Genomic DNA, 113,167 nt, shown 5'->3' with positions numbered 1-113,167 from the left:
CTGCGTTTACTGTTGCACAGGTTATCAAGGATGATGACGTCGTGGCCATTTTGCAGCAGTTGCACACAGGTATGACTTCCTATGTAACCGCTACCACCTGTTACCAGAACTCGCATATTTCGCTCCATTAGGCTTATGGTATGAGATAATCCTAGCATAACAGAGAGCAGGAAAGTGTGACATGGGATAAAATAGTGGAATCGTTTACACTCCATCGGACGCTGCTTCTGTTGAGCTAAAAAAGAATTGTAAATCAAAGCGCCGGGGGTGGGATGTTGCGGGTTGTCCGAAAAAAAGCGGGGGCGAGGCCCCCGTCAGGATGTCAGATGCGGCCAACCTGGTAGCGATAGCTGTCGCTATCGGCGATAAATTCCAGGCGGTGGGTAATACAGGCGGGCGCATCTTCGGCATGGTGGGAAACAAACAGCAGCTGCGTTTCACCTTCGCTGATCAGTACATCAACAAAGCGGCGAATCAGCTGGCGGTTCAGGGGATCCAGCCCCTGTAAGGGCTCGTCGAGGATCAGCAGCGTCGGGTGTTTCACCAGCGCACGCACAATCAGGGCCAGCCGCTGCTGGCCCCAGGACAGGCTGCTGAACGGCGCATCGGCGACCCGGTTATCCATCCCAAGAATATCCAGCCACTGCTGCGCCAGCTTGTGCTGCCGGTCAGAAACCGCCTGATAAATACCGATCGAATCGAAATAACCGGACAGGATAACGTTGCGCACCGTGGTGCTGACGCGGTAATCGAGGTGCAGGCTGCTGCTAACGTAACCGATATGTTTTTTGATATCCCAGATGGTTTCGCCGCTGCCGCGACGACGACCAAAGAGGGTTAAGTCGTTGCTGTAACCCTGTGGATGATCGCCGGTAATGAGGCTCAGCAGGGTGGATTTACCGGCACCGTTAGGGCCGACAATCTGCCAGTGCTCTCCCGGATTGACCGTCCAGCTTAAGTGGTTGAGGATCGGGCGATCGTTATACGACACCACACCATCATTAAGTACAATCCGCGCTTCACCTTCCGGCAGACCATGACGCGCCGAAGGAGCGTCCGGTTCGGGTAGGGTGATGCCGTTCAGTTTTTCACTGTGCGCCAGCTGGGCAATCAGGGCCTGGTTCAGCAGGGCCGCCTTATCGCCTGACGCCGTCAGGGTGCAGTCGGCCAGTACCCCCGCGTTCTGCACAAAATCGGGGATCTCATCAAAACGGTTCAGCACCAGCACCAGGGTGTAACCCTGCTGGTTGAGGGAGGCCAGCAGGTCTGCCAGCTGCCCGCGGGATTTCACATCCAGGCCGTCAAAGGGTTCATCGAGGATCAGCAGTTCGGGTTCGGCCATCAGGGCCTGGCACAGCAGCGTTTTACGGGTTTCGCCGGTGGAGAGGTATTTAAAACGTCTGTCCAGCAGGGACGTGATACCGAACCGTTCCGCCAGCTGGCGGCAGCGGGCATCATCTTTTACTTCATCCTGAATAATTTCGGCGGCCGTTCGGCCAGTATCGTCTTCGTCGGGGCTGAGCATATCGGTGTTGTTACGCTGCCACTCGTCGCTGACCAGTTTTTGCAGCTGCTCAAAGGAGAGGCGGGTCAGGCGGGTAAAACTGCTCTGGCGTTCGCCCTTCAGCAGCGTCAGCTCTCCGGCCAGCGCGCGCGCCAGAGCCGATTTGCCGCTGCCGTTACTGCCAACGAAAGCCCAGCTTTCACCGGCATTCAACGTAAAATCAGCGAGCGTGAGCGTACGGGTGTCGCTAAGACGAAACGTGCCTTGCGAAATTTGCAATGATGACATTATTTATCCCATTTTTTGCAGCAATAAGCATCAGGGATAACCTACTGTCGGCACGAATGTCAATGTGCTTAGCACAACGTGGCGATAATCACCCGGTCGGCATTAAAATATGCGGTCGCCTTAGCACCTTCTTCTAAATCCTGGCTCTGGGCCAGCGGCACGGTGGCACAGAGGGTCTGGCCATCGGGCAGGGTCATCAGCACTTCACACTGCTCGTCGCCACGGTCAATATGGTTAATTACGCCCTGTAACTGGTTGTCCGCCTGTTTCGCCGCCTCGCTGTCCAGGGTGATGTTAACCCACGGCGCTTTCAGCAGGACCAGCACCTCTTTGCCCTCGTCCAGCCCCAGCCGCTTGCCGCTCCGGGCGGTGATTGCCACTTTCAGGCGGGTGGCGCCGTCGGCGAGTAAGATGTCCACGTGCTGCTGAACCTGGTCATCATCACGGGCGGTGACCGTGCCAAACCACTGGTTACGAGCGCTGGTTTGCAAAGAGAAACGCGAGATGGCGCCGAGCAGGCTGTCCAGCGGCAGGGCGTCGTCGTCGCTTAACACATCAAAGGCCTTTTGCTGGATCTGCGCCAGCAGGTCATAGAGCTGGATCAACCGCTGACCGTAGCGCGTCAGGATCGCGCCGCCGCCCCCTTTGCCACCGGTGGCGCGGTCGACCAGGGTCTTTTCGCTCAGCGTGTTCATCTCGTTGATGGCATCCCACGCGCTTTTATAGCTGATACCGGCGTTCTTCGCCCCCTGGCTGATGGAGCCGGTTTGCTCAATCTGTTTGAGCAGGGCGATGCGGCGGGGATCGGCGAACAGTTTTTGCGAAAGACGTAGGGTGAGGAGAATTTCGGCCTGCATAACAATGTCCTGGCAAAAGGGTTATTGTGACGCAATTCATTACAGGCGCAAACTGTACCGCACAAAAGGGGATGTAATTCTCGCTTTTCCGGTTAGAATAAGGCATTCACATTGTCTGGAGAAAGCCATGTTAGAGTTGCTGAAAAGTCTGGTATTCGCCGTGATCATGGTGCCAGTGGTGATGGCTATCATCCTCGGTGCCATCTACGGCCTGGGTGAGGTGTTCAACATCTTTTCCAATATCGGCCACAGAAAACAGCCGAAAAAGCAGCATTAATTTTCTGTAAAAACGCCCGGTTCTGCCGGGCGTTTTGCTCTCAAGTTTCCCCCTTCTTCGCCGATATTATTTTCGGTACAAATTTGATTTACTCCCTGATCGGTACGATTTAACGCTGGGAAAACCTGAGGGTTATCGTTATATTTCATTTTATATAACGACACCCACAGGAGCTTCAAATGAAACGTAAATGGTCAGGACTTATTACCGGGGCGACGCTGACACTCACTCTGGCCGGCCAGGCGCTGGCAGACGAAGGCAAGATCACCGTATTTGCCGCAGCATCTCTGACAAATGCGATGCAGGATATTGCCGCGGTATACAAAAAAGAGAAAAACGTCGACGTGGTGTCGTCATTTGCCTCGTCTTCCACCCTGGCGCGTCAGATTGAAGCAGGTGCCCCCGCCGACCTGTTTATCTCCGCCGATCAGAAGTGGATGGATTACGCGGTCGATAAAAAAGCGGTTGATACCGCGAGCCGCGCAACCCTGCTCGGAAACAGCCTGGTTGTGGTGGCGCCGAAAGCCAGCGCTCAGGGCGATGTTGCTATCAATAAAGACACCAACTGGGCCAGCCTGCTGAAAGAGGGACGTCTGGCGGTGGGCGATCCGGAGCATGTCCCGGCGGGCATTTATGCCAAAGAGGCGCTGCAAAAACTGGGTGCCTGGGAAACCCTCTCCCCGAAACTGGCTCCTGCGGAAGATGTGCGTGGCGCACTGGCGCTGGTGGCGCGCAATGAAGCGCCGCTCGGGATCGTCTACGGTTCCGATGCCGTTGCTGAGAAAGGGGTGAAAGTGGTAGGTACGTTCCCTGAAGACTCGCATAAGAAAGTGGAATATCCTTTGGCCATCATTGATGGACATAAAAACGCAACCGTCAGCGCCTTTTACGATTACCTGAAGGGGCCGCAGGCGTCTGCCATCTTTAAACGTTACGGATTTACGACTCACGAATGATATTGACCGATCCTGAATGGCAGGCCGTGCTGCTGAGCCTGAAAGTCTCTTCCCTCGCGGTTGCATTGAGTTTGCCCTTTGGGATCTTTTTCGCCTGGTTGCTGGTTCGCTGTAAGTTTCCGGGCAAAGCGCTCCTCGACAGTATTTTGCACCTGCCTCTGGTGCTGCCGCCGGTGGTGGTGGGCTATTTACTGCTGGTTGCCATGGGGCGACGCGGGTTTATCGGCGAGCGGCTCTATGAGTGGTTTGGCCTCAGCTTTGCCTTCAGCTGGCGCGGCGCGGTGCTGGCGGCAGCGGTAATGTCATTCCCGCTGATGGTGCGGGCGATCCGCCTGGCGCTCGAGGGCGTCGATCTTAAACTCGAACAGGCTGCCCGGACGCTGGGTGCCGGACGCTGGCGCGTCTTTTTCACCATCACGCTTCCCCTGACGCTGCCGGGTATTATCGTCGGCACGGTGCTGGCATTTGCCCGCTCGCTGGGCGAGTTTGGCGCAACCATCACCTTTGTGTCTAATATCCCAGGCGAAACCCGCACCATCCCGTCGGCCATGTACACCCTGATCCAGACCCCGGGTGGCGAGGGGGCTGCGGCGCGGTTGTGCCTGATCTCCATCGTGCTGGCGCTGGTATCGCTGCTGGTCTCAGAATGGCTGGCGCGCCTTAGCCGTGAACGGATGGGGAAATAACCATGCTGGAACTTAATTTCACCCAGACCCTGGGCGAGCACTGCCTGACCCTGAATGAGACCCTGCCCGCCAGCGGCATTACCGCTATTTTTGGCGTCTCCGGCGCGGGCAAAACGTCGCTCATCAATGCGATAAGCGGGCTGACCCGGCCCCAGTCAGGGCGGATAGTCCTGAACGATCGGGTGCTTAACGACGTTGAAAAGCGCATTTACCTGGCGCCAGAAAAGCGCCGGATTGGCTATGTCTTCCAGGACGCGCGGCTGTTCCCGCATTATAAAGTGCTGGGTAACCTGCGTTACGGCATGGCGAAAAGCATGGCCGGGCAGTTTGATAAGCTGGTGGCCCTGCTGGGGATTGAGCACCTGCTTGACCGGCTGCCTTCGTCGCTCTCGGGCGGAGAAAAACAGCGCGTGGCGATAGGCCGGGCCTTACTGACCGCACCAGAGCTACTACTGCTGGACGAACCGCTGGCGTCGCTCGACATTCCCCGCAAGCGCGAACTGCTGCCTTACCTGCAGCGCCTGGCGCGCGAGATTAATATTCCGATGCTCTACGTCAGCCATTCGCTGGATGAGATCCTGCATCTGGCCGATAAAGTGCTGGTGCTGGAAAACGGCAGCGTAAAGGCGTTCGGCAATCTGGAAGAGGTGTGGGGCAGCAGCGTGATGCATCCGTGGCTGCCCCAGGAGCAGCAAAGCAGCATTCTCAAGGTGAGCGTGCTGGAGCACCATCCTCACTATGCGATGACGGCCCTGGCAATTGGCGATCAGCACGTCTGGGTCAACAAGCTGGATAAACCACTGCAAACCAACCTGCGCATTCGCATCCAGGCATCTGATGTTTCGCTGGTGCTACAGCCGCCGTTACAGAGCAGTATTCGTAACATCCTGCGGGCTAAAGTGGCCCAGTGTTACGATGATAACGGCCAGGTGGAGGTGCAGCTGGAAATTGGCAGCCGCACGCTGTGGGCCCGCATCAGCCCCTGGGCCAGGGATGAACTGGGGATCAAACCTGGCCTCTGGCTCTACGCGCAAATCAAGAGCGTGTCGATCACTACCTGATCACAGCAGATGGGTATAGATGAATTTGGCGATACTGTCGGTGGTATTATCGCCGATTACCACGTTAGCGCGTGCTTTAACGGCGTCGTCGGCATTACCCATCGCCACCCCGGTGCCGGCCGCTTCCAGCATGCTGATGTCATTGTAGTTATCGCCAAATGCAATGACATCCTTCATTGACCCGCCCATCGATTCCACATACTGCGTCAGGCGTTTACCCTTGCTGTTGCCGTGGCGAGCAATATCCACCTGATCGTGCCAGGACCATTCACACTCCAGCCCCAGCGTCTGCTCGACCTCTTTTGCGAAGCCATTCAGTTTGCCGATGTCCTCGCCGGTCAGGGCAAATTTCCAGATCGCGTTCACTTCCCGGGCAGCCTGCGCCAGCGAAGGTACTTGTGTGAACACGGGACGCTGCGCTTCTGGCAGCGCCTGCGCCCAGGTGCGGGTGCGGATGACGTGCCCGGTAGGGCGTTCGTACAGCATGGCCTCATCGACATACATCAGGCCGTGAATGGCATGTTCGTCGAGTAGATCAATCAGTTGCAGCGCCTGCGGAACCGGGAGCGGATCGGCTTCCAGGACCTTTTTTGCTTGATAATCATACAAATAGGTTCCATTACAACAAATTGCAGGTGTATCTAACGCCAGTGCCTGATAAAAAGGATGGATAGCAACGTGATGCCGACCCGTGACGATGAGGAGCTGGTATCCCACTTCCTGGGCACGCTTCAGTGCATCAAGTGAAGAAGGGAGCAGGGTTTTTTGCGGGGTTAACAACGTACCGTCTAAATCCAGTGCAATCACACGCGAGGTCATTTGATATTCCGGGTTAATGTTGAAATCAGAGAGTGCGCAGATGGTACACCGTGCAACTAACGCTGCAAAATTCCTGGTTAAAATTCAGCATTCACCGTTAAAAAAGACTATCCTGGTACATTACTTTTACGCGCAGTGAGGAAAGGAGCATTCATGAAACAAACCGTTTATACCGCCAGTCCTGAAAGCCAGCAGATCCATGTCTGGCGTCTGAATTCCGAAGGTACGCTCACTCTGGTTCAGGTTGTCGATGTTCCCGGCCAGGTTCAGCCGATGGTTATCAGCCCGGATAAACGTTTCCTGTATGTGGGTGTTCGCCCGGAGTTTCGTGTACTCGCGTACCGCATCTCCCCTGAAGATGGCGCCCTGACGTACACTGCTGAGGCCGCGCTGCCAGGTAGCCCAACTCATATCTCAACCGATCTGCAGGGGCGCTTTATCTTTAGCGGCTCCTACAATGCCGGCTGCGTCAGCGTAACCCGTCTTGATGACGGTATTCCTGGTGAAACCGTTGAGGTGGTGGAAGGGCTGGAAGGCTGCCACTCGGCCAACATCTCCCCGGATAACCGCACCCTGTGGGTTCCGGCGCTGAAACAGGATCGTATCTGCCTGTTTACCCTGGGCGATGACGGCAAGCTGGCCGCGCAAAATCCGGCGGAAGTGACCACTGTCGAAGGGGCGGGCCCTCGCCATATGGTCTTCCATCCAAACCAGCAGTATGCCTATGTGGTGAACGAGCTGAACTGCTCGGTGGACGTCTGGGCGCTGCGCGATCCGCACGGCAACATCGAGTGCGTGCAGACTCTGGACATGATGCCCGCTGATTTCACCGATACCCGCTGGGGGGCGGATATCCATATCACCTCTGATGGCCGTCACCTCTATACCTGCGATCGTACCTCCAGCCTGATCACGGTCTTTAGCGTCTCTGAAGATGGCAGCGTGCTGGCCATCGAAGGCTTCCAGCCAACCGAGACGCAGCCGCGCGGCTTCAATATCGATCACAGCGGGAAATTCCTGATTGCAGCGGGGCAAAAATCGCACCATATCGCGCTGTATGAAATTCAGGGCGAGCAGGGGCTGCTGGAAGAGAAGGGACGTTATGCCGTCGGCCAGGGGCCAATGTGGGTAGTGGTTAACGCCCACTAAGGCGGATGAAATAAAAAAACCTCGCCTATGCGAGGTTTTTTTATGCCCGGTGGTAGCCGGGTGAGCACATCAGTATAAACCAACCGCTTTATAGTAGCGCCGTAGTCACCATTTGCACAACGTCAGTTACGAAGCTGTAAAATAACTAGCGCAACAGTTAGAGCTTAATTGACTGAATTATAAATATTTAATTCTCTTTTCTTTATGAATTCCTAATTGATAGCGAACTGTTTAAATATCCAGTCTTGTCTGTTTATAATCGGAACTGTTGGTGTAGATGTGTGGCAGTCCGCAATCTGGGATCACTTTCAAGTCCTGGCTGGCGGGTGGTGCCGCCAGTGCCTTAACTGCGAAGCACATCAGTACAAACCAACGCCCACTGGCGACAGGCAGCGGAAAGGTAAGTCAGTGGAAGTGCTCCTGACCAAAGGAGTGGCGTATGAGCATGATGGGATAGATTATTCTGTTCCTGCAACTCATGGTTGCAGTATTGCAACTGCTGGATGCGTATCTTAAAACCGGTGCCTGACGCGTTCAGCCGCAGCATCAAGGGGGAGTGACTCCCCCTTTTTGCTATCTAAATTACTGCTTCGGTTCTGCGATCACTTTGCTGCCCACACCGCGGTTGTTGTACTCCCACATGCGGTTGAAGTTAGCGTCGTTGAGGTCACGCTGCACGTTGCCTTTGTCATCTACCGCACCGGTGTTACCCGCATACGGACGCTGAGAGATGGTGGCGTTGCCCCAGGGTTTTGCCACGTTAAAACCTTCGTTGATCACGCTGTCGCGGATCACCACCTGACCGTTAGTGGCTGAATCAACGTCCAGCGAGCGGCCCAACTGCGCCACGCCCTCTCCCGCTGCGGTAAAGCGGCTGTTCACGGCCAGGAAACCGTAGAACAGATTAGACTGCGTTGCAGGTGCAAAGACGTAGCCTTCCTGCTGGGTGCGGGTATTCATTACGCGGAAATCGGTGTTATCAAACACCACGGCACCGCGGCCGGAAACCATATCCACATCCCCTTCAATGTAGCTATTGGTCACCAGCGTCCGGGTGATGCGGTTGTTTTTCAGGGTGTTCTCAACGCCGCTGTTGGTGACGAAGAAAGTATTCTGACGACCCAGAATATTCACCTTGTCGATTTGCACGCGATCGCCATCGCTGCGCAGGGCCACCGCCTGGTGGTTACCGGCATCAACGCTGTCGCCCAGATTGTTTTCGATCGTCAGGTTCTGCAGCTGCAGGCCGCTATTCTGCGACCAGAAGACCGCGGAACACATCAGGCCAATGGTCGCGCTGTGCTTGCTCTGGCAACGGTCGAACATATACCAGGCTGGTTTACCCGGCATGTACTTACCGCCCGGATTGACCAGATGACGCCAGGTTGTGGTGTCGATCTCTGAGTCAATCGCCAGACCAATTTTGACATCAATTGGCTTTTCGCCCGTACCGTACAGCGTCACGCTGCCCGGTGCCGCAGGCACGTATACGGTACCTTCGTACTCACCCGGTAAAATGGCAATGTACTGACGAGAGCTGCTGTGCTTCGCAATGGCCGCATCGACTGCCGCCTGGATTGTGGTATGGGTTACGCCCTGCGTTCCCGCCGGACCAACGACAAAGTCCGGCTGCGCAGGCAGACGAATAGCATAAGGACTCCACGGCGCTGCGTTTGGATCCATGGCCGTAAAGTAGCGAGCCTGCTGGAAGTTTTTCGCTTCAGCGGCGGTAAGGATTGGGCGGGAAGCCGTGCCCGGCGCGGCCTGCTCTGATGGCAGTTGATCCGGCGGGGTAGAGCTGCACGCAGACAACGTCACGCCAAATGCGAGTGCCAGCGCCAGACGAGAAATCCTGGAAGTATTCAAGGGAAGCTCCTGCAAAGCATATCAATAGGGGGATAACCGAAATAGCCTGCTTTTTTATACTAAGTTGAGCGAAACGGGAAGATTAAAAGGCAAAAAGTTACTTTTTATTCCCGCGCTTAGCGGGAAAGTTATCACAAATAAATAACAATTTCGGTAAAGGCGATTGACAGGGCGGCGGGAATAAAAATAAATGTCTATACAACCCATGACAAGCGGAAGCCCGATGCTGCAACTTCATCCTGACGACCTGATATGGCGTAACCTGCGCCTCGCGACAATGGATCCCGACCACGGCACGCCTTATGGCCTGCTGGAGAACAGGGCGTTAATTGTGCGCGCAGAGACCATCCTGGCGATTGTCCCTGAATCTGACCTGCCTGCGCATCTGCCCAACACCGTCGATTTACAGGGGCGATTGGTAACCCCGGGCCTTATCGACTGCCATACGCACCTTGTGTTTGGCGGCGATCGCGCCGCCGAGTGGGAGCAGCGGTTAAATGGCGTCTCCTACCAGACCATCAGCACACAGGGTGGCGGGATTAACGCCACGGTGACCGCTACCCGGGAGAGTTCCGCTGAGCAGCTTGAACAGCTGGCGCAGCAGCGTCTGGAGCGACTGATGCGCGAAGGCGTCACCACCGTTGAGATTAAATCGGGTTATGGCCTCAACGACGAGGCGGAAGAGAAGATGCTGCGCGTTGCCCGGCGTCTGGCGCAGACCAACCCCGTGGAGATCGGCCCGACGCTACTGGCGGCGCACGCCGTGCCGAAGGAATATCGCCAGGATCCGGATGCTTACATCGCGCATGTTTGTCAGCACACGATGCCGCAGCTGTGGGAAAAAGGGCTGTTCGAAGCCGTAGATGTGTTCTGCGAAAATGTCGGGTTCACCCCGGAACAGAGCGAAAGGGTGTTCCAGGCGGCCCGGACGCTGGGGATCCCCATCAAAGGCCACGTTGAACAACTCTCTAACCTTGGCGGCACCGCGCTGGTCAGCCGTTACCACGGCCTCTCCGCGGATCATATTGAATATCTCGATGAGGCCGGAGTAGATGCGATGACCCGCAGCGGCACCGTGGCGGTATTACTCCCCGGTGCCTTCTACTTTCTACAGGAGCGCCAGCGCCCGCCGGTTGATCTGCTGCGCCAGCGGGGCGTACCCATGGCCGTCGCCACGGATTACAACCCGGGCACCAGCCCCTTTGCCAGCCTGCATCTGGCGATGAACATGGCCTGCGTCCAGTTTGGTTTGACGCCGGAAGAGGCATGGGCAGGGGTAACGCGGCACGCCGCGAAGGCGCTGGGTCGCGGCGAGACGCACGGGCAACTTAAGGCCGGGTTTGTCGCCGACCTCGCCATCTGGGATGCCAGAAGCCCGGTGGAGATGGTCTATGAGCCGGGACGCAACCCGCTTTATCAGCGCATATTCAGAGGAAAAACAGCATGAGTTCGTGGCAGCCGGTTTCACCTGACGTCTGGCAAGGACGCGACGACAGCGGCGAGGCCAGCAACGCGCTGCGCCTGTTTCAGACCGTAAAGCGCAGCGATACGCCGCACCCTTCCGGGAACGGCATCGCCTTACTGGGCTTCGCCTGTGACGAAGGGGTCAGACGCAATCAGGGCCGCCCTGGCGCCGCGCAGGCCCCGGATGTCTTACGCCGTGCGCTGGCGAACATGGCGAGCCATCAGGGGCACGCGCGGCTGATGGACATGGGTAATATCGGCGTGGAGGGGGACGCGCTGGAGGCGGCCCAGCAGATGCTGAGCGAGACGGTCACCGCCTGCCAGCAGGCGGGAATGCGCACCCTGGTCTTTGGCGGCGGACACGAAACCGCCTGGGCGCACGGTCGCGGCGTGCTGGATGCCTTTCCCGGCGAGCGGGTGGTAATTATCAACCTCGATGCCCATCTCGATCTACGTCATGCCAGCCAGGCGACCTCCGGCACCCCGTTCCGTCAGCTGGCGCACTACTGCGCCACGCAGCAGCGCGAGTTTCACTATGCCTGCCTCGGGGTCAGCCGGGCGGCAAATACCCAGGCGCTGTGGGACGAAGCTGCGCGTCTTAAGGTCACGCTGGTAGAAGATCTCGATTTTCAGCAGCAGGCCCTGACCGCGCTCACAGCGCTTCTTGAGCAGGCAGACCGTGTTTACCTGACCATCGATCTCGACGTTATGCCAGCCGGGGAAATGCCCGCCGTGTCGGCGCCAGCCGCGCTGGGGGTGCCGGCCCGGGAGCTACTCCCGGTCATTGAAAAGATCTGTCGCAGTGGCAAACTGCAGGCGGCCGACCTGGTGGAGCTCAGCCCTGACTTCGATCGCGACGGACAGGGAGCGAAGCTCGCCGCACGGCTGGCGTGGCAAATAGTTCACTGGTGGGTGTGATCTCTCTATACTCGACTTTTTACGGCTTAAGGAATTGCTATGTTCTCTCGCGCCCCGCAGCAGGCCAGTGCGCCAGCCCCTTTCTACGAAAAGGTAAAACAGGCGATCAGTCACCAGATTGCCACCGGCGTATGGCGTCCCCACGATCGCATTCCGTCCGAGGCCGAGCTGGTGGCCCAGTTCGGCTTCAGCCGGATGACCATTAACCGCGCGCTGCGGGAGCTGACCGATGAGGGGCTGCTGGTGCGTCTGCAGGGAGTCGGCACCTTTGTCGCCGAGCCGAAAGGGCAGTCGGCGCTGTTTGAAATTCGCAGCATTGCCGATGAAATCGCTTCCCGCAACCATCAGCACCGTTGTGAAGTGCAGTTCCTCGAAGAGACGCAGGCCAGCGCCGCCCAGGCGGTGGCGTTGAACGTCAAAGAGGGATCGCGCATCTTTCACTCCCTGATGTTGCACTATGAAAACGATGTTCCGGTGCAGATAGAGGATCGCTGCGTCAATGCCGCCCTGGTGCCGGACTACCTCCAGCAGGATTACACCAGCACCACGCCCCATGCTTATCTGTCGCGGGTGGCGCCGCTGACGGAAGGGGAACACATCGTCGAAGCCGTGCGCGCCACGCCGAAGGAGTGCGAGCTGCTGCGCATCAAGGAGCATGACCCCTGTCTGCTGATCCACCGTCGGACCTGGTCGGCATCGCATATCGTCTCTCACGCCCGACTGCTCTTCCCCGGTAACCGCTACCGGCTGCAGGGCCATTTCATGTCTTAAGGCAAAAGCGTGATTGCTGACGCAATATAACAAAAATGTATCGTAATTGTTAAAAGCAGGCTTGTGTGCACTTGTCTATACAAGTATATCTTACTGTATATTCTGTCCCCAACGAGGAGCACACCATGTCGTCAGGTAAGTATCGCCAGCAAGAGATCCGCGCCCCACGTGGCACCCGCCTTAACGCTAAAAGCTGGCTCACCGAAGCCCCGCTGCGCATGTTGATGAACAACCTCGATCCCGAGGTGGCGGAAAATCCCCACGAGCTGGTGGTGTATGGCGGTATTGGCCGCGCCGCGCGCAACTGGGCGTGCTATGACGCCATTGTCGCCGCGCTTACCCAGCTGGAAAACGACGAAACCCTGCTGGTGCAATCCGGTAAACCGGTCGGTGTGTTTAAAACGCATGAAAATGCTCCCCGCGTGCTGATCGCCAACTCCAACCTGGTGCCGCACTGGGCTACCTGGGAACACTTTAACGAGCTGGATGCCAAAGGGCTGGCGATGTATGGCCAGATGACCGCCGGCAGCTGGATCTACATCGGCAGCCAGGGCATCGTTCAGGGCACCTATGAGACCTTTGTCGAAGCGGGTCGTCAGCACTATAACGGCTCCCTGAAAGGCCGCTGGGTGCTCACCGCAGGCTTAGGCGGCATGGGCGGCGCGCAGCCGCTGGCGGCCACCCTTGCGGGCGCCTGCTCCCTGAACATTGAGTGTCAGCAGAGCCGCATCGATTTCCGTCTGCGTACCCGTTACGTTGACGAACAGGCTGAATCGCTGGATGACGCGCTGGCACGTATCAAAAAATACACCGCTGAAGGCCGGGCCGTCTCCATCGCCCTGTGCGGTAACGCGGCTGACATCGTGCCGGAGCTGGTGGCACGCGGCGTGCGCCCGGACCTGGTCACCGACCAGACCAGCGCCCACGATCCGCTGCACGGTTATCTGCCAAAAGGCTGGAGCTGGGACGAATATCAACAGAAAGCGCAGCAGGATCCCGAAGGCACCGTGCTGGCAGCGAAGCGCTCCATGGCCGATCACGTTAACGCGATGCTGGCCTTCAGCGAGCAGGGCGTGCCGACGTTCGACTACGGCAACAACATCCGCCAGATGGCGAAAGAGATGGGAGTGGCCAACGCCTTCGATTTCCCGGGCTTTGTCCCTGCCTATATCCGTCCGCTGTTCTGCCGCGGGATCGGCCCGTTCCGCTGGGTGGCGCTCTCCGGCGACCCTGAGGACATCTATAAAACCGACGCCAGAGTGAAAGAGATTATCGCCGATGATGAACACCTGCATCACTGGCTGGATATGGCGCGCGAGCGCATTAACTTCCAGGGCCTGCCGGCGCGTATCTGCTGGGTGGGGCTGGAGTGGCGTCAGAAGCTGGGCCTGGCCTTTAACGAAATGGTCCGTAACGGTGAAGTCTCGGCGCCGATCGTCATTGGGCGCGACCATCTCGACTCCGGCTCGGTAGCCAGCCCGAACCGCGAAACCGAAGCGATGCAGGACGGCTCCGACGCGGTCTCCGACTGGCCGCTGCTGAACGCCCTGCTCAATACCGCCAGCGGCGCGACCTGGGTTTCGCTGCACCACGGCGGCGGGGTCGGGATGGGCTTCTCCCAGCATGCCGGGATGGTGATCGTCTGCGACGGCACCGACGAAGCCGCGGCCCGTATTGCCCGCGTCCTGCACAACGATCCGGCCACCGGCGTCATGCGCCATGCGGATGCCGGATATGACATTGCCATCGCCTGTGCGAAAGAGCAGGGGCTGAACCTGCCGATGATCGCCACCAACGAAGGAAAACGCTAATGAATGCTTTAACACTGACGCCTGGCACGCTTACCCTGTCGCAGCTGCGTCAGGTCTGGCGACAGCCGCTGGAACTGACGCTGGACGAGGCCGCCCATCAGGCGATCGCCGACAGCGTTGCCTGCGTCGAAGCCATTGTGGCCGAAGGGCGCACCGCCTACGGTATCAACACCGGGTTTGGCCTGCTGGCGCAGACGCGCATTGCCACGCAGGATCTGGAAAACCTGCAACGCTCGCTGGTGCTGTCCCATGCTGCGGGCGTGGGCGAGCCGCTGGATGACGACATTGTGCGCCTGATGATGGTGCTAAAAATCAACAGCCTGGCGCGCGGTTTTTCCGGCATCCGTCTGAGCGTGATCCAGGCCCTGATTGCACTGGTCAATGCCGGGGTCTATCCCTGGATCCCGGCCAAAGGTTCGGTGGGCGCCTCCGGCGATCTGGCGCCGCTGGCCCACATGTCCCTGACCCTGCTTGGCGAAGGTAAAGCCCGCTACCGTGGCGAATGGCTCCCGGCCGCTACCGCTCTGCAAAAAGCGGGGCTGGCTCCGGTGACGCTGGCGGCGAAAGAGGGGCTGGCCTTGCTGAACGGCACTCAGGCCTCCACCGCTTTTGCCCTGCGCGGCCTGTTCGAAGCCGAAGATCTCTTTGCTTCGGCGGTGGTCTGCGGGGCGCTGACCACCGAAGCGGTGCTCGGCTCCCGTCGTCCGTTTGATGCTCGTATCCATGAGGTGCGCGGCCAGCGCGGGCAGATTGACGCCGCCGCGCTGTTCCGCCACGTTCTGACCGATACCAGCGCTATCGCCGAATCGCATCACAACTGCGACAAAGTGCAGGACCCGTACTCCCTGCGCTGCCAGCCGCAGGTGATGGGCGCCTGCCTGACCCAGCTGCGCCAGGCGGCAGAGGTGCTGCTGGTGGAATCCAACGCCGTCTCCGACAACCCGCTGGTCTTCGCGGCGGAAAACGAGGTGGTCTCCGGGGGTAACTTCCACGCTGAACCGGTGGCGATGGCGGCGGATAATCTGGCGCTGGCGATTGCCGAAATCGGCGCGCTCTCGGAACGTCGCATTGCGCTGATGATGGATAAACACATGTCGCAGCTGCCGCCGTTCCTGGTGCGCAACGGCGGGGTTAACTCCGGGTTTATGATTGCCCAGGTCACCGCCGCCGCGCTGGCGAGCGAGAATAAAGCGCTGTCGCACCCGCACAGCGTGGACAGCCTGCCGACCTCGGCTAACCAGGAGGATCATGTCTCGATGGCACCGGCGGCCGGTCGCCGTTTGTGGGAGATGACGGGCAACACCCGCGGGGTACTGGCGGTAGAGTGGCTGGCGGCGGCACAGGGCTGCGATCTGCGTGACGGCCTGACGTCAAGCCCGCTGCTGGAGCAGGCGCGGCACATCCTGCGGGAGCAGGTGGCGCACTATGACGATGACCGCTTCTTTGCCCCGGATATTGATGCGGCGATGGCGTTGCTGAAGAAAGGAAGCCTGGTGGGGATGTTACCGGCATTCCTGTAAAACACGCCCGGTGGCGCTTCGCTTACCGGGCCTACAAAAAACCGGCCCATGTGCCGGTTTTTTTATTTAACTGTACATCGCCGTAATGGACGCGCTGCCGAGGGTGTGGAAATGGACGTTAAAGCCCACCATTGCGCCGCTCGCCTCTTCATCCACCTCGATTTTTTCCACGTCCAGGGCATGCACCGTAAAGATATAGCGGTGGGTTTCACCTTTTGGCGGCGCCGCGCCGCCGTAGCCCGCTTTGCCAAAATCGGTGCGGGTTTCTACCGCACCTTCCGGCAGCGCCACCAGCGAGGAGCCTGAGCCCTGCGGCAGCACGCGGGTATCTGCAGGAAGATTGGCGACAACCCAGTGCCACCAGCCGGAGCCGGTGGGGGCGTCCGGGTCGTAGCAGGTCACAACAAAACTTTTGGTGCCCGACGGCACCTCGTCCCACGCCAGATGGGGAGAGATATTATCCCCTTCATATCCCATACCGTTAAACACGTGGCGCAGCGGGAGTTTTTCACCGTCACGCAGATCCTGGCTGATAAGTTTCATATTCTTTCTCCATCATAAGCCCTGCAAAAAGTGTAATCCTGCGGGCTTAAATCGCAAAGTGGGCAGGATCGTTGACGGCGTCCACGACGGCGTCGGTCAGTTTGCTAAGCTGGTCACGGCTTATCAGATAGGGCGGCATCAGATAGATCAGTTTGCCGAACGGCCGCACCCAGACGCCGCGCGCCACAAAGAAGCGTTGCAGCGCCGCCATGTTCACCGGATGACGGGTTTCCACCACCCCAATGGCGCCTAGCACCCGCACGTCGGCGACATGCTCAGAAGCCAGCGCTGCCGCCAGTTCCGCTTGTAACTGGGTTTCGATGGCCGCCACCTGCGACTGCCACTCGCCGCTCTCCAGCAACGCCAGGCTTTCGCTGGCGACGGCGCAGGCCAGCGGGTTACCCATAAAGGTCGGGCCGTGCATAAAGCAGCCCGCTTCGCCGTTGCTGATGGTCTCGGCCACCTGGCGGGTGGTGAGTGTGGCGGAGAGCGTCATGGTGCCGCCGGTCAACGCTTTGCCGAGGCACAGAATGTCCGGCGTAATCTCCGCGTGTTCGCAGGCAAACAGCTTACCGGTGCGTCCGAAGCCGGTGGCAATCTCGTCGGCAATCAGCAGGATACCTTCGCGGTCGCACATCCTGCGAATGCGCTTCAGCCACTCGGGATGGTACATCCGCATGCCGCCTGCACCCTGCACGATGGGCTCGAGGATCACCGCGGCAATCTCATGGCGATGGGCGGCCATCAGGCGGGCGAAGCTGACCATGTCAGTCTCATCCCACTCACCATCGAAGCGGCTCTGAGGCGCGGGGGCAAACAGGTTTTCCGGCAGGTAGCCCTTCCAGAGACTGTGCATGGAGTTGTCCGGATCGCAGGCCGACATTGCCCCGAAGGTGTCGCCATGATAGCCGTTGCGGAAGGTAAGAAAACGCTGGCGGGTTTCGCCTCTGGCATGCCAGTACTGCAACGCCATCTTCATCGCCACTTCCACCGCCACCGAGCCTGAATCGGCAAGGAACACGCACTCCAGCGCCGCGGGTGTCATCGCCACCAGCCGCCGGCAGAGATCTACCGCCGGAGGATGGGTTATGCCGCCAAACATCACGTGCGACATGCGATCAATCTGCGCTTTCATCGCCGCATTCAGCCGCGGGTGGTTGTAACCGTGAATGGCCGCCCACCAGGAGGACATGCCGTCCACCAGCTGCTCGCCGCTGGCCAGCGTCAGCTCGCAGCCGTGAGCTTCCGTTACCGGATACACCGGCAGGGGCTGAGTCATAGAGGTGTAGGGATGCCAGATATGGCGCTGATCGAAAGCGAGATCGTCCGTTGTCATAATCGACTTGTAAACCATTTTGAAAACATTTAGGTTTACAATCATAAACCGAAACCATGATGAACTAAACCCCTTTGGAGATGCCCCATGGCTCACCAGTCTCGCTGGACACTGTCGCAAGTTACTGCTTTATTTGAAAAACCACTTCTTGAACTGCTGTTTGAAGCCCAGCAGATCCACCGTCAGCACTTCGATCCGCAGCAGGTGCAGGTCAGTACGCTGCTGTCGATCAAGACCGGTGCCTGCCCGGAAGACTGCAAATACTGCCCGCAAAGCGCGCGCTACAAAACCGGGCTCGAATCCGAGCGGCTGATGGAGGTGGAGCAGGTGCTGGAGTCGGCGCGTCAGGCGAAAAATGCCGGTTCGACCCGCTTCTGCATGGGCGCGGCCTGGAAAAATCCGCACGAGCGCGACATGCCCTACCTCGAGCAGATGGTGCAGGGCGTGAAGGCGATGGGGCTGGAAGCCTGTATGACCCTCGGCACGCTTGACGACAACCAGGCGCAGCGCCTGGCCTCGGCGGGGCTGGATTACTACAACCACAACCTCGACACCTCCCCGGAGTTCTACGGCAATATCATCACCACCCGCACCTACCAGGAGCGTCTGGACACCCTGGATAAAGTGCGCGATGCGGGCATTAAAGTGTGTTCAGGCGGCATCGTGGGCTTAGGCGAAACGGTGACCGATCGCGCCGGCCTGCTGCTGCAGCTCGCCAACCTGCCCACCCCGCCGGAGAGCGTGCCGATCAACATGCTGGTGAAGGTGAAAGGTACGCCCCTGGCTGACAACGACGACGTCGATGCCTTTGACTTTATCCGCACTATTGCGGTGGCGCGGGTGATGATGCCGACTTCTTACGTGCGCCTCTCGGCAGGCCGCGAGCAGATGAACGAGCAGACCCAGGCGATGTGCTTTATGGCCGGGGCCAACTCCATTTTTTATGGCTGCAAACTGCTCACCACGCCGAACCCGGAAGAGGATAAAGATGTCCAGCTGTTCCGCAAGCTGGGGCTTAACCCGCAGCAGACCGCGGTGCTCACCGGCGATAACGAACAGCAGCACCAGCTGGAACAGCAGCTTTTCAACGCCGATACCGACCAGTTCTACAATGCGGCGACGCTATGACCTGGCAACAACGTATTGATGCCGCCCTCGACGTCCGTCGGGCGGCAGACGCGCTGCGCACGCGCAGCACGGTGGAGAACGGCGCAGGCCGTTTTCTCATCCGCGACCGGCGGCGCTTCTGCAACTTCTCCAGCAACGACTATCTGGGCCTGAGCCAGCACCCCACGGTTATCCGCGCCTGGCAGCAGGGGGCTGAGCAGTATGGCGTGGGCAGCGGCGGCTCCGGCCATGTCAGCGGCTACACCACCGCCCACCAGGCACTGGAGGCGCATCTTGCCGACTGGCTCGGCTATCCCCGCGCGCTGCTGTTTATCTCCGGCTTTGCCGCCAACCAGGCGCTGATTGCTGCGCTTACCGGCAAAGGCGATCGCATTATCGCCGACCGCTTAAGCCATGCCTCGCTGCTGGAAGCGGCCAGCCTCAGCCCGGCACAGCTTCGCCGCTTTGCCCATAACAATGTCGTCCAGCTCGCCTCGCTGCTGGATAACCCCTGCGAAGGGCAACAGCTGGTGGTGACCGAAGGGATTTTCAGCATGGACGGTGACAGCGCCCCGCTGGCCGATATCCATGCGGCGGCGCAGCGCCAGGGCAGCTGGCTGCTGGTGGACGATGCTCATGGGATTGGCGTCACCGGGCCAGAGGGTCGCGGCAGTGCGGCAGGCCTGGGCGTTAAACCCGAGCTGCTGGTGGTGACCTTTGGCAAAGGTGTCGGGGTGAGCGGGGCGGCGGTGCTGTGCAGCGACCCGGTAGCCGACTACCTGCTGCAGTTCGCCCGGCATCTCATCTACAGCACCAGCATGCCGCCTGCCCAGGCGGTGGCGCTGCTGGCGGCGTTTAACCTGATTCGCAGCGACGAAGGGGAAGCGCGACGGCAGCGGCTGGCGGCGCATATCCGGCAGTTTCGCGCGGGCGTAAGCGACCTTCCGCTTGAGATCACTGCCTCGCAGAGCGCCATTCAGCCGCTGATTGTCGGTGAAAATGACCGCGCCCTGCAGCTGGCGCATACCCTGAGGGAGCAGGGGATCTGGGTGACGGCCATCCGCCCGCCCACCGTCCCGGCGGGCACGGCGCGCCTGCGCCTGACCCTGACTGCTGCGCATGAACCGGGCGATCTCAACGCGTTACTGGAGGCGCTGCATGCCGCAGGTGAATAAACAGGCGATTGCCGCCGCCTTTGGCCGGGCGGCGCAGAGCTATTCCCGTCACGATGTGCTCCAGCGGCAAAGCGCCGACGGGCTGCGGGCGCTGGTGGCAGAGACGGCGTTTACCAGCGTGCTGGATGCCGGCTGCGGCCCGGGCAGCAACAGTCTTTTCTGGCGCCGTGGCGGAAGCGTGGTGACGGCGATGGATCTCAGCGCCCTGATGCTGGACGAAGCGCGACGCAATCAGGCGGCCGATCGCTATCTGCAGGCCGATATCGAGGCCATTCCGCTGGCGGACGCGCAGTTCAGCCTGGTCTGGAGCCATCTGGCGGTGCAGTGGTGCGCCAGCCTGCCCCGGGCGCTGGCCGAGCTGTATCGCGTGGCGAAGCCCGGAGGCAGGGTAGCCTTTACCACCCTGCTGAACGGCTCGCTGCCGGAACTGAAGCAGGCCTGGCGGGCGGTAGACACGCAGCCCCACGCCAACCGGTTTCTGACCGGGCAGCAGGTGACCGACACGCTCTCCGGCTGGCAGTACCGCAGCGCCATTCAGACCATTACCCTGCAGTTTGATGATGCGCTCAGCGCCATGCAATCTCTGAAGGGGATCGGCGCTACCCATCTGCATGCCGGGCGCGCCGACAAGCCCTTAACGCGCGGGCAGTTGCAAACCCTGGCGCAGGCGTGGCCGCAACAGGAAGGGCAGTTCCCTCTCTCTTATCAACTTTTTCATGGGATTATCGAACGTGACTGAACGCTATTTCGTTACCGGCACCGATACCGAGGTCGGTAAAACCGTGGCCAGCACCGCACTGCTACAGGCGGCGCGGGCGCTGGGCCGCAACACCGCAGGCTTTAAGCCCGTGGCCTCGGGCAGCGAGATGACTGCCGGGGGGCTGCGTAACAGCGATGCCCTGGCGCTACAGCGCAACAGCAGCGTGACGCTCAGCTATCAGGCGGTCAACCCGTACACTTTCGCCGAACCCACCTCGCCGCATATTATCAGCGCGGACGAGCAGCGCCCGATCCTGTTCAGCACGCTTTCCGCCGGGTTACGTGCCCTGGAAAAGCAGGCTGACTGGGTGCTGGTGGAGGGGGCAGGCGGCTGGTTTACGCCACTCTCAGAGGAGCAGACCTTCGCCGACTGGGCGGTAGCCGAGCGTCTGCCGGTGATCCTGGTGGTGGGGGTAAAGCTGGGCTGCATCAACCATGCGATGCTCACCGCCCAGGCGATCCGCCAGGCGGGTCTGCATTTTGCGGGCTGGATAGCCAATGGGGTGGTGGCCCCCGGCAAACGCCATGCCGAATACATGGCGACCCTCATGCGGATGCTGCCCGCACCGCTGCTGGGGGAAATACCGTGGCTTGGCGAACAGGCCGACACGGCGGCCATCGGGGATTATCTCTCCCTTAGCGCACTGACGCCGTCGGCCGCATCCAGTGGGCAATAAGCGGGTCATCCAGCTCGCTGACGCGCCCCTGGGCCACGTTTCGCCCCCGGTATAGCAGGCAGAAGCGCTCCGCCACCCGCCGGATCAGCGACAGGTGCTGCTCGGCCAGCAGCACTGATAACCCCAGCTCCAGGTTGAGCCTGAGCAGCAACTGCGCCAGCCTGGCGCTAAACTGCTGGCTGGCACCACGGCTGGGCTCGTCGAGGATCAGCAGGCGAGGGCGGGTTACCAGCGCGTTTGCCAGCGCCAGCTGGTACTGCTGATCATCGTTCAGTCCCGATGCCCGCTGCTGGCGCAGGGGGTAAAGCTCCGGAAAAAAATCGAAGATATCGCTGCTCACCGGCCCACCCGCAATCCCTTTTGCCATCCGCGCTATATGCAGGTTTTCCTCTATCGTCAGCTGTGAAAAGATCCGCCTCTCCTGCGGTACAAAGCCAATTCCCGTGCCCGGGAGCCATTCCCCGGGAGACGCGCCGGCGTCATGCCAGACCATCGTGCCGCTGGCGATAGGCAGCAGGCCGGCAATACAGCTTACGAGGGTGGTTTTCCCCATTCCGGGTAGCCCGACCACTCCGGTACACACGCCAGGCGGCAGATCGAGGTCAACGTTCCACAGGGTGTGGCGATCCCCGTAATACTGATTGACCGCACGCAGGCTCAACATGGTGTTTCTCCTTAACAATCGTCGATGACCTCTGATACGCTGCAAGACTCTTGCCACTGCCCTTAAAAGGACGATTAAAGGCTCTTTTTTCGGAATGCACTCAGAAATCCACCTTCGCCGGAAAGAAGATTGCACTGCGTCGGTGCCCCGAAGCGTGCGGTGGTGCAGTAAACATTTGAACAAAATGTGAGCAGTATCTCATCAATTCGTACGCTGATTTTCGGCATCAGATCGCCAAAATTGGGCGATAAAAATTTTTTACCGTCGCGCTGTGGGCCAAAACCGGGAATTAGCCGAGTCACGCTCCGTATGGGCTGGAGGCAGTTATCCACTATTCCTGTGGATAACCATGTGCATTAGAGTTAGAAAACACAACGTAAGCGAGAGAATACGCGGCCTGCGCCTGAATTGCTGCGAAACGCGTCTTTTTGGAAAAAATATTTAAAATCAATGTGTTAAATAAAATCAATCTCTGTCATTAAACGGTCACGGTAATGCGCTAAAGTCCGGCGCCTCGCCTTGACAAATGTTAAAAAATGAAAAGTTCTGGGGATAACCCCTTCTTGATGGAATTTTATCCCGTCGCAGGTGAAATTTTGTTCACCTTCGTTTGATTCCTGACCTGAGTGGCACAAAACGTCGCGGTTGCCACTGGATTTCTATCCAGTATAATTTACTGGCAAAAATAGCCATCCGGAGTAAAATTACTCACCTGCCGTATCAACCATCATCAGGTCGCCGTTCATGAGTAAACCGTTCAAACTGAATTCCGCTTTCCGTCCTTCCGGCGATCAGCCTGAAGCGATTCGCCGTCTGAAAGAGGGGCTGGAGGATGGGCTTGCGCACCAGACGCTGTTGGGCGTAACCGGATCGGGTAAAACCTTTACCGTCGCCAACGTGATCGCCGATCTGCAGCGCCCCACAATGGTGCTGGCCCCAAACAAAACCCTGGCGGCCCAGCTCTACGGCGAGATGAAAGAGTTCTTTCCCGAGAATGCGGTGGAGTACTTCGTCTCCTACTACGACTACTACCAGCCGGAAGCCTACGTCCCGAGCTCCGATACCTTTATCGAAAAAGACGCCTCGGTGAACGAGCATATTGAGCAGATGCGTCTGTCCGCCACGAAAGCGCTGCTTGAGCGCCGTGACGTGGTGGTGGTGGCTTCGGTGTCGGCTATCTACGGCCTCGGCGACCCGGATCTCTACCTGAAGATGATGCTGCACCTGACGCAGGGGATGATTATCGATCAGCGCGCCATTTTGCGTCGCCTGGCCGAGCTGCAGTACACCCGTAACGATCAGGCGTTCCAGCGCGGTACCTTCCGCGTGCGCGGCGAAGTGATCGACATCTTCCCGGCGGAATCGGACGACTTCGCGCTGCGCGTCGAGCTTTTTGATGAAGAGGTGGAGCGGCTGTCGCTGTTTGACCCACTGACCGGTCATGTTGAGTCCACCATTCAGCGCTTTACTGTCTACCCCAAAACCCACTACGTCACCCCGCGCGAACGCATCGTGCAGGCGATGGAAGACATCAAGGTTGAACTGGCGGATCGCCGTAAAACCCTGCTGGAAAATAACAAGCTGCTGGAAGAGCAGCGTATCAGCCAGCGTACCCAGTTCGATCTCGAGATGATGAACGAGCTGGGCTATTGCTCCGGTATCGAAAACTACTCGCGCTACCTCTCTGGCCGCGGGCCGGGCGAAGCGCCGCCAACCCTGTTTGACTACCTGCCGGCGGATGGCCTGCTGGTGGTGGATGAGTCCCACGTGACCATTCCGCAGATTGGCGGCATGTATCGCGGCGACCGGGCGCGTAAAGAGACGCTGGTGGAGTATGGTTTCCGCCTGCCGTCGGCACTCGATAACCGTCCAATGAAGTTTGAAGAGTTTGAGGCGCTGGCACCGCAAACCATCTACGTTTCGGCAACCCCGGGCAACTACGAGCTGGAGAAATCGGGCGATGAAGTGGTGGATCAGGTGGTGCGTCCGACCGGTCTGCTGGATCCGATTATCGAAGTGCGTCCGGTTGCCACCCAGGTGGATGACCTGCTCTCCGAGATCCGTGCCCGGTCGGCCATTAACGAGCGCGTGCTGGTCACTACCCTGACCAAGAGGATGGCGGAAGACCTGACCGAATACCTTGAGGAGCACGGCGAGAAGGTGCGCTATCTGCACTCGGATATCGACACCGTGGAGCGTATGGAGATCATCCGCGATCTGCGTCTTGGCGAGTTCGACGTGCTGGTGGGGATCAACCTGCTGCGTGAGGGCCTGGATATGCCGGAGGTGTCGCTGGTGGCGATTCTGGACGCCGACAAAGAGGGCTTCCTGCGCTCCGAACGATCGCTGATCCAGACCATCGGCCGTGCAGCGCGTAACGTGAACGGCAAAGCGATTCTCTACGGGGATAAGATTACCCCGTCGATGGCGAAAGCGATCGGGGAGACCGAACGCCGCCGCGAGAAGCAGCAGCGCTATAACGAAGAGCACGGGATCGTCCCGCAGGGGCTGAACAAGAAAGTGGTGGATATCCTGCAGCTTGGCCAGAACATCGCCAAAACCAAATCCAAGGGTCGCGGCAAGTCGCGCTCACCGGTTGAGGCCGATACCGTGGCACTGACGCCGAAAGCGCTGCAGCAGAAAATTCACGAGCTGGAAGGGCAGATGATGCAGCATGCGCAAAATCTGGAGTTTGAAGAGGCCGCGCAGATCCGCGACCAGCTGCATCAGCTGCGGGATCTGTTTATTGCCGCGTCCTAGGTAAAAGCAAAATGGCAGCCTTCGGCTGCCATTTTTAGGGTTTGCACCTTCTCCCTGTGGGAGAAGGCCGGGATGAGGGCATCAGACCGCACAAAACTAACCCAACGCCTGTACCGCATTCTCCAGCGCTACACGCAGTAAATGCCGGTCGTGGCGATATCCGATATCGCTCGCCTCAAGCGGCTCCTGTACCACCACCCGGCCTTCCATACCTGACACATCCTCCTTCGGCCCGACCACCACCGCATCGACGATCTTTTTCCCGACATACTGCTCCATCAGCGCCAGCTTATCGGCAAGTGAAAGATCCGCCGCGGCCGGGCTGAGCTCGCGACCCAGATTGCCGATATAGACCACCGGGGCGGGAGTACGACGCAGCGCCTGGGCCAGCTCTTTGATGAGCAGCAGCGGCATCAGGCTGGTGTAAAAACTGCCGGGGCCAATCAGGATCAAATCCGCTTCTCCGATTGCCTCTACCGCCTCGCGGGTCGCCGGAACGGTGGGGTAAAGCATCAGCTCTTTTGGCGGCAGGATAAGCTGATCGATATTTACTTCGCCATACACTTCATGGTCGTTGCAGTCGATTGCCATCAAATCGACCGGCTGTTCGGACATCGGAATGAGAAAGGCGTCCACTTTAAGCAAGTTACGAATTAAATTGATTGCCTCCAGAGGCCGCACGCTGAGGTGATCCAGCGCTTTTAACATCAGGTTTCCAAGGTTATGCCCCGAAAGTTCGCCATTACCGGCAAAACGGTACTCAAACATGGCCGACGCCACGCTCGGTTCAGCGATAAGCTGATTTAAACAGTTGCGCATATCTCCCCAGGCTATCCCCCCTTCGGAGCGGCGGATACGCCCGGTTGACCCGCCGTTATCGGTGGTGGTGACAATCCCGGTCAGGCGGGAGCCGAGGGATGACAGGGAGGACATGACCCGGCCCAGCCCGTGGCCTCCGCCGAGAGCGACCACCCGGTCAAGATCCGCAAAAGTGCGATTGCGCATAGAAATTCCTTATTAAGACCAACAGATAAACAGTAACTCAACTACCCCTAAATGACGATGCTGCGACCCGCGCAAAATGACGTATATCAATGCAAAATTTTAATATTTACGTATTCTGAATCGAAATTGCACGATTAGCTCGTTATGTACATGTTTATATAACGAAAGTCGAAGATAGCGAAACTCGGTTTAACACGCTACTATCGACATAACCACGTTTTCATGACTGAAAACATACACTCTAGCCTTTGCGCCTGTGTCGACAGATATGGCGCTCTGGCCGTGGCGCTTTCGCCACCAGGGTACAGAAAGAAATGACTGTGCCTCCCGTATCAGGAAAGGTGTACATGGCTTCACAACTTACCGATGCATTCGCGCGTAAGTTTTTTTACCTGCGTTTGTCGATTACCGATGTGTGCAACTTCCGTTGCACCTACTGCCTGCCGGATGGCTACAAACCCGGTGGCGTTACCAATAACGGCTTTCTCTCTGTGGATGAAGTGCGCCGCGTCACGCGTGCGTTTGCCGCCATGGGAACAGAAAAAGTCCGGCTCACCGGCGGCGAACCCTCGCTGCGCCGGGACTTCACCGACATCATCGCCGCGGTGCGTGAAAACGACGCCATCCGCCAGATTGCGGTCACCACTAATGGTTATCGTCTGGCGCGCGATGTCGCCGGCTGGCGCGAGGCGGGGCTGACGGCCATTAACGTCAGCGTGGACAGCCTTGACGCCCGCCAGTTTCACGCCATCACCGGGCAGGATAAATTTCACCAGGTGATGGACGGCATCGATGCGGCCTTTGCGGCTGGCTTCGACAAGGTGAAGGTCAACACCGTGCTGATGCGCGATGTGAATCACCACCAGCTGGATACCTTCCTGGCATGGATCAAACCCCGCCGCATTCAGCTGCGCTTTATCGAACTGATGGAGACCGGCGAGGGCAGCGATCTCTTCTCCCTCCATCACATCTCCGGCATGGTACTGCGCGATGAGCTGCTCAAACGCGGCTGGATCCATCAGCTTCGCCAGCGCAGCGACGGCCCGGCGCAGGTCTTTTGTCACCCCGACTACGAAGGGGAGATCGGGCTTATCATGCCGTATGAAAAAGACTTCTGTGCCAGCTGTAACCGCCTGCGCGTCTCGTCGGTGGGCAAGCTGCACCTGTGCCTGTTTGGCGACGGTGGCGTTGAGCTGCGCGATCTGCTTGCCGATGATGCGCAGCAGGCGGCGCTGGAAGCGCGCATTTCTGACGCGCTGATGCACAAAAAACAGACCCACTTCCTGCATCAGGGCAACACCGGGATCACCCAGAACCTGTCATACATTGGCGGGTAATCGCTACAAGGAACCAGAAGATGAGTCAGGTAAGCGCAGAATTTATCCCGACGCGTATTGCTATTCTTACCGTTTCCGAACGCCGTGGCGAAGAGGATGACACCTCTGGTCACTGGCTGCGCGATGCGGCCCACGAGGCGGGGCATCAGATCGTCGACAAGGCCATCGTAAAAGAGAATCGCTACGCCATTCGCGCGGAAGTATCGCGCTGGGTTGCCAGTGATAACGTCCAGGTAGTGCTGATCACCGGCGGCACCGGGTTTACCCCGGGCGACCAGGCCCCTGAGGCGCTGCTGCCGCTGTTCGATCGCGAGATCGAAGGCTTCGGCGAGGTGTTCCGCATGCTCTCGTTTGAAGAGATCGGCACCTCCACTTTGCAGTCGCGCGCCGTTGCGGGGATCGCCAACAACACGGTGATCTTTGCCATGCCGGGTTCGACCAAAGCGTGCCGCACCGCGTGGGAAAACATTATTGCCCCGCAGCTGGATGCCCGCACGCGTCCGTGTAATTTCCATCCTCACCTGAAGAAATAAGCTATGTCGCAACTGACCCACATTAACGCCGCAGGCGAAGCCCATATGGTGGACGTCTCCGCCAAGGCCGAGACCGTGCGTGAAGCCCGCGCGGAAGCGTTCGTCACCATGCTTCCGGAAACGCTGGCGATGATTATCGACGGCAGCCACCACAAAGGGGACGTTTTCGCCACCGCGCGCATCGCCGGGATCCAGGCCGCCAAACGCACCTGGGATCTTATCCCGCTGTGCCATCCGCTGATGCTCAGCAAAGTGGAGGTCAACCTGCGTGCCGAGCCGGAGCACAACCGCGTGCGCATTGAGTCGCTGTGCCGCCTGACCGGGAAAACCGGCGTCGAGATGGAAGCCTTAACCGCGGCCTCTGTGGCGGCGTTAACCATCTATGACATGTGCAAAGCGGTGCAAAAAGATATGGTCATCGGCCCGGTTCGCCTGCTGGCGAAAAGCGGGGGAAAATCGGGCGATTTCAGGGCACAAGAGAATGATTAAGGTACTGTTTTTCGCACAGGTTCGTGAGCTGGTGAATACCGATAGCCTGACGCTGGATATTCAGGTCGATACCGTGGAAGCGCTGCGGGCGCACCTGGCGGCGCAAAGCGACCGCTGGGCGCTGGCGCTGGATGCAGAAAAACTGCTGGCGGCGGTAAACCAGACGCTGGTGGAGTTTACCCATCCGGTTAAGCCGGGCGATGAGGTCGCCTTCTTCCCGCCGGTTACCGGGGGCTGAGATGGCTGAGACCAAAATTGTTGTTGAGCAGGCGCGTTTCAACGTTGGCAGCGAATACAGCTGGCTTGCTGCGCGTGACGAAGATGGCGCGGTGGTCACCTTCACCGGCAAAGTGCGTAACCACAATCTGGGCGACAGCGTGAAGGCGCTGACCCTTGAACACTATCCCGGCATGACCGAAAAGGCGCTGGCGGAGATCGTCGACCAGGCCCGCGAACGCTGGCCGCTCGGTCGCGTCACCGTGATCCACCGCATCGGCGAAATGTGGCCGGGGGAGGAGATCGTCTTTGTCGGCGTCACCAGCGCCCATCGCGGCAGCGCCTTTGCCGCGGGCGAGTTTATTATGGATTATCTCAAAACCCGCGCCCCGTTCTGGAAGCGCGAAGCCACCCCGGAGGGCGACCGCTGGGTCGAGTCCCGCGACAGCGACAAGGAAGCCGCCAGCCGCTGGTAGCCGGATTGCCGGGATGTGTTAGGCTTTAACAGTGTGTCCACTTAAAAAGGAGTGCGTTATGGACAGATTTCCCCGTTCCGATTCTATCGTTCAGCAGAGCCGTACCGGGCTGCAAACCTATATGGCGCAGGTCTACGGCTGGATGACCTGCGGCTTGCTGCTTACCGCCTTTGTCGCCTGGTTCTCAGCAAACACGCCTGCCGTAATGATGTTTGTCTTCTCCAGCAAAATCACCTTCTTTGGCCTGATCATCGCCCAACTGGCGCTGGTGTTTGTCCTCTCCGGGCTGGTGCATAAGCTCAGTGCCGGAATGGCCACTACGCTGTTTATGCTCTATTCGGCGCTGACCGGCCTGACGCTCTCCAGTATCTTCATCGTCTACACCTACTCCTCCATCGCCAGCACCTTTGTGGTGGCCGGCGGGATGTTTGGCGCGATGAGTCTCTACGGCTATACCACCAAACGCGACCTGAGCGGCTTTGGCAATATGCTGTTTATGGCACTGATCGGCATCGTGCTGGCGTCGCTGGTGAACTTCTGGCTGAAAAGCGAAGCGCTGATGTGGGCGGTGACCTATATCGGGGTGATTGTGTTTGTGGGGCTGACGGCCTATGACACGCAGAAACTGAAAAACATCGGTGAGCAGATTGACGTGCGCGACAGTTCCAACCTGCGCAAGTACTCCATCCTTGGGGCGCTGACGCTCTATCTGGACTTTATCAACCTGTTCCTGATGCTGCTGCGTATCTTCGGCAACCGTCGTTAACCGTCATGCCCGGCGTAGCTCTTTTTTCCCTCTCCCCTTTCGGGAGAGGGAACATCACTTCGCCATCTCTCTCTCGTTTTTGGCCCGCAGCTTTTTCGCCCGGCTCTCCAGCACCAGATAACAGACCGTTGCCAGCCCCAGGGGCAGGAAGTAGTAGAGCATGCGATAGGCCAGCAGGGCGGCGATGATGGTGCCGTGAGAGACATGCTCCCCCGCTAACAGCGCGATAAACACCGCTTCCAGCACCCCAATCCCGGCAGGAATATGCACGATCACCCCCGCGATACTGCTTACCAGCAGCACGCCCAGCACAAAGAAGTAATTGATATCTTCGCCCATCAGCAGCCAGATAATGGCCCCCATCGCCATCCAGTTAGCGGCTGAAATCCCCATCTGCGCCAGCGCAAAACGCCAGGTGGGGAGCACCAGTTTCTGCCCTTTAATGGTCATATGGCGCCGCTTAGCGAACGCACAGGCCCACAGATAGGCGGCGATCATCAGCAGCAACACGATACCGAGAATGCGCAGCGTGGACTGATCGATATACCAGTGGTCGGGCAGCTGCACTACGCCGGCAGTGAAGATCACCCCGCCCAACAGGATGTAGCCCAGCCAGTTGGTGGTAATGCTCAGGGAGAAGATACGGGTGATGGTGCCGCTGGGCAGTCCCAGGCGGGAGTAAAGCCGGTAGCGCATGCCGATACCCCCAACCCAGGTACTTAAGGTCAGGTTAAAGGCATAGCAGATAAACGACACCAGCATGACCTGGCGCTTGGCCAGTTTGTGCCCGCAGTAAACCCGCCCCAGCAAATCGTAACAGCCGTACAGCAGGAAACTTACCACCACCAGCGCTACCGCGCCCATCAGCGACAGGCGATCGTAATCGCGGATAACCTTCCATACCTCGGCCCAGTCAACCTTTTTGGCATACACCACCAGCAGCACCGCAACGGCAATGAAAAACACCCAGGTGAGGATCTTCTTTGCCAGATGCCAGCGCGAATGTTTTTTACTCATCAGGGTTTTACCCCCGTATTGCCTGCCTCGACACGATCCTGGGTCTCCATTTCAGGCTGCACCGGCGGCGGTACCTGCGACAGCTTGGGCGTATGGGCTGGCAACCAGCCCACCAGCGCCGGGAAATGGCGCAGGAAGTGGAACACCACCACGCTCTTGCCCAGATTCCACCAGGTACGTTTCGGCACCATCGACTCATCCACCCGCACGCAGTCCTCGGCAATGATGGTGGTGAGATTTTCGCGCAGGGTCTGGTTAAACTGGCGATCGTGGATAATCAGGTTGGCCTCCAGATTCAGCGACAGGCTGAGGGGATCAAGGTTGCTGGAGCCGACGGTCACCCAATGATCGTCCATCAGCGCCACCTTGCCGTGCAGTGGGCGGCGGCGATATTCGTAAATTTCTACGCCACCTTTCACCAGATAGTTGTAAAGCAGGCGCGCGCCAACCTTGACTATCGGCATATCCGGCTCGCCCTGGACAATCAGCTTAACCCGCACGCCGCGCCGCGCCGCGTTACGCATGGCGTGCAGCAGACGATAGCCGGGGAAGAAGTAGGCGTTGGCGATGATCACTTCGCGTCGGGCGTTGGTCAGCATCTTCAGGTAATGGCGCTCGATATCATCCCGGTGCTCTTCGTTATCGCGCCAGACAAACAGCGCCTGGGCTTCCCCCGGTTTGGTGTTCTCTTCGGGGCGATGGCGCCGCTTCCACCAGCGGCGCACTGCCGCTTTGCCGGGCAGGTTTTCCACCACAAACTGTAAAATATCCTGCACCACAGGTCCTTCGACCTGGACGGCGTAATCCTGCTTGGCTTCCGGACCATAGTCCGACATATGTTCTGCGGAGTAGTTAATCCCGCCGACAAACGCCACCTGCTCATCCACCACCACAATTTTACGGTGCATGCGGCGAAAAACGTTGGTGCGCATCCCGAGCAGGGGAGGGCGCGGATCGTAGTAGCGGAATACCACCCCTGCCGAGGTGAGTTCTCCGACGAAATCGTCGCTCAGATCGGGGGAGCCGTAGCCGTCGAGCAAGACTTCGATATGCACGCCGCGCTGAGCAGCGCGCAGGATCACGGCATGCAGTTTTCGCCCCACGCTGTCTTCAAACCAGATAAAGGTTTCAAGCAGTACCCGGCTTTGCGCGTTTTCGATGGCTTCAAACACGGCGGGGTAATATTGATCGCCATTTTCCAGCAGCTTTATTCGGTTGCCGCTTTGCCATGAACATTTCATAGATGGATCTCCGCACTTAACGGCGCATGGTCGGAAAGGTGTCGCCAGTTGCTCAGGGCCAGCGCGGTAGGGCTGCTGGCATGGGCGTTTTTGACATAGATCCTGTCCAGACGCAGCAGCGGAAATCTCACCGGGAAGGTGCGGGCGGGCCTGCCGTGGGCGAGGGTAAAGATCTCCTCTAACCCGGCCTCCACTTTTAGCGGATGGCTGGCACGCTGGCGCCAGTCGTTAAAATCTCCGGCGACCACCACCGGCTCTCCTTCCGGCAGGCCATTAACCCATTCGCTCATCATCTGCAGCTGCGCCTGCCGGTGCGCTTCACGCAGGCCAAGATGGACCGAGGCCACGTGCAGCGGCCTGACCAGTTCCGGAATCCCGATCCGGCAGTAGAGCAGCCCGCGCTTTTCACTCTCGCCAACCGACACATCGTGATTTTCATAATGTTCGATCGGGTAGCGGGAGAGCACGGCGTTGCCGTGATGCCCCTCGGGATAGACGGCATTACGCCCGTAGGCGTAGTCGCTCCACATGGTGTCGGCGAGAAATTCGTAGTGGCTGGTATCGGGCCAGTTTTCCACATGCAGGGGATGCACTTCATGCGCGCCCATCACCTCCTGCAGGCAGACAATATCCGCGCTGACGGTGCGCACGGCGTCACGCAGTTCGGGCAGAATGAAACGGCGGTTAAAAGCCGCAAATCCTTTGTGAATATTGATTGTTAACACTTTAAGCGAAAAATGCCGGGTTTGTTGGGTCATACACTCCTTCCCGCGTCACTATCCTGATGAAAATAAAGTGTAGTCGTCGTCACAAAAAGGTGCTGTGTTACGGAATTTTCCGTAAAGTGCGATAGTCTGAACATGCAGAGTAAAATCCTTCAGGAGAGTGCCATGAAGTGGCAACAACGCATTCGCGTCGCAACCGGCCTGAGTTGCTGGCAGATTATGTTGCATTTATTGGTCGTGGCCGTACTGGTGATGGCCTGGATGAGCGGTACCCTGGTGCGGGTCGGCTTAGGATTATGCGTGCTGTACGGCGTGACCGTCCTGTTGATGCTCTTTTTACAGCGTCATCATGAAGCGCGCTGGCGCGAAGTGGCGGACGTGCTCGAAGAGCTCACCACCACCTGGTATTTTGGTGCGGCGGTCATTGTGTTGTGGCTGTTGTCACGGGTACTGCAAAACAACTTTTTGCTGGCCGTTGCAGGTCTGGCTATCCTTGCAGGGCCAGCGGTGGTTTCGCTGCTCACCAGAGACAAAAAGCTACGCGATATTCCGCCTGAACATCGCATACGCCACTGAGCCCGTCACGGCCGCTATCACCAGTAGCGGCCACAAACTCCCCCACACAATATCCAGACTCGCATCCTTCAGGTAAATCTGCTTGGTGATATCGGTAAAGTGCCGGATCGGGTTGACCCAGGTTAGATTCTGCAGCCAGACCGGCATGTTCTCTACCGGCGACACATAGCCCGAGAGCAAAATGGCGGGCATCATAAAGACGAATACCCCGATAAACGCCTGCTGTTGGGTCGAGCAGAGCGCTGAAATCAGCAGGCCAAACCCCACCAGCGACAGCCCGTAAATCACCATCGTGAAGTAAAACAGCAGTAGCGATCCGGCAAAGGGGATGTGATAGGCCCAGATGCCAATCGCCAGCACTATGCTTGCCTGGAAGGTGGCAACGATCAGCGCCGGAACCGCCTTACCCACAAAGATCTGCCAGGTGGCCAGCGGGGAGACCAGCAGCTGATCGAAGGTGCCCTGCTCGCGCTCGCGGGCCACCGACAGCGAGGTGACGATCATCACCCCAATGGTGGTGATCATAGCGATCAGCGATGGCACCACAAACCACTTGTAGTCGAGGTTCGGGTTATACCAGTTGCGCACCACCAGCTCGCTGTTGTTCGGTTTGGGTTTGCCCTCCATCAGCTCCTGCTGATACTCCTTCACCACCTGTTGCAGGTAGTTGGCGGCGATTTGCGCGCTGTTAGAGTTACGCCCGTCGAGGATCAGCTGCATGGGCGCCGTTTGCAGGGTGTCGAGATTGCGGGAAAAATCGGCCGGGAAGCGCACCAGCAGCAGCGCCTTTTGCGTGTCGATGGTTGGCTTTATCTCTTGCGGGCTGTTCAGGAGCAACACGTGGGTAAACGCTTTGGCGCGGGCAAAGCGCTGGGTCAGCTCCACCGAATGCTTGCCGTTATCTTCGTTATAGATGGCGATGGTGGCGTTGGTCACCTCCAGCGTCGCGGCCCACGGGAACAGTAATACCTGGATCAGCACCGGCAGAATCAAAATTGCCCGGGTCTGGGGCTCACGCAGCAGAGACTGCAGCTCTTTGCGGATCAGCGTCCATAGACGGTAAAGCATAGTGTCGTCCTCTTGTCGGGTGGCGCTTTCGCTTGCCCACCTGCAAATCAACAGGTCTTGCAGGCCCGGTAAGCGAAAGCGCCACCGGGCGAAACCTAATCTAACCGCCGTTTGGTTTTCATCCACGTCAGGCCGATAAACATCACCGCTGACGCAATCAAAAACAGCAGATTCACAATCAGCACCACCGGGATATTGCCCGCCAGGAACAGGCTCTGCAGGGTGCTGACGAAATAGCGCGCCGGGATGATGTAGGTCACCGCCCGGATCACTGCCGGCATACTGTCGATCTGAAAAATAAACCCGGACAGCATAATCGACGGCAAGAACGCGGCATTCAGCGCCACCTGGGCGGCGTTAAACTGGTTGCGGGTGACGGTGGAGATAAGCAGCCCCATCCCCAGGGTGCTGAGTAAAAACAGGCTGGTAATGATGAACAGCACCAGCAGCGAGCCGCGATACGGCACGCCGAGGATAAACACTGCGACAAGCATGCAGAGCAGCATCGCCAGCATCCCGAGGAAGTAGTACGGGATCAGCTTGCACAGCAGCAGTTCGGTGCGCGTCACTTCGGTGGAAAGTAGCGCCTCCATGGTGCCGCGCTCCCACTCGCGGGCGATCACCAGCGAGGTGAGAATGGCGCCGATCACCGTCATGATAATGGTCACCGCGCCGGGAATAATAAAGTGCTGGCTGATGGCCGCCGGGTTAAACCAGTAGCGGGTCTGGACGTCGATCAGCGGCTCAAACGTCTCGCCGCGATCTTCTGCCCGTTGCATCTGCCACAGCTGCCAGATCCCCTCCGAGTAACCCTGTACAAAGTTGGCGGTGTTGGGCTCGCTGCCGTCGGTGATCACCTGTATGGGGGCGGTGTCACCCGGGCTTGCCATACGGGCCGCGAAATCCACCGGGATCACAATCAGCCCGCGAATGCGCCCGGCCTGCATCATCTGGATGAGTCCCTGGCGGTCGTCGCTGATGGTGGCGTCGATATAGGGCGAACCGGTCAGGGTATGGGTAAAATCCAGCGCCTCTTCGCTGTGCTGCTCCAGCAGGATCCCGACCCGCAGCTTGCTGGAGTCAAGATTAATGCCGTAGCCAAAGATAAACAGCAGCAGCAGCGGGATCACCACCGCAATCAGCCAGCTGCTCGGGTCGCGCACTATCTGCCGCGTCTCTTTGATGCACAGAGCGCGAACCCGACGCCAGGAGAGGGCATTGTTAGCCATGGCCGTGCTCCTTGTCCCAGTCATTAATCAGCGTGATAAACGCCTGTTCCATGGTGGGATCGGGCAGTTGCTCGTCTGCCACCTGGGCTTTCAGATCGTCGGGCGTGCCGTGGGCAATCAGCTTGCCGCGATAGACCAGCCCAATCCGGTCGCAGTACTCCGCCTCGTCCATAAAGTGGGTGGTGACCATCACCGTAACTCCTTTTTCCACCATGCTGTTGATGTGCAACCAGAACTCCCGGCGGGTGAGGGGGTCGACGCCGGAGGTGGGTTCATCAAGAAACAGAATGTCCGGCTCATGCATCAGGGAGCAGGCCAGCGCCAGCCGCTGCTTAAACCCGAGCGGCAGCGCGTCGGTGGCCTGGCTGGCAACCTGGCGCAGGCCAAACGCCTCGCTCATACGGGCGATTTTTTCATTCTGTACGCGTCCGCGAAGGCCGTAGACGCCGGAGAAAAAGCGCAGATTCTGCTCAACCGTGAGATTGCCGTAAAGCGAGAATTTTTGCGCCATATAGCCCAGATGCTGCCGCGCTTTGCCAGAACTCACTTTCAGATCCATATCCAGCACCAGCGCTTTTCCGGCGGTAGGCACCAGCAGGCCGCACATCATTTTAAAGGTGGTGGATTTCCCCGCGCCGTTGGGCCCCAGCAGGCCGAAAATTTCGCCGCGCTTCACAGCGAAGTTCACATCATCGGTGGCAGCAAAATCACCGAACTTTTTGGTCAGGGATTTAGCTTCGATTACCGTCTCGCCAGGCGTGCCCTCCACGGTGTGCAGGATCGCCCCCAGCGGGGATTCAGCGGTTCCCGCGCCGCCGAGCAGATCGATAAAGGCATCTTCAAACCGCGGGGCGGTATCATCAATCGCCAGATCCGGCAGATCCGCGCTCTGGCGCAGGTCATCGGCGCTGGCCTCTTTTTTGAGGATCACCCGCACCGATTTACCCTGAATCATCCCGTCACTCACCTGGGGCAGCTTCAGCACCCGCTGCAGCAGGCGACGGTTATTTTCGTGAGGCGAGTGCAGCAGCAGGCTGCGTCCGGTCATGCTTTGGGTGAGGGCAGTGGGATCGCCCTGATAGAGCAGCTCCCCTTCGTTCATCAGCAGCACGTCCCGGCACTGCTCTGCTTCGTCGAGATAGGAGGTGCTCCAGAGAATTAACATCCCGTCACCCGCCAGCTCATGCACCATCTGCCACAGCTCACGGCGGGAGATAGGGTCGACGCCCACGCCGGGTTCATCCAGCAGCAGCACCTTTGGCTCGCCCACCAGGGTGCAGGCGAGCCCCAGCTTTTGCTTCATGCCGCCGGAGAGCTTGCCTGCCAGCCGCCCGGTAAAAGGCCCGAGCGAGGTAAATTCCAGCAGGCGCTGAAAGGTTTTCTCCCGCGTCTCGCCGGTCACGCTGCGCAGGTCGGCATACAGGGTCAGGTTCTCCATCACCGTGAGATCTTCATACAGGCCGAACTTCTGCGGCATATAGCCCAGCATCGCGTGCAGGGCGCGATCGTCCCGGACCGGGTCGAGTCCCAGCACGCTGACGCTGCCTTCGTCAGGCTTCAGCAGCCCGGCCAGCATCCGCATCAGGGTGGTTTTACCCGCGCCGTCCGGGCCGACCAGGCCGGTGACGTAGCCTTTATGCAGCGTGCAGTCGAGCGGCGCGACGGCGGGTTTATCCATCCCGGCAAAGCGTTTGACCAGGCCGGTAAGCTGGATCACCGCCTCACTCATGGCCTTGCCCATTCTCGAAGCTGACGGTCACCGGCATCCCCTGGCGCAGGGCATCGTCAGCATCGGTGACGACAATGCGCAGGCGATACACCAGATCGGTACGCAGATCCGGGGTTTCGACGGTTTTCGGCGTAAATTCGGCGGTCGGTGAGACAAAGCCGATTTTTCCGTGGTAGGGCTTGTCCGGACGGCCATCGGTATAAAGCAGCACCTCGCGCCCTGGTTTAGCCTCCCCGAGGCTGGCTTCGTTCACATAGGTCCGCACCCACACCGGGCGGGTTAACGACAGGGTCAGCACCGTGCTGCCCGCGTTAAGCATGCTGCCGGGCTCCACGGCGCGGGTCATCAGCGTACCGTTGGCCGGGGCCACCAGGGTGGTGTCGTGCAGATCCAGCTCGGCCTGTGCCAGCTGGGCCTGGGCCTGTTCGAGGCTGGCTTTTGCCTGAGCGATATCCTGCTCACGGTTGCCGGCGCGGTACTGGCGCAACTTATCCTGGGAAGATTTCAGGGTAGCGAGCGCCTGATCGCGCGAGGAGCGGGCATTTTCCAGATCGTTGGCTGACACGGTGCGGCTTTTCCACAGTCCCTGCTGGCGAACAAAGAAGTTCTGCGCATAGTCATAGGCGGCCTGCGCCTGTTTGACGGCGGCGGCGGCCTGGGCCACCTCTTCGTCGCGGTAGCCCGCCTGCATTAAATCGTACTGCGCCTGGGCCACGGCCACGCCCGCCCTGGCCTGCAACAGCGCGTTCTGGTACGGAGCCTGGTCCAGCGCGCCCAGCGTCTGGCCAGCGGTAATAGCGTCCCCCTCATCCACGTTCAGGGAGCCCAGCCGCCCACCGACGCGAAAGCTCATGTTCAGGGTGCGGATATCGACGTTGCCGTACAGAGTCAGCGTTTTATCCTGCTGGCTCTGATACCACAGCCAGCCGCCGATACCGGCTGCCAACACAACCACCACGGCCACAATAATGGCGACAGGTTTCTTCATGACTCCAGGCTCCTTTGCGTTAACCCCTGCAAAATTAAATCAACATGACAGGTAATGACCTGACCGATCTGCAGGGCTTTATCCTCATCAAATTCGGTCCAGCCGGTACGTAACAGGATGGTTTCGCGCCCCAGGCGAAAGGCCAGCACCTCGCCCAGCAGGGCGTGGGTATGCAAAATGGTCTGCGTATCCAGAGGATCTCGCCCGGTATAGGCCGCCACCAGCCGGGTCAGGTGGGAGTGCATCGGGGCGATAACCTGATCGTGTACCAGTTGATAAGCGGCGGAGGGCGAGAGTTGCTCGCGTGAGATAAACTTACTCAGGTTCAGCGTATCGTCATGGGTCAGCAGCTGAATCATATTGTTGCAGGCATTTAAGATCAGCCCGCGAATGGCGGCGCGATCCGGCGAAGACTGTGCGAGCAGCGCGGTGGCTTCCTCTACGTGTGGGCGAAATTGGGTGCCAATAAAATCGGCGATCCACTGGGCGCAGGCGAGGTAGAGATCCTCTTTCGAGCCAAAGTAATAGGTGATGGCGGCGATATTCTGCCCGGCCTGCGCCGCGATATCGCGGGTGGTGGCATGCAGCCCATACTCGCCAAACTGCGCCAGCGCGGCGGCGATTAACTGGCTTTTGGCCTGCTCGCCTTTGGTAGTGGTCGGGATTGGATTCATAGCGGCACACAAAATTAATCAATCGATTGATTAAGATTATGGCTACTTTTTGAACTTGTCCAGTTTTGTTGTCTGATGAAACGCCCGCAGGCGGGATATTTTATGCGCCATGTCACAAAAGCTGCTACACTCCGCTGCTTCGCGACACCGTGGTTTTTGTCCTTTTATTCGTCACTATCTCCCTGAAAACTACACCTGAAAATGGTCGGGGCGGTTCGGAGTTGTTATGTCTTTTGATACCCTTGGCCTGAACCCGGAAATCCTGCGCGCTGTGGCGGAGCAGGGCTACCGCGAACCTACCCCGATTCAACAGCAGGCCATCCCCGCCGTGCTGGCAGGCCGCGATCTGATGGCCAGCGCCCAGACCGGGACCGGTAAAACCGCAGGCTTTACCCTGCCAATGCTGCAACGCCTTATTTCGAGCGAACCGCACGCCAAAGGTCGTCGCCCGGTGCGCGCCCTGATCCTGACCCCAACCCGTGAACTGGCCGCCCAGGTGGGTGAGAACGTGCGCGAGTATAGCCGCTATCTCAATATCCGCTCGCTGGTGGTGTTTGGCGGCGTAAGCATCAATCCGCAGATGATGAAGCTGCGCGGCGGTGTGGACGTGCTGATCGCAACGCCCGGCCGTTTGCTGGATCTGGAACATCAGAATGCCGTTAAGCTCGACAGCGTGGAGATCCTGGTGCTCGACGAAGCTGACCGCATGCTCGATATGGGCTTCATCCACGATATTCGTCGCGTGCTGGCAAAACTGCCGTCACGCCGTCAGAATCTGCTTTTCTCCGCGACCTTCTCCGATGAGATCAAAGGGCTGGCGGAAAAGCTGCTGCACAACCCGCTGGAAGTAGAAGTGGCGCGTCGCAACACCGCTTCCGAGCAGGTAACCCAGCATGTGCACATGGTGGATAAAAAGCGCAAGCGCGAGCTGCTGTCCCAGATGATTGGCGAGGGCAACTGGCAGCAGGTGCTGGTCTTCACCCGCACCAAGCACGGCGCAAACCACCTCGCGGAACAGCTGAACAAAGACGGGATCCGCAGCGCGGCGATCCACGGTAACAAAAGCCAGGGGGCACGTACCCGCGCGCTGGCCGACTTCAAATCCGGCGACATTCGCGTGCTGGTGGCAACCGACATCGCTGCCCGCGGCCTGGATATCGAAGAGCTGCCGCACGTGGTGAACTACGAGCTGCCGAACGTGCCGGAAGATTATGTCCACCGTATTGGCCGTACCGGCCGTGCGGCGGCGACGGGCGAAGCGCTGTCCCTGGTCTGTGTCGATGAACTCAAACTGCTGCGCGACATCGAACGTCTGCTGAAAAAAGAGATCCCCCGGATTGCCCTCGACGGGTATGAGGTTGATCCGTCCATCAAGGCCGAGCCAATCCAGAACGGACGCCAGGGCGGTCGTGGGCAGGGCGGTGGACGCGGGCAGGGCGGCGGCGGTCGTGGACAGCAGCAGCCGCGCCGTAGCGAAGGCGGCGCGCCGAAAGCGGCCAGCAAGCCACCGCGTCGCGATGGCGAAGCGAAACCGGCAGGTGAAGGGCAGCGCCGACGCCGTCCGCGTAAACCTGCCAGCGCGCAGTAATCTGGAAGCCCGGTCGTAAAGCCGGGCTTTTCTTTTGCGGCCCGCTTGAGAAAGTGCCACAATAGTGGCTGTTTATACAGTATTTCAGGTTCATCATGGCTTTAACCGCCGCGCTGAAAGCGCAAATTGCCGCCTGGTATAAGGCGCTACAACAGCAGATCCCCGATTTCATTCCCCGCGCACCGCAACGGCAGATGATTGCCGATGTGGCAAAAACGCTGGCCGGTGACGAGGGCCGACATCTGGCAATTGAGGCGCCGACCGGCGTCGGGAAAACCCTGTCCTACCTGATTCCCGGTATCGCCATTGCCCGGGAAGAACAAAAGACGCTGGTGGTCAGCACCGCCAACGTCGCCCTGCAGGATCAGATCTACAGTAAAGACCTCCCCCTGCTGCGTAAAATCATTCCCGAGCTGCGCTTTACCGCCGCCTTTGGTCGCGGGCGCTACGTCTGCCCGCGCAACTTAACGGCGCTTGCCAGCAGCGAACCCAGCCAGCAGGATCTGCTGGCCTTTCTGGATGACGAGCTGACCCCTAACAACAAGGCCGAGCAGGAGCAGTGCGCCCGGCTGAAGGCCGATCTCGACAGCTACAAATGGGACGGCCTGCGCGATCACACCGATCAGGCGCTCAGCGACGATCTCTGGCGCAGGCTCAGTACCGACAAGGCCAGCTGTCTGAACCGCAACTGCCACTACTATCGCGAATGCCCGTTCTTTGTCGCCCGCCGCGAGATCCAGGAGGCCGAAGTGGTGGTTGCCAACCACGCACTGGTAATGGCGGCCATGGAGAGCGAGGCGGTGCTGCCGGACCCAAAAAACCTGCTGCTGGTGCTGGATGAAGGCCATCATCTGCCGGATGTGGCTCGCGACGCGCTGGAGATGAGCGCCGAGATCACCGCGCCCTGGTTCCGCCTGCAGCTCGATCTGTTCTGCAAGCTGGTGGCGACCTGCATGGATCAGTTCCGCCCGAAGACCATCCCGCCGCTGGCCATTCCGGAGCGCCTCAGCGAGCACTGCGAAACGATTTACAGCCATATCGCCACGCTCAATAACATGCTTAATCTCTATCTTCCGCCCGGCGCGGACGCGGAGCACCGCTTTGAGATGGGCGAGCTGCCGGATGAGATCATGACTATCTGTCGCGAGCTGGCGCAGCTTGTCGAAAAGCTGCGCGGGCTGGCGGAGCTGTTTTTAAACGATCTCAGTGAAAAAACCGGCACCCATGACGTGGTGCGCGTCCACCGGGTACTGTTGCAGATGAACCGCGCGCTGGGCATGTTTGAAGGACAAAGCAAGCTGTGGCGGTTAGCGTCGATGGCTCAGGCCTCCGGGGCGCCGGTCACCAAATGGGCGACGCGTGAGGTCAAAGAAGGGCAGGTGCATCTGTTCATGCACTGCGCGGGCATTCGCGTCAGCGATCAGCTGGAAAAGCTGCTCTGGCGCAGCGTTCCGCATGTGGTGGTCACCTCCGCCACGCTGCGCTCGCTGAACAGCTTCTCCCGTTTGCAGGAGATGAGCGGCCTGAAGGAAAAAGCAGGGGATCGCTTTGTGGCCCTCGATTCACCGTTCAACCACTGCGAGCAGGGCAAACTGGTGATCCCGCGCATGCACTATGAGCCGCTGATCGACAACGAAGCGCAGCACCTCGCTGAAATGGCGGCCTACTTCCGCGAACAGCTGGAAAGCAAAAAATATCCCGGCATGCTGGTGCTGTTCGCCAGTGCCCGGGCGATGCAGCTGTTTTTAACCTTCGTCACCGACCTGCGTCTGCTGTTGCTGGTGCAGGGCGATCAGCCCCGCTACCGGCTGGTGGAACTGCACCGTAAACGCATTGAGGCCGGGGAGCGCAGCGTGCTGGTGGGGTTGCAGTCCTTTGCCGAAGGGCTGGATCTCAAAGGCGACTACCTGACCCAGGTGCATATTCACAAGATTGCCTTTCCGCCCATCGACAGCCCGGTGGTGCTCACCGAGGGGGAGTGGCTGAAAAGCCTGAACCGCTTCCCGTTTGAGGTGCAGAGCCTGCCCGCGGCGTCGTTCAATCTCATCCAGCAGGTGGGGCGTCTCATCCGCAGCCACAGCTGCTGGGGTGAAGTGGTGATCTACGATAAACGGCTGCTGACCAAAAATTACGGCAAGCGCTTACTGAACGCCCTGCCGATCTTTCCCATCGAACAGCCCGATGTGCCGGAGGTAAAAAAACGCCCGGCAAAACTGGCTGCCGGGCGCAAGAAAAGCATCCATGCTAAGAGGCGCGGTCCTACTGGTAAGTGAAGGTAAACTGTACCTGGCTTGAAAACTCGCCGGCGGTGACCGGGGTGTGTGACGCGTAATAGCGTGCCGCCATCGGGAAATCGGCGGTGTGGGTGATGGGATCGATCACCGCATTAAAGCGCGCCTCCGGCGCCAGGATAATGTTGTCGGTGCGGTCAGCCAGCTCAAGCGCCAGCCCTCTGGCGGTGCCGGTGTTCGCGAACTTAAACGGGTGGATCAGATCGCGCTGCCCCTCCAGGTTGATCGTGGCCAGCGTCAGGCTTTGCGGGCAGTGAGAGATGGTGATATCAAACTTCTTCCACACCCCGGTATCCCCCACCGCCTTAAAATCGCTGGCCACCGCCTGACCGAGATCGACCACCTTGTTCTGGCTGGTACTGTCCACCTCGCAGGCGGTGTCGTAAATATTGCCTCTGATGCTGAGGATCACGTCGGTGGCCAGGGCAGGCAGGCTGGCCAGCAGTATGAGCAGGGCGACATATTTCATCGGAATCCTCACTGGTATTCAATGTCGAGGGTGGCAATGGTATTGGCTCTCCCGGCGGTCACCTGGTCGCTCGTCTGGTAGTACTGTACCAGGAAGGGCAGGTCGAACGGCTGGTTGGGGACGGTCCGATCGCCAAAGGGGATGGGGTAGTCGTAGCGCAGTTTCACCCCGCCCACCAGCATTCGTACCCCGACACCGGTGGCGCTGTCGCTGCCTGGCGTCAGATTCAGTACATCATCCCCTTCGCCGATGGAGGTGCTGCCGTTGGCGCTGGTAACCCGGGCGGTCATGGTGACTGTGTCGGTGCACGTTGCCGTCAGGTTAAAGCTTTGCCAGCCGCTGGTGCTGCCGACGTGGGTAAAGAGAGTGACTGGAAAATTCCCCAGCTTAATGACCAAGCTTTTCGGATCCACCGAGCAGGTCGTCGCCTTCAGCGCCAGACGGCCGCCGTAGCGCACGGCATTCAGCTGGCCGAGCTGCTGATCCGGGTAGATCCTAAGCGACCAGATGCCGTTGCGTATCCTGGTTGACTGCTCACCCGTGGTGCTGGCGGTTTTGATCAGCTGCATCGTGAGCGACACGTTAAAAGTGCCGGAGCCGTCGCTGCTGACGTACCCCAGCGGCGTGCTTCTGCTGTCGCAGTGGGCGGCGCGGCCCCGTACCGGTTGTCCGGCGCTATTGAGTAGCTCAATGCCAATCCCTTCGATACCGCTACGGTAGACGCCAGGCATCCCCGGCACCTCCTCGCCCTCGCCCAGATGACAGGCGACAATCGGCTTGCCGCTGTCGGCTTCATCGCAGGTGCCGTTTACCCTGTGGGTGCGAACGGAGCCGGGAATGGCGTTGCCCACGCCCAGCGTCGTGGGAACGCTCAACGCCCCCGGCGAAGCATTCCAGGGGAGATCGGCTGTAGTACAGGCCGCTTTTGCCTGGGGTATCAACAGAAACAGCGCGGCAAACAGAGCCAGCAGGCCGCCGTATCGGAATGTTTTCATCTTCTCCTCGACGCCATCAGGTGCATTGCGCGGTGATGCTAATCACCGGATCCGCAGAGCGGGACGGCAGTTGGTAATGGGCGGAGCAGTGCGCCTCTGCGCCTTTGCCCCAGCTGACGTTGACCTGACCCCGAGCATGCATCCCGGTCAGGTAGACCTGGCCGCCATCGCCCACGATAAATTCACCGCTCTCATGGGCGGGGGCGGCGGTCGCGCCAAAGGGAACCGGGCGACCATCGGCGCGGGTGAGGGTCAGCAGCACCCGACTGCCGACCCGGGTATCAAAGCTTGCGCGGACGACTGCGCCCCGGGTAGGGGTCACCACTTTTGCCGCCTGGCCGACGTCGGCCCCGGCGGGCAGGCTTTCGGTATCCAGCGCTACGGTGTTGTGGTGGTATGGCGTGACGTAAGGCACGATGGCGTAGCCACGGTAGTCGGTTTCAACCCCGGTCTGGTTGTCGATTCCGGTGCCGCTCGCGCCCGGCGCCTTCACCAGCGCCACGGTATCGCCCATCGGCTGGCCGAGGGTGACGCCGTTGGCGTGAACAATCATGCTGCCCTGTACGCCAAGGTTAAGCTGGCGCTGCTGGTTGTCCTGTGAATAGCCCGCCGTCATTTCGCCGTAGGTGGCTTTGTAATCGGTGTTCAGGTTGCTGCTGTCCCCGCTGGTGTGGCTGTAGCCCTGCTGCACGCCCCAGCTGAGATTATTGTCGGCAAGCGCGGTGCCGCTCAGGCCAACGCTCTGGCTGGTATCATGCCTGCTGCTGTTGAGGGTGTAATTGACCCAGGCGTTGCTCAGCCAGCGATCCAGCGGCACCGAGACGTTAAAGGCGAGAGTCTGCTCGTTGCCCCGATCGTTATCATCCTGGTTATCCGCGGTATTTTTGCTCAGACCATAGTTGATGCCATAGCTGATGCCGCGCCAGCTGCCGTTATAGCCGAGGCTGAGGGAGGTCATGCTCTGGTCGCTGTGCCAGTAACTCTCCTTTACCAGGCTTAACGTCATCGAGCCAAAGGCCCCGCCCAGGGTCTGATCGACTGTCGCTTCCTGGCGAGTGCGCCGCTGGTCGGCAGGCGTCCAGTCGTCGTTGTGGGTATGCGAGTCAAACACCTCCGCCATAGTGGCAAAACCGGCGCTGTTGTAGCGATATCCGGCTACCGTAAAATGCGTACCGGTGCTGGCAAAATCCTTGCTGTAGCGCACCCGCCAGGCGCGGCCCCGGGTCGTTTTTTGCCCCTGCATCTGCGATTTGGCCCCGGTGACATCCACCGAAAACGCTCCCCAGTCGCCGATGTTTTTTCCGGTGCCGAGCGCCAGGGCATCGTAATACCGGCTGGTCTGGATGCCGCCATAGGCGGTGAGATCGTACGGCAGGCCGTATATCCCGGTGCCCTGTAAAAACGGAGTGGTCTCCACGCTGTGGTCATAGCTGCGATAGCGGCCGCCGGTCAGGCTGTATTTGAAGCGGCCTTCGCGCTGCAACACCGGCACCGAGGCGTAGGGCACCACAAAATGCTGCTCGCTGCCGTCGGTCTCTTTCACGGTGACGTTGAGATCGCCGCTGCCGCCGGTGGGGTAAAGATCGTTAATCTCAAACGCGCCGGGGGCTACATAGTTCTGGTAGATCACGTAGCCGTTCTGGCGCACCACCACCTGGGCATTGCTGTGCGCCACGCCACGAATGCGCGGGGCAAAGCCTTTCATGCTGTCCGGCAGCATGTCATCGTCCGAGGCGATCTGCGCCCCGGTGAACGACAGGCTGTCAAACACGTCGGAAGGCGTGGCGCTCTGCCCGAGGGTGACCACGCTACCCAGCGACACAATATTGCGCTGCGCATAGCTGTACACCGACGAGAAATCCCGCTGGGTAGTGCGATCGTCGCGGGTCTGGCTCCACGTGGAGTAGTTGCGCAGACGCCAGGCGCCGAGGTTCAGCCCCGGACGCAGGTTCAGGTATTCGTTGCGTTGATGCTCACCTTCATCTCCCCGGCTGCGGCTATCCCCGACGGCGTAGCCGTAGTTGAGCAGAAAGGCGTTGATGCCGTTATCCATCTCGTCGGGGGCCACATAACCGTGGGGCACTGGCGTAATCGCCGCCTGCGGGATACTCAGCAGCAGCTGCTGCGGGCCCGGGCGAAAGGTGGCGCTGGCGGCAGGTAACCCAGAGAGATCGACACAGTCATCACCCCGGGTGACGCTGAATTTATCGCTCTGGATACCCAGGCTTTTGAGGGTCTCTGCGGACAGACAGGGTTGCAGAGTGGTCTCTCCCCTGGCTGACTTTTGCAGGCCAAAGGCGATCTTTTTACTGGCGACCTTGTTGTTATTCACATACACATCCACCTGATAGCTCCCGGGCGCAATGCCCGGGCCAGACTCGTACAGCGAAAGGTCGGTCTTGCCCTGACCAGGAGTATCGATATCCAGCAGCGCCGGGTTGAAGTAATCCGCCGCCAGCACCTGCTGAACCCCAACGCTCAGCGCTGCGCAGCCCAGCGCAACCAGCAGGGCGCGCAGGGGGCGACGTGGCGCGTTGGTGGAATAGTCCCAGGGCATGGCGACGTCCGGCGGCGTAAGCCGTTACTGCAGGCTGGCAGACCAGGCGTGGCTCACCGCGCCATAGTCATTGATGATCTTCCAGCTGACGCGGGTGCCGCCGATCCCGCCCGGAACCGCAAAGTGCGCCTCACTGTAAGGGGCAACCCAGGTAACGTTGTCGACTTTTTTGCCGTTCAGGGTGATGGCCTGGAAATTCATGTAAAAGGGCGTCGGGTTACTCACCACCAGGTTATTGCCCTGTTTATGCCAGCGTAATGTGCTGGCAACCTCGTCCGGCTTACCCTTGATGCCCGTCGGGCGATAGATCAGCTTGATGCGCGTTTTGATGGCGATTTGCAGGGTGTTGCTGCTCTCTTCCCGGGAGGTGGACGGAATCGTTTTGATATTCAGCCAGTAGAGCGACTCGCGATCGGCTGGCAGATTGCCCCCGGTGCGCACCACGCGCAGAACGTTATCCCGGCGTCCATCCAGGCGAAACAGCGGCGGAGTAATAAGGAAAGGCGTTTTTTCCCGCGCGTTATCGACGCTTTCCACCCAGGATTGCACAAGATAGTCGAGGGTATCCGGGTTAGAAACTCCCAGCGACGCTTCTTTTTTATCTCCCTGATAAATTAAACGGGTCCCTTCGATAATTACCCCGGCGTGAGCGGCGGTGGTTATTAATAACAGGGAGGCGATGAAAACAGATTTACGCATGGCGGGACTCTGAATAAAGCACCGCGCCTGACCGATAGCCAGGCGCGACAGGGTTAGTTGTACATGACGGTAAAGGTGGAGACGGCATTCGCCGGGCCGGCAGTAATCGTGCTGCCGGTCTGGATATAGCGTGCGCCAAAGACCAGATCGTTGGTGGTGGTGCCAGACTGGAGTGCGTAGCTGGTCGAGGCGGTATACAGGCTCAGCGGATTTTCTGTTTTGTCCAGCAGCTGAATTCCCACGCCGGTTGCCGCGCCGGTACCCGGCGTGACCGCCAGCACGTTAGTATTGCTGCCATCTGCAGAGCCGCCAAAGGTAATGGCGGCGCTGGTGATACTCTCGGGGCAATCTTTGAGCTGTATATCAAAACGGATGGTGCCGGTGGTAGAGCCGGAACCGGTAAAGGCTGTTTGCGACACTTTACCCAGCGAAACATCCAGCGGGCTGCTGACGCCATTGACCACCTGGCAGGCAGAATCGATGATCTCACCCGTAAAATTAATTTGCCCCTCGCCGCTGTTTGCAGCCCAGGCAGAGACAGAACAACATAATGCTGTGGCAATAAAGGTGCCGGAGATAATTTTACGCATAATAATTCCTGAAAAATTCCGGAGTTAATAACATCCGTTGTGATTTATTGATGAATTAAGCGGGCAGCTTTTTATCGGGGCCTAATTTACGGAATTTATTGCAAACGAATTACTATTGACCGGGTCAATAGTGATTTCATTAGTTGTTGAAATATAATTTTTCCTGCTAATACAAAGGGATGGTATTCCTTCCGCCTGGCAGCGATAAGAGAAAAGTCTGTCCGATGGCGCCTTATCAACGCTATAGTGTTAACAAGATGTCACAAGGAGAACGATCGTGGATTATCGCAAAATTATCAAAGAGGTCGGCCGGGGAAAAAACCACGCCCGCGACCTGGATCAGGAGACCGCCCGGGCGCTCTATACCGCGATGCTGAACGGCGAGGTGCCGGACCTGGAGATGGGCGGCATTTTGATTGCCCTGCGCATTAAGGGCGAAGGCGAAGGGGAGATGCGCGGCTTTTACGAGGCGATGCAGTCGCAGACCCTGCGGCTGACGCCCCCCGTCGCGAAGCCGATGCCGGTGGTGATCCCAAGCTATAACGGCGCGCGTAAGCAGGCCAACCTGACCCCGCTGCTGGCGATCCTGCTGCACAAGCTGGGGTTCCCGGTGGTGGTGCACGGGGTGAGTGAAGATCCGACCCGCGTGCTGAGCGAAACCATTTTTACCCTGTTAGGCATTGAGCCTACCCGCCACGGCGGTCAGGCACAGGCGAAGCTGGACGGGCACCATCCGGTCTATATTCCGGTGAGCACTCTCTGCCCGCCGCTGGAAAAACAGCTGGCGATGCGCTGGCGCATGGGGGTGCGTAACAGCGCCCACACCCTGGCGAAGCTGGCAACGCCCTTTGCCGAAGATGCCGCGCTGCGTCTCTCCAGCGTCTCGCACCCGGAATATGTCACCCGCGTAGCGACCTTTTTTGCCGATATCGGCGGCAGGGGGCTGCTGATGCACGGCACAGAAGGCGAAGTGTATGCCAATCCGCAGCGCTGCCCGCAGCAGACGCTGATTGATGCCGCGGGCGCCCGGGTAGTGCTGGAGCGCGGGGAGGAGAACAGCAACGTCTCTCTGCCGCAGGCGAAAGATGCCGAAACCACGGCGCGCTGGATAGAGGGCTGTCTGGCCGGACGCGAAGCGGTGCCGCACTCTCTGAAGCTACAGATGGCCTGCTGTCTGCTGGCGAGCGGTCAGGCAGAGACGGTCGATGCTGGCCTGGCGCGGGTTAACCAGAGTTTTTAGCAAAAAAAAGCCCGTCCAGCGATGGACGGGCCAAAAAATAACAACAGGGTCAATGAGGGTTGGAGCAGCCCGCCAGCGAACCGGCGAGCGGGGCAGAGATAAGGGTCGGGTTATTTATAGATAACCGCCGTTCCGCTCAGTTTGTTGTTGGTGTTAGCGGAAGTGATGGTGTAACCGGTCGCGCCAGCGGCTTCTGCTTTGGCCGCCAGGCGTGCTTCCAGACCGTCCAGCGTGGTTGCGCCTTCTGCGCTTACCACACCAATTTTGTTCATGCCGCTTGCCTGAGCCGCGGTGACAGATTCTGCCGCGAAGGCACCGAAGGAGAGGGTGGTCAGGGCAAGAGCTGCAACAGCATATTTGATGGTTTTCATAGTTAGTATCTCGCAGGTTATTCTGTTAAGGGGACGTTGTTCCGTCGATGTGATAAGTATCACGCTTTTTTGCGAGAGATAAAATCGAAGAGAATTGATATCCTTATTCGAAAAATTTGAATGACAAATAAGTTATTGAATATTAATAAATTCAATGAATGGATTTACGTATCTTGCGGTTGCGCTTTACAGACGAGACGATGAGGGCACATTTTGCCAAACCAGGGGTTATAAATCGTGCGCTAAAAAGTAAACGCTTGCGTGCCCCGAAGCCGTCAGTGCAGTCATCGCAGCTGGCTGTCTTTGGATCCCCTGCGATTATATCCTGCATGTGATGCATTATGTGAATCTTTCTCCTGCTGGCAGGCGATGCACAGCCGCACGCCGGGCACTGCCTTACGCCGCGCTTCGGGGATCGGCTCGCCGCACTCCTCGCAGTTTTCCAGACTCTCGCCTTTGGGGATTTCACCCCGCGCCCGGGCAACCGCATCTTCAATGGTACTGTTGATCTGTTCGTTGACGGCGTCGTCATTCGCCCAACCGGAAGCCATATACCCCTCCTGACAGCATGTTTCCTGTAAAGTAACTATGGGGTCAAAAAACGTACAATCAAGGCGAAGGGCTAGATTTCAGACCATTCACGCAGCAGGTTGTGATAGAGGTTGAGCAGGGAGAGAACTTCGTCACTTTCACCATGCCGGGCGCGCAGGGTCTGGATGTTGCGGTCCAGTTCAAACAGCATGCTGCGTTTTTTATCGTCGCGGATCATCGACTGGATCCACATAAAGGAGGCCACCCGCACGCCACCGGTCACCGGCGTCACGCAGTGAAGGCTGCTGGAGGGATAGAGCACCAGATCCCCGGCAGGAAGCTTGACGCTGTGCTGGCCGTAGGTGTCGTTTACCACCAGCTCACCGCCCTCGTAGCTGTCGGGCTCGCTTAAAAAGAGGGTGGCGGAGAGATCGGTGCGCATCCAGCCGCTTTGCGGGTGGCTGCGCACGGCGCCGTCAACGTGAAAACCGTAGGTCTCCTGCTGCTGGTAGCGGTTAAACAGCGGGCTGGAGATCTGGCGCGGCAGGGCAGCGGCGAAAAAGAGAGGGTGCTGATTCACCGCCTGCAATACCGCGGCCTGCAGGGTGGTATACAGCGGGCTTTGGGTATCAACCTGCTGGTTGTTTTTCACCTGCGCGCCCTGGTTGCCCACGGTGGCGCGTCCGTCAATCCATGGGGCCTGCTCCAGCTGAGAGCGGAACTGCGCGACCTCATCGGCGTTCAGCACGCCCGGAATGTGATACATCATAAAAGGTTCTCCGAAAGGTGGGGCCAAAGCCCCACGCGGGATCAGAAGTGCATGTTCGCCGTTAACATAAAGGTGCGCGGTTCGCCCGGATGGTAGCGGTAGCCGCTCTTGTTGATGGAAGCGACATAGTCCTCATCAAACAGGTTGTAGACGTTGAGCTGCATGTCGAGGTTGCGGTTGACGCGATAGCCCAGTTTGGCATCCGCCACCCAGTAACCTTCGGTGAACGATGGCGTACCCACCGCGCCGTCAGAGCCACGGTGCATGCTGCCGATATAGCGGGCACCTGCGCCAACGGAGAGGTCATCCGTTGCCTGGTACTGGCTCCACAGCGTAAAGGCATGTTCCGGGGTATAGGGCAGAGAAGAGGTGCCATCCTGCGCCACGTTATCGCCGGTGCGCACGCTGGCGCGCTGCTGGGTGTAACCGCCGATCACCTGCCAGGCTGGAGTAATGTTGCCCGCGGCCGACAATTCATAACCTTCGATCCGTTTTTTCCCGTACTGCGAGTAAGTGCCGTCATCGTTCTGCTCGACTTCGTTTTCGATATCGGTACGGAAGACCGCCGCGGTCAGCAGCAGACGTTTATCCAGCACTTCCCACTTGGTACCCAGCTCGCTGGTTTTGGCCTTCTGCGGCTTAAAGTCGGTGCGGTTGGCGCTGTTGCCGGTGCCGCCCTGGGCCAGGGCGAAGTTATTGCCGCCCGGGGGCTGCTGGGAGATGGCGTAGTTAACGTACACATTGCCGTGCTCTGTCAGATGATAAAGCGCCCCGGCTTTCCAGTTGACCAGGTTACCCGAGGTGGCGGTATCCACCGTGGTGACCGGCGAGCCTTTCGGCGTACCGGCCGGGCAGGCTACAGCGCCGCGCCCCGTGCCGCCGCAGATGCTGGCGCTGTCATACTCGGTATGATAAGTGTCGAGGCGAATGCCGCCGTTCAGCTCGAAGTCACGGGTAATTTGCAGGGTATCAAAGGCGTAAATCCCGAAGGTATCGGTCCGGCCATTGGCGTTGGCGCCGCTGTTGTTCAGACCGCCGATGTCGATACTGCTGTTCGGGTGATAGATATTCACCGGCGGCGGGGTAATGGCATCCACGCCGTAGTTAGTCTGGGTTTCGCGGGTGAACTCCACCCCGGTGCTGATATCGTGACCGACGCTGCCGGTATAGAATCTGGTGGTCAGGTTGGTCTGGTTGGTGAGGATCTTGTTACTGACATCTTTGGTGTTAGCGTTACGTGACCAGGTCCAGGTGTCCACGTCGTTGCGGTCCGGCTGGGTGATGTTGGTGGCGCCACCCATCACGGCGGTCATCAGGTAATCCTGCTTCACCCGCGACCAGCGTGTGGTATTGCGCAGGGTGGTATTGTCATTGAAGTCGTGCTCAAAGCGCATCGTGGCGGTGTCAGAGGTGGAGTCGTCGTAATCGGAATCGGTGCCGTAGAAGTTGCTGGTGTCCACCTTGCCGGAGTGATTCAGCGCCGCGGTACCCGCCGATGGCGCAGAGTAGCCCGGCAGCCCAATGGTCGGAATACCGCCATCCGGGGTATTGTGCTGGGTGACGTGCAGGTAGTTCAGGTAGAGGCGGTTTTCCGTTCCCAGACCAAAGGCGAGGGAAGGGGCCACGCCGTAGCGCTCGTTTTTAACGTTATCGCGCCCTTCATCGTGGGTCTTTTCACCCATCAGATTCAGGCGAAACGCCGAGGTATCGCCCATCACCTGGTTAATGTCGAGGGTGCCACGACGCATATACGCGCTGCCGATGCTGGCGGAGGCATCAATACCGGAATCAAGACGTGGCTGCTTGCTGATCATATTGATCGAGCCGCTCGGGGCGCTGCGTCCGTAATCGCTGCCGGATGGCCCTTTGATCACTTCCACCTGCTCGGTGTTGAAGGTGTCGCGGGTGGTGGTGCTGATGTCGCGGATACCGTCAACGTAAATGCTGTTTGAGGTGTCCACGCCGCGCATGTACACCGCGTCACCGGTGGTTGAGTTGCCGTTTTCACCGGCAAAGAAGGCGCCGACACCCGGAACGTTTTTCAGCGCGTCGGTCAGATTGGTGGTGCCCTGATCCTTCAACACCTGCTCAGAGATGACGGTCATGGTACGCGTGGTGTCGGCCACCGGACGGCTGAATTTGGCGTCTGCGGATTTTTGCGGAGCATACAGCGAAGGCTGTGCCGCTTCTACCACCAGCGTGTCGTCGGGCTTAGTCTCCGGGTTGTCTGCGGCAAGTGCCGTCGTCACCGGGGAAAGACCGATACACAGACCCGCGAAAAAGGTCAGCGAGTTAAAGCTGTTCGGAACGTTGCGATTTTTATCCATATTGTTTAGCGACTTATAATTTTTAGTATTGAGTTTCCATTACGCTGTCAGGCAGGTCTGCGCCCGATCCTGTGCCACGTGAATATGCGTAATGAACCTACAAATGATAATAATTTTGATAAACATTATCATTTGGCGTGACTTTTTATCACTCTCGCCAACAAAAGGAAATACACAAATTTACATTACCTGCTAAAAAACTTCACAAAGTGGATTTCGGGTAAAAAACGAACTGCACCCCGGGGGATGCAGTGTGCAGTGCAGAGAGGGGGGTATTACTTGTAAATCGTGGCAGTACCAAACATAGTGTCGTCGCCGCTGGCAGAGTTCACAACATAGCCTTTGGCGCCCTGTTCACGCGCTTTTTCAGCCAGTTTGTCCTGCAAGTCGTCGAGGGTTCTTGCCCCGGAAACCTGTACGGTTCCCGCAGGTCTGAGTTGGCTCGTATCGCCGCCGGTCAGTGATTCGATCGACCATGCAGCAAACGACGCGCCTGCCAGAGAAGCGGCAGTCAGCATTACCAGGTATTTTTTCATAATCACTTCCTCTGAATGACAACGGGTGATGCACACTAAGTGTAGAACGGCTCAGAGTGTGATTTAGTGCAAAAAATTGATGATGATCTGCTTGTTTTTTGAACGACATATTTTGACATTTCCATGACAAATCAGTGACATACAGGTGTCTGATTTTTGGTGTTTTATTCTGTCGCGCAGAGAAATATTTACCGTCGCGCCCGCAACGGGTATCTTACGCCGCTGTTTACAGGAGAACGCCATGACATCCCAGAAGCCGGGGTTGCACCCACGCAACCGCCACCGTAGCCGTTACGACATGAATGCCTTATGCGAGAGCTGTCCGGCGCTGCGCGAATTTATCACCCGGACGCCCGCAGGCGAGCCGACGGTGAACTTTGCCGATCCGCAGGCGGTGAAGACGCTGAATAAAGCGCTACTGGTGCATTTCTACGGGGTGACACAGTGGGATATTCCGGACGGCTATCTCTGCCCGCCGGTTCCGGGGCGTGCCGACTACATCCATCATCTCGCCGATCTGCTGGCGGAAGGCAATGACGGCGTTGTCCCTGCAGAAGCGACTGTGCTGGATATCGGCACCGGCGCGAATCTGATTTATCCGCTGATTGGCGTGCATGAATATGGCTGGCGCTTTACCGGCAGCGAAGTGGATCCGCAGGCTTTTGCCAATGCCACCGGCATCATTAACGCCAGTCCCGGTATGAGCCGCGCCATCCGTCTGCGTCGTCAGAAAGACGCCACGGCGATCTTCACCGGCATTATCCATAAAAACGAACAGTACGATGCCACCCTGTGCAACCCGCCGTTCCATGATTCCGCTGAATCCGCCCGGGCAGGCAGCGAGCGTAAGCGCCGCAATCTGGGTCAGGCGGCGGATGCCGCGCTGAACTTTGGCGGCCAGCAGCAGGAGCTGTGGTGCGAGGGGGGCGAAGTGGCCTTTATCACGAAGATGATTGCCGAAAGCGCGCAGTTTGCCCGCCAGGTGAAGTGGTTCACCACCCTGGTCTCCCGCAGCGAAAATCTGCCGCCGCTGTACCGCGCTCTGACCGACGTCGGGGCGGTGAAAGTAGTGAAAAAAGAGATGGCCCAGGGGCAGAAGCAGAGCCGCTTTATCGCCTGGACCTTTATGGACAACGCTAAACGTCGCCAGCGCTAAGCGCGGTTTCCCCTCACCCTAACCCTCTCCCCACAGGGGAGATTCAGGTGCAGTTCCTGGCGAGATCTACAGGGTGGGTTCTTGTGGCGGGGGGGCCGATCCTGGCGGCGGCAACAGCTGATACATCTGCACCGGCATCCGCACGTTCGCCAGATCGAAGTGCTTTTTCACCATGCTGTCGAGGGCGAAACGCACCGTCCACTGCTTCAGCGGCTGGGTGGTAAAGGACACGCGCAGGGTAAAGGCGGTGCTGGTGAGACCGACTATGCCAGCAAATGACGGCTCGCCGATTATCAGCCCGCGAATGTCCTCACTCTCCAGTAGCTCGTCCACCGCCGCTTTCAGCGCGTCTTTGGCTTTCCCGGCGTCTTCATGCCTGTCCACATCGTAGTTCGCCACCACCGACCCGATGCCGCGCACAAAGTTGGCGAAGGTGGTGATCGACGACCACGGAATAATGTGGTACGCCCCGGTATCCTGCCGCACCCCTACCGAACGAATCGACATCCGCTCCACCGTGCCGGTGAGCGGCCCGATGGTCACCAGATCCCCGGTGTTCATCCCGTTTTCAAACTGAATAAAGATCCCGGTGATGATGTCCTTCACCAGCGTCTGGGAGCCAAAAGAGATCGCCAGTCCCAGGGCCCCGGCACCCGCCAGCAGCGGGGCGATATTGACGCCAATTTCGGAGAGCACAATCATGATGGTAATGGTGCTGATGACCACCGCCAGCGCGTTGCGAAACAGCGTCAACAAGGTTCGGGCGCGGGCGCTGGGCAGCGGGCGGCCATGAATATCCGACGACAGGCGGTTTTCGATCAGGCTCGCCAGTATTGTCCAGCCGATGGCGGAGAAGAACAGGATCAGCGCGATGCGGATCAGAATATCCACCGTCTTTTCACCGGCGCCGTTGTGCAGCCAGTTCCAGAAGTCGAACAACCCCCAGGCGCTGAGCAGAAGCATGATGGCAACGCAGACCGTCAGGAACCGCGCCACCTTCAGCGACACGCCTATCCAGCCGTTAAGCCGCTTTTGCAGCTCCGGATAGCTGCGCTGCACGTGCGGCGACAGGGTAATGGTTTTGGCAAGCCAGCGTGACAGCAGCCCGGAAACGAAGGCGGCAACGCCGACGATCGCCAGGCTGCGGAACGTCGCTCCCATCATAAATTTCAGGCTGTTTCCAGGATCGAACAGCGAGAAGAAGCAGAGCACGATGAAGTAAGCGCTCGCCAGCCAGTGCCAGACCAGAGCGAAGGCGCGAATAAACAGGCTGAAGAAGGCCAGCGAACGGTCGGCAAGATGGAGCAGCCCCTCGGTAATGGCGCGTTTGTTGTGAAAGATCAGGTACAGCGCCCAGACGGTAATACAGAGCATGATCAGGACGTTTGCCAGGGCGCCAATCTGCACGTTGACCTGGTTGGAGATAATCGGCACCGCCACCAGCAGGCCATAGCCGATGATGCCGCTCAGAATACTCAGCCGTAACGACCAGTAATGCGCGGCGTGGTCGTCGATGGCGAAGGGACGCAGATCGGGCACCCGCGGGCAAAATATCAGGCGCAGGATCGCTTTAAAGAACTCAATCAGCGCGAAGGCATTAAGGAACAGCGCCTGCTGGAAGGCAATGGTGGGGTTGCCGGTGTTGAGAGATTCGCTCAGCATCTGGCCGATAAACAGGGTCAGCGCCAGCAGCAGCAGATCGATAATAAAGGCGCCGGCGATGGTCATCGGCAGGTGGATCCAGCTGCTGGTTTCACGGTTCTTTTTGCGCCCCCAGCTGCCCATCCTGCGGTATAACGGCCAGGCGCACAGCCTCACCAGCCAGTAAAAGGCAAAGACTAATCCGGCCAGGATCAGAAACTGCCGTGCGGCGGTGGTGAAGGTTTGCGGGTTAAAGGGCTTATGCGGGGAGCCGATCAGGTTGCGGTACAGCTGGGCGAAACGGGAGGAGAGCGCATCACCATAATGACGGCTGATGTCGGTGACGTTCTCCAGCACCGTTTTCTCGTCGGCAATCTCCGGCGGGGTGATTTTGGGCACCGGCGCTTCAGGCGGCGTGGCGGCAACGCTGCGCAGCTGGCTGATAAGCTCCTGGCGCGAGGCGTCATTTTCCAGCACATCGGCCAGCGCCGAATAGGCCGCTTTTTTCTGCTCAACATCTGGCTCAGGGGGCGGTGCTGTCTGGTCACTGGCGGTAGCGGCAGGAACGCCCGGCAGGCTGACGGCCTGTGCAGGCAGGCAAAACAGGCTAATCAGAAGCAGCAGGATCCACGGCACGGTGTCCTCCGGTGACAATATTGAGCAAAATGATAAGTATAGAAGGCGCGTGGAGGTGGGGGAGTTTTGGGAGAATTCCGGAGGTAGCGCAGGCCGGGCAAGCGTCAGCGCCGCCCGGCGTTAAATTACGAAACGTGCTGCAAGAACTCCTGCAAACGCTGGCTTGGTGGGTTTTCAATCAGTGACTGCGGATTGCCATCTTCGGCAATGCGGCCTTTGTCGATGAAGATCAGGCGTGAGGCCACTTTCTCGGCAAAGCCGATTTCGTGGGTCACGATCACCATCGTCATCCCTTCTTCAGCCAGATCCTGCATGACCTTCAGCACCTCGTGGCGCAGTTCCGGGTCGAGTGCCGAGGTCGGCTCATCGAACAGCATCATTTTCGGTTTAACCGCCAGCGCACGGGCGATGGCCACGCGCTGCTGCTGACCGCCGGAGAGCTCGGACGGGTAGTGATGCCCCCGCTCCGCCAGACCGACTTTCGCCAGCAGCTCTTTTGCAAGCCGCTCGGCTGCCGCTTTGTTGGCACCGCGCACGCGCAGAGGGCCAAACATCACGTTTTCCAGCGCCGTCAGGTGCGGGAAGAGATAAAACTGCTGGAATACCATGCCCGCTTCCTGACGGATCAGGCGTTCGTCCACTTTTGGGTCGTTCACCTTCAGACCATCAACAATCAGATCGCCGCTGGTGATCTCTTCCAGCTTGTTGATGCAGCGAAGCAGGGTCGATTTACCGGAACCGGATGGTCCGATAATGACCACCACTTCCCCGGTCTGGATAGTCAAATCAATATTGTGCAGCACCTGGGTCTGACCGAAGTGCTTGGAGACGTTTTTAAATTCAATCACAGGATTTTCATCCTTTTTTCCAGACGACGCAGCACGAAGCTCAGCGCCAGCGTAATAATCAGGTAAACCACGGCCACGGCGCTCCAGATCTCCAGCGCACGGAAGTTACCGGCAATGATCTCCTGGCCCTGACGGGTCAGTTCAGCCACGCCGATAACGATGAACAGGGAGGTATCTTTAATACTGATGATCCACTGGTTACCCAGCGGCGGCAGCATACGACGCAGCGCCAGGGGCAGGATCACGTGGCGGATGGTTTCGCGACGGGAGAGTCCCAGCGCCAGGCCGGCCTCGCTGAAGCCTTTATGGATCGACAGGACCGCACCGCGGGTGATCTCGGCGATATAGGCGCCGGAGTTGATCATGATGGTGACCACCGCCGCGCTGAACGGGTCGATGCGCAGGTCGGTAAAGGCCATCGGCAGGGCGAAGTAGATAAACATTACCTGCACGACAATCGGTGTGCCGCGGATAACTTCGATGAAGACCAGTGCGATGTGGTTGGCTATCCAGCCGCCGTAGGTGCGGGCAAAACCGGCGACGAGGCCGATAATCAACCCGCCAACCAGACCGAGGACCGAAATCCACAGGGTCATTTTGGCGCCTTCAAGCAAAAGAGGAATGGCGGGCCAGATGGCGCTCCAGTCAAACTGCATGATGAGTTCCTGTATACCGTGGTGAAAACAAACAGTCAGCCATAGTGGTAATGACTAAAAGTGTAGGCCCGGTAAGCGCAAGCGCCTCCGGGCGTTACAGAGCCTGTGTCAGGCTGAATTATTTAGGTTCAGTACCGAACCATTTTTTATAGATTTCGTTATAGGTGCCGTTCTCACGCAGGGTCTTCAGTGCGCCGTTAACTTTGGTGCGCAGTTCGTCGCTGCCTTTCGGGAACGCAATACCGTATTCCTGGGCTTCCAGGGATTCACCTACCGCTTTGAACTTGCCGTTGCCTGCGGTTTTGATGAAGTACAGGATGTTTGGCGTGTCGTGCAGCACGGCGTCAGCACGGTTGGTGCCCAGTTCCATGTAGGCGTTATCGATGTTCGGGAACTGGCGCAGGTCTTTGGTTTTGATGTTAGCTTTCGCGTAATCAACAGAACCGGTACCGCTCTTCACTGCGAGCACTTTGCCATCGAGATCTTTCGCGCTTTTCACGTCGTTGTTGTCCGCTTTCACCATCACCAGCAGACCGCTTTTGTAGTAGCCGTCAGAGAAGTCGATGGCTTTTTTACGTGCGTCAGTGATGGTGATACCGGCCAGCGCCAGGTCAACGTTTTTGGTCTGCAGTGCCGGAACGATACCGCTGAAGTCCATTGGCTTCAGGGTGTAATCCAGCTTCAGTTCTTTCGCGATAGCTGCCCACAGATCCACGTCAAAACCAACATACTGGTCGCCCTGTTTAAATTCGAACGGTACGAAGGCGGTGTCGGTGGCAACAATCAGTTTCTTATCAGCAGCCTGAGAAGAGACCGCAAAAGCCAGGGTAAGTGCAGCCAGTGAAACTTTTAATACAGACTTCATAGCATTTCCTTTTATATCCACGGGGCGATCCCCTGCGAGAACGAACGGCTCTATGAAAAAATCGTGCCAACTTTACAACGTGTTGTTTTTGCAAGGTCAGCCCGCATTTCATTGCACAAAAAAGGGCGCAACAGGCGTCAGTTGCACCACAACGAGGCGCTATTTTGGTGCGGTAAAACGCCATCACTAACGGTTATGCTATTTAGCGCAAATATTGACGAGAAAACAATCTTTCGTTAACGATTGTGTGAGGTGATTATTACAAATGCTTTACGATTGCCGCGAGAGAGGGGAAATTACTGCACCATGAAAGTGCAAAACCCCCGCCGAAGGCGAGGGTGTAATAGCAAAACGCTATGGATTACTCGATGTTAGATTCGATGAACCACAGGAACTGATCCAGGTCGCGGGAAGCCGCGGTGAGGATATCGGCGGTATCTTCATCTTTCGCTTCGCCGATCGCTTTACGCACATCGTTTGCCACTACAGCATAACGATCCGCCAGCTCTTTCAGGTGGTCCTGAACGCTGTGGATATCCAGCGGGTAGCTTTTCAGCGGAGTTTTGCTGTTGATAACCTGAGTGGTACCCAGCGCCACGCCGCCCAGCTGTACGGCACGTTCGGCCATGGTATCCAGGTGAGTGGTCAGTGCGGTGCGGAAGCCATCCAGCATCTCATGCACAGCAATAAAGTTGGCACCGCGCATATTCCAGTGGGCCTGTTTAGTAATAAGAGACAGGTCAATGAACTGGATCACCTGGCGATTCAGCAGCTCAATCGTCGCTTTCTTATCGCTGTCTGACACATCGTTACGGGTATACAGCAGATTAGGTGCTTTTGTTTTTACCAGTTTAGCGGTAGGCATAATCTCATTTCCTCTTGATGTTGGCGTCCAAAGTTATTTCGGAATCAAGTATAGCACTGGCTATAGAGAGCGCGATCGGGTATTGCCTATCGTTTTAATAGTGACAGAGTGGTTGTGATACATAATAATTTGATATTTATATAAAAATTATATTGGCGGGTAAATTAATCTTATTTTTTGATGCGATTGAAAGTGAATCTGGTGATATTTCAAAATAATGACGTTAATGCGAATGGGAATATTTTGCCGGGAAGCCGTTCCCCGGCAAAAATAACGCCTGCTAGCGGATATCTATCTCTTCGACTTTACTCTCCCGGCGCAGGGTGAGGGTTGAACCCATCGAGGCGGCAATGATGGAGCAGAGTGCCAGCGTCTGGGTAAAGGTGAGCGACTCGCCCAGGAACACCATTCCGGACATCGCCGCCAGCGCCGGCTCCATGCTCATGAGGGTGCCGAAAATACGCGTCGGCAGACGCGTCAGGGCAATCATCTCCAGCGAGTAGGGGAGAGCGGTGGAAAGCACCGCTACCGCCAGCCCCACCGGCAGGATCGACCATTGCCAGATAGAGTCGGTGGCCTGGGCCATCCCCAGCGGCACGAAAACAATGGCGGCTATCAGCGAGCCGAGGGCGACGGTGGCCGGGCCGTGCTCCTCTCCGGCACGCTGTCCGGTCAGAATATAGATAGCCCAGCAGGCACCCGCCCCCAGCGCCAGCGCCGCGCCGGCCAGATCAACGTGCGAGACGTCCTGGCCCAGCGGCAGGAGAAACCACAGCCCGAGTACCGCCAGCACCACCCAGATAAAGTCTACCGGACGTCGGGAGGAGAACAGGGCTACCGCCAGCGGGCCGGTGAACTCCAGCGCCACCGCAATCCCCAGCGGCACCGTCTGTATCGACAGGTAAAACAGGTAGTTCATCGCCCCCAGCGACAGCCCGTAAAAGAGCAGGGGCAGACGCTGCTCTTTTTTGAAGCGCAGTCTCCAGGGCTTGAAAATCACCACCAGTATCAGGGTGCCAAGCGCAATACGCAGCGCCGTTACGCCAGGGGCGCCCACCAGCGGGAAGAGCGATTTTGCCAAAGAGGCCCCGCTCTGAATGGAGAGCATGGCAATCAGAATGACGATTACGGGTAACCAGACCGGCGCCCTGCGAGACAATCCAGGCATCCTTTCTCCTGTCAATTTGTGTCAAAGGAAGTAAAGAGGGGGAGTGTAAATGAAATAACGCCGGGCGGTTGAGACTTTGTTGAAAAAAAGTCGTCACAAATCCGTAAAATGGCGTCATACGACAGACTGATTAATGTAACAGATTAGGAATTGTCTGGATGAATGTATTGTGACTGGCGCGCACTATTAGCGTTTTGAAACACAAATCTGGTGTTTTTTGAACAAGATAGCTGCTGGTGGAAATGTTTAGTTACACGAAAACCCGCGTTAGACATCACGAAGCACAAAGAGTTTCACAAGTTTCTTTGATATATTTAAAACTTACGGATTTACTTGAAGCACATTTGAGGTGGTTATGAAAAAAATTGCATGTCTTTCAGCACTGGCGGCCGTTCTGGCTGTTTCCGCAGGTTCCGCTATGGCGGATACGTCTACCGTTACTGGCGGTTACGCTCAGAGCGATATGCAGGGCGTGATGAATAAAACCAACGGTTTCAACCTGAAATATCGCTACGAGCAGGATAACAACCCACTGGGTGTTATCGGTTCCTTCACCTACACCGAGAAAGACCGTTCTGAAGGCGGCGCGTATAACAAAGGTCAGTACTACGGCATCACCGCTGGCCCGGCTTACCGTCTGAACGACTGGGCGAGCATCTACGGCGTTGTGGGTGTTGGCTACGGTAAATTCCAGCAGACTGAAAACCAGGGCTTCAACCGCACTGCAAGCAACAGCGACTACGGCTTCTCCTATGGCGCAGGTATGCAGTTCAACCCGGTTGAAAACGTTGCGCTGGACTTCTCCTATGAGCAGAGCCGCATCCGTAACGTTGACGTTGGCACCTGGATTGCGGGCGTAGGTTACCGCTTCTAATCACTTCGGTGAGCCAGTAAAAAAACCCGCTTCGGCGGGTTTTTTTGTTTTTCTCCCTCGCCCCTTTGGGGAGAGGGTTGGGGTGAGGGGAACATGCGGCTCAGAGGGATGTTCCGTTCACTTGATGTTCAGTGCTTCTCTTTCAGGAGCGTCACCAGTGAACGTGTTAAGGGGGCTATCGCCGCCCCTTAACAATCCCGGCTCCCGGCAAGAAAATCGCCGCTTCGCGGTACCCTCAGCTTATGCCCTCCGGCTATCGGGTCGGGCGTGATCCTACATCCATGTAGGTCACGCCCTCTCGGCGCGTCCCTGCGCCTCGCCCCGGCCTACGGTCAACGCTTCGGCGATTTTCAGCCGGACCAGGCCATCGCTGTAATTACTGAGGCAATATTGTACTCTGCCATTGCTGTACGCTCGATCATTCCCTTTCCCTGTGGGAGAGGGTCAGGGTGAGGGCATCAGACCGCACAAACCTACCGACTCCTCGTCTCAAACAGATCCGTCCCCAGATGGTTGTAATCCACTTTCTGTAATTTAAAGTTGGTCACATACACCGGCGGCGCCTTGTCGTTCGACAGGAAGCGGTACTTATTCGCAATCTCTTTGGCACGAATCCCCGTCCACTGCGAGAAGAAGCTTAAGAAATCATTCGCGGAACGGCGCGCTTTGATAACCCGATGGGCTTTGTCATCGCTCGAGAGCACCATAAACGGCACCTGGAAGTTCTGCTGGAAAGCGTCGTCGTGCGCCAGGTACTGCACCTCTTTTCCGCGCTCTTTGAATGCCAGCCCGTGGTCGGAGAAATAGACCATCGAGAAACTCTCACCCGTGTTTTGCAGCTGGGTATAGAGCTTGCTGAGCAGGTCGTCGGTCTGGGTCATGGTGTAGAGATAGCATGAGGTCTCTTTCGACTGAACGAACTCGGCATATTTCCCCTGGGTGCGATCGCAGGCCTGCGGGTGCGAGCCCATCAGGTGCAGAACGATCAGCTGTGGTTGGGTGCGATGGCTGCTGAAGACCTGCTCGGTCATCTTCAGCAGTGCCTCATCCCGGGTGTTCTTATCCGCCTCAAAATCACCGCTTTTCAGGAACTGCACTTCGTCCGCGCGTTTGGCAATGCTGGCGATGGCCGTATCGTATTCGCCAATCTGCCCCTGGTTTGAGAACCACCAGCTCTGGAAGCCCGCGCGGTTGGCCAGAGTAACGAAGTTATCCTGGAACTGCGGTTTGTTATCCACCACCCGGTTAAGGGTCAGCCCGAGGGATTTCTGCGTTGAGCCGCTGGCGGCAATGTAGTCGGTGAACAGGGTGCCGTTGACCTTGCTGGCAAACGGGGTGTTATTCCAGTGTCCACCAAATGCCCCGAGCGCGTCACGGCGGGCGCTTTCGCCGATTACCACCATATAGATGTGATACTTCGGCTTCACCGCCAGCACGTTCCAGGTGTCCTTCATCTGCGACAGTTGGGCCATCCGCGCCTGTTCTTCAACAACCTCCTGGTTGTTGACCACCACGTCTTTGACGAAGCGAAACACCGGATAGCCGGTATCTTTCAGCTTAAAGACGCCGCCCCAGGCCAGGTTCTGCACCGGCGCGACAAAAAAGGCCACCACGCTGAAGACCAGGCACAGACTGTCGACTTTGTTCCACGCGTTTTTGGGCTGCGGCTTACGACGCACGGCGATGACGCCGAGGGCAAAGATAAACAGGGCGACGATATAGCTGTACCACGGGAAGATGGTGAGGATCTCCGTGGACTCTTCCATGTTGGTGGAGTGCATCGCCAGCAGGGTATTAAAGTTTGGCGCGCCGTAGGCCTGACCAAAGGGAAAGTACATCGCCGCCACCAGGGAGCAGATCCCGACCAGGCCTTTTTGCAGGCGCGGTGCGCCGAGCCACAGCAGATGCAGGATACAGGTGAAGGCCACGGCATACAGCAGGCTGAACGGATAGCCGAGGGCAAAGTTAATCAGCAGCGACTGTAAAAAATAGAATCCCGTCCACGGGCTTAAGGCCCGGCTGCGGGTAATGAGCGTCTCTTTCAGGGTTAAATTCATAGGTCACTATCGCGAAAACGCCATGTGCTCACCCTGGCGCCAAGGGTCAAAACCTGCCTGAGAATGCGTAGAAGGGGGATTGAGGTCCGCATCTGCGAGCCGCAAAAAGTGCAGGGCTGCAAGAAGATAGAGCCAGTGAGGTATAACGTCAACAGATATAAAGTAGGTGTTTTGCGAAGAGGATTACATTTCCGCAAAAAAAATCGGGGAATAGCCTTCCGTCAGGAAGTATAGCGGGGATAAATGACAAAAAAATGAAGCGGCGTACCGCGACGCCGCTTAGTGGGAAGGTTTGTTCTGCTCTGGCTTGCCGCTGACGATCTCGCAAATCATATTGAGCAGCATTAAGCGTACCTTAAAGGGAGAGTGGCTAAACACGCGCATACACCTCTTGAATTCGTTCATGATGACCTCCTGCGGGTTGATCCCTTCGATCCGTGAAGGGTGACTGCATTACATACAGATATAGCACAGGCTATGTTATATGGCTATGGCTATGTCGTTAATTTTTTGTGCTTGTGTAGCTATGGTTTACAATGCCCGCTTATGCATTGATACGCTTGATGTGTCACCGGATTGAGGAAGCACAATGAACCGCCGTGCAGGTAAACCAACAACAAAAAAAATGACGCAACTGGTCAATGTCGAAGAGCATGTCGAAGGATTTCGCCAGGTTCGCGAGGCGCATCGCCGCGAGCTGATTGATGATTATGTCGAGCTGATCTCGGATCTGATCCGCGAAGTGGGGGAGGCCCGTCAGGTGGATATGGCCGCGCGGCTTGGCGTCTCTCAGCCGACGGTGGCAAAAATGCTCAAGCGCCTGGCAACGGTAGGCCTGATCGAAATGATCCCCTGGCGCGGCGTGTTTCTTACTCCGGAAGGGGAAAAGCTGGCCCAGGCGAGCCGCGAGCGCCATCAGATTGTTGAAAATTTCCTGCTGGTACTGGGCGTCAGCCCCGAGATTGCCCGCCGTGATGCAGAGGGAATGGAACATCACGTCAGCGAAGAGACGTTGCAGCAGTTCCAGGCCTTCACGCTGAAATACGGATCCGCCGCAGAATGATCCTTCCCGGCCTGCGGGCGCTGGCCCGCGATCGTTTCTTTCATCTGTTGCTGGTGGTCGGGGTGGGACTCAGTTTTCTGGTTCCCTTCGCACCTGAGCGCTGGCCAGCCGCCATCGACTGGCACACCATCACTACCCTCGCCGGGCTGATGATGCTGACCAAAGGGGTCGAGCAGAGCGGTTTTTTTGACGTTCTGGGGCGCAAGATGGTGCGCCGCTTCGCCACCGAGCGGCGCCTGGCGCTGTTTATGGTCTTCTCTGCGGCGCTGCTCTCAACTTTTCTTACCAACGACGTCGCGCTCTTTATCGTGGTGCCGCTCACCCTTACGCTGCGCAAGCTGTGCGAGATCCCGGTCAACCGGCTGATCGTTTTTGAGGCGCTGGCAGTTAACGCCGGGTCGCTGCTGACGCCGATTGGTAACCCGCAAAATATCCTGCTGTGGGGGCGCTCCGGGCTGTCGTTCGCCGCCTTTACCTGGCAGATGGCGCCGCTGGCGCTGGTGATGATGCTAACCCTGGCGCTGCTGTGCTGGTTTGCTTTCCCGGCAACGCCGTTGCGCTATCACAGCGGTAGACCCTTAGCGCAGGCGAAACCGCGGCTGGCGTGGAGCTGTCTGGCGCTCTATCTGGTGTTTCTGGTAGCTCTCGATCTGAAACAGGAGTTATGGGGCGTGCTGCTGGTGGCGGGGGGCTTCCTGCTGCTGGCCCGACGGGTGCTGATAAGCGTCGACTGGACGCTGCTGCTGGTGTTTATGGCGATGTTTATCGATGTGCACCTGCTGATTCAGGTTCCGGCGCTACAGGGCGTGCTGCAGAACGTCACCCATCTGTCGCAGCCAGGACTATGGCTTACCGCCATCGGGCTGTCGCAGTTTATCAGCAACGTGCCGTCCACTATTCTGCTGCTCAACTATGTACCGCCGACGGCACTGCTGGCGTGGGCGGTGAACGTGGGGGGCTTTGGCCTGTTGCCGGGCTCCCTCGCCAACCTTATCGCCCTGCGGATGGCCAACGACCGCCGCATCTGGTGGCGCTTCCATCTGTGGTCGCTGCCGATGCTGATCTGGGCAGGGTGTGTCGGTTTCGGATTATTCCTTCTCATATAGTGCCCAATTTGTCAGTTTTTCCTGGCAAATGTATAGCAACGTCCTAACTTTAGTGAGCGGCATAATTGTGAGGCCGCTCACTAACAGGACGGACGCTGTTCTATGGCAGAAGAAAACCAACCCTCTGAAAATAGCGATAATAAAGAGACCGAACGTAAACGCCCCGGCAAAAAGCCGCTGATTATTCTGGGTGCGGTGGTGATCGTGATGGTCATTGTGGCGCTGGTCTGGTGGTTTATGACCCGCAACGAGGAGACCACCGACGACGCCTTCACCGAAGGCGATGCCGTCACCATCGCCCCGAAAACCGCAGGCTATGTCACCGACCTGAGGGTGCGGGATAACCAGCGGGTGAAAAAGGGCGATCTGCTGGTCACCATCGACCCCCGGGACACTCTCGCCCAGCGAGACCAGGCAAAAGCCCAGCTTGGCCTGGCCGAGGCCCAGCTGCATCAGGCCCAGGCGCAGCTGGCCCTCTCGAAGGTGCAGTATCCCGCCCAGCGCGATGAAGCCAACGCTCAGGTGATCAAAGCCCAGGCGGATCTCGCTAATGCCCAGGCGGAGTATCGCCGCCAGCGCGGCGTCGATCCCCGCGCCACCACGCAACAGAGCATCGACGCGGCTAACGCCCAGCTGCGCAGCGCTCAGGCCCAGCTTGCCAGCGCCAAAGCGCAGCTTGAAGTCGCCTCGCAGGTGCAGCTGCAAATTCGCCAGCAGGAGACCAACGTCGAAGCCCGTGAGCGTCAGGTGGAGCAGGAGCGCGCTCAGCTGGAGACCGCCGAGCTGAACCTCTCTTACACCGAGGTGCGGGCCCCCTTTGACGGCTACATCACCAAACGCAACGTGCAGACCGGCACTCTGGTGCAGGCGGGAACGGCGCTCATGTCGCTGGTCTCGACCGATATCTGGGTCGTCGCCAACTTTAAAGAGTCGCAGCTGGAGCGGATGCGCCCCGGCAATAAAGTAACGCTAAGCGTGGACGCCTGGCCGGATCTGGAGCTGGAAGGGCATATTGACTCCATCCAGCAGGGGAGTGGCTCGCGCTTTGCCGCCTTCCCGTCGGAGAATGCCACCGGCAACTTCGTGAAGATTGTCCAGCGCGTGCCGGTGAAAATTGTTATTGATAAAGGGCTGGATCCTGACAAGCCGCTGCCGCTGGGTCTGTCGGTTGAACCGAAGGTAACCCTGGAATGAGCGAGCACAGCCATGAAAACTGGCGTCCCGCCAGCAACCCGTGGGCGGTGGCGATCGTCGTCACCCTCGCGGTATTTATGGAGATCCTCGACACCACCATCGTGAATGTGGCGCTGCCCCATGTGGCGGGGTCGCTCTCCGCCAGCTACGACGAATCCACCTGGGTACTCACCAGCTACCTGGTGGCGAACGGCATCGTACTGCCCATCTCGGCGTTTCTGAGCCGGCTGTTTGGCCGCAAGCAGTTCTTTCTGATCTGCATTGTGATGTTCACCGTCTGCTCATTTCTGTGCGGGATCGCCACCGAGCTTTGGCAGATCATCCTGTTTCGCATCCTGCAGGGCTTCTTCGGCGGCGGGCTACAGCCTACCCAGCAGTCGGTGCTGCTCGACTACTTTAAGCCGGAAGATCGGGGCAAGGCCTTTGGCCTGTCATCCATCGCCATTATCGTCGCCCCGGTGCTGGGGCCGACGCTCGGCGGCTGGATCACCGATAACTACTCCTGGCGCTGGGTGTTCTTTATTAACATTCCGGTGGGGGTGGTGACCGTGCTCGCTATCTACCAGCTGCTGGAAGATCCGCCGTGGGAGAGTAAATCAAAAGAGAAGCTTTCCATCGACTGGACCGGCATCGGGCTTATTGCTCTGGGTCTCGGCTGCCTGCAGGTGATGCTCGATCGCGGGGAAGATGACGACTGGTTCTATTCGAACTTTATCCGCACCTTTGCGGTGTTGACCCTGATCGGCATTATTGGCGCCATCTACTGGCTGCTGTACGCCAGAAAACCGGTGGTGGATCTGCACTGCATGAAGGATAAAAACTTTGCCGTCTCCAGCCTGCTGATGGCCGGTATGGCAATGATCCTTTACGGCAGTTCGGTGGTGATCCCCCAGCTGGCGCAGCAGGATCTGGGCTATACCGCCACCTGGTCGGGGCTGGTCCTTTCGCCCGGCGCGATCCTGATCGTGCTGACCATCCCGCTGGTGCTGAAGCTGATGCCGATTGTGCAGACCCGCCTGATTATTGCCTTCGGCTTTACCTGTCTGGCGGTGTCGTTCTTCTGGTCGCGCACGCTCACGCCGGATATCGACTTCGAGACCCTGGTGCTGTTTCGCAGCGCCCAGTCCATCGGGCTGGGTTTCCTGTTTGTGCCCCTGACCACCATTGCCTTCATCTCGATCCCAAGACGGCTGAACGCCGACGCCGCGGCGCTGTTTACCATGTTCCGCAACGTGGCGGGGTCGGTGGGCATTTCGCTCTCGACGGCGGCCATTACCGAGCGCTCGCAGGCCCACAGCGCCCATCTGGCCACGCATACCTCAGCGTTTGATGAGCCGTTCCAGCAGACGCTGCGCGAGATGGCGCAGGCGATCCAGAACTTCACCACCCAGGTGGGCGATCCTACCGGCATTGCCACTGGTCGCATGTACCAGGCGATGATCGAACAGTCGCGTTTCCTGGCCTACGTGGACGTCTTCACCATTCTGAGCGCGGTGGCCTTCTTACTGATCCCGTTTTGTTTGTTGCTCTCGCCGGTTAAGAGCGAGGGGAGTGCAGGAGCACACTGATGATTCAACGATTAAGTCCCCTGATGTTAATGCTGTTGCTGGCAGGCTGCGCCGTGGGGCCCGACTACCAGCAGCCCGCGCCGCAAACCCCGAGCCACTGGAACGATCCGGGCGATCGGGACGTAAAATCGCAAACCGCGTCAAGCGCCCTCAACCCGCGCTGGTGGAAAACCTTCGGCGACCCGCAGCTGGACAGCCTGATCGAGCGTGCTATCGCCGGCAACCTGTCGCTGCAGCAAACCGTGCTGCGCATCGCCGGGGCAAGGGAGCAGATCAACCAGGCGGGCGGGGCCTTCTTCCCGGCGGTGAATGGCAATTTGCAGGCTACCCGGCAGCAGCTGGGGCTGGAGGGAGAGCTGAAATCCCACGGGGTATACGATCAGCTTGATGAGGTTGATCCCGAACTGCGCGGGGCGCTGGGGCCGTTGACCCAGCCGATTAACCTTTACCAGGGCAGCTTTGATGCCCAGTGGGAGCTGGATCTGTGGGGCAAGGTGCGTCGTCAGGTGGAAGCCGCTAATGCCCGGCAGCAGGCGGCCATCGAGCAGCGTAACGACGCGCTGGTATCACTGGAGGCCGAAGTCGCCCGCGCCTGGCTCCAGCTGCGCGGTGCCCAGAGCAGTATCGCTACCCTTAATACGCAGATTGAGAGCGCCCGGCAGACGCTGGAGCTGACCGACAGCCGCCAGCGCGGCGGCCTGTCACCGCAGATGGACGTGGAGAACGCCCGCGCCCAGCTCGGCAATCTGGAGGCCCAGCTTCCGCAATATGAAGCCCAGGCGCGGCAGGCGATGAACGGCCTGGCGATCCTGCTTGGCAAACCGCCGGGCGCGCTGGACGGTGAGCTACAGGCCAGCAAACCGCTGCCCGCGCTGCCGGAGATTGTCCCCACCGGTATTCCCTCCACCCTGGCACGGCGGCGGCCGGACGTGCGTGAAGCCGAGGCTAATCTGCATGCGGCTACCGCGCAGATCGGCGTCTCGGTGGCGCAACTGTTCCCCAGCGTTTCGCTCAGCGGGCAGTTTGGTCTGCGCAACAGCGAAGCCAGCTGGCTCACCGACTGGAGCAGCCACTTTTACAGCGTAGGGCCGCAGGTTTCGATCCCCATCTTCCAGGGCGGGCGGCTGGTCTCCAGCGTGAAGGTAGCCCGCGCGCAGCAGGGCGCCGCGGTGCTGGAGTACCGCCAGACGGTACTTACCGCGCTGGGAGATGTGGAGAACGCGCTGGTCAGCTACCGCACCGATCAGAAGCGGGAAGCGGGATTAAGCAAAACCATTGATGCGCTGCAAAACGCCTTCGATCTGGCGAGCAGCAGCTATCGTCAGGGGATAGCGACCTTTATCGACGTGCTGGATGCCCAGCGCCAGCTGGCCCAGGCGCAGCAGCAGCGGGATCAGGCCCGGGTACAAAGTGCGTTGGATCTGGTGGCGCTCTATAAAGCGCTGGGCGGGGGATGGGAGCCGTACCAGCAGGTGCAATTGCCGGATTATGCTGTGTTTGGGGATGCGCCGAGGGGATGATTTAGCGCTTTGGAAAGAAATTGCATATTCGCCATTCAGAGGTGAGTTCCGTTCACTTTATGACGGATAGAATATGACGTTCCAGCACACGTGAACGGGAAAAGGGGGCCACCGCGGCCCCCTTTTCAATCCCCGCGGCCCCGCAAGAAATCGGTGCTTCGCACTGCGCTCACCTCCCGACCTGCTGCCTGCGGTCTGCTCAACTCGTGATTACTCGTCCCGTCCCTGGGACTCGCCCCTTCGGGGCCAACGCAAGCGTTGTTCAAAATTGCTCCCAGCAATTTTGTCTGTCTCGATTCGCCTCTGGCCGCCATCCCTGGCGTCCAGCCCTTGTCATCCGGTCTCCGGTTCGCCGATTTCAGCGGGACTCAACACCCGTGCCACATGCAGAAATTGTTAAAAGACTCTTTTAAGATTTTTTCAAACAGCTGGAAAGGTGGAGGGGGCGAGAGTCCGGCTGAAAATCGCCGAAGCGTTTCCTGTAGGCCGGGGCGAGGCGCAGGGATGCGCCGAGAGGGCGTGACCTACAAGGATGTAGGATCACGCCCGACCCGAAAGCCGGAAGGAATAAGCTGAGGGGACCGCGAAGCGGCGATTTTCTTTGCCGGGAGCCGGGATTGTTAAGGGGGCGGCGATAGCCCCCTTAACGCGTTCACCGCAGCAGGGTGAACATAATGCAGAGATGACTTAGTGAACGGAACAATTCCACTGTTTCAGCAGAATTGTTCCTATTACCATCAGTTCAACCGAACCGGCATCCCCGAACGATTCTGAATCGCCTGATCCACAATAGTCGCATCCACATCCTGCTCACCGGTCACCGCCTTCACGTTGCTGGTCAGCGTAATCGGCACAGTCACGTTATTGTCGATCTGCTCTTCGCTGGTGGAGAGCGGGTTATGCACTTCGAGATAACGGCTGCCATCTGGCTCGGTGGTCGCTTTTACAGGCTCGTTGATGAACTGCACGCGGGTGCCAACCGGCACATTTTCGAACAGGAATTTGATGTCGTCGTTACGCAGACGCACACAGCCGTGGCTCACGCGCAGGCCGATACCGAAGTTAGCATTGGTGCCGTGAATGGCATACAGACGGCCAATATAGAGCGCGTACAGACCCATCGGGTTATCCGGGCCCGCAGGCACAACGGCTGGCAGCGGCTCGCCTGCAGCGATGTATTCGGCGTGCATTTTCGCGGTTGGGGTCCAGGTTGGGCCGGCTTTCTTGCGCTCAACTTTGGTGGTCCAGTTCATCGGAGTATCTTTACCCAGCTGGCCAATACCGATTGGCAACACGATCACGGTGTTAGTGCCTTTCGGGTAGTAGTACAGACGCATTTCGGCGCTGTTAATGACGATACCTTCATGCACGGTGTCCGGCAGGATCAGCTGCTGAGGGATGTTCAGCACGGTACCGCCTTTCGGCAGGTAAGGATCGACACCCGGGTTAGCTTCCAGCATGTTGGACAGGCCAAGCTGGTACTCTGCTGCGAAATATTCCAGCGGCTGGCTGTTGCCTTCTTCGATGGTCACAACCTGGTTCTGACCCACCAGACGGCTACCGTCGGTTGGCAGTGGATAGGTGACAGCAGAAGCGGTCTTGCAAAACCCTACTACGGCAAACGCCGCCGCAAAAAGCGAAGTTAATTTCATATTCATGTTGTGCGAGGTATCTGTGCCACGTTGGCAGGTTGTTTAAAAGTCAGAACGGTTTAGGGAGCGCATTATATGTGCATTCCCCCCCGCATGGAATTCGGATGTGTACTAAATCACACTTTTTTCAATCCTGTTAAAGTTTAGCGCTACGTTGTTACACGGGATCTCATTTCGGAATTGTGGCATAATGCCGGGTTTATCACACTTCTCGCAGGAATCTCCCGTGTTAGTTACCAGCAACGTCACTATGCAGTTTGGCAGTAAGCCGCTGTTTGAAAACATTTCCGTCAAGTTTGGCGGCGGCAACCGTTACGGCCTGATTGGTGCCAACGGTAGCGGAAAATCCACCTTCATGAAGATCCTCGGCGGCGATTTAGAGCCGACCCTGGGCAACGTTTCTCTCGATCCGAACGAGCGCATCGGCAAGCTGCGTCAGGATCAGTTCGCCTTTGAAGCGTTCACCGTGCTTGACACCGTGATCATGGGCCACGTTGAGCTGTGGGAAGTGAAGCAGGAGCGCGATCGCATCTACGGCCTCGCCGAAATGAGCGAAGAGGACGGCTACAAAGTGGCCGATCTGGAGACGCAGTACGGCGAGATGGACGGCTACTCCGCAGAAGCGCGTGCGGGCGAACTGCTGCTGGGCGTGGGTATTCCGGTAGAACAGCATTACGGCCCCATGAGCGAAGTCGCACCCGGCTGGAAACTCCGTGTTCTGCTGGCGCAGGCGCTGTTCTCTAACCCGGACATCCTGCTGCTCGACGAACCGACGAACAACCTCGACATCGACACCATTCGCTGGCTGGAGCAGACGCTGAACGAGCGTAACAGCACCATGATCATCATCTCGCACGACCGTCACTTCCTGAACATGGTCTGCACCCATATGGCCGATCTGGACTACGGCGAGCTGCGCGTTTACCCGGGCAACTACGACGAATACATGACCGCCGCCACCCAGGCGCGTGAACGTCTGCTGGCCGATAACGCCAAGAAAAAGGCGCAGATTGCCGACCTGCAATCCTTCGTCAGCCGCTTTAGCGCCAACGCGTCCAAATCGCGTCAGGCCACCTCCCGCGCCCGTCAGATTGACAAGATCAAGCTGGAAGAGGTCAAAGCTTCCAGCCGTCAGAACCCGTTCATCCGTTTCGAGCAGGATAAGAAACTGTTCCGTAACGCGCTGGAAGTGCAAGCCCTCACCAAAGGCTTTGACGAAGGTCCGCTGTTCAAAAACTTTAACCTGCTGCTGGAAGTGGGCGAGAAGATCGCGATTATCGGCGCTAACGGCGTGGGTAAATCCACCATGCTGAAGACCCTGGTAGGTGAGCTGCAGCCGGATAACGGCACCGTGAAGTGGTCCGAAAACGCCTCGATTGGCTATTACGCGCAGGATCACGAGTATGAGTTTGAAAACGACCTGACCGTTTTTGAATGGATGAGCCAGTGGAAATCAGAAGGCGACGACGAGCAGGTGGTGCGCAGCTTCCTGGGCCGTCTGCTGTTCAGCCAGGACGACATCAAAAAGCCGGCGAAGGTACTCTCCGGTGGTGAGAAGGGCCGCATGCTGTTCGGCAAGCTGATGATGCAGAAACCGAACATTCTGGTGATGGACGAACCGACCAACCACCTGGATATGGAATCCATCGAATCGCTGAACATGGCGCTGGAGATGTATCAGGGCACCCTGATCTTCGTCTCCCACGACCGTGAGTTTGTCAGCTCGCTGGCGACCCGCGTAATTGAAATTACGCCGGAACGCGTGGTGGACTTCAGCGGTAATTACGAAGATTACCTGCGCAGCAAAGGTATCGACGGTTAATCACCCGATCCTGACCCTTCCCGTCCGGGAAGGGTCATCTCAAAAGCGATCAGACCATACCCAGCGCGCGTTTGCCGTGAATGTTCAAATCATCAACGGTGAAGCGTGACTGCCATTCAGACTCATAATCTTCGCGTGGGAAATCGCCCGGCGAGGCCCCGGCCTCCAGCGCCGCTTTCACCTTCTTCGCGTAGGCGAGATTTTTCTCGCACATCGGCGCTGCCGGAATGTACATCACGTTGCCCCAGCCCTGCTGGTTCTCAACCGGTGCCACCGAGTGGATCACATCGCAATGCCACCAGACGGAGTCACCCGCCTCCAGCGCCGGAATGCTGGTCAGGGCTTCAATTAACAGCGGATGCCACTTCTCCGAGATCGGCAGCACCCGGCCCGGCGCCACGCCGCAGAGTTCATCTTCCGGCACATCGTCCAGCAGCGGACGCAGCAGAATGTAAGCCATCGCTTCCGGGATCGGCACTACGTGCAGCAGGCCCTGATCGGGGATCATGTCGGACAGCGCCGTCCAGCCCTGGAAGGTGCGAAACACCGAGCATTTGGTGGTGTTGTCCACGGTGTACTCTTCCACTTCGGTCCTGTGAGCGGCGTTCCAGGGATCGTAGCGATCGACATTACCGTTGAAAACGTGGGCAAAAACCTGCTGATAGGCCGGCAGCAGCCAACGCTCCAGCGCACCGGAATCGGTGTGCGCCCCGAGGCCTTTAGAGGTGGTGCCCGGCGGACGGCGACGAATGCGGTCCGGGTAGATGACGCTAACGTCCGGGTCGAACCACTGCTTGCCGTTGCTCTCAAAAGTCCATAAACGGTTCAGGAACGACTGCACTTGAGCCATCTCTTCGCTCTGGCGGGCTTCCATCTGGGCGTGTGACCAGTAGATCGGATAGATCTCCGGGCGGGAAGCGGTGAGGGAGCCAAAGAAGTTATCCCCTGGACCTTTATAGACATCATCAAAACGGTTGAGATCCAGATAGTCGAGCATCGCGTTATCCCACGCCAGCGCCTTCTCGCGCGGGAAATGACCTTTGATTACCGCACAGCCGCGGCGTTTAACCGCCTCGCGCTGTTCCGGGCTGATGTTACCGCTCTGCACGTCCGCAAAGGGGATCACCGGCCAGACGGCATCGCCTTTGCTTTTCAGGATAGTAATTTCTGCCACGCGGCTGGCAATTTTTGCGCTCAGGCGATCGAACACGCCCTGCACGTCGCCAATCTGTGCCCGCAGTTCGCGTTTCATCTGACGGATGGCCGCTTTGTGGTCGGAAGGCAAAGTTTCACTGGTAAACGTTAAGGTCATAACAGCCTCGCTATCTTTCATTCGAAAGTAAAAGTGATTACAAGTGATACTTTAGGTTAAAAATAAGTTAATGCAAGTTAAATAACTTGATGAAGTGCACAACCCGGAGAGAAAGAGAGAGGTTCGCCGGAGGGGCCTCCGGCGAGAAAATCAGTTACTGAATGGCGGGGTATTATCGAGGACGGCCTGAATCACGTTCAGCGCGCCCTGGTGGTTATTGTCATCGGCCTGATAACGGGTGATGGCTTTGATGCTCTCGCCCGCGTTACCCATAGCGAAGGAGTAGTTCACAAACTTCAGCATCTCAGCGTCGTTACCGCTGTCGCCAATGGCCACGCACGCCTGAGGAGAGATGTGCCAGCGCTTCAGCAGGCGACTGAGACCGCTGGCTTTATGCAGACCGGGGATGATCAAATCGACAAAGCCAAACCCGCTGGTCACCGGCTTCATAATGCCGTCGAGGGAGACATGCAGAGCGTCGATCAGGTTTGGGATATCGCTGTCGGGCAGGTTCAGGGAGAACTTGAACAGCACGTCGTCAATCTCGCGATAGTCGCTGATGCGTTGCAGCCGGTGATAGTGTTTTGACATCAGGTCGACAAAGGCGTCGGAGGCCTTTTCGCTGACGTAGGCGCTTTCCAGACCGCAGGCGACGAAGTTCAGGGAGGGATCTTTCAGCAGCTCGCCAATAACGATCTGCGACTCATGCTTCGTCAGCTCGCCGTGGAAAATCTGCTCGCCGTGATCGAACACCAGCGCGCCATTTTCCGCCACGAACGAGATCTGCTCTTTCAGCTCCGGGAAAAAGGAGATGAGCTGGTAATACTGGTTGCCGCTGGCGACAACGAACTCAATATTACGGGCCTGAAGTTGCTGGAACTGCGCCTGAAAGCGGTCACGATCGTACTGCTTGGCGTCATCAAGGAAAGTTCCGTCCATATCAGTGACGATAACTTTAACGGTCATACATTGCGCTCCTGGATATAACTGCGACCAGCAACATTCTAATAACAATGTGACCTAAACCACAAACACTTTCGAATGAAAGCGAAAAAGCCGGGTGGCGGAGGTAAAAGCAAAACGGCAACCGGGTTGCCGTTTTTGGGGTTTGCTCCCTCTCCCGGTGGGAGAGGGCCGGGGTGAGGGCACCAGCGCGCGCATTTCCCCCTCACCCTAACCCTCTCCCTCAAGGGAGAGGGGATCAAACTACAACGTATGCTCCGTACGCGCGATGATATCGTCCTGCGCATCCGGCGACAGAGCGGTGAAGAACGCTGAATAACCCGCCACGCGCACCACCAGATCGCGATACTGGTCCGGGTGTTTCTTCGCTTCCAGCAGGGTTTCGCGCGACACGATGTTGTACTGGATGTGCCAGCCTTTATGCACCTCAAAGAAGGTCCGCAGCAGCACCATCAGCTTCTGGCGGTCGCTGTCGTTATCCAGCGTCGCCGGGTTAAGCTTCTGGTTCAGCAGCACGCCGCCCAGGATCGCCTCAGTCGGCAGTTTGCCCACGGAGCCGATCACCGCGGTTGGGCCCAGGTGGTCAGTACCGGAGGCCGGACTTGCCCCTTCCGCCAGCGGAGTATGTGCTTTACGCCCGTCCGGGGTCGCCATGGTTGCCGCGCCAAAGGGCACGTTGGCGGAGATGGAGGAGGTTCCGGCGTAGTAATTGCCGCCAGTCGGGCCGCGACCGTAGCGCGGGTTATGGTACTGCTTCAGCTCTTCGATGTAGGTCTGGTAGGCCCGGGCCAGCAGCAGATCCACGCTGTCATCGTCGTTACCGTACTTCGGTGCACCGTTGATCAGACGCTGGCGCAGCTGCTCGTGAGTCAGCCCCTCGTAGTCATCGGCCAGCGCCGCCGCCAGCTGCTGCTGACCAATCCCCCCCTGGTCAAAGACCAGCTTCTTCACCGCCGCCAGGCTGTTGCCGAGGTTGGCGATACCTACCTGCAGGCCGGAGACCCAGTCGTACTTCGCGCCGCCCTGTTTGATGCTCTTCGCGCGCTCAATGCAGTCGTCCACCAGCGCCGAGCAGAGAATATCGTGGACGTTCTCCTCCAGCATGGTATCCACCACGTACTCAATTTCGATGGACTTGCGGGTGTAATATTTGATCTGATTATCCCAGGCGGCCATCACTTCGTCGAAGTTGTTAAAGTTGCCTGCCGAGAACGCTTTTTCCTGGGGCAGGAACACCTTGCCGCTGGTGGCGTCGCGCCCGCCTTCCATCGCCGCCAGCATTACGCGGGCGAAGTTGATAAAGCTCATCCCGGTGCAGCGGTAGCCCCACTTGCCGCCGACGGCGGTTTCGATACAGCCGATCGCGGCGTAGTCGTAAGCATCCGCTTTTTCGATGCCGAGCTTGATGAACTCCGGAATAACAATCTCATCGTTGTTAAAGGCCGGCATCCCGAAGCCGCAGCGGATCACCTGCACGCAGGCGTCGAGGAAGTCGTTGCTCATGCCCGCGTGGTAGCGCACGCTCAGGTTCGGCTGGGTGGAACGCAGGCGACCGCAGGATTCCAGAATCGCGTAAGAGAGCGGGTTAACCGCGTCCATCGCCACGTCGTTCACCAGCTTCTGGCCGCCGATAGTGACGTTCTGATACAGCGGGCTGCCCGCCGAGGCTTTGGAATGCGAGCCGGAGCGGATCTTGTTTACCTCCAGCAGCTTCAGCCAGCAGCTGTGCAGCAGTTCGATGGCGTGTTCGCGATCCAGGGACTGGTTCAGCTCCACGTCGCGACGGTAGTACGGATAGAGATACTGGTCCATCCGGGCAAAGGAGACCGAGTGGCCGTTGGATTCAATCTGCAGGATCAGCTGGATGAAATAGCACAGCTGCAGCGCCTGCCAGAAGGTTTTTGGCGGCTCGTGGGCAATCACATCGCAGTTTTCCGCCATCGCCAGCAGCTCGTCGCGGCGGGTTTCGCGGGTTTCGCTGGCGGCCATCTCACGCGCCAGGTCGGCGAAGCGTTTGATGTGCATGCTTACTGCTTCCAGCACGATATCAATCGCTTTCAGGAACTGGTCGCCGTGGAGGTCTTCCAGCACCGTCAGGTTGATGCGGGAGCGGCGCTCGGCCACCTTGTGGCGCAGGCCGTCGAGCCCTTTTTCCAGCACTAACGGGAAATTCACCGCCAGGTGGGCGTCGCCGGAGGTCATATTGCCTTCGGCTTTGATAATGCCGGTTTCCAGCAGGCCTTTCTGCTCGTCGGTGAACATGCCGTAGCAGCGATCCTGCACCGTCTGGCCGCGCCACCACGGGCAGAGTTTATGCAGAACGCGTTTGTTCTCTTCGCTTACCGCAAAGCCCGCACCCGGACGGTCGGCGAGATCGTCGATCTCTTTTTCAATCCACGAGACGGTGTATTCCGGGAAGATCGGCGCGGCGCGCACAACGCTTGCCTGGTTACCGATAATCAGCTCGTCATGTTTGATCCAGATAGTGCGCTGTGCCAGATGGTGTGCCAGGGCCAGCGCGCGGCGCACCGGGATCGGCTTATCCATATGCTGCTGATACATTTCGGTGTAGTGCTGCGCACGTTCGGTACAGACCGGCGGCTTAACAATGTGGACCAGGGCAGATTTATGCGCCTTAATGCGATCGCTCAGGGTAGTAAGATTCAGCTGTGTCATAACATTATCCTCGTAAGGTCGCGGTTAACCCTTTCTGGGCGGCGTACTGCCGGGCAAAGTCCAGTAATGCAGGATTATCGAGCGGTTTATCAGGGGCAGAGTAGGGTTGGCCGAGCAGGGTGTATTTGTTCATGCCCAGCGTGTGGTACGGCAGAAAATGGATGTCGCGGACGTTCAGCTCGTCGGCGGCAAAATTGGTAATGGCGGTAATCGACGCTTCATCGGCGTTAAAGCCCTGGATCAGCGGTACGCGAATAGTGAGCTGTTTTCCGGCCGCGGCCAGGCGCCTGAGGTTGTCCAGCACCCGTTTCGCCGAGCCGTCGGTCCACTGCTTAAACACCGCGCCATCGACGTGTTTCAGGTCGGCCAGAAACAGATCGATGTACGGTAATGACGGTTCGATATAGTGCCATGGCACATGCAGGCAGGTTTCCACCGCGGTGTGGATCCCCTGTTCATGGCTGGCCTGAAACAGCTGGCGCGCCAGGTCCGGATTCATAAAAGGTTCACCGCCGGAGAGGGTGACGCCGCCGCCGCTGCGATCGTAGAAAGGCTTATCCCGCAGGACGGTGCTCATGATCTCCTCAACCTGCTTCTCTTCGCCGCAGACGGTGAGGGCCTGGGTCGGGCAGCAGTCGGTAAGGAGATCGAGGTGGCTGTCGTCCAGCTTTTCGCGGTGGATCACCAGGCCATTCAGCGTGCGGTCGATGACCGCAGGCGCCACCTGCTGGCAGAGGTTACACCCCTCCAGGCACAGGCGAGCGTCGAACAGCAGATCCCGCGAGCGCTCGCGGCTCTCCGGGTTCTGACACCAGCGGCAGCCCAGAGAGCAGCCTTTCATAAAGACTACGGTACGGATACCGGGGCCGTCGTGTGTCGAATAACGCTGAATGTTGAAGATCATAATGTCGCCTCTTGTTGCGTATGAAGATTAAATTACTTTCGAATGAAAGTTATCTTGACGCAAATCAAGCTCGCGGCAGGTTTTGCCGTGGTAGGGTTACGGCATAGTTATTTTTGAGGATCCCATCATGGAACTGTATCTCGACACATCCGACGTAGTAGCGGTAAAAAAACTGGCCCGCGTGTTTCCTCTGGCAGGCGTTACCACTAACCCAAGCATCGTTGCCGCGGGTAAAACGCCGCTGGACGTTTTGCTTCCCCAGCTGCAGGAGGCGATGGGCGGCCAGGGCCGTCTGTTTGCCCAGGTGATGGCCACCACTGCGGAAGGGATGGTGGAAGATGCCCTTAAGCTGCGCAATATTGTGGCGGATCTGGTGGTTAAAGTACCGGTAACGGCAGAAGGGCTGGCGGCCATTAAAATGCTGAAAGCGCAGGGTGTGCCGACGCTCGGAACGGCGGTGTACAGTGCGGCGCAGGGGCTGATGGCGGCGCTGGCGGGTGCGGAGTATGTTGCGCCCTATGTGAACCGCGTGGATGCGCAGGGCGGTGACGGGATCCAGACGGTGGCGGAATTACAGCAGCTGCTGACGCTCCACGCGCCGCAGGCAAAAGTGCTGGCGGCGAGCTTCAAAACCCCGCGTCAGGCGCTGGACTGCCTGCTGGCAGGCTGTGAGTCCATCACCCTGCCGCTGGACGTGGCGCAGCAGTTAATTACCTCTCCGGCGGTGGATGCGGCGGTTGCGAAATTCGAGCAGGACTGGCAGAGCGCCTTTGGACGGACGTCGATCTGACGCCGGTGCACCGAACAGTTCCCTCTCCCAAAGGGAGAGGGAGCAAACACTAAAAACGGCAACCCGGTTGCCGTTTTGCTTTTACCTCCCCCCGCACACCTCACACCCCGGATTACGCATCAGCTTCATCTCGCGGAACTGGCAGGTCATCGCGTCATACATCACGATTTTCCCCGCCGCTGGCGTGCCGTAGCGGGCCAGCACTTTGATGGCCTCCATCGCCTGCAGGGAGCCGATCACCCCCACCAGCGGCGCCATCACGCCCGCTTCCACACAGGTCAGGGCGTTTTCGCCAAACAGACGGCTCAGGCAGCGGTAGCAGGGTTCGCCCTCCTCATACGTAAAGACGCTCACCTGGCCTTCCATGCGGATGGCCGCCCCGGAGACCAGCGGCGTTTTGTGGGCAAAACAGCCGGCGTTGAGCTGGTTGCGAATAGTGACGTTGTCGGTGCAGTCGAGCACCAGATCGTGCCCGGCAATCTGAGCATACAGCGCGGTTTCATCAAGAAGGGCGTCGAGCAGCGTAAACTGCACGTTGGGGTTGATGCGCGACAGCGACGCCCGCGCCGATGCCACTTTTGGCTCGCCGAGGGTCGCATCGCTGTGCAGGGTCTGGCGTTGCAGGTTGGAGAGCGAGACGGTGTCGAAATCGAGCAGCGTCATGCGCCCGACACCGGCAGCCGCCAGATACTGCGCCGCGGCGCAGCCTAATCCACCGAGGCCGACCACCAGCACGTTAGCCGCTTTCAGGGCCTCCTGACCGTCGAAATCAAAGCCGCGCAGCACAATCTGGCGATTGTAGCGCAGCATTTCATTGTCGCTCAGCTCCACCGTCATGATTAGCCTCCAAACAGGGCGTTAAAGGGCTCAACCTCCACCCATTCACCCGCTTCCACGTTACCACGCTCGCGCTCCAGCACGATAAAACAGTTGCCCTGGCTGAAGGAGCTGAAAATATGCGACCCCTGATGTCCGGTGGTGCGCACCTCCAGCTCGCCGTCGGCGTTACGTGCCAGAATGCCGCGCTGGAAGTCGAGACGACCCGGTGATTTTTTCAGCCGGGTGGCGGCGCGCACGCGCTGGCGGACAGGCAGGCTGTGCGCCCGGTTGCCGGAGAGCTTCGCCAGCAGCGGCTGCACCAGCTGATAGAAGGTAAGTGCCGCAGAGACCGGGTTGCCCGGTAGCCCGCAGAACCAGCTATTGGGCAGCTTGCCGAAGGCGAAGGGTTTGCCCGGCTTAATGGCCAGCTTCCAGAAGCCGATCTCGCCCAGCTCATCGAGGATGGTTTTGGTGTAGTCCGCTTCGCCCACCGAGACGCCGCCGGAGCTCAGCACCACATCGGCCACCCGATCCGCTTCAATGAAGACGGCGCGCAGCTTTTGCGGATCGTCAGGGATAATGCCGAGATTGATCACCTCGTAGCCCAGCTGCGTCAGCATCAGGTGTACCGCCAGCCGGTTAGTGTCGTAGATCTGCCCCTCGGCCAGCGGCTGGCCCGGCAGCTGAAGCTCATCGCCGGTGGAGAAGAGCGCCACGCGCACCTGGCGCACCACGGCGATCTCCGCAATGCCCAGCGAGGCCAGCACCGGCAGTTCAGCAACGGTCAGCTTTGTTCCCGCCGGGAAGACGGTGGCGCCCAGAGCAATGTCTTCTCCGCTGCGGCGGATATTCTGCCCCGGCTTAACGCTGGCGGTAAAACGCACGCCGTCGTCGCTCTGCTCAGTCTCTTCCTGCATCACCACCGCGTCGCAGCCTGGCGGCACCGGCGCGCCGGTCATAATACGGATGCAGCTTGCCGCAGGCCATTCTCCCTGGAAAGGCTGGCCGGCAAAGGCTTTGCCCGCCACCGGCAGCGCGGTGCCTGCCGCCATATCCGCCAGACGCACGGCATAGCCATCCATCGCTGAGTTATCAAAACCCGGCACGTTCAGGGGCGAGATGATGTCGGCGGCGGTCACGCGGCCAAAACAGCGCAGCAGCGGCAGGGTTTCCTGCTCTGACAGCGGTGAAATACGATCGAGCATCTGCGCGAGTGCCGTCTCAAGCGGCATCAGTCCGGCGGTAAAATCCATGGGTCACTCCAGGGAGAGAATAACGAAGGCGGCCATTATGGCAGAAAAGTGCCGTTAACTGTATGACACCATGGGCTTACCCTTTACATCATCGTGGCGTCTTTCTATATTCAAAAATTATATGAAGCACCGGCAACGATAATGATATTTATAGAAAAAGCGGCAATTCTGCGCGTAAAGGTGAAGTAAATGGGGAATGCAGTCATCGCCATCCACGGCGGCGCCGGGGCCATTACCCGGGCGCAGCTCACGCAGGAACAGGAGCAGCGCTACGTTGAAGCGCTCTCAATGATAGTGGAAACCGGCCAGCGCATGCTGGAAGCGGGCGAGAGCGCGCTGGATGTGGTTACCGAGGCGGTACGCCTGCTGGAGGAGTGCCCGCTGTTCAACGCCGGGATAGGGTCGGTGTTTACCCGCGATGAAACCCACGAGCTGGATGCCTGCGTGATGGACGGTAATACCCTGAAAGCGGGTGCCGTGGCCGGGGTCAGCCATCTGCGCAACCCGGTGCTGGCTGCCCGTCTGGTGATGGAGCAGAGCCCGCATGTGCTGCTGGTGGGCGAGGGGGCCGAGAAATTTGCCTTTGCCCACGGCATGGAAGCGGTGTCGCCGGAGATTTTTTCCACACCGGAACGTTATCAGCAGCTGCTGGCGGCGCGCGGCGCGGGGGAAATCCGGCTCGACCATACCGCCCCGCTGGATGAGTCCAGCAAAACGGGCACCGTTGGCGCCGTGGCGCTGGATAAAGCGGGCAATCTGGCGGCCGCCACTTCCACTGGCGGGATGACCAATAAACTGCCCGGTCGGGTGGGCGACAGCCCGCTGCCCGGCGCGGGCTGCTATGCCAATAACGCCAGCGTGGCGGTCTCCTGTACCGGTTCCGGGGAGGTGTTTATCCGCACCCTTGCCGCCTATGACATTGCCGCGCTGATGGATTACGGCGGTTTAAGCCTGGCGGAAGCCTGCGAGCGGGTGGTGATGGAGAAGCTCCCGGCGCTCGAAGGCAGCGGTGGGCTGATTGCCGTCGATCGCGAGGGTAACGTAGCACTCCCCTTCAACAGCGAAGGGATGTACCGCGCCTGGGGCTATGCAGGTGATACGCCGAGCACCGGAATTTACCGTGAATAAGGAGAAAGGGATGCCGCACAGCGATGAACTGGACAGCCAGCAGGTGCTGGCGGTGCACAACCTGAACGTTGCCTTCTCCAGCGAGCGGCAGCCGATCGCGGCCGTTAAACAGCTCTCTTTTTCGCTGAAACGCGGCGAGACGCTGGCGATTGTCGGCGAGTCCGGGTCCGGTAAATCGGTCACCGCCCTGTCGTTAATGCGTCTGATTGAGCAATCCGGCGGTCAGGTGGCATGCGACAGCCTGTTGCTGCGCCGTCGCAGCGGCCAGGTGAGCGATCTCACCACCCTGACCCCGGCTCAGATGCGCGGCGTGCGTGGCGCCGACATCGCCATGATTTTTCAGGAGCCAATGACCTCCCTTAACCCGGTGTTCCCGGTGGGGGAGCAGATTGCCGAGTCGATTCGCCTCCATCAGGGGCTTAACCGCGATGCTGCGCTGGCCGAAGCCAGGCGCATGCTGGAGCAGGTGCGGATCCCCGAGGCTGAGACCATTCTGTCGCGCTACCCGCATCAGCTGTCCGGCGGCATGCGCCAGCGGGTAATGATCGCCATGGCGCTCTCCTGCCGCCCGGCGGTGCTGATTGCCGATGAACCGACCACCGCGCTGGACGTCACCATTCAGGCGCAGATCCTGCAACTCATTAAGGTGTTGCAGGAAGAGATGGAGATGGGGGTGATCTTTATTACCCATGACATGGGCGTGGTGGCGGATATTGCAGACCGGGTACTGGTGATGTATCAGGGCGAGGCGGTGGAAACCGGCACCGTGGAGCAGATTTTCCACGCCCCTGAGCACCCTTACACGAAGGCGCTGCTGGCCGCGGTGCCGCGTCTGGGGGCGATGAACGGCAGCGATCTGCCGCGGCGTTTTCCGCTAATCTCTCTCTCCGAACCCGGCTATCAGGAGGCCGAAACCGAGCAGAATACCGTAGTGCCCGGCGAGCCCATTTTAAAAGTGCGTGACCTGGTGACCCGCTTTCCGCTGCGCGGAGGCCTGTTTAACCGCGTCAGGCGTGAAGTGCATGCGGTGGAAAACGTCAGCTTTGATCTCTGGCCTGGCGAAACGCTGTCGCTGGTGGGGGAGTCCGGCAGCGGTAAATCCACCACCGGGCGGGCGCTGCTGCGGCTGGTGGACGCCCAGGAGGGCACCATCACCTTCAACGGTGAGCGCATCGACACTCTGCCTGCCGGAAAACTGCAGCCACTGCGGCGGGACATTCAGTTTATCTTCCAGGATCCCTATGCCTCCCTCGACCCCCGGCAGACGGTGGGCTATTCGATTATGGAGCCGCTGCGGGTGCATAACCTGCTGGAGGGGGAAGCCGCCCAGCGGCGGGTGGCATGGCTGCTGGAGCGCGTTGGACTCAAACCGGAACACGCCTGGCGCTATCCTCATGAATTTTCCGGCGGCCAGCGGCAGCGGATCTGTATTGCCCGCGCGCTGGCGCTGAACCCGAAGGTGGTGATTGCCGATGAGTCGGTCTCGGCGCTGGACGTCTCCATCCGGGCGCAAATCATTAACCTGCTGCTCGATTTACAGCGGGAGATGGGCATCGCGTTTCTGTTTATTTCGCACGACATGGCGGTGGTGGAGCGCATCAGCCACCGGGTGGCGGTGATGTATCTCGGGCAGATTGTCGAGATTGGTCCGCGCCGGGCGGTATTTGAAAACCCGCAGCATCCTTACACCCGCAAGCTGATGGCGGCGGTACCGGTCGCCGATCCGGCCCATCGACAGGCCCGACGGGTGCTGTTGCAGGACGAGCAGCCGGGCAACATTCGCCAGTGGGGAGAACCCACCGAGCGGGTGGTATTACGCGAGGTGAGTCCCGGCCATTTTGTCGCCCCGCCGCCGCAGGATAATGCTTTTTCGCGTTTATGACTTAAGACAGCAGAGAACAACAGGAGAAGAAAATGACAAAATTTGTTGCTCGCCGATGGCTGTTAGCCGCGAGCGTAACGGCCGCCCTGGCGGCCACGCCGGCCTTCGCGGCAAAAGACGTGGTGGTGGCGGTGGCCTCCAACTTCACCACCCTCGATCCCTATGATGCCAACGACACGCTCTCTCAGCAGGTGGCAAAGTCGTTTTATCAGGGGCTGTTTGGCCTGGATAAAGAGATGCAGGTGAAAAACGTGCTGGCCGAGAGCTATACCGTCTCGGACGACGGGCTGGTCTACACCATCAAGCTGCGCAGCGGCGTGAAGTTCCAGGATGGCACCGACTTTAACGCCGAAGCGGTGAAGGTCAATCTCGACCGCGCCAGCAACCCGGAAAACAGCCTCAAGCGCTACAACCTGTATAAAAATATCGCCAGCACTGAGGCCGTCGATCCCACCACCGTAAAAATCACCCTCAAAGCGCCGTTCTCGGCCTTTATCAACATTCTGGCCCACCCGGCCACGGCGATGATCTCCCCGGCGGCGCTGAAAAAGTACGGCAAAGAGATTGGTTTCCATCCGGTGGGCACCGGGCCCTATGAGCTGGAGACCTGGAACCAGACCGACTTTGTGAAGGTGAAGAAGTTTGCCGGTTACTGGCAGCAGGGGCTGCCGAAGCTGGACTCCATCACCTGGCGTCCGGTGGTGGATAACAACACCCGCGCGGCGATGCTGCAGACCGGCGAAGCGCAGTTTGCTTTCCCGATCCCTTACGAACAGGCAGCGCGGCTCGGCAAAAACAGCAAGCTGGAGCTGGTGGCCAGCCCGTCGATTATGCAGCGCTACATCAGCATGAACGTGACGCAAAAGCCGTTCGATAACCCGAAAGTGCGCGAGGCGATCAACTACGCCATCAACCGCGAGGCGCTGGTGAAGGTGGCCTTTGCGGGCTACGCCACCCCGGCCACCGGCGTCGTGCCGCCCTCCATCGCTTACTCCCAGCAGTTTCATCCCTGGGAGTACAATCCGACAAAAGCCCGCGCGCTGCTGAAAGAGGCGGGCTTCCCGAACGGCTTCAGCACCACCCTGTGGTCATCGCATAATCACAGTACCGCCCAGAAGGTGCTGCAGTTTACCCAGCAGCAGCTGGCGCAGGTAGGTATTAAGGTGCAGGTGACGGCGATGGATGCCGGGCAGCGTGCCGCCGAAGTGGAAGGCAAAGGGCAGAAAGAGAGCGGCGTAAGGATGTTCTACACCGGCTGGTCGGCCTCCACCGGCGAAGCGGACTGGGCGCTGTCGCCGCTGTTTGCCTCGCAAAACTGGCCGCCCACCCTGTTCAATACCGCGTTTTACAGTAATCCGCAGGTGGATAAAGATCTGACGGAAGCGCTGAAAACCACCCAGCCGGAAGAGAAAGCGAAGCTGTACAGGGACGCCCAGGATACCATCTGGAAGGAGTCGCCGTGGGTGCCGCTGGTGGTAGAGAAACTGGTCTCGGCGCACAACAAGGCGCTGACCGGGTTTTACATCATGCCGGATACCGGCTTTAGCTTTGACGACGCGGATCTGAAATAGAGCACTCATTCCCGCAGGTATATGCCTGCGGGATGAGAGGAATGTGCATGCTGAATTATGTGATTAAACGCCTGCTGGGTCTGATCCCGACGCTGCTGATTGTGGCGGTGCTGGTCTTTTTATTTGTGCATATGCTGCCGGGCGATCCGGCACGGCTGATTGCCGGCCCGGAAGCGGATGCCACGGTCATTGAGCTGGTGCGTAAGCAGCTGGGGCTGGATCAGCCGCTTTACCGCCAGTTCTGGCACTATATTACCAACGTCCTGCAGGGCGATTTTGGCACTTCGATGGTCTCCCGTCGGCCCGTTTCGGCGGAGATTGCCAGCCGCTTTATGCCCACGTTCTGGCTGACGCTCGCCAGCATGGCCTGGGCGGTGCTGTTTGGCCTGATGGCGGGGATTGTGGCGGCCGTCTGGCGTAACCGCTGGCCGGACCGGCTGGGGATGGCGCTGGCGGTGACCGGGATCTCCTTCCCGGCCTTTGCCCTGGGGATGCTGCTGATGCAGATCTTCTCCGTGGAGCTGGGCTGGCTACCCACCGTGGGGGCCGACAGCTGGCGGCACTACATCCTGCCTTCGCTGACGCTGGGGGCGGCGGTGGCGGCGGTGATGGCGCGCTTCACCCGCGCCTCGTTCGTGGATGTGCTGAACGAAGACTATATGCGCACCGCCCGGGCGAAAGGGGTCAGCGAGAAGTGGGTGATCCTCAAGCATGGCCTGCGCAACGCGATGATCCCGGTAGTGACCATGATGGGGCTGCAGTTCGGCTTTCTGCTCGGCGGCTCCATCGTGGTGGAAAAGGTCTTCAACTGGCCGGGGCTCGGGCGCCTGCTGGTCGATTCCGTCGAGATGCGCGACTACCCGGTGATCCAGGCGGAAGTCCTGCTCTTTTCGCTGGAGTTTATTCTTATCAACTTAGTGGTGGATGTCCTGTATGCCGCCATTAATCCGGCTATCAGGTACAAGTAAGATGCGACTGTTAAACTGGCGCCGGCAGGCCATGTTAAAGGCGATGCCGGGACTCAAACCGGATCAGATCCGCACCCCGTGGCATGAATTCTGGCGACGCTTTCGCAAGCAGCCGGTGGCGATTGCCGCCGGGCTGTTTGTGCTGCTGCTGATCCTGGTGGCGATACTGGCCCCCTGGATCGTACCCTTCGACGCCGAGAACTACTTCGATTACGACCGTCTGAACGAGGGACCGTCGATGATGCACTGGTTCGGCGTGGACTCTTTGGGGCGTGATATCTTCAGCCGGGTACTGATGGGGGCGCAGATCTCGCTGGCGGCGGGCGTGTTTGCGGTGCTGATTGGCGCCGCCATCGGCACGGTGCTGGGGCTGCTGGCGGGCTACTACGAGGGCTGGTGGGACCGCATCATCATGCGCATCTGCGACGTGCTCTTTGCCTTCCCCGGCATTCTGCTGGCCATTGCGGTGGTGGCGGTGATGGGCAACGGCATGGCCAACGTGATCATCGCCGTGGCGATCTTCTCTATTCCGGCCTTCGCCCGCCTGGTGCGCGGCAATACCCTGGTGCTGAAGCAGCAGACCTTTATCGAGTCTGCGCGCAGCATCGGGGCCAGCGACGCCACAATCCTGTTTAATCACATCCTGCCGGGCACCGTCTCCTCGATAGTGGTCTATTTCACCATGCGTATCGGGGTGTCGATTATCTCCGCCGCCAGCCTGTCGTTCCTCGGTTTAGGTGCCCAGCCGCCGACGCCGGAGTGGGGCGCAATGCTCAACGAGGCGCGGGCCGATATGGTGATCGCCCCGCACGTGGCCCTGTTCCCGAGCATGGCGATTTTCCTTACCGTGCTGGCGTTTAATTTGCTGGGCGATGGGTTGCGCGACGCGCTGGATCCGAGAATTAAGGGGTGATCTGGCGCGCATTTTTGCCGGGTGGCGGCTTCGCCTTACCCGGCCTGCTCCACTCTTAGACCCGTGCAAGCGAAGCGCCGACGGACAATTACAGTCGCTACTTGTCGACCCCGAAGCCTTGCTTAAGCAGGGCTGGCAGCACGTCCGGGAAGTAAATGTGCTTGTAATAACCGCTCACGCTTTCGCTCCAGGTTTCACCGTCGGTGCGGTTGATGGTCTGCCAGTGATCGGTCATCTGCTGATTGTAGCGGGTGATTTTCGCTTCCAGCCCCTCGGTGACATAGGCTTCGTCGTGACGGAAGGTCTCAAGCGGCAGACGCGGTTTGTGATGGGAAGGAACATCAACATGGCCAATCACCACGCCCGCTACCGGGAAGGTGTGCTCCGGCAGCTCAAGCAGCTCAATCAGCTCCTGCGGCTTCAGGCGGATACCGCCAATTGGCACAATCCCCAGCCCTTCTGAGCGGGCCGCTGCCATCACCGAACCCAGGGCAATACCCACGTCGGTTGCGCCCGCCACCAGGCTCTCGATGCTCTGGTGCGCCACCTGCTCGTTACCTGCCAGCTTCATGCCGACCTGCGTTTTATACATATCCAGCACAAAGGTAATAAACACCGGGGCTTTGGCAATCCACGGCTGGCCGCCGGCAATCTGCGAGATTTTTGCCCGCTTTTCAGCATCGCGGGTGACAATCGCCGACACCTGCTGGGAATGGACGGAAGTGGGAGCGCGGTACGCCGTGCTGATAATGCGTTCGAGCGTGGCGTCATCAATGGCTTGATCGGTAAAGCTGCGCTCGCTTTTATGGTCGTTAAACAGGTCAATAATGGTGTTCATAAGTTCTCCCGTGTGAAGCGCAAAAGCTTAACAGTATGAAACTGTTTTGCATTTAACACTCTTTGCGGTGCATGCAGGAGAAAAGCCCGGCCAGCGGCCGGGCGGGGGATTAACGCAGGGCAGCGACCAGCGCTTTTGCCGCCTCTCCGGAGCTGGCCGGGTTCTGCCCGGTAATCAGCTTGCCGTCTTCGACAATCCAGGAACCCCAGTTCGGGCCTTTCTGGTAATGCGCCCCAAGGGCGCTCAACTCATCTTCAACCAGGAAAGGCACCACGTTGGTCAGCTCGACGTCGGCTTCTTCGCCGTTGGTAAAGCCCGTTACCTTGCGACCTTTAACCAGTGGCTCGCCGGATTCGGTTTTCACGTGGCGCAGCACCCCCGGGGCGTGGCAGACAAAGCCCGTGGGTTTACCCGCGCGGGTGAAGGCTTCAATCAGGGCGATGGAGGTCTGCGACTCCGCCAGATCCCATAGCGGGCCGTGGCCGCCCGGATAGAATACCGTGTCAAAATCGTCCTGACGCACGCTGTCGAGCTTCAGGGTGTTGGCGAGCGCCTGCTGTGCCGCCGGATCGGCTTTGAAGCGCCCGGTCATGTCGGTCTGGAAGTCGGGCTGATCGCTTTTGGGATCTACAGGAGGCTGACCGCCTGCGGGGGATGCCAGCACCACCTCGGCGCCCGCATCTTTGAAGACGTAGTACGGGGCGGCAAACTCCTCCAGCCAGAAGCCGGTTTTCTTGCCGGTATTGCCCAGTTCACTGTGAGAGGTGAGAACCATTAATACTTTCATTGCTATCTCCGGTGATGTGGATAGCTATAAAGGTAGCCTGGTTCGGCTAAGCCATCCCCGGAGGGATGGCTGTTTCGGAATGATTACGGCAGCTTATACGCAATCACGTAGTCACCGCGATCCGGCGAGTTACGCGCACCCCCGGCGGTGATCAGCAGATACTGCTTCCCGTCCACCGGCGATTTATAGCTGATTGGCGTACTCTGGCTGCCCACCGGCAGGCGGGCTTTCCACGCCTCTTTACCGGTTGAAGTATCGAAGGCGCGCAGATAGTAATCCTGGGTTGAGGCGATAAACACCAGCCCGCCCTGGGTAACCATCGTGCCGCCGATGGTTGGCATGCCGATTGGGATGGGCAGACCCATCTTCACGCCAAACGGACCGGTATCCTTCACCGTGCCCACCGGCACCTGCCAGGCAATTTTCTGGGTTTTCAGATCGACTGCGGTCAGCGTGCCAAACGGCGGCTTCTGGCAAGGGATCTCTACCGGCGACATGAAGCGCACTTTGGCGTTAATGGCGTACGGCGTACCGGCCAGCGGCACCGGACGGCTGATGGCGGCGGCCTCGTTACCGTCGTTTTTAGCGTCCTGAATTTCAGGCGAGGCCGGGATGAGCTGCACTTCCAGACCCACGCGCATGTCGTTAATAAACAGGTACTGATTCACCGGGTCAATCGACAGACCGCCCCAGTTCATGCCGCCTAACGAGCCCGGCAGGTTCAGGGACGGGTCATCCCCCGGCGGGGTAAACAGGCCGTTGTAACGCTTCGATTTAAACTCGATGCGGCAGATCAGCTGGTCAAACGGCGTCGCGCCCCACATGTCGGACTCTTTTAGCACGTCTGCGCCAATGGTTGGCATGCCCACCGAGAAGGGCTGGGTCGGGGAGTAGATCTCTTTCGGGATCTGACCCTGGGTCACCTTGCGCTCTTCGACGTTGGTTAGCGGCTTGCCGGTGGCGCGATCCAGCACAAACAGCTGGCCGGATTTGGTGCCGAAGATCAGCGCCGGGGTGGTTTTGCCGTTGCCGGTCGGGAAGTCAGAGAAGGTCGGCTGCATCGGGACGTCAAAGTCCCACAGATCGTTATGAACGGTCTGGTACACCCATTTCACCTTGCCGGTGCTGGCGTCCACCGCCACCATCGCGGCACCAAACTGACGATCCAGGTCGTTATGCTTCACGCCCCACAGGTCCACCGCTGCGCTGCCGGTTGGCATAAACACGGTATTGGACTGGGGATCGTAAGACATCGGCGCCCACACGTTAGGGGTGGAGCGGGTGTAGTTTTCACTGGCAGGAGGCGCTTGCTGCGCGTCCGGTTTGCCCGGATCGAAGGCCCAGCGCAGCTGGCCGGTAATAACGTCGAAGCCACGTACCACGCCGCCTGGCATATCCGTCGCCACGTTATCTGCCACGCGACCGCCGACCACAATCGTTGTACCGGCGAGCGTCGGGGCGGAGGTAGGGTAGTAGAGGCCGGTATCCGCCCCTTTACCCATCTGCGCACTCAGGCTGACGCGCCCGTGGTTGCCAAAATCCTCGCAGAAGGCACCGGTATCCGCATCCAGAGCAATCAGCTCCGGGGTCACGCTGTTCATGATGATACGGCGCTTGCACTGGGCATCCGCAGGCAGCGATACGGTCGCCACCGGAGAAGAACCCGGCAGAGTCGGCTGCTGCAGCGGTGCCCCGGCATCAAAGTAAGCCAGGCCGCGACAGCGCATCCATTTTTTCTGCTTTGCGTTGATCTCCGTTTTCCACAGCTCTTTGCCGGTGGTCGCATCAACGGCAATGACGTTGTTATGCGGCGTACAGAGGAAAAGCCTGTTGCCGATCTGCAGCGGGGTCTGCTGGTCTTCCGCGCCGCCGCCGTTTGGGCTGACGGGGATATCGCCGGTGCGATAGGTCCAGGCCACCTGCAGGTTTTTAACGTTATTGCGGGTGATCTGGTCCAGCGCCACAAAGCGCGATGCGCCTGGTGTGTTGCCGTAGTTGGCCCAGTTCTTCTGTTCTTCGCCAGGTTTTACCGGAGTGAGGGGAAGCGGTTCGCCCGAGGCCGTCACCGGATCGTGCGGGACAAACATGCCCCCGACGGTGGCGGCAAAGGCAAGCGTCAGCACCGCCGCAATTGCGCCTGCGCCTTTCCAGCACGGGAACTTACCGGCGCGACGGAGCAGCAACGGCAGGGAGATCGCCACCAGAATCGCGATGCCCGCGAGGGTGAGCAGACGCGAGACCAGCGGCCAGAAATCGAAGCCCACATCCCACAGGGCCCAGATAGCGGTGCCCGCTAACACCACAAAATAGAGGATCGCGCCACTCAGGCGCTGGCGCAGGATCTGGATGCCGGAGACTACCAGCGCGCATCCGGCAATGAGAAAGTACGGACTGCCGTCAACGCTGACCAGCTTCCCGCCGTAGTAAGCGAAGAATATGCCCATCGCCAGAATTAAGACACCCAGAAGCCCCAGCAGCACGGCTGCGGCTCTGGACAATTTTTGAACGGACATAGATTTTCCCTGTTAATGACAAAGGTGTTTGATTGAAGTAAATCAAAAGTGACGATTTATAATCGAAAGCGCGCGAGTGTACAACAAGAAGGTAACAATTGATTTACCAGAAATAGCTTTATTATCCTGTCCGGGAAGGGGGACAATCCTGGCTATCCTCCGGAAATGATTGGCACATCAAGGAATAAACGATGGTTAAGGTACGTGAAGCGAAAGCGGAAGATTACGCTGCATGGTTAACACTGTGGCAAGGCTATCTGGATTTTTACGGCACCAGGCTGGAGGAGACGGTGACGCTGGCGACCTGGCGGCGGGTATTATCGGCAGATTCCGGTCTGTTTTGCCGACTTGCCGAAACCGAACAGGGCGTGGTGGGCTTTGCCATCTGCGTGCTGCATGAAGGAACCTGGGTAACCACGCCGCTGTGCTATCTGGAAGATCTGTTTGTGGATGACGCGGCGCGCGGCAAGGGTGCGGGCAGGGCGCTGATTGAGGCCATTATTAATGAGGCCCGGGAGAAGGGCTGGTCAAAAGTTTATTGGGTCACCCGGGAGGGCAATCCGGCCCGGGCGTTATACGACAAGCTGGCGGTGGTGGATGATTATGTTCGCTACCGGATTACGATGTAATAATCATCCAGGTTTAGGCTCGATAGCGAAAATTTAACGGCTTGTGTTTAAAACCTGCAAAATATTCCCGGCCGCGACGGTCCCCATTTTGATATACGAAGCTTCACTCACGCCGCCAATATGAGGAGAAATAATCACATCTTCTCTCCCTTGCCAGATATGGGGTGACGCCAGCGGCTCGACCGTAAAGCTGTCCAGCGCGGCGCTTCGCAGGATCCCCTCGTCAAGGGCGTGAATCAGGGCGCTATCATCAATCAAACCGCCCCGCGCGGTATTAACCAGAATAGCGCCTCGCTTACAGCGGGCGAGCGTTTCCGGGTTAATCATACCGCGATTGTCCGCGGTTAAAGGGCAGTGCAGGGAGATAACGTCCGCCCTGGACAGCAGGTCATTCAGCGTCTCTGCGCGCTCGCAGGAAGACGGCAAGGATTTAGCAAAGGGATCGTAGGCCAGCACGCGCATACCGAACGCACTACCCACCGTAGCGACCCGGGATCCAATCGCCCCCAGGCCAATCAGGCCCAGGGTCAGACCTTCCAGCTCCAGAGATTTATGTGTGGATTTATCCCAGTGCCCGTCACGCAGACGCTTATCGAGGGAGACAACAGACTTGGCGCAGGCGAGGATCATGGCCCAGGTGTGTTCCGCCACTGCGGCGGCGTTGGCACCGGGCGCAGAACAGACGGCGATATTCCGCTCAGCCGCTGCCGCTTGATCGATGACGTCAATGCCGCTGCCATGCTTGGAGATGACCATCAACCCCGGTGCTGCGTCCATAATACTGGCCGTGATCTTGCCGTAACGCACCAGTATTGCCGCAGGGTTGTGCTGCTCGCAAAGCGCTATCAGCTGCGCTTCCGTAGGCTGGCGACCGGCATAGACCACATCATAGTCGCGCAGCATCGCGACGGCCTGCTCAGCCAGATCGCTTCCGGTTACCAGAATCACGCTTTTACCCCCCATTACAGCGTCTCCCCGTCGGTTAACATTCCTGCTTTGCGCAGGGCGTCATTCAGCCAGCGTGGGCGCAGATCGCCTTTGCGGATGGCCTCAAGGCGCCGGGTTTCGGTCTCCAGTTTCTCTTTGGCCTGGGCGATAACCTGCTGCACTTCATCGCGTGGAATAACCACTACCCCGTCGATATCTGCCACCACCAGATCCCCAGGGCGCACGGTCGCACCGGCAACGGATATGGCATGGTTCACCCGGCCCGGGATCGATTTGGTGGGGCCGCACGGGTTAAGGCCTGCGGAAAACACGGGGTAGTTTCCCTTACTCAGGGTGTCGGCATCACGCACGGCACCGTCAATGATGATCCCGGCAATACCGCTGGCCTGGGCCTGGGTCGCCATGATTTCACCCAGCAAGGCGCAGCTGATATCGCCCTTGCCATCCACCACTAGCACATCACCGGGTTGGGCAACCGCCATCGCAGCATGAATCGCCAGATTGTCACCGGGGCGTACTTCCACGGTAATGGCCGGGCCAGCAACGGCCATCTGCGGTGCAAGGGGTTTGATACGGCCGTGCAACGTTCCACGGCGCCCGGCAACGTCTGCAAGGATGGCGGCCTGATACTCTGCGGCCTGGCGGACCTCTTCTTCGGACACACGATCGAACTCGCGATTGATCATTGGTTTCTCTGTAGCGGACATGAATGCCTCCATATTGTTTTACTGTGTACAACGCAGGTGTACAATACGAAACAACTATAGCGGGGTTAATTCGCTTTTAGCCAGAGCTACATTGGCGTTTGTGATGTAAACACGAAGTGACTCACAAAATTTGCGGTACACTCTTTGCCGACCAGAACAGGAGAAAATGATGGGTAATGAAGGCGTTGTGGCGGTTGAAAAGGCACTGGCTCTACTGGATTGCTTCCGTCCCGGAGACGAAAGCCTGACGCTGACCGCGCTGGCACAGTTGTCGGGATATCATAAAACCACCGTTTACCGGTTGATGAACTCTCTGGAGCGCATGAATTACGTCGTCAGACATGATGATGGCAACTATGCCCTGGGTCCGCGTCTGCTTTATCTGGGTAAGCTTTACGAGCAGTCGTTCCACCTCTCTCGCATAGTGCAGCCTGAGTTACAGGCCTTGTCCCTGGCGTCAGAGGAGAGCGCAAGCTGGTATGTGCTGGAAGGCGGGCAGCGTCTTTGTCTGTTTCGTGCCGAAGCCTCTCACGGGCTGCGCCACAGCAATCTGCCGGGCTCCCAGTTCCCGCTGGATAACTCCGCCATCAGCAAGGTGCTCCGCCACTGGGGGCTGAATGAAGCCTTGCCGGAAGGTGAGCCACCGGTGCCGCTCTACACCTCAGGGGCACGCGATCCCCACACTTCCGCCTTTGCGATGCCGGTGTTTGGCGTGCATGACAAACTTATTGCTGTCCTGGCCCTGACCGGGCCGTCGTCAAGGCTGACCGAAGATCGTCGCGATCGAGGAGTAAGCCAGCTGATGAAAGCCACCGCCAGCCGTCTTTCACTGAAGATGGGAGCCAGCAAGCCATTTTGCATTGAGTTCTACGGCGAAACAGAAGAGCTGGAGAGCTGATGCCTGCATGCGGGCCGCAGTCCCGCGTGGTCATCTTAATGGGTCAGCTGGTTTTCCTGGCTTACGTGACGACGAGCCTGACGTCCCATCATCAGTACCGCAATACCCCCCGCAATACACAGACCTGCCAGTGGAAGCATCGCCAGCGTATGGCTGCCGGTGCGTTCATTGATGATGCCGTAAGCGTTCACCATCACCACACCGCCAATCAGGTTAGCAATGGCCCCGATGGCGGCAAGCCCCGCGGCTGCCGAAGTGCTGTTCATCCAGCCCGACGCCAGAGCCCAGAATGGACCTTTCATCGAGTAAGCCCCAATCAGCATCACGCTGAGGATTGCAATAGTTACCGGCAGAGAGATGCTCACAAACGCCGCGAACACGCCTGCTGCAATCAGGAACAGGGTCAGGGCGGTATGCCAGCGACGCTCGTTGCTGCGGTCCGAACTGCGTCCCCACACGATCATCAGCACCGAGGCCAGGCCGTACGGGATGGCGTTGAGCAGACCGGTGGTCAAGTTATCGAGGTGGAACGACTTCAGAAGCTGCGGTGACCAGACGCTAATGGTGGTACCCGCCGAGGACGCGCCGGTATAGATCAGCGCCATCAACCAGATGTGACGGTGTTTCAGCAGTTGCCAGGTCGTCTGGTGGCCGATATTTTTTGACTGCTGACGTTCACTTTCCAGGGTAGATTCCAGCCACTCTTTTTGTTCACTGTTCAGCCAGCTGGCCTGATGCGGACGGTCGCGGAGAATAAACCAGGCCACAATGCCCAGCAGTACGGCCGGTAAGCCTTCAATGATGAACAGCAGATGCCAGCCGCGCAGACCCATCCAGCCATCCAGCGTCAGGATCAGGCCGGAAAGGGGAGAACCGATAAAGTTGGCCAGCGGGATCGCCACCATAAACGAGGCGATGATCCGTGCCCGGTAGCGGGACGGGATCCACCAGGTGAGATACAGCACCACGCCCGGGAAAAATCCTGCCTCTGCTGCGCCGAGCAGAAAACGCACGATATAGAGTGACGTGGTGCTCTCAACCAGCGACATGCACATCGACACCACGCCCCAGCTGATCATAATGCGCGGGATCCACAGACGCGCGCCGACCTTCTGCATTGCCAGGTTGCTCGGTACTTCAAACAGGAAATAGGCAACAAAGTAAAGGCTGCTGGCGAAGCCAAACGCGGCTTTGCTGAGGCCGAGATCTTCGTTCATCTGTAGCGAGGCCATGCCAATGTTTCCACGATCGATAATCGAGACCAGGTAGCTGACGATCAGAAACGGGAGGATGCGCCAGATAACCTTGCGCATGGTCTCTCTTTCTATAGCTTCAGTGGCCGTAACGGGGTTACGAGTGTGCTCTGTCATTATTTCCTCGCAGGGTTTCATTATGTTTATCAGGAAATTCTAAGCAAAGTAAGCGGCCCTTCTTGTTTACCGACTTACCTGCCGGACTGCCGCTTCTCTTTTGTTGTACTGTGTACAACATGGTTTTATCAAACAAAACCACTATAGCGGTGACGCGTTCTTTTTATCCAGTTAATGGAAGGTTTAAATGATGTAAATAAGAGGTGACTCACAGATGAGGTGTGGCAGGTATGTAACGAAACGAGAAGATAAGAGGAGGAAGGAGATGAGTCAGATATGCGCTGAAAAGCGTGTCAGTTCAGGGGGTAAGCCAATAAAAAAGGGGACATATGTCCCCTTAGTCGGCCTGATAAGCGCAGCGCCATCAGGCGCTATGCACAGGGCTGATTAAACTCGCGTACCCCACAGGTCATACTCGTCAGCGTTCTCGACCTTCACGCGCACGATATCACCCGGTTTCACCTTCGTTTCACCGTTCAGGTAGACCGCGCCGTCGATTTCCGGGGCATCGGCCATGCTGCGGCCAATCGCGCCTTCTTCATCCACTTCGTCGATGATGACCAGAATTTCGCGGCCCACTTTCTCCTGCAGACGTTCAGCAGAGATCTGCTGTTGCAGCTGCATGAAGCGGTTCCAGCGCTCTTCTTTCACCTCTTCTGGTACCTGATCGGCCAGCTCGTTGGCGGTGGCGCCTTCTACCGGGCTGTACTTAAAGCAGCCGACGCGATCCAGACGCGCTTCTTTCAGGAAGTCGAGCAGCATCTGGAAATCTTCTTCGGTTTCACCCGGGAAGCCAACAATAAAGGTGGAGCGCAGGGTCAGATCCGGGCAGATTTCACGCCACTGCTTAATGCGCGCCAGCTGGCGGTCAACGGAGCCAGGGCGTTTCATCAGCTTCAGAATACGCGGGCTGGCGTGCTGCAGCGGGATATCCAGGTAGGGCAGGATTTTGCCTTCCGCCATCAGCGGGATCACGTCATCCACGTGCGGGTACGGGTAGACATAGTGAAGACGGGTCCAGATGCCCAGCTTAGCGAGCTGTTCGCACAGGCCGACCATGCTGGTTTTCACCGGCTCACCGTTGTGGAAGCCGGAGCGGTGCTTCACGTCCACGCCATAGGCGGAGGTGTCCTGAGAGATCACCAGCAGCTCTTTTACGCCAGCATCCGCCAGACGTTTGGCTTCGGCCAGCACTTCGCCAATCGGACGGCTGACCAGATCGCCACGCATGGACGGGATAATGCAGAAGGTGCAGCGATGGTTGCAGCCTTCAGAAATTTTTAAGTACGCGTAGTGACGCGGGGTCAGCTTCACGCCCTGTTCCGGCACCAGGCTCAGGAACGGGTTGTGCTTTGGTTTTGGTACATAGTGATGCACATGTTCCAGCACCTGCTCGTAGCTGTGCGGACCGGTGATTTCCAGCACCTTTGGATGCACTTCGCGGATTTGATCGACTTTGGCGCCCAGACAACCGGTGACAATCACCTTGCCGTTTTCGGTAAGGGCTTCACCGATGGCTTCCAGAGACTCCTGTACGGCGCTATCGATAAAGCCGCAGGTGTTAACGATCACCATATCGGCGTTGTCGTAGCTTGGCACCACGTCATAGCCTTCGGTGCGAAGTTCGGTCAGGATACGTTCGGAATCCACCAGGTTTTTCGGGCAGCCCAATGATATAAATCCAATCTTTGCCATAATTTTATACAGTACATTGCTCAAGAAAGGCGGGGATTATACACATGACTAAATTGTATTCATATATCCGATGGTCGTCAGAGAGACAGGCGAACTCAAACACTCTGGAATGCCAGATGTCCAGTACACATGAGGTTGCATGTGAGAAGGCGAGAAGGGTTTAGAACTCGTAGAGATCATCGATCCCGGTGTTTCGACTTATCGCGGTAAGAAACCGAGTGAAGGTAAATTAGCTGATTTCATCTCAGTAGTTATGGATAGCGTTATTGTAGCGATAGATAAACGCGTATATATCTTGCGGAGTGTTAACGAAACCCAATGGCAATGTTGGATTCAATAATGCTCTTTAGCCGAAGCCCTGAAGAGAGTAAAACGAAGGGGGATCGCACTAAATTTATTTTCTGACATTAGTTCAATAGTCAGTAACACAGGACACTTTTCATGAGGTGCGGAATAAAATAAGGATCGTTATCAACTTAATCATTGAAACAGTGATTGTAAACAAAATTAATTCCCATTCCTGCAGGATTTTTGCCCGTAAAAAATATAAAATAAGGAACGCCGATGTTCAAAGAAGTAGAAAATAAAAAGTAATTTACCTCAAACAGAGAATTGTTGGACTTAATGCGTAAGAGTCATTTTGTAAGGTAGCTGTTAGCAATAGAACGGTACAATACTAAAACTTACTTGATACGATGCTATTCCATACCAGTACTGAACCGTTTGGGATTTGCTGCTATGGTTCAGTACTTGTAGGGAACTGAGTACTTTAATACAAGACATTACAACCCGAAGCATCACATTCTTTTCGGTATAGATTACCATTGGCATCTACACCCGAAACCACATATTCACCGTTACCCTTATTATGTTTTGTTTCACGCCACCGGGCACCATTCGCTGCCGTGCCCTTGGTGATGACATCATCCCCCCATACTCTTGTTCGTTCTTCCCATTGAGCCCCGCTTTTTATGTTATGCCCCTTGAGTTCTGTAATATCTCCGTTTCTGGAAATAGTTATTATGTTGCCATTATCGTATTTGCATGTGCTGTGCCAGTAATTACCTGTGCATTCCGCATAGGCAGCGGAAAATGCAAAGGTAGATAACAAAAGCGTTAACTTTAACCGATTCATTTCTATTCCATCATTTTTAGAAGTGCAAAATCATTAGCAATCTTTGTATGTATGCATGGACAACTAAATGAAATGATCCATTTGTGCAGCAAAATGTGAAGATACATAGTACTGCACCGTACAGATATTCCTAACCTCCTAATAATGGGGGGATGCATTAAAAAAATGCTTCTTCGTGATGATAAACTGTGATCCTCATCAAGTACTGAATCAGTATGAGGTGCCAGGGACGGTTCAGTACTATCAAATTGCTGTGGCAGTGCTGTATAAGTATGGCCATTATCACCAGCGCATTTTAAGTCCTGTTAACGGATTTTCCAGTTTTCATTAAGATGCTCCGCGGTTAAAAGTTTCAGCATTAGTTCGTCTGAAGAGTTGTTATATCTGGCACGGCCAGTACTGTCTGTGTTCATTTTGGAAAACAACTTATTACCCGTCCTGATATAACTGTTTATATATACAGTATTGCAGGGAAGGATAAGAAGATCCAGACTACCCGAAGTTAAAACAATAAGACCGGGAATTATATGAGGATTGTACAAAATATCGCAGACGACACACTCGCCTTTGAAGCATTGTCTGATGATGAAAGCATCAAATTAACACACAATGCATTAGAACTAATTTCAAATTTTGAGAAAGGATCGGAAACAACAGCAACAGAATTGGGTAGAGCATGTTGTCTTTTACTGACTGTCATACAAGATTTTATGAATGTTCAGTACTGGCAAACAGTAGAGGAATTATATTCTGGTGTTAACCATGAATTTTACAGAGAAGAAATTACGGCAGTTCGAAATTACTATTTAGAATGCATCCTGGAACAGCCTCTACCACTTCATAAACAACGCTAGAAATATTACCTCCCGGACGCGTTTAATTCAGTTAAGACGCATATAGAGAACTGCAGAAAAAATTAAAAGTATTCCCGGAAGGGGCAAGCCTGCGTATTTTAGGTAGCGAGTTCTTTTTTACGTATGTGATTTTTTATCATTCACGTACCACATAATTACAATACTGCCACCTTCCAGCCTAATGAAATGAAGCCTTGTTATCAGGACGTCATGACTATTTAGGGTACAACTGCGTATGCAGCAGCCTTTGATTGCTCAAAAGCAAATGGATATATTGACCTGACTGAGCAAGACGATGCCGCTGACGTGCGCAAAACCAAAGGTAAGCCGGAAGCAAACCGCTGGTTGGCCAGGTGGGGATTACATGTTTGTATATCTGATCGTATACAACTATTTCATGTCAGCTTTAGTACCAGCAGCGTTCGGCATAGGGTTGCTGTCTGTAAGACTTGATGGCGTGGTTAAGATGTTCGTACTGATATTGAGAGAGGTATATCGGGGCAGCATTTGCTGATGCAGGACGTAGTTAAGTACCTGTTAATTTAAAATATTTTTTTTGGTTCGGATTTTTATCATTCGGGCAGCCCAGTGAGACGAAGCCGATTTTCGGCTGGTGGGTAACATTGCTCATAGATTAAAAAGTAGTCAGTTATGGAGTTATCAGGGCAGGGATTGTACAGGGTTCTTGAGGGGATTTATACAGATCCCTGTGCTGCGCAGGGAACGGCTAAGATTTTCTTATCCCGGCTTTAAGGGGGCCTTATTGGCCAGGTTAAACAGATAATTTATCTTTCACCCCGTCGATTACTTAAATGAGGTACGTTATGAAAGATATTTATCTGCAATCTAAAATAGAAATGGCAAAAACCCTGCACACCTACGGTGTCGAATTATCCTGTATTTCCGTTGCCACAGGCCTGACCCCGTCAAAACTTGTCACTGATTTGAACATTGCCGATGACAGCGAATTCGCTAAGCACATCGTTAAACAGTATTAACGCCGGCTTACTATTCTCAAAGTCAGGTCGGTTTATTCATTAAAAAATCGTCCAGCAGAGAATAAAGAAGTTTATTCATTTCCTTTCTGAAAGAAGAGTAAATACTGAATTGCGGTAGCGTGAAGGGCGTGTCCAGTTTTTTCAGGTTGTACATCCCGGCATAGGTCGAAAAAACTTTTTCCGGGATAATGCCCAGACAGTCAGATTGCGAAACAATCAGCAGAATGGACGCGAAAGAGGTGGTCAGCAGGCAGCGCTCACTGGAGCGAAATTTTTTATCAACGATACTGCGATGATAAATAATCTTTTCGTTTTTGGTGTTATAGCCGACCAGATTGGCTTCCCTGAACCTCTCTTCCGTTACTGTATCCCCAAACAGAGGATTATCTTTTGCAGCAATCAACACCAGCGTCATATCACACATCTTCTGGCAAGAAATATTACTGCTCTCAACAGAAAAGGTGGAAAACACCACATCCGCCTGCCGCATATTCAACAGTTCGGTAATTTTGGCTTCGTTAAGTTCGGCGGTGCGGTGCAGCAGGCTGATATCAGAATTCATGTTAACGATTTTTTGCGTCAGCTCCGGGATCACCAGCGGTGAGACGAAGGATTCGGTATACAGCGTCAGCCTTCTCTTTTTAATGCGGGATGAGAGCGGCAGCAGGGTGGAGAGCTTATCGATAATCGGCAGGATATTATCGTACAGCTCATCTGCATAGACCGTGGGCAGCAGCATGTTGCCGCTGCGGACAAACAGGTTATCGCCCATCTGCTCGCGCAGTTTTCTCAGCGACTGGCTGACAGCGGAGGGGGAAATGTCCAGCATATCGGCCACCTTTGAGATACTGCCGACGCTGTAAATTAAGCAAAAGAGGGTCAGCAGATTCAGGTCGATCCGGGTTAACGAGACGATCTTTTCTGACACCGGCATCCTTTGCATACGCCCTCTGTATCAACAGCATGACCCTGTGAAAAATAGCCGACTCCGTCAGGTGCGCAGTGAGGGATAAGTATGATTTTAGCGCTGGTGGAGCCCTGTGCCGCTTCGGGGCTGCCCGTCCGGGCCGATTTAACATTGTAAATTATGTTAGTTCGTCGCGAATTATTGACCTGACGCATTAAATTGCGCAAAAAATAGACATAATCTGAGAGTGTTCTAAGGCTGACAAGGGAGGAAAAAGCATGTCCGTTGACAGACTAAAACGCGATCTTCTTAACAAGATGATCAACGCCCGGATCGATCTCGCGGCCTATCTGCAGTTGAGGAAAGCGAAGGGGTACATGTCAGTCAGCGAAAGCGACCATCTGCGTGATAACTTCTTTGAACTTTGTACTTACATGCGTGAAAAAGCGCCGGAACTGAGAGCCTGGTGCAGCGCCGGGGAGCAGGCTATGCTTTATCGCGCCGCCGGTTCGCTCACCACCGCAGGCGTCTGCATGATGACCGGCAACCATGATTGCCCGACATTTATCGCCGTTAACGCAGAGAAGCTGGAAAACTGTCTGAACGATTTAACTCTCTGCATCCAGTATCTGAAATCGCATGCACCGCTGATTCAGAGCTGACCCCGGGGGAGGCAACTCCCCCAACTGCTTAAGTTTTTGTAAAAGTAATAATGCCCCTGCGCTGAGTGTCTACCTTTAAGGCATACGTCGAAAAGGAGTGCGTTATGCGTCGATCTTCGCTTATTTCCCTGCCATTGTTGCTGATATCCGCCTCGCTGTGTGCGGCACCCGCCGAGGTAAAGGTTGCGGTTCTGCAGAATAAACTCGATCACCCCTGGGCGCTGGCGTTTCTGCCGGAAAATCAGGGGATGTTGATCACCCTGAAAGGCGGACAGCTTAAGCGCTGGCAGGCGGGCAAAGGGCTCTCCGATCCCATTGTCGGCGTGCCGAAGGTCTGGGCTAACGGCCAGGGCGGGTTGCTCGACGTAGCACTGGCCCCCGACTTCGCCACCTCGCGCCGGGTCTGGCTGAGCTATGCCGAAGCGGGGGAAGACGGGAAAGCGGGCACGGCGGTAGGATATGGTCGTCTGAGTGACGACAATACGCGGCTGGAGGCCTTTAAGGTGATCTTCCGCCAGCAGCCAAAACTCTCTACCGGCAACCACTTTGGTGGCCGGCTGGTGTTCGACGGTAAAGGCTATCTCTATATCGCGCTCGGCGAGAATAACCAGCGGCCCACCGCCCAGGATCTGGACAAGCTGCAGGGCAAGGTGGTGCGCCTGACCGATCGGGGAGCAGTCCCGGGCGACAACCCGTTTGTGAACCGTAAAGACGCGCGACCGGAAATCTGGTCCTACGGCATCCGCAACCCGCAGGGACTGGCGATGAACCCGTGGAGCGACACGCTGTGGCTCAATGAGCACGGCCCGCGCGGCGGGGACGAAATCAACATCCCGGAAAAAGGCAAAAACTACGGCTGGCCGCTGGCAACCCACGGTATCAATTACAGCGGATTGCCGATCCCGGAGGCTAAAGGGGAACATGCGGAAGGCACCGAGCCGCCGCTGTTTGTCTGGAAAGAATCTCCGGCCATCAGCGGGATGGCCTTCTATAACAGCGATGTCTTCCCGCAGTGGAAGAACAAACTGTTTATCGGCGCGCTGAAAGACAAGGACGTGATCGTGCTGAACGTCAATGGCGATCGCGTAACGGAAGAGGGGCGAATTCTGGGGGATCGCAACCAGCGGGTTCGCGATGTGCGGGTCGGGCCGGATGGCTATTTATACGTGCTGACCGATGAATCGGACGGGCAGCTGTTAAAAGTCAGCCCGTCCGGGACATAACTCAGGTCACCGGGATCATCACCACGTTGCGGTAGGCAGGGCGCTCGCTCAGGTTAGCCAGCCAGCGCGTCAGATGCGGGCGCGGCGCCCATTCCAGGCCAACATTGGTGAGGTTCCAGACAAAAGGCGCGACGGCGATGTCGCCTACACCAAAGTCGTCCCCCGACAGCCACGGCTGCGTCGCAAGCGCCTCATCCAGCATGGCGAGCAGGGATTCGCAGCTCTCTTTTGCGGCATTGATGGCCGGGTAGTTACGCTCGGCTGCCGGGGTTCTCACCAGCCCCATCAGGATCACCCGGTGAGCAGGCGACAGCGTCTGGTTCGCCCAGTCCATCCATTTTTCGCCGACCGCACGCTTCGCGGGGGCATCGATCCACAGCCGGTTCTGGCCGTACTGCGCCGCGAGGTAGCGCACAATGGCGTTGGATTCCCACAGCGTCAGGTCGGTTTCGTCATCGCGCAGCAGCGGGACCAGGCCATTGGGGTTCATCGCCAGATACTCCGCGTCTTTATTCACCCCATACTCCAGCCCTGCCATGATCTGGTTAAAGGGTAAATCGAGCTCTTCCAGCGTCCAGAGCACTTTTTTGACGTTGGTCGAATTATTCCTGCCCCACAGCGTAATCATAATAACCCCTTATAATTAAAGCCGATATCAAGATGACATCCGCGTGTCTGGCTTCACATGGTGAGATAAACCCAACAAATACGCAACAGAGGCGAAAAAAATCGATGCGGTCAAAGCGTATCGGGTTGTTATTGCTTAAACTTTAAAAACTTTACCAGGATTGGGTTTTTTTTAAGTCTTTAGTACGTTATTACTCATCGCTTCTTACGGCACGGTAGTGTGACGTGATTTTTGGAATGGACATTCGGGTGGCAACATGATGCGAAAAACTTCTTCTTTACGCGGTCTGGTGGCGGGTTCTGCGCTACTGGTCCTTTTTGCACCTTCGCTGTACGCAGCGGAACAGGCGGCCCCCGAGGCTCCGCCGGTTGATGCGCGCGCCTGGATATTGATGGACTATGCCAGCGGCAAAGTGCTGGCCGAAGGCAATGCGGACGAGAAACTCGACCCTGCAAGCCTGACTAAAATCATGACCAGCTACGTGGTAGGGCAGGCGCTGAAAGCGGGCAAAATCAAGCTCACCGACATGGTGACCATCGGCAAAGATGCCTGGGCGACCGGCAACCCGGCGCTGCGCGGTTCCTCGGTAATGTTCCTTAAGCCCGGCGATCAGGTTGCGGTTTCCGACCTGAATAAGGGGGTTATTATTCAGTCGGGTAATGACGCCTGTATCGCGCTGGCCGATTATGTAGCCGGCAGTCAGGATTCATTTATTGGTTTGATGAATGGTTATGCTCAAAGACTGGGCCTGACCAACACGACGTTTAAAACCGTTCACGGTCTGGATGCACCGGGCCAGTTCAGTACCGCTCGCGATATGGCGTTGCTCGGAAAAGCGCTGATTCGTGACGTGCCGGAAGAGTATGCGATCCATAAAGAGAAAGAGTTCACCTTCAACAAGATCCGCCAGCCGAACCGTAACCGCCTGCTCTGGAGCAGCAACGTTAACGTCGACGGGATGAAGACCGGGACCACGGCAGGGGCAGGATACAACCTTGTTGCGTCGGCCACCCAGGGCGATATGCGTTTGATCTCGGTGGTGCTGGGCGCCAAAACCGACCGCATCCGCTTTAACGAGTCGGAAAAACTGCTGACGTGGGGCTTCCGCTTCTTCGAAACCGTCACCCCGATCAAGCCGGATGCAACCTTTGTCAGCCAGCGCGTCTGGTTTGGCGACAAGAGCGAGGTCAGTCTCGGCGCCGGTGAAAGCGGCTCAGTCACTATTCCGCGCGGCCAGCTGAAAAACCTCAAAGCCAGCTACACCCTGACCGACAAACAGCTGACCGCACCGCTGAAAAAAGGCCAGGTGGTTGGCACCATCGACTTTCAGCTGAACGGTAAATCCATTGAACAGCGTCCGCTGGTGGTGATGGAAGCGGTGGAAGAGGGCGGTTTCTTTGGCCGGATGTGGGATTATGTGCTGATGAAATTCCACGAGTGGTTTGGGGACTGGTTTAAATAATTAAAAGCAAAACGGCAACCCTGGGTTGCCGTTTTCATGTTTACCCTCTTTTTACCTGATGGAGTTTCAGCCCGCGGTTGACGCTGTCTGCAATGACAACCATAAACGCCAGCAAGCTCAGCAACGCCCCTGCCCACAGCGGTGAGACAAAGCCGTAACCTTTATCCAGGGCCATACCGCCAGGCCAGGCGCCAGGGGCATTACCAATATTAAACGCGGCTATATTGATGCCTGAGTCGACAGTTGGCGCATCGCTGGCATACTTCATCATGCGCAGTTGCAGCCCCGGGGCGTTCCTGTCAGCAGCAGCAGGATCACGGTCATAATCTGGCTCTGGGCCGACAGAGCGAACGCGGCCATCACCACGCTGAGAAGTATCAGCAGGGTACCGAGCGTTTTGTTGAGTGATTTATCCGCCGCTTTGCCACCGTAGATATTTCCCACGACGGTGCCTGCGCCAGACAGCGCCAACAGCCATGGCACCATCTGTGCGGTGAAATCCGAAACCTGCGTTAAGGTAAAGGCAATATAGGTAATTCCACCGATCACGCCACCGAAGGAGAGCACGCTCAGGAGGGCGGATACCCCTACCTGGTGCCGGTTTAAGACGGCAAACTCGCGTCCAGGATGAGTATCACGGAGAGCGGGCATAACCGGAATTAACGTCCTGATCCCCATTATCGTTATCAGGCCAACGATCGCCAGTGCCCAAGACGCTGAAAAATTTACGTCGAGAAGCAACCGGCACCCGGATGGCGGCGGTTTTTGGGGAAACATCGATATTGCGCTGTCAGAGATGGGGTTAAGCAGAAAAGTGGTGCTGTCGGTGCCACATTTTATGTTTGCAGTTTTAACCATTGCCACAACCGATCTGGTCGGGATGCTGCCGCTGCGGTTGGTCAGAGATAATCCACAGCTACAATACTTCGCACCGCCGGTAGATATTCCGGGCTTTAAGATGAATATGCTCTGGCACGAACGTTTGCATCGTGAACCTGCGCACAAGTGGCAGCGGGATCTGATGTGCGCTCTCTGGAAGAGGGCGAAAAAGAAAGACCCGAACATCGCCGGGTGGCGGCTTCGCCTTACCCGGCCTACGAACGGCCCGTCGGCCATCCGGTTAACAAACGGCCCGCTAGCGTGGGTCCGCGCCAGCGCAGCGCCGCCGGGCAATAAGCCGCACTCAGTACATCAACTTTATCTGCTGCGCCTTCGCGTAGGCCACCATTTCCTCATCCGGACGGCAGTCGCTCACGATCGCGTCAAAGCGGGTCAGCTCGCCCATCCGCGCCGGGCGCACTTTGCCTATCTTACTGTGATCCACCACCAGCACATGGTACTGGGCCATACTCATCGCCCATTGTTTTACCGGCAGCTCGTCCAGATTGAAGCAGGTCGCGCCCTGACGAACATGGACGCCCGCCGCGGAGTAAAAGGCGATATCCGGACACAGATTACTGAGCGTGTCCTGCAGATTAAGCGGTTTGAAAATGGCATTGCTGGCGTGGAACTCGCCGCCGCAGAGGATCACCCGACACGCGGGTTTTTCCTGCAGGGCGAGAAAGGTGTTCAGGGAGTAGCAGACCCCGGTAAACGGCAGATCGTTATCAATGGCTTCGATAATCCACGGTGTGGTGGTGCCGCAATCAAAAAACAGCGTCTGATGGGGCTGCACCAGCGAGGCGGCCAGACGTGCCGCTTTGCGCTTCTCTTCCACCAGGCGGGTTTTCTGATCGCTTAACAGATAGTGGCTGGCGCTGCGGGGTTCAAGGACGATATAGCCGCCAAGCAGCACCACGGGGCCACTTTCACTGTTGAGATCCCGACGAATGGTCATCTCGGAGACACCCAGCAGCGCGGCGGCCTCTTTCAGGTGCAATTTATCGCTGCGCTTAAGCGCATTAATCAGTTGAGCCAGCCGTTCGTCACGTCGTGTTTCCATAGGTCCTCGGAGCCATAAATGAACCCCCGCTACGCCGGGGGCTCAAGTTTAACTCGCTAAACCCGACTTAGTCACGTATCCAGCCTTTGCGGATCGGCAGGGCAAAGCAGATCCGGTGCAGCTGTGAGAGCCGTTGATAAATAACGTGACCGCAAAGATTCCACAGGATCTGCGCACTCAGGCAGCCCAGCATGCCGACCATCAGGCCGCCCAGCATGTCCATCGGCCAGTGCACGCCAAGGAAGACGCGGGACCAGGCGACAGCGCAGGCTACTATCATCAATACCATCCCCGACCAGACGCGATGCCAGAACAGGAACGCCAGGGCAAAGGTGAAAATGACGGTACCGTGATCGCTCGGGAAAGAGTCGTCGGCGGCGTGATGCAGGAAGTTGTAGCCGATACGATCGACAAAGGGGCGATCGTGAGGGAACAGATGACCCAGCAGCCACGACGCCGCCAGGCTAATCACCAGCGCTATGGCGATCTTAATCACCAGCTGACGCTGGGCGCCCACCTGCCGGCGCGGCCCCCATAGCCAGAGGATCGCAATCAGCGCCGGGACGATGGTTATCAGGTCTTTTGCCACAAAGGTGGCCAGCTGGATGCTCCACGCCGGTGTGGCAGGTGTGGCATTAATCAGATGAAACAGTCCGTAGTTCAGATTTTCTAACATATCCTCGTCACTCTTTTGCAAACCAGGCGGAAACAAGGCCATAGGCCACCACCTGTGAAAACCACACCCACCAGCCTGCCCACAGGTTATGGGAAAAGAAATGTGCGCCCCGCATCACCTGGCCATAGCCCATCACCAGCCCGAGCACGATACCCGCTACCACCAGGCCCCAGGCCAGGCGCGGACGCTCGCGCCAGAAGGCGAAGAACAGCCCCATTACCATAAAGCCGCTTGAGGAATGCCCGCCCGGAAAACAGCGGCCAGGGCCACTGCCGGCAGGGGAGGCATCAAACAGGGGATACGACAGCGCTTTGCCGCCGTACTCCACCAGATCCCAGGGGCAGCTGTGATGGCTGACGGCCTTCAGTATCCCCACCACCGCCGTTCCCAGGCCCATCAGTAACGCTCCCGTCACCCATTGGGCGTTACGCCGGTACAGGCCGTAAAGCAGGGTTCCGGCTGCCAGGGCAATGGTCAGGTATTTCGCCAGACGATGATTAAGCAGATCCAACAGCAGGTTCTGCTGCAGGGGAAAGCGCTGGCTCGCCGCATCAAACCAGTAGCCCGTCAGCAGCCTGTCGAGCGTTTCATCCCGCGCCAGCCAGGTAAAAACCACGGCCAGAATCAGCAGCACAATGAACTGATAACCATAAAAACGGACCGGCAAAGGGTAAAGCGGTTTTGTCTTAGAACTCTTTAACTTAGACAATTCTGAAGCGGACGAAATCTGTGTCATAATTAGGATCAATGACTGTAAAAGCCCAAGCATACGGATGCCAACTTAAGGAAACCTTAAACGACGGCGATTTGTGCGTTATTTCTGAACTGCTGCGTTAATCTGCTATCTCTGACGCGGCCATTTCATTACACTCTGCGCGATTTTTTATCGGATATTGAGACTCCATGTTAAACCGTTCTTCTTCTGGCACTCGCCTGGGGCGTCAGGCGTTGCTGTTCCCCCTGTGCCTGGTGCTTTACGAATTCTCCACCTATATCGGTAACGATATGATCCAGCCAAGCATGCTGGCGGTGGTGGAGCAGTACAACGCCGGGATCGAGTGGGTGCCCACCTCCATGACCGCCTACCTGGCAGGGGGGATGTTCTTGCAGTGGCTGCTGGGGCCGCTGTCTGACCGTATTGGCCGTCGTCCGGTGATGCTCACCGGGGTGGCGTGGTTTATCGTCACCTGTCTGGCGACCCTGCTTGCGCAAACCATCGAGCAATTTATGGTGCTGCGTTTTTTACAGGGGATCAGCCTGTGCTTTATTGGCGCGGTCGGGTATGCCGCCATCCAGGAGTCCTTTGAGGAGGCGGTGTGCATCAAAATCACCGCCCTGATGGCAAACGTGGCCTTGATTGCGCCGCTGCTGGGTCCGCTGGTGGGGGCGGCCTGGGTGCATGTTGCGCCCTGGGAAGGAATGTTTGTGCTGTTTGCGGCGCTGGCCGCGATATCTTATTACGGCCTGCACCGCGCGATGCCTGAAACGGCCACCCGTATCGGCGAGAAGCTCTCAATGCAGGAGCTGGGACGCGACTACAAAGAAGTGCTGAAAAATGGCCGCTTTGTGGCCGGGGCGCTGGCGATCGGTTTTGTCTGCCTGCCGCTGCTGGCGTGGATTGCCCAGTCGCCGGTGATCATCATCAGCGGCGAAAACCTCAGCAGCTACGAGTATGGCCTGCTGCAGGTGCCCATTTTTGGCGCGCTGATTGTGGGGAATATCGTGCTGGCTCGCCTGACTTCACGTCGTACCGTGCGCTCGCTGATTATTATGGGCGGCTGGCCGATTGTGGCTGGCCTGGCGGTGGCCGCGGTGGCGACGGTGGTGTCTTCACACGCGTATCTGTGGATGACCGCCGGGTTGAGCATCTATGCGTTTGGTATTGGGCTGGCGAATGCCGGGCTGGTGCGCCTCACGCTCTTTGCCAGCGAGGTGAGTAAAGGCACGGTGTCGGCGGCGATGGGCATGTTACAGATGCTGATCTTCACCGTGGGCATTGAGGTGAGCAAACACGCCTTCAGCAGCGGCGGTAACGGCCTGTTCAGCCTGTTTAACCTGGCAAACGGCCTGCTGTGGCTGGCGCTGATGTTTGTATTCCTGAAAGACAAGCGGGTGGGCAATTCGTTGCAGCCGGAGTAAGCAGGCATTGGGCCCGCATTTGCCGGGTGGCGCTGCGCTTACCCGGCCTACAAAACCGCAGGCCCGTGCAAGCGAAGCGTCGCCGGGCATTGCCCCGCTTAATGGAACGGCGCTTCCCGGTTCAGGATGCGGTCAATAATCTCCAGCACTCCTTCCTCGTTATTGTGCGGCGCTTCATAGCGGGCGACCGCTTTAATGTGATCCCGGGCGTTGGCCATGGCAAAACTAAACCCCGCCTGGCTTAGCATCTCCACGTCGTTTCCGCTGTCGCCAAAGGCGACCACTT

General features: G+C 57.9%; 106 protein-coding genes, 1 pseudogene and 1 riboswitch (2 of these 108 only partly in view). Of the genes and pseudogenes, 49 read left to right on the top strand and 58 right to left on the bottom strand.

Annotation, left to right across the window (positions count from 1 at the left end):
- From galE to modE, 3 genes are all read right to left on the bottom strand, one after another.
- Positions 1-116, bottom strand: the beginning of a protein-coding gene (gene galE, locus MXM41_RS10130) for a UDP-glucose 4-epimerase GalE (RefSeq protein ID WP_325931695.1). 901 nt of this gene lie to the left of the window's left edge; 116 of the gene's 1,017 nt are visible here — the first part of the coding sequence; it begins with the start codon at positions 114-116; its stop codon lies beyond the left edge, outside the window.
- Positions 117-322: 206 nt separating this feature from the next.
- Positions 323-1,792 carry a molybdate ABC transporter ATP-binding protein ModF gene (gene modF, locus MXM41_RS10125; RefSeq protein ID WP_325931694.1) on the bottom strand — a complete coding sequence of 490 codons (1,470 nt, stop codon included), beginning with the start codon at positions 1,790-1,792 and terminating at the stop codon, positions 323-325.
- A 68-nt stretch (positions 1,793-1,860) separates the two neighbouring features.
- Complete coding sequence (gene modE, locus MXM41_RS10120; RefSeq protein WP_325931691.1) at positions 1,861-2,649, bottom strand: molybdenum-dependent transcriptional regulator; 789 nt, start codon at positions 2,647-2,649, stop codon at positions 1,861-1,863.
- Positions 2,650-2,776: 127 nt separating this feature from the next.
- Here modE and MXM41_RS10115 point away from each other — a divergent pair, with 127 nt between their 5' ends.
- The 4 genes from MXM41_RS10115 to modC all read left to right on the top strand — a co-directional run bounded on the left by MXM41_RS10115 (position 2,777) and on the right by modC (position 5,629).
- Positions 2,777-2,926, top strand: a complete 150-nt coding sequence (locus MXM41_RS10115; RefSeq protein WP_039029358.1) for an AcrZ family multidrug efflux pump-associated protein — start codon at positions 2,777-2,779, stop codon at positions 2,924-2,926.
- A 179-nt stretch (positions 2,927-3,105) separates the two neighbouring features.
- Complete coding sequence (gene modA, locus MXM41_RS10110) at positions 3,106-3,882, top strand: molybdate ABC transporter substrate-binding protein (protein WP_325931687.1); 777 nt, start codon at positions 3,106-3,108, stop codon at positions 3,880-3,882.
- Complete coding sequence (gene modB, locus MXM41_RS10105; RefSeq protein WP_325931686.1) at positions 3,879-4,568, top strand: molybdate ABC transporter permease subunit; 690 nt, start codon at positions 3,879-3,881, stop codon at positions 4,566-4,568. The genes modA and modB overlap by 4 nt, the downstream gene beginning before the upstream one ends.
- 2 nt (positions 4,569-4,570) lie before the next feature.
- Positions 4,571-5,629 (top strand): molybdenum ABC transporter ATP-binding protein ModC, encoded by a 1,059-nt coding sequence (gene modC / locus MXM41_RS10100; RefSeq protein WP_156263232.1) that lies wholly within the window; start codon positions 4,571-4,573, stop codon positions 5,627-5,629.
- Here the strand turns inward: modC and MXM41_RS10095 are convergent, their stop codons facing one another.
- Complete coding sequence (locus MXM41_RS10095) at positions 5,630-6,448, bottom strand: pyridoxal phosphatase (protein WP_325931681.1); 819 nt, start codon at positions 6,446-6,448, stop codon at positions 5,630-5,632.
- A 153-nt stretch (positions 6,449-6,601) separates the two neighbouring features.
- On the opposite strand from MXM41_RS10095, the gene pgl reads away from it, so the two are divergent.
- Together pgl and MXM41_RS10085 are read left to right on the top strand one after the other, a co-directional pair.
- Positions 6,602-7,597 carry a 6-phosphogluconolactonase gene (gene pgl / locus MXM41_RS10090; RefSeq protein WP_325931680.1) on the top strand — a complete coding sequence of 332 codons (996 nt, stop codon included), beginning with the start codon at positions 6,602-6,604 and terminating at the stop codon, positions 7,595-7,597.
- 457 nt (positions 7,598-8,054) lie between these two features.
- Positions 8,055-8,126: pseudogene (locus MXM41_RS10085) on the top strand (hypothetical protein); the annotation flags it as partial.
- Positions 8,127-8,179: 53 nt separating this feature from the next.
- On the opposite strand, the gene MXM41_RS10080 reads toward MXM41_RS10085, so the two are convergent.
- A complete protein-coding gene (locus MXM41_RS10080; RefSeq protein WP_325931679.1) occupies positions 8,180-9,463 on the bottom strand; it encodes a putative acyl-CoA thioester hydrolase in 1,284 nt (427 codons plus the stop codon).
- Between the two features lie 223 nt (positions 9,464-9,686).
- On the opposite strand from MXM41_RS10080, the gene hutI reads away from it, so the two are divergent.
- From hutI to hutH, 5 genes are all read left to right on the top strand, one after another.
- Entirely contained in the window at positions 9,687-10,910 is a 1,224-nt protein-coding gene (hutI, locus tag MXM41_RS10075) for an imidazolonepropionase (protein ID WP_325931917.1), read from the top strand.
- Positions 10,907-11,845, top strand: coding sequence for a formimidoylglutamase (gene hutG / locus MXM41_RS10070; protein ID WP_325931677.1), 939 nt, complete (start codon positions 10,907-10,909; stop codon positions 11,843-11,845). The genes hutI and hutG overlap by 4 nt, the downstream gene beginning before the upstream one ends.
- A 39-nt stretch (positions 11,846-11,884) precedes the next feature.
- Positions 11,885-12,616, top strand: coding sequence for a histidine utilization repressor (locus MXM41_RS10065; protein ID WP_325931676.1), 732 nt, complete (start codon positions 11,885-11,887; stop codon positions 12,614-12,616).
- Positions 12,617-12,741: 125 nt separating this feature from the next.
- A complete protein-coding gene (hutU, locus tag MXM41_RS10060; protein ID WP_325931675.1) occupies positions 12,742-14,427 on the top strand; it encodes a urocanate hydratase in 1,686 nt (561 codons plus the stop codon).
- Positions 14,427-15,947 carry a histidine ammonia-lyase gene (hutH, locus tag MXM41_RS10055; RefSeq protein ID WP_325931673.1) on the top strand — a complete coding sequence of 507 codons (1,521 nt, stop codon included), beginning with the start codon at positions 14,427-14,429 and terminating at the stop codon, positions 15,945-15,947. The genes hutU and hutH overlap by 1 nt, the downstream gene beginning before the upstream one ends.
- A 66-nt stretch (positions 15,948-16,013) precedes the next feature.
- On the opposite strand, the gene MXM41_RS10050 is transcribed toward hutH, so the two are convergent.
- Both MXM41_RS10050 and bioA read right to left on the bottom strand, forming a co-directional pair.
- Entirely contained in the window at positions 16,014-16,490 is a 477-nt protein-coding gene (locus MXM41_RS10050) for a kinase inhibitor (protein ID WP_325931671.1), read from the bottom strand.
- A 46-nt stretch (positions 16,491-16,536) separates the two neighbouring features.
- The gene (bioA, locus tag MXM41_RS10045) at positions 16,537-17,844 is read right to left on the bottom strand and encodes an adenosylmethionine--8-amino-7-oxononanoate transaminase (RefSeq protein WP_325931669.1); all 1,308 of its coding nucleotides are present in this window, start codon (positions 17,842-17,844) and stop codon (positions 16,537-16,539) included.
- Positions 17,845-17,913: 69 nt separating this feature from the next.
- Here bioA and bioB point away from each other — a divergent pair, with 69 nt between their 5' ends.
- The 4 genes from bioB to bioD are packed head-to-tail and all read left to right on the top strand — an operon-like array spanning position 17,914 to position 21,544.
- Positions 17,914-18,954, top strand: coding sequence for a biotin synthase BioB (gene bioB / locus MXM41_RS10040; protein ID WP_325931667.1), 1,041 nt, complete (start codon positions 17,914-17,916; stop codon positions 18,952-18,954).
- Complete coding sequence (gene bioF, locus MXM41_RS10035) at positions 18,951-20,108, top strand: 8-amino-7-oxononanoate synthase (protein WP_325931666.1); 1,158 nt, start codon at positions 18,951-18,953, stop codon at positions 20,106-20,108. The genes bioB and bioF overlap by 4 nt, the downstream gene beginning before the upstream one ends.
- Positions 20,092-20,847 (top strand): malonyl-ACP O-methyltransferase BioC, encoded by a 756-nt coding sequence (gene bioC / locus MXM41_RS10030; protein WP_325931665.1) that lies wholly within the window; start codon positions 20,092-20,094, stop codon positions 20,845-20,847. The genes bioF and bioC overlap by 17 nt, the downstream gene beginning before the upstream one ends.
- Complete coding sequence (gene bioD / locus MXM41_RS10025) at positions 20,840-21,544, top strand: dethiobiotin synthase (protein ID WP_325931664.1); 705 nt, start codon at positions 20,840-20,842, stop codon at positions 21,542-21,544. The genes bioC and bioD overlap by 8 nt, the downstream gene beginning before the upstream one ends.
- On the opposite strand, the gene MXM41_RS10020 is transcribed toward bioD, so the two are convergent.
- Positions 21,504-22,208 carry an ABC transporter ATP-binding protein gene (locus MXM41_RS10020; protein WP_325931663.1) on the bottom strand — a complete coding sequence of 235 codons (705 nt, stop codon included), beginning with the start codon at positions 22,206-22,208 and terminating at the stop codon, positions 21,504-21,506. The genes bioD and MXM41_RS10020 overlap by 41 nt on opposite strands.
- Positions 22,209-22,952: 744 nt before the next feature.
- Between MXM41_RS10020 and uvrB the strand changes: the two genes are divergently transcribed.
- Positions 22,953-24,968, top strand: coding sequence for an excinuclease ABC subunit UvrB (gene uvrB / locus MXM41_RS10015; protein ID WP_325931661.1), 2,016 nt, complete (start codon positions 22,953-22,955; stop codon positions 24,966-24,968).
- Between the two features lie 96 nt (positions 24,969-25,064).
- Here the strand turns inward: uvrB and yvcK are convergent, their stop codons facing one another.
- The gene (gene yvcK, locus MXM41_RS10010) at positions 25,065-25,973 is read right to left on the bottom strand and encodes a uridine diphosphate-N-acetylglucosamine-binding protein YvcK (RefSeq protein ID WP_325931659.1); all 909 of its coding nucleotides are present in this window, start codon (positions 25,971-25,973) and stop codon (positions 25,065-25,067) included.
- Between the two features lie 225 nt (positions 25,974-26,198).
- Positions 26,199-26,333: riboswitch (molybdenum cofactor riboswitch) on the top strand.
- On the opposite strand from yvcK, the gene moaA reads away from it, so the two are divergent.
- The 6 genes from moaA to MXM41_RS09980 all read left to right on the top strand — a co-directional run bounded on the left by moaA (position 26,321) and on the right by MXM41_RS09980 (position 29,790).
- Positions 26,321-27,310, top strand: coding sequence for a GTP 3',8-cyclase MoaA (moaA, locus tag MXM41_RS10005; protein ID WP_325931657.1), 990 nt, complete (start codon positions 26,321-26,323; stop codon positions 27,308-27,310). Its footprint overlaps the riboswitch before it by 13 nt.
- 20 nt (positions 27,311-27,330) lie before the next feature.
- Positions 27,331-27,843 (top strand): molybdenum cofactor biosynthesis protein B, encoded by a 513-nt coding sequence (gene moaB, locus MXM41_RS10000; protein WP_325931656.1) that lies wholly within the window; start codon positions 27,331-27,333, stop codon positions 27,841-27,843.
- A gap of 3 nt (positions 27,844-27,846) precedes the next feature.
- Positions 27,847-28,332, top strand: coding sequence for a cyclic pyranopterin monophosphate synthase MoaC (gene moaC, locus MXM41_RS09995; RefSeq protein ID WP_325931655.1), 486 nt, complete (start codon positions 27,847-27,849; stop codon positions 28,330-28,332).
- Entirely contained in the window at positions 28,325-28,570 is a 246-nt protein-coding gene (moaD, locus tag MXM41_RS09990; RefSeq protein ID WP_039029381.1) for a molybdopterin synthase sulfur carrier subunit, read from the top strand. Before moaC ends, moaD begins: the two co-directional genes overlap by 8 nt.
- 1 nt (position 28,571) lies before the next feature.
- Entirely contained in the window at positions 28,572-29,024 is a 453-nt protein-coding gene (gene moaE, locus MXM41_RS09985) for a molybdopterin synthase catalytic subunit MoaE (RefSeq protein ID WP_325931653.1), read from the top strand.
- A gap of 58 nt (positions 29,025-29,082) precedes the next feature.
- Positions 29,083-29,790 (top strand): Bax inhibitor-1 family protein, encoded by a 708-nt coding sequence (locus MXM41_RS09980; protein WP_039029383.1) that lies wholly within the window; start codon positions 29,083-29,085, stop codon positions 29,788-29,790.
- A 54-nt stretch (positions 29,791-29,844) separates the two neighbouring features.
- Here the strand turns inward: MXM41_RS09980 and MXM41_RS09975 are convergent, their stop codons facing one another.
- Genes MXM41_RS09975 through MXM41_RS09965 form a run of 3 tightly spaced genes read right to left on the bottom strand, consistent with a single transcriptional unit; the run spans position 29,845 to position 32,806 of the window.
- Positions 29,845-30,807: a YbhN family protein gene (locus MXM41_RS09975; RefSeq protein WP_325931652.1), complete on the bottom strand. Its 963-nt coding sequence runs from the start codon at positions 30,805-30,807 to the stop codon at positions 29,845-29,847.
- Positions 30,807-32,048: a cardiolipin synthase ClsB gene (gene clsB / locus MXM41_RS09970; RefSeq protein ID WP_325931651.1), complete on the bottom strand. Its 1,242-nt coding sequence runs from the start codon at positions 32,046-32,048 to the stop codon at positions 30,807-30,809. Before clsB ends, MXM41_RS09975 begins: the two co-directional genes overlap by 1 nt.
- Positions 32,045-32,806, bottom strand: a complete 762-nt coding sequence (locus MXM41_RS09965; protein ID WP_325931650.1) for an endonuclease/exonuclease/phosphatase family protein — start codon at positions 32,804-32,806, stop codon at positions 32,045-32,047. The genes clsB and MXM41_RS09965 overlap by 4 nt, the downstream gene beginning before the upstream one ends.
- Positions 32,807-32,938: 132 nt before the next feature.
- Between MXM41_RS09965 and MXM41_RS09960 the strand changes: the two genes are divergently transcribed.
- Positions 32,939-33,349: a YbhQ family protein gene (locus tag MXM41_RS09960; RefSeq protein WP_325931649.1), complete on the top strand. Its 411-nt coding sequence runs from the start codon at positions 32,939-32,941 to the stop codon at positions 33,347-33,349.
- Here the strand turns inward: MXM41_RS09960 and MXM41_RS09955 are convergent.
- The 5 genes from MXM41_RS09955 to cecR all read right to left on the bottom strand — a co-directional run bounded on the left by MXM41_RS09955 (position 33,311) and on the right by cecR (position 39,037).
- Complete coding sequence (locus tag MXM41_RS09955) at positions 33,311-34,417, bottom strand: ABC transporter permease (RefSeq protein WP_325931648.1); 1,107 nt, start codon at positions 34,415-34,417, stop codon at positions 33,311-33,313. The genes MXM41_RS09960 and MXM41_RS09955 overlap by 39 nt on opposite strands.
- A 95-nt stretch (positions 34,418-34,512) precedes the next feature.
- Entirely contained in the window at positions 34,513-35,646 is a 1,134-nt protein-coding gene (locus tag MXM41_RS09950; protein ID WP_325931647.1) for an ABC transporter permease, read from the bottom strand.
- A complete protein-coding gene (locus MXM41_RS09945; RefSeq protein WP_325931646.1) occupies positions 35,639-37,375 on the bottom strand; it encodes an ATP-binding cassette domain-containing protein in 1,737 nt (578 codons plus the stop codon). Before MXM41_RS09945 ends, MXM41_RS09950 begins: the two co-directional genes overlap by 8 nt.
- Entirely contained in the window at positions 37,368-38,363 is a 996-nt protein-coding gene (hlyD, locus tag MXM41_RS09940) for a secretion protein HlyD (protein ID WP_325931645.1), read from the bottom strand. Before hlyD ends, MXM41_RS09945 begins: the two co-directional genes overlap by 8 nt.
- On the bottom strand, positions 38,360-39,037 hold the full coding sequence (cecR, locus tag MXM41_RS09935; RefSeq protein WP_325931644.1) for a transcriptional regulator CecR: 678 nt from the start codon (positions 39,035-39,037) through the stop codon (positions 38,360-38,362). The genes hlyD and cecR overlap by 4 nt, the downstream gene beginning before the upstream one ends.
- Positions 39,038-39,263: 226 nt before the next feature.
- On the opposite strand from cecR, the gene rhlE reads away from it, so the two are divergent.
- Together rhlE and dinG are read left to right on the top strand one after the other, a co-directional pair.
- The gene (gene rhlE, locus MXM41_RS09930) at positions 39,264-40,625 is read left to right on the top strand and encodes an ATP-dependent RNA helicase RhlE (RefSeq protein WP_325931642.1); all 1,362 of its coding nucleotides are present in this window, start codon (positions 39,264-39,266) and stop codon (positions 40,623-40,625) included.
- A gap of 95 nt (positions 40,626-40,720) precedes the next feature.
- Positions 40,721-42,898, top strand: a complete 2,178-nt coding sequence (dinG, locus tag MXM41_RS09925) for an ATP-dependent DNA helicase DinG (protein WP_325931641.1) — start codon at positions 40,721-40,723, stop codon at positions 42,896-42,898.
- Here the strand turns inward: dinG and MXM41_RS09920 are convergent.
- Genes MXM41_RS09920 through MXM41_RS09900 form a run of 5 tightly spaced genes read right to left on the bottom strand, consistent with a single transcriptional unit; the run spans position 42,885 to position 48,226 of the window.
- The gene (locus MXM41_RS09920) at positions 42,885-43,385 is read right to left on the bottom strand and encodes a fimbrial protein (RefSeq protein ID WP_325931640.1); all 501 of its coding nucleotides are present in this window, start codon (positions 43,383-43,385) and stop codon (positions 42,885-42,887) included. The two genes, dinG and MXM41_RS09920, sit on opposite strands and share 14 nt — an antisense overlap.
- A gap of 8 nt (positions 43,386-43,393) precedes the next feature.
- Positions 43,394-44,380, bottom strand: a complete 987-nt coding sequence (locus tag MXM41_RS09915; protein ID WP_325931639.1) for a fimbrial protein — start codon at positions 44,378-44,380, stop codon at positions 43,394-43,396.
- A gap of 16 nt (positions 44,381-44,396) precedes the next feature.
- Positions 44,397-46,937: a fimbria/pilus outer membrane usher protein gene (locus tag MXM41_RS09910; RefSeq protein WP_325931638.1), complete on the bottom strand. Its 2,541-nt coding sequence runs from the start codon at positions 46,935-46,937 to the stop codon at positions 44,397-44,399.
- Positions 46,938-46,961: 24 nt separating this feature from the next.
- Positions 46,962-47,636, bottom strand: a complete 675-nt coding sequence (locus MXM41_RS09905; RefSeq protein ID WP_325931636.1) for a molecular chaperone — start codon at positions 47,634-47,636, stop codon at positions 46,962-46,964.
- Positions 47,637-47,689: 53 nt separating this feature from the next.
- Positions 47,690-48,226, bottom strand: coding sequence for a fimbrial protein (locus tag MXM41_RS09900; protein WP_325931634.1), 537 nt, complete (start codon positions 48,224-48,226; stop codon positions 47,690-47,692).
- A 277-nt stretch (positions 48,227-48,503) separates the two neighbouring features.
- Here MXM41_RS09900 and ybiB point away from each other — a divergent pair, with 277 nt between their 5' ends.
- Positions 48,504-49,466 (top strand): DNA-binding protein YbiB, encoded by a 963-nt coding sequence (gene ybiB / locus MXM41_RS09895; RefSeq protein WP_325931632.1) that lies wholly within the window; start codon positions 48,504-48,506, stop codon positions 49,464-49,466.
- A 110-nt stretch (positions 49,467-49,576) separates the two neighbouring features.
- Here ybiB and ybiJ read toward each other — a convergent pair whose 3' ends face one another.
- From ybiJ to mcbA, 5 genes are all read right to left on the bottom strand, one after another.
- Positions 49,577-49,837 carry a DUF1471 family protein YbiJ gene (gene ybiJ / locus MXM41_RS09890; protein ID WP_039029400.1) on the bottom strand — a complete coding sequence of 87 codons (261 nt, stop codon included), beginning with the start codon at positions 49,835-49,837 and terminating at the stop codon, positions 49,577-49,579.
- 284 nt (positions 49,838-50,121) lie between these two features.
- Complete coding sequence (locus MXM41_RS09885; RefSeq protein WP_325931630.1) at positions 50,122-50,388, bottom strand: DksA/TraR family C4-type zinc finger protein; 267 nt, start codon at positions 50,386-50,388, stop codon at positions 50,122-50,124.
- 71 nt (positions 50,389-50,459) lie between these two features.
- Positions 50,460-51,137 carry a PKHD-type hydroxylase YbiX gene (gene ybiX / locus MXM41_RS09880; RefSeq protein WP_325931628.1) on the bottom strand — a complete coding sequence of 226 codons (678 nt, stop codon included), beginning with the start codon at positions 51,135-51,137 and terminating at the stop codon, positions 50,460-50,462.
- Positions 51,138-51,178: 41 nt separating this feature from the next.
- Positions 51,179-53,464 (bottom strand): catecholate siderophore receptor Fiu, encoded by a 2,286-nt coding sequence (locus tag MXM41_RS09875; protein WP_325931625.1) that lies wholly within the window; start codon positions 53,462-53,464, stop codon positions 51,179-51,181.
- Positions 53,465-53,739: 275 nt separating this feature from the next.
- A complete protein-coding gene (gene mcbA, locus MXM41_RS09870) occupies positions 53,740-54,000 on the bottom strand; it encodes a DUF1471 family periplasmic protein McbA (RefSeq protein ID WP_325931622.1) in 261 nt (86 codons plus the stop codon).
- A 241-nt stretch (positions 54,001-54,241) separates the two neighbouring features.
- On the opposite strand from mcbA, the gene rlmF reads away from it, so the two are divergent.
- Entirely contained in the window at positions 54,242-55,156 is a 915-nt protein-coding gene (gene rlmF / locus MXM41_RS09865) for a 23S rRNA (adenine(1618)-N(6))-methyltransferase RlmF (RefSeq protein WP_325931620.1), read from the top strand.
- A 66-nt stretch (positions 55,157-55,222) separates the two neighbouring features.
- Here the strand turns inward: rlmF and ybiO are convergent, their stop codons facing one another.
- From ybiO to rhtA, 6 genes are all read right to left on the bottom strand, one after another.
- The gene (ybiO, locus tag MXM41_RS09860; protein WP_325931619.1) at positions 55,223-57,433 is read right to left on the bottom strand and encodes a mechanosensitive channel protein; all 2,211 of its coding nucleotides are present in this window, start codon (positions 57,431-57,433) and stop codon (positions 55,223-55,225) included.
- 125 nt (positions 57,434-57,558) lie between these two features.
- A complete protein-coding gene (gene glnQ, locus MXM41_RS09855) occupies positions 57,559-58,281 on the bottom strand; it encodes a glutamine ABC transporter ATP-binding protein GlnQ (protein WP_325931618.1) in 723 nt (240 codons plus the stop codon).
- The gene (glnP, locus tag MXM41_RS09850; RefSeq protein ID WP_325931617.1) at positions 58,278-58,937 is read right to left on the bottom strand and encodes a glutamine ABC transporter permease GlnP; all 660 of its coding nucleotides are present in this window, start codon (positions 58,935-58,937) and stop codon (positions 58,278-58,280) included. Before glnP ends, glnQ begins: the two co-directional genes overlap by 4 nt.
- Positions 58,938-59,055: 118 nt before the next feature.
- On the bottom strand, positions 59,056-59,802 hold the full coding sequence (gene glnH, locus MXM41_RS09845; protein ID WP_325931616.1) for a glutamine ABC transporter substrate-binding protein GlnH: 747 nt from the start codon (positions 59,800-59,802) through the stop codon (positions 59,056-59,058).
- Between the two features lie 361 nt (positions 59,803-60,163).
- Positions 60,164-60,667 carry a DNA starvation/stationary phase protection protein Dps gene (dps, locus tag MXM41_RS09840; RefSeq protein ID WP_250588620.1) on the bottom strand — a complete coding sequence of 168 codons (504 nt, stop codon included), beginning with the start codon at positions 60,665-60,667 and terminating at the stop codon, positions 60,164-60,166.
- 280 nt (positions 60,668-60,947) lie between these two features.
- Complete coding sequence (rhtA, locus tag MXM41_RS09835) at positions 60,948-61,835, bottom strand: threonine/homoserine exporter RhtA (RefSeq protein WP_325931613.1); 888 nt, start codon at positions 61,833-61,835, stop codon at positions 60,948-60,950.
- Between the two features lie 355 nt (positions 61,836-62,190).
- Between rhtA and ompX the strand changes: the two genes are divergently transcribed.
- A complete protein-coding gene (gene ompX, locus MXM41_RS09830) occupies positions 62,191-62,709 on the top strand; it encodes an outer membrane protein OmpX (protein ID WP_325931612.1) in 519 nt (172 codons plus the stop codon).
- A 473-nt stretch (positions 62,710-63,182) separates the two neighbouring features.
- Here the strand turns inward: ompX and MXM41_RS09825 are convergent, their stop codons facing one another.
- Both MXM41_RS09825 and mntS read right to left on the bottom strand, forming a co-directional pair.
- A complete protein-coding gene (locus MXM41_RS09825) occupies positions 63,183-64,766 on the bottom strand; it encodes a phosphoethanolamine transferase (RefSeq protein ID WP_325931611.1) in 1,584 nt (527 codons plus the stop codon).
- Between the two features lie 279 nt (positions 64,767-65,045).
- Positions 65,046-65,171 (bottom strand): manganase accumulation protein MntS, encoded by a 126-nt coding sequence (mntS, locus tag MXM41_RS09820; protein ID WP_325931610.1) that lies wholly within the window; start codon positions 65,169-65,171, stop codon positions 65,046-65,048.
- A 184-nt stretch (positions 65,172-65,355) separates the two neighbouring features.
- Here mntS and mntR point away from each other — a divergent pair, with 184 nt between their 5' ends.
- The 5 genes from mntR (at position 65,356) to MXM41_RS09795 (ending at position 71,217) form a co-directional block, all read left to right on the top strand.
- Positions 65,356-65,829, top strand: a complete 474-nt coding sequence (mntR, locus tag MXM41_RS09815) for a manganese-binding transcriptional regulator MntR (protein WP_325931607.1) — start codon at positions 65,356-65,358, stop codon at positions 65,827-65,829.
- Positions 65,826-66,935, top strand: a complete 1,110-nt coding sequence (locus MXM41_RS09810) for an anion transporter (protein ID WP_325931606.1) — start codon at positions 65,826-65,828, stop codon at positions 66,933-66,935. The genes mntR and MXM41_RS09810 overlap by 4 nt, the downstream gene beginning before the upstream one ends.
- A gap of 102 nt (positions 66,936-67,037) precedes the next feature.
- A complete protein-coding gene (locus MXM41_RS09805) occupies positions 67,038-68,129 on the top strand; it encodes an HlyD family secretion protein (protein WP_325931604.1) in 1,092 nt (363 codons plus the stop codon).
- Positions 68,126-69,697: a DHA2 family efflux MFS transporter permease subunit gene (locus MXM41_RS09800; RefSeq protein ID WP_325931602.1), complete on the top strand. Its 1,572-nt coding sequence runs from the start codon at positions 68,126-68,128 to the stop codon at positions 69,695-69,697. Before MXM41_RS09805 ends, MXM41_RS09800 begins: the two co-directional genes overlap by 4 nt.
- Positions 69,697-71,217: an efflux transporter outer membrane subunit gene (locus tag MXM41_RS09795; protein WP_418936776.1), complete on the top strand. Its 1,521-nt coding sequence runs from the start codon at positions 69,697-69,699 to the stop codon at positions 71,215-71,217. Before MXM41_RS09800 ends, MXM41_RS09795 begins: the two co-directional genes overlap by 1 nt.
- A 737-nt stretch (positions 71,218-71,954) precedes the next feature.
- On the opposite strand, the gene ldtB is transcribed toward MXM41_RS09795, so the two are convergent.
- Positions 71,955-72,875, bottom strand: coding sequence for a L,D-transpeptidase (ldtB, locus tag MXM41_RS09790; protein ID WP_325931600.1), 921 nt, complete (start codon positions 72,873-72,875; stop codon positions 71,955-71,957).
- A 220-nt stretch (positions 72,876-73,095) separates the two neighbouring features.
- On the opposite strand from ldtB, the gene MXM41_RS09785 reads away from it, so the two are divergent.
- Positions 73,096-74,691 carry an ABC-F family ATPase gene (locus tag MXM41_RS09785; protein ID WP_325931599.1) on the top strand — a complete coding sequence of 532 codons (1,596 nt, stop codon included), beginning with the start codon at positions 73,096-73,098 and terminating at the stop codon, positions 74,689-74,691.
- Positions 74,692-74,740: 49 nt separating this feature from the next.
- Here the strand turns inward: MXM41_RS09785 and MXM41_RS09780 are convergent, their stop codons facing one another.
- The 4 genes from MXM41_RS09780 to MXM41_RS09765 form a co-directional block, all read right to left on the bottom strand.
- Positions 74,741-76,003: a DUF1479 domain-containing protein gene (locus MXM41_RS09780; RefSeq protein ID WP_325931598.1), complete on the bottom strand. Its 1,263-nt coding sequence runs from the start codon at positions 76,001-76,003 to the stop codon at positions 74,741-74,743.
- A 150-nt stretch (positions 76,004-76,153) separates the two neighbouring features.
- Complete coding sequence (locus MXM41_RS09775; RefSeq protein WP_325931597.1) at positions 76,154-76,969, bottom strand: Cof-type HAD-IIB family hydrolase; 816 nt, start codon at positions 76,967-76,969, stop codon at positions 76,154-76,156.
- A gap of 240 nt (positions 76,970-77,209) precedes the next feature.
- The gene (locus MXM41_RS09770) at positions 77,210-79,642 is read right to left on the bottom strand and encodes a formate C-acetyltransferase/glycerol dehydratase family glycyl radical enzyme (RefSeq protein ID WP_325931596.1); all 2,433 of its coding nucleotides are present in this window, start codon (positions 79,640-79,642) and stop codon (positions 77,210-77,212) included.
- Between the two features lie 4 nt (positions 79,643-79,646).
- Positions 79,647-80,546, bottom strand: coding sequence for a glycyl-radical enzyme activating protein (locus tag MXM41_RS09765; RefSeq protein ID WP_325931595.1), 900 nt, complete (start codon positions 80,544-80,546; stop codon positions 79,647-79,649).
- Positions 80,547-80,673: 127 nt separating this feature from the next.
- Between MXM41_RS09765 and fsa the strand changes: the two genes are divergently transcribed.
- Positions 80,674-81,336, top strand: coding sequence for a fructose-6-phosphate aldolase (gene fsa / locus MXM41_RS09760; RefSeq protein WP_325931594.1), 663 nt, complete (start codon positions 80,674-80,676; stop codon positions 81,334-81,336).
- Between the two features lie 81 nt (positions 81,337-81,417).
- Here fsa and moeB read toward each other — a convergent pair whose 3' ends face one another.
- A complete protein-coding gene (gene moeB, locus MXM41_RS09755; RefSeq protein WP_325931593.1) occupies positions 81,418-82,173 on the bottom strand; it encodes a molybdopterin-synthase adenylyltransferase MoeB in 756 nt (251 codons plus the stop codon).
- Positions 82,174-82,175: 2 nt separating this feature from the next.
- The gene (gene moeA / locus MXM41_RS09750) at positions 82,176-83,408 is read right to left on the bottom strand and encodes a molybdopterin molybdotransferase MoeA (protein ID WP_325931592.1); all 1,233 of its coding nucleotides are present in this window, start codon (positions 83,406-83,408) and stop codon (positions 82,176-82,178) included.
- 189 nt (positions 83,409-83,597) lie between these two features.
- Here moeA and iaaA point away from each other — a divergent pair, with 189 nt between their 5' ends.
- Genes iaaA through gsiD form a run of 5 tightly spaced genes read left to right on the top strand, consistent with a single transcriptional unit; the run spans position 83,598 to position 89,870 of the window.
- Positions 83,598-84,536 carry a beta-aspartyl-peptidase gene (gene iaaA / locus MXM41_RS09745; RefSeq protein WP_325931591.1) on the top strand — a complete coding sequence of 313 codons (939 nt, stop codon included), beginning with the start codon at positions 83,598-83,600 and terminating at the stop codon, positions 84,534-84,536.
- 10 nt (positions 84,537-84,546) lie between these two features.
- Positions 84,547-86,418, top strand: coding sequence for a glutathione ABC transporter ATP-binding protein GsiA (gene gsiA, locus MXM41_RS09740; RefSeq protein WP_325931915.1), 1,872 nt, complete (start codon positions 84,547-84,549; stop codon positions 86,416-86,418).
- 32 nt (positions 86,419-86,450) lie between these two features.
- The gene (gene gsiB / locus MXM41_RS09735) at positions 86,451-87,989 is read left to right on the top strand and encodes a glutathione ABC transporter substrate-binding protein GsiB (RefSeq protein ID WP_325931590.1); all 1,539 of its coding nucleotides are present in this window, start codon (positions 86,451-86,453) and stop codon (positions 87,987-87,989) included.
- A 47-nt stretch (positions 87,990-88,036) separates the two neighbouring features.
- Positions 88,037-88,957: a glutathione ABC transporter permease GsiC gene (gene gsiC, locus MXM41_RS09730; protein ID WP_325931589.1), complete on the top strand. Its 921-nt coding sequence runs from the start codon at positions 88,037-88,039 to the stop codon at positions 88,955-88,957.
- Between the two features lies 1 nt (position 88,958).
- Positions 88,959-89,870, top strand: a complete 912-nt coding sequence (gene gsiD / locus MXM41_RS09725; protein WP_325931588.1) for a glutathione ABC transporter permease GsiD — start codon at positions 88,959-88,961, stop codon at positions 89,868-89,870.
- 97 nt (positions 89,871-89,967) lie between these two features.
- Here the strand turns inward: gsiD and MXM41_RS09720 are convergent, their stop codons facing one another.
- From MXM41_RS09720 to MXM41_RS09710, 3 genes are all read right to left on the bottom strand, one after another.
- Entirely contained in the window at positions 89,968-90,708 is a 741-nt protein-coding gene (locus tag MXM41_RS09720; RefSeq protein WP_325931587.1) for a nitroreductase family protein, read from the bottom strand.
- A gap of 109 nt (positions 90,709-90,817) precedes the next feature.
- The gene (locus MXM41_RS09715; protein WP_325931586.1) at positions 90,818-91,495 is read right to left on the bottom strand and encodes a type 1 glutamine amidotransferase domain-containing protein; all 678 of its coding nucleotides are present in this window, start codon (positions 91,493-91,495) and stop codon (positions 90,818-90,820) included.
- Between the two features lie 83 nt (positions 91,496-91,578).
- Complete coding sequence (locus tag MXM41_RS09710) at positions 91,579-94,008, bottom strand: membrane-bound PQQ-dependent dehydrogenase, glucose/quinate/shikimate family (protein WP_325931585.1); 2,430 nt, start codon at positions 94,006-94,008, stop codon at positions 91,579-91,581.
- Between the two features lie 191 nt (positions 94,009-94,199).
- Between MXM41_RS09710 and MXM41_RS09705 the strand changes: the two genes are divergently transcribed.
- Positions 94,200-94,637, top strand: a complete 438-nt coding sequence (locus MXM41_RS09705; protein ID WP_325931584.1) for a GNAT family N-acetyltransferase — start codon at positions 94,200-94,202, stop codon at positions 94,635-94,637.
- Between the two features lie 33 nt (positions 94,638-94,670).
- Here the strand turns inward: MXM41_RS09705 and MXM41_RS09700 are convergent, their stop codons facing one another.
- Together MXM41_RS09700 and MXM41_RS09695 are read right to left on the bottom strand one after the other, a co-directional pair.
- A complete protein-coding gene (locus MXM41_RS09700; RefSeq protein ID WP_325931583.1) occupies positions 94,671-95,600 on the bottom strand; it encodes an NAD(P)-dependent oxidoreductase in 930 nt (309 codons plus the stop codon).
- The gene (locus MXM41_RS09695) at positions 95,600-96,292 is read right to left on the bottom strand and encodes an RraA family protein (RefSeq protein ID WP_325931582.1); all 693 of its coding nucleotides are present in this window, start codon (positions 96,290-96,292) and stop codon (positions 95,600-95,602) included. Before MXM41_RS09695 ends, MXM41_RS09700 begins: the two co-directional genes overlap by 1 nt.
- 169 nt (positions 96,293-96,461) lie before the next feature.
- Here MXM41_RS09695 and MXM41_RS09690 point away from each other — a divergent pair, with 169 nt between their 5' ends.
- Complete coding sequence (locus tag MXM41_RS09690) at positions 96,462-97,190, top strand: IclR family transcriptional regulator (protein WP_325931914.1); 729 nt, start codon at positions 96,462-96,464, stop codon at positions 97,188-97,190.
- A gap of 35 nt (positions 97,191-97,225) precedes the next feature.
- On the opposite strand, the gene MXM41_RS09685 is transcribed toward MXM41_RS09690, so the two are convergent.
- From MXM41_RS09685 to MXM41_RS09675, 3 genes are all read right to left on the bottom strand, one after another.
- A complete protein-coding gene (locus MXM41_RS09685; RefSeq protein WP_325931581.1) occupies positions 97,226-98,560 on the bottom strand; it encodes an MFS transporter in 1,335 nt (444 codons plus the stop codon).
- Positions 98,561-98,947: 387 nt separating this feature from the next.
- Positions 98,948-100,255, bottom strand: coding sequence for a 30S ribosomal protein S12 methylthiotransferase RimO (rimO, locus tag MXM41_RS09680; protein ID WP_418936775.1), 1,308 nt, complete (start codon positions 100,253-100,255; stop codon positions 98,948-98,950).
- A 769-nt stretch (positions 100,256-101,024) separates the two neighbouring features.
- On the bottom strand, positions 101,025-101,390 hold the full coding sequence (locus MXM41_RS09675; protein WP_325931579.1) for a hypothetical protein: 366 nt from the start codon (positions 101,388-101,390) through the stop codon (positions 101,025-101,027).
- Positions 101,391-101,917: 527 nt separating this feature from the next.
- On the opposite strand from MXM41_RS09675, the gene MXM41_RS09670 reads away from it, so the two are divergent.
- A complete protein-coding gene (locus MXM41_RS09670) occupies positions 101,918-102,244 on the top strand; it encodes a hypothetical protein (RefSeq protein WP_325931578.1) in 327 nt (108 codons plus the stop codon).
- An 824-nt stretch (positions 102,245-103,068) separates the two neighbouring features.
- Positions 103,069-103,242: a glycine cleavage system protein T gene (locus MXM41_RS09665; protein WP_325931577.1), complete on the top strand. Its 174-nt coding sequence runs from the start codon at positions 103,069-103,071 to the stop codon at positions 103,240-103,242.
- Positions 103,243-103,264: 22 nt separating this feature from the next.
- Here the strand turns inward: MXM41_RS09665 and MXM41_RS09660 are convergent, their stop codons facing one another.
- Positions 103,265-104,176, bottom strand: a complete 912-nt coding sequence (locus tag MXM41_RS09660) for a LysR family transcriptional regulator (protein ID WP_325931913.1) — start codon at positions 104,174-104,176, stop codon at positions 103,265-103,267.
- Between the two features lie 251 nt (positions 104,177-104,427).
- Between MXM41_RS09660 and bssR the strand changes: the two genes are divergently transcribed.
- The gene (gene bssR / locus MXM41_RS09655) at positions 104,428-104,811 is read left to right on the top strand and encodes a biofilm formation regulator BssR (RefSeq protein WP_325931576.1); all 384 of its coding nucleotides are present in this window, start codon (positions 104,428-104,430) and stop codon (positions 104,809-104,811) included.
- Positions 104,812-104,915: 104 nt separating this feature from the next.
- Positions 104,916-106,034: a PQQ-dependent sugar dehydrogenase gene (locus MXM41_RS09650; RefSeq protein WP_325931573.1), complete on the top strand. Its 1,119-nt coding sequence runs from the start codon at positions 104,916-104,918 to the stop codon at positions 106,032-106,034.
- Between the two features lies 1 nt (position 106,035).
- Here MXM41_RS09650 and MXM41_RS09645 read toward each other — a convergent pair whose 3' ends face one another.
- On the bottom strand, positions 106,036-106,662 hold the full coding sequence (locus MXM41_RS09645) for a glutathione S-transferase family protein (RefSeq protein WP_325931571.1): 627 nt from the start codon (positions 106,660-106,662) through the stop codon (positions 106,036-106,038).
- 256 nt (positions 106,663-106,918) lie between these two features.
- On the opposite strand from MXM41_RS09645, the gene dacC reads away from it, so the two are divergent.
- Positions 106,919-108,124 carry a serine-type D-Ala-D-Ala carboxypeptidase gene (dacC, locus tag MXM41_RS09640; protein ID WP_325931570.1) on the top strand — a complete coding sequence of 402 codons (1,206 nt, stop codon included), beginning with the start codon at positions 106,919-106,921 and terminating at the stop codon, positions 108,122-108,124.
- A 40-nt stretch (positions 108,125-108,164) separates the two neighbouring features.
- Here dacC and MXM41_RS09635 read toward each other — a convergent pair whose 3' ends face one another.
- Positions 108,165-108,395 (bottom strand): hypothetical protein, encoded by a 231-nt coding sequence (locus MXM41_RS09635; protein WP_325931569.1) that lies wholly within the window; start codon positions 108,393-108,395, stop codon positions 108,165-108,167.
- On the bottom strand, positions 108,392-108,775 hold the full coding sequence (locus MXM41_RS09630; RefSeq protein WP_325931568.1) for a hypothetical protein: 384 nt from the start codon (positions 108,773-108,775) through the stop codon (positions 108,392-108,394). Before MXM41_RS09630 ends, MXM41_RS09635 begins: the two co-directional genes overlap by 4 nt.
- A gap of 354 nt (positions 108,776-109,129) precedes the next feature.
- On the opposite strand from MXM41_RS09630, the gene MXM41_RS09625 reads away from it, so the two are divergent.
- Positions 109,130-109,300, top strand: coding sequence for a hypothetical protein (locus tag MXM41_RS09625; RefSeq protein WP_325931565.1), 171 nt, complete (start codon positions 109,130-109,132; stop codon positions 109,298-109,300).
- Between the two features lie 7 nt (positions 109,301-109,307).
- On the opposite strand, the gene deoR is transcribed toward MXM41_RS09625, so the two are convergent.
- The 3 genes from deoR to MXM41_RS09610 all read right to left on the bottom strand — a co-directional run bounded on the left by deoR (position 109,308) and on the right by MXM41_RS09610 (position 111,478).
- The gene (gene deoR / locus MXM41_RS09620; protein WP_325931564.1) at positions 109,308-110,066 is read right to left on the bottom strand and encodes a DNA-binding transcriptional repressor DeoR; all 759 of its coding nucleotides are present in this window, start codon (positions 110,064-110,066) and stop codon (positions 109,308-109,310) included.
- A gap of 67 nt (positions 110,067-110,133) precedes the next feature.
- On the bottom strand, positions 110,134-110,742 hold the full coding sequence (gene ybjG / locus MXM41_RS09615) for an undecaprenyl-diphosphate phosphatase (protein WP_325931562.1): 609 nt from the start codon (positions 110,740-110,742) through the stop codon (positions 110,134-110,136).
- A 7-nt stretch (positions 110,743-110,749) separates the two neighbouring features.
- The gene (locus MXM41_RS09610; RefSeq protein WP_325931560.1) at positions 110,750-111,478 is read right to left on the bottom strand and encodes a phosphatase PAP2 family protein; all 729 of its coding nucleotides are present in this window, start codon (positions 111,476-111,478) and stop codon (positions 110,750-110,752) included.
- A gap of 167 nt (positions 111,479-111,645) precedes the next feature.
- Between MXM41_RS09610 and MXM41_RS09605 the strand changes: the two genes are divergently transcribed.
- Positions 111,646-112,881 (top strand): MFS transporter, encoded by a 1,236-nt coding sequence (locus MXM41_RS09605; RefSeq protein WP_325931559.1) that lies wholly within the window; start codon positions 111,646-111,648, stop codon positions 112,879-112,881.
- Positions 112,882-112,979: 98 nt separating this feature from the next.
- Here the strand turns inward: MXM41_RS09605 and MXM41_RS09600 are convergent, their stop codons facing one another.
- Positions 112,980-113,167 carry the end of a Cof-type HAD-IIB family hydrolase gene (locus MXM41_RS09600; protein WP_325931558.1) on the bottom strand. Its footprint extends 625 nt past the window's final position, so the window shows 188 of its 813 coding nt (coding positions 626-813); its start codon lies beyond the right edge, outside the window; its stop codon occupies positions 112,980-112,982.

Source organism: Leclercia adecarboxylata (genome assembly GCF_035787115.1).
GTDB classification, from domain to species: domain Bacteria; phylum Pseudomonadota; class Gammaproteobacteria; order Enterobacterales; family Enterobacteriaceae; genus Enterobacter; species Enterobacter adecarboxylatus_E.
Note: the sequence above shows the minus strand (reverse complement) of the source record. Positions and strands in the feature narration are given on the sequence as shown.

Excerpts from the sequence above, each read along its gene's own strand:
- modF (WP_325931694.1), bottom strand. The coding sequence starts at position 1,792 with ATGTCATCATTGCAAATTTCGCAAGGCACGTTTCGTCTTAGCGACACC.
- modE (WP_325931691.1), bottom strand. The coding sequence starts at position 2,649 with ATGCAGGCCGAAATTCTCCTCACCCTACGTCTTTCGCAAAAACTGTTC.
- MXM41_RS10115 (WP_039029358.1), top strand. The coding sequence starts at position 2,777 with ATGTTAGAGTTGCTGAAAAGTCTGGTATTCGCCGTGATCATGGTGCCA.
- modA (WP_325931687.1), top strand. The coding sequence starts at position 3,106 with ATGAAACGTAAATGGTCAGGACTTATTACCGGGGCGACGCTGACACTC.
- modB (WP_325931686.1), top strand. The coding sequence starts at position 3,879 with ATGATATTGACCGATCCTGAATGGCAGGCCGTGCTGCTGAGCCTGAAA.
- modC (WP_156263232.1), top strand. The coding sequence starts at position 4,571 with ATGCTGGAACTTAATTTCACCCAGACCCTGGGCGAGCACTGCCTGACC.
- MXM41_RS10095 (WP_325931681.1), bottom strand. The coding sequence starts at position 6,448 with ATGACCTCGCGTGTGATTGCACTGGATTTAGACGGTACGTTGTTAACC.
- pgl (WP_325931680.1), top strand. The coding sequence starts at position 6,602 with ATGAAACAAACCGTTTATACCGCCAGTCCTGAAAGCCAGCAGATCCAT.
- hutI (WP_325931917.1), top strand. The coding sequence starts at position 9,687 with ATGCTGCAACTTCATCCTGACGACCTGATATGGCGTAACCTGCGCCTC.
- hutG (WP_325931677.1), top strand. The coding sequence starts at position 10,907 with ATGAGTTCGTGGCAGCCGGTTTCACCTGACGTCTGGCAAGGACGCGAC.
- MXM41_RS10065 (WP_325931676.1), top strand. The coding sequence starts at position 11,885 with ATGTTCTCTCGCGCCCCGCAGCAGGCCAGTGCGCCAGCCCCTTTCTAC.
- hutU (WP_325931675.1), top strand. The coding sequence starts at position 12,742 with ATGTCGTCAGGTAAGTATCGCCAGCAAGAGATCCGCGCCCCACGTGGC.
- hutH (WP_325931673.1), top strand. The coding sequence starts at position 14,427 with ATGAATGCTTTAACACTGACGCCTGGCACGCTTACCCTGTCGCAGCTG.
- MXM41_RS10050 (WP_325931671.1), bottom strand. The coding sequence starts at position 16,490 with ATGAAACTTATCAGCCAGGATCTGCGTGACGGTGAAAAACTCCCGCTG.
- bioA (WP_325931669.1), bottom strand. The coding sequence starts at position 17,844 with ATGGTTTACAAGTCGATTATGACAACGGACGATCTCGCTTTCGATCAG.
- bioB (WP_325931667.1), top strand. The coding sequence starts at position 17,914 with ATGGCTCACCAGTCTCGCTGGACACTGTCGCAAGTTACTGCTTTATTT.
- bioF (WP_325931666.1), top strand. The coding sequence starts at position 18,951 with ATGACCTGGCAACAACGTATTGATGCCGCCCTCGACGTCCGTCGGGCG.
- bioC (WP_325931665.1), top strand. The coding sequence starts at position 20,092 with ATGCCGCAGGTGAATAAACAGGCGATTGCCGCCGCCTTTGGCCGGGCG.
- MXM41_RS10020 (WP_325931663.1), bottom strand. The coding sequence starts at position 22,208 with ATGTTGAGCCTGCGTGCGGTCAATCAGTATTACGGGGATCGCCACACC.
- uvrB (WP_325931661.1), top strand. The coding sequence starts at position 22,953 with ATGAGTAAACCGTTCAAACTGAATTCCGCTTTCCGTCCTTCCGGCGAT.
- yvcK (WP_325931659.1), bottom strand. The coding sequence starts at position 25,973 with ATGCGCAATCGCACTTTTGCGGATCTTGACCGGGTGGTCGCTCTCGGC.
- moaA (WP_325931657.1), top strand. The coding sequence starts at position 26,321 with ATGGCTTCACAACTTACCGATGCATTCGCGCGTAAGTTTTTTTACCTG.
- moaB (WP_325931656.1), top strand. The coding sequence starts at position 27,331 with ATGAGTCAGGTAAGCGCAGAATTTATCCCGACGCGTATTGCTATTCTT.
- moaC (WP_325931655.1), top strand. The coding sequence starts at position 27,847 with ATGTCGCAACTGACCCACATTAACGCCGCAGGCGAAGCCCATATGGTG.
- moaD (WP_039029381.1), top strand. The coding sequence starts at position 28,325 with ATGATTAAGGTACTGTTTTTCGCACAGGTTCGTGAGCTGGTGAATACC.
- moaE (WP_325931653.1), top strand. The coding sequence starts at position 28,572 with ATGGCTGAGACCAAAATTGTTGTTGAGCAGGCGCGTTTCAACGTTGGC.
- MXM41_RS09980 (WP_039029383.1), top strand. The coding sequence starts at position 29,083 with ATGGACAGATTTCCCCGTTCCGATTCTATCGTTCAGCAGAGCCGTACC.
- MXM41_RS09975 (WP_325931652.1), bottom strand. The coding sequence starts at position 30,807 with ATGAGTAAAAAACATTCGCGCTGGCATCTGGCAAAGAAGATCCTCACC.
- clsB (WP_325931651.1), bottom strand. The coding sequence starts at position 32,048 with ATGAAATGTTCATGGCAAAGCGGCAACCGAATAAAGCTGCTGGAAAAT.
- MXM41_RS09965 (WP_325931650.1), bottom strand. The coding sequence starts at position 32,806 with ATGACCCAACAAACCCGGCATTTTTCGCTTAAAGTGTTAACAATCAAT.
- MXM41_RS09960 (WP_325931649.1), top strand. The coding sequence starts at position 32,939 with ATGAAGTGGCAACAACGCATTCGCGTCGCAACCGGCCTGAGTTGCTGG.
- MXM41_RS09955 (WP_325931648.1), bottom strand. The coding sequence starts at position 34,417 with ATGCTTTACCGTCTATGGACGCTGATCCGCAAAGAGCTGCAGTCTCTG.
- MXM41_RS09950 (WP_325931647.1), bottom strand. The coding sequence starts at position 35,646 with ATGGCTAACAATGCCCTCTCCTGGCGTCGGGTTCGCGCTCTGTGCATC.
- MXM41_RS09945 (WP_325931646.1), bottom strand. The coding sequence starts at position 37,375 with ATGAGTGAGGCGGTGATCCAGCTTACCGGCCTGGTCAAACGCTTTGCC.
- hlyD (WP_325931645.1), bottom strand. The coding sequence starts at position 38,363 with ATGAAGAAACCTGTCGCCATTATTGTGGCCGTGGTGGTTGTGTTGGCA.
- cecR (WP_325931644.1), bottom strand. The coding sequence starts at position 39,037 with ATGAATCCAATCCCGACCACTACCAAAGGCGAGCAGGCCAAAAGCCAG.
- rhlE (WP_325931642.1), top strand. The coding sequence starts at position 39,264 with ATGTCTTTTGATACCCTTGGCCTGAACCCGGAAATCCTGCGCGCTGTG.
- dinG (WP_325931641.1), top strand. The coding sequence starts at position 40,721 with ATGGCTTTAACCGCCGCGCTGAAAGCGCAAATTGCCGCCTGGTATAAG.
- MXM41_RS09920 (WP_325931640.1), bottom strand. The coding sequence starts at position 43,385 with ATGAAATATGTCGCCCTGCTCATACTGCTGGCCAGCCTGCCTGCCCTG.
- MXM41_RS09915 (WP_325931639.1), bottom strand. The coding sequence starts at position 44,380 with ATGAAAACATTCCGATACGGCGGCCTGCTGGCTCTGTTTGCCGCGCTG.
- MXM41_RS09910 (WP_325931638.1), bottom strand. The coding sequence starts at position 46,937 with ATGCCCTGGGACTATTCCACCAACGCGCCACGTCGCCCCCTGCGCGCC.
- MXM41_RS09905 (WP_325931636.1), bottom strand. The coding sequence starts at position 47,636 with ATGCGTAAATCTGTTTTCATCGCCTCCCTGTTATTAATAACCACCGCC.
- MXM41_RS09900 (WP_325931634.1), bottom strand. The coding sequence starts at position 48,226 with ATGCGTAAAATTATCTCCGGCACCTTTATTGCCACAGCATTATGTTGT.
- ybiJ (WP_039029400.1), bottom strand. The coding sequence starts at position 49,837 with ATGAAAACCATCAAATATGCTGTTGCAGCTCTTGCCCTGACCACCCTC.
- MXM41_RS09885 (WP_325931630.1), bottom strand. The coding sequence starts at position 50,388 with ATGGCTTCCGGTTGGGCGAATGACGACGCCGTCAACGAACAGATCAAC.
- ybiX (WP_325931628.1), bottom strand. The coding sequence starts at position 51,137 with ATGATGTATCACATTCCGGGCGTGCTGAACGCCGATGAGGTCGCGCAG.
- MXM41_RS09875 (WP_325931625.1), bottom strand. The coding sequence starts at position 53,464 with ATGGATAAAAATCGCAACGTTCCGAACAGCTTTAACTCGCTGACCTTT.
- mcbA (WP_325931622.1), bottom strand. The coding sequence starts at position 54,000 with ATGAAAAAATACCTGGTAATGCTGACTGCCGCTTCTCTGGCAGGCGCG.
- rlmF (WP_325931620.1), top strand. The coding sequence starts at position 54,242 with ATGACATCCCAGAAGCCGGGGTTGCACCCACGCAACCGCCACCGTAGC.
- glnP (WP_325931617.1), bottom strand. The coding sequence starts at position 58,937 with ATGCAGTTTGACTGGAGCGCCATCTGGCCCGCCATTCCTCTTTTGCTT.
- glnH (WP_325931616.1), bottom strand. The coding sequence starts at position 59,802 with ATGAAGTCTGTATTAAAAGTTTCACTGGCTGCACTTACCCTGGCTTTT.
- dps (WP_250588620.1), bottom strand. The coding sequence starts at position 60,667 with ATGCCTACCGCTAAACTGGTAAAAACAAAAGCACCTAATCTGCTGTAT.
- rhtA (WP_325931613.1), bottom strand. The coding sequence starts at position 61,835 with ATGCCTGGATTGTCTCGCAGGGCGCCGGTCTGGTTACCCGTAATCGTC.
- ompX (WP_325931612.1), top strand. The coding sequence starts at position 62,191 with ATGAAAAAAATTGCATGTCTTTCAGCACTGGCGGCCGTTCTGGCTGTT.
- MXM41_RS09825 (WP_325931611.1), bottom strand. The coding sequence starts at position 64,766 with ATGAATTTAACCCTGAAAGAGACGCTCATTACCCGCAGCCGGGCCTTA.
- mntS (WP_325931610.1), bottom strand. The coding sequence starts at position 65,171 with ATGAACGAATTCAAGAGGTGTATGCGCGTGTTTAGCCACTCTCCCTTT.
- mntR (WP_325931607.1), top strand. The coding sequence starts at position 65,356 with ATGAACCGCCGTGCAGGTAAACCAACAACAAAAAAAATGACGCAACTG.
- MXM41_RS09810 (WP_325931606.1), top strand. The coding sequence starts at position 65,826 with ATGATCCTTCCCGGCCTGCGGGCGCTGGCCCGCGATCGTTTCTTTCAT.
- MXM41_RS09805 (WP_325931604.1), top strand. The coding sequence starts at position 67,038 with ATGGCAGAAGAAAACCAACCCTCTGAAAATAGCGATAATAAAGAGACC.
- MXM41_RS09800 (WP_325931602.1), top strand. The coding sequence starts at position 68,126 with ATGAGCGAGCACAGCCATGAAAACTGGCGTCCCGCCAGCAACCCGTGG.
- MXM41_RS09795 (WP_418936776.1), top strand. The coding sequence starts at position 69,697 with ATGATTCAACGATTAAGTCCCCTGATGTTAATGCTGTTGCTGGCAGGC.
- ldtB (WP_325931600.1), bottom strand. The coding sequence starts at position 72,875 with ATGAATATGAAATTAACTTCGCTTTTTGCGGCGGCGTTTGCCGTAGTA.
- MXM41_RS09780 (WP_325931598.1), bottom strand. The coding sequence starts at position 76,003 with ATGACCTTAACGTTTACCAGTGAAACTTTGCCTTCCGACCACAAAGCG.
- MXM41_RS09775 (WP_325931597.1), bottom strand. The coding sequence starts at position 76,969 with ATGACCGTTAAAGTTATCGTCACTGATATGGACGGAACTTTCCTTGAT.
- MXM41_RS09770 (WP_325931596.1), bottom strand. The coding sequence starts at position 79,642 with ATGACACAGCTGAATCTTACTACCCTGAGCGATCGCATTAAGGCGCAT.
- MXM41_RS09765 (WP_325931595.1), bottom strand. The coding sequence starts at position 80,546 with ATGATCTTCAACATTCAGCGTTATTCGACACACGACGGCCCCGGTATC.
- fsa (WP_325931594.1), top strand. The coding sequence starts at position 80,674 with ATGGAACTGTATCTCGACACATCCGACGTAGTAGCGGTAAAAAAACTG.
- moeB (WP_325931593.1), bottom strand. The coding sequence starts at position 82,173 with ATGACGGTGGAGCTGAGCGACAATGAAATGCTGCGCTACAATCGCCAG.
- moeA (WP_325931592.1), bottom strand. The coding sequence starts at position 83,408 with ATGGATTTTACCGCCGGACTGATGCCGCTTGAGACGGCACTCGCGCAG.
- iaaA (WP_325931591.1), top strand. The coding sequence starts at position 83,598 with ATGGGGAATGCAGTCATCGCCATCCACGGCGGCGCCGGGGCCATTACC.
- gsiA (WP_325931915.1), top strand. The coding sequence starts at position 84,547 with ATGCCGCACAGCGATGAACTGGACAGCCAGCAGGTGCTGGCGGTGCAC.
- gsiB (WP_325931590.1), top strand. The coding sequence starts at position 86,451 with ATGACAAAATTTGTTGCTCGCCGATGGCTGTTAGCCGCGAGCGTAACG.
- gsiC (WP_325931589.1), top strand. The coding sequence starts at position 88,037 with ATGCTGAATTATGTGATTAAACGCCTGCTGGGTCTGATCCCGACGCTG.
- gsiD (WP_325931588.1), top strand. The coding sequence starts at position 88,959 with ATGCGACTGTTAAACTGGCGCCGGCAGGCCATGTTAAAGGCGATGCCG.
- MXM41_RS09720 (WP_325931587.1), bottom strand. The coding sequence starts at position 90,708 with ATGAACACCATTATTGACCTGTTTAACGACCATAAAAGCGAGCGCAGC.
- MXM41_RS09715 (WP_325931586.1), bottom strand. The coding sequence starts at position 91,495 with ATGAAAGTATTAATGGTTCTCACCTCTCACAGTGAACTGGGCAATACC.
- MXM41_RS09710 (WP_325931585.1), bottom strand. The coding sequence starts at position 94,008 with ATGTCCGTTCAAAAATTGTCCAGAGCCGCAGCCGTGCTGCTGGGGCTT.
- MXM41_RS09705 (WP_325931584.1), top strand. The coding sequence starts at position 94,200 with ATGGTTAAGGTACGTGAAGCGAAAGCGGAAGATTACGCTGCATGGTTA.
- MXM41_RS09700 (WP_325931583.1), bottom strand. The coding sequence starts at position 95,600 with ATGGGGGGTAAAAGCGTGATTCTGGTAACCGGAAGCGATCTGGCTGAG.
- MXM41_RS09695 (WP_325931582.1), bottom strand. The coding sequence starts at position 96,292 with ATGTCCGCTACAGAGAAACCAATGATCAATCGCGAGTTCGATCGTGTG.
- MXM41_RS09690 (WP_325931914.1), top strand. The coding sequence starts at position 96,462 with ATGGGTAATGAAGGCGTTGTGGCGGTTGAAAAGGCACTGGCTCTACTG.
- MXM41_RS09685 (WP_325931581.1), bottom strand. The coding sequence starts at position 98,560 with ATGACAGAGCACACTCGTAACCCCGTTACGGCCACTGAAGCTATAGAA.
- rimO (WP_418936775.1), bottom strand. The coding sequence starts at position 100,255 with ATGGCAAAGATTGGATTTATATCATTGGGCTGCCCGAAAAACCTGGTG.
- MXM41_RS09675 (WP_325931579.1), bottom strand. The coding sequence starts at position 101,390 with ATGAATCGGTTAAAGTTAACGCTTTTGTTATCTACCTTTGCATTTTCC.
- MXM41_RS09670 (WP_325931578.1), top strand. The coding sequence starts at position 101,918 with ATGAGGATTGTACAAAATATCGCAGACGACACACTCGCCTTTGAAGCA.
- MXM41_RS09665 (WP_325931577.1), top strand. The coding sequence starts at position 103,069 with ATGAAAGATATTTATCTGCAATCTAAAATAGAAATGGCAAAAACCCTG.
- MXM41_RS09660 (WP_325931913.1), bottom strand. The coding sequence starts at position 104,176 with ATGCCGGTGTCAGAAAAGATCGTCTCGTTAACCCGGATCGACCTGAAT.
- bssR (WP_325931576.1), top strand. The coding sequence starts at position 104,428 with ATGTCCGTTGACAGACTAAAACGCGATCTTCTTAACAAGATGATCAAC.
- MXM41_RS09650 (WP_325931573.1), top strand. The coding sequence starts at position 104,916 with ATGCGTCGATCTTCGCTTATTTCCCTGCCATTGTTGCTGATATCCGCC.
- MXM41_RS09645 (WP_325931571.1), bottom strand. The coding sequence starts at position 106,662 with ATGATTACGCTGTGGGGCAGGAATAATTCGACCAACGTCAAAAAAGTG.
- dacC (WP_325931570.1), top strand. The coding sequence starts at position 106,919 with ATGATGCGAAAAACTTCTTCTTTACGCGGTCTGGTGGCGGGTTCTGCG.
- MXM41_RS09635 (WP_325931569.1), bottom strand. The coding sequence starts at position 108,395 with ATGATGAAGTATGCCAGCGATGCGCCAACTGTCGACTCAGGCATCAAT.
- MXM41_RS09630 (WP_325931568.1), bottom strand. The coding sequence starts at position 108,775 with ATGCCCGCTCTCCGTGATACTCATCCTGGACGCGAGTTTGCCGTCTTA.
- deoR (WP_325931564.1), bottom strand. The coding sequence starts at position 110,066 with ATGGAAACACGACGTGACGAACGGCTGGCTCAACTGATTAATGCGCTT.
- ybjG (WP_325931562.1), bottom strand. The coding sequence starts at position 110,742 with ATGTTAGAAAATCTGAACTACGGACTGTTTCATCTGATTAATGCCACA.
- MXM41_RS09610 (WP_325931560.1), bottom strand. The coding sequence starts at position 111,478 with ATGACACAGATTTCGTCCGCTTCAGAATTGTCTAAGTTAAAGAGTTCT.
- MXM41_RS09605 (WP_325931559.1), top strand. The coding sequence starts at position 111,646 with ATGTTAAACCGTTCTTCTTCTGGCACTCGCCTGGGGCGTCAGGCGTTG.